Source organism: Chryseobacterium joostei (genome assembly GCF_003815775.1).
GTDB classification, from domain to species: domain Bacteria; phylum Bacteroidota; class Bacteroidia; order Flavobacteriales; family Weeksellaceae; genus Chryseobacterium; species Chryseobacterium joostei.
In genome coordinates this window covers 3,977,441-4,092,783 of sequence record NZ_CP033926.1, presented here as the reverse complement: position 1 = coordinate 4,092,783, position 115,343 = coordinate 3,977,441, and the positions used below count along the sequence as shown (strand labels likewise).

Below are 115,343 nucleotides of genomic sequence, written 5' to 3'. Positions count from 1 at the left end.
GCAACTCTTACCAACGGATCTGTAACAGGTATTACGGTTAATAACGGAGGAAGCGGATACACCACCTCTCCGGAAATAACCATATCAGGAGGAAATAAAGGCTTACTGCTCCCCAACCTTAATATTGCCAATCTGACGAGTACTACCTCTCCAGTAGCTTCACCGGCTAATGGTCTTATAGGATTTAACGGAGGAAGTAACAGTAACAACAAGGCACTGCATATTTTTAGTACTGCCACTACTCCCAATCAATGGCAAAGCACTATTGATGCAGAAAATACACCCAAGGTAGCTTATTTGGATTTTACAGGATCATTATCTGTATTAGACAATGCTGTAGCAGGTACCAATGCTCTATTAATGGTTAATCCACCAGCAATTTCAGGTGTTTCTAACATTAATGGCTTTAAAGTGGTACAAAATACTTCTTTAGGAGGCTATTCTTTAGTTCTTCCACAAGGAAATTATCTGGTAGAGGTAAATCTTAATCTAAACTCTCCTCAGGAAAGTCCCGCTGGACAGGGAGGAACAGCTCCTCTTACAGGCAGTACTTATTATTTGATGGGATATTTTATAGATTTTACCAACGATACCTATAACAACACGACCAATACTTTTACCGGGGGGGCCAATACAAGAAAAGAAGTTCCTATTGTTTCCAAAGTGAATACCAATCACCTGGCAACTTGGTCATACTATTATAGTGTACCCGCCAATGCCAATGCAAATATTATAGGGGGACTAAGACTGCGATTAGGAAGAATGCAAAACAGCACTTTCTATGATTTAGTGAATGTAATTCCTACAGGATCTTATATTAAAATATCCCAACTTTAAAAACATCAACGTATGAAAAGAATATATACCCTGCTATTATTAATCATAGCGCAAATAATATATGCACAGGTTGCTATTGGGAAAACTACTGTTAATAGCTCAGCTGTTTTGGAAGTATCTCAATCTACGAATAAGGGTGTTCTTCTTCCAAAGGTAGACATTGTAGATATATTGAGTAATACTTCTCCGGTGAATAATCCTGCTGAGGGACTGGTAGTATACAACAAGGGAAACTCAATTAGCCCTGGTTTCTATATTTGGAAAAACAACCGATGGACTCAGCTGGCTGACACTTATAATCTTGTAAGCTATATGATGCTTCAGCGAACTACTGATTATAATATATTAGGAGGTTTTGCCAACGGAACGTACAAAAATTTCAATGATGCCGCTTTTACAGTTGTATCAAATGACATTGGCGCCTTATATAACAATTCTAATGGAATAATTACTCTTCCTGGAAACAGTGGTTACCTCGTTAATCTATGTTTAAACATAAGAACTGCCATTGAAAGCTCCACAGCCGGAATTGGCGGAACACCTGTTCATTTGCACCAATATCTAGTAAAGCTTATAGATCCGTCAAATGGGAACCAGTATGGGAAAACAATTAGCATCAATGCACAATCGATAGCCAGTAATAAAACGCATACTTTAAATCTGAGCTTTTCTTTTGTTGCTACTTCAGCTACTCCCATCATTTTAGTTCCAGCCATTGCCCATGATGCAGGTGGAACCTATCAATCGGGAGCCGGAGGAACAACTCCAAATAATGGGGAGATTATTATCACCAACGCAAAGATTGACATCCAAAGATCAGCTCTTAACCAATAATCTATTGAAAAATGAAAACATATATCTATACCGCTTGTCTTTTTATCCTACTTTTCTGCACAAACGCATACGCACAGGTAGGTATTAACACAAACACTCCCAATGCAAGCAGTGTTCTGGACATCAATTCATCCAATAAAGGGGTTCTTTTTCCTCAATATGATCTTATTGTCCTCAACAGCACTTCATCTCCAATTACCAATCCTACAGACGGCCTCATTATTTATAACAGCGGAGGAGCTTCCCCTTTTCCTAAAGGGTATTATATCTGGATAAGAGATCAATGGCAGCGTATAATTCTTTCAGGTTCTGAGCCTCAAAATATGTCGCTGATCATTAGCCCAAGCATCCTAATTCCTACCGGAAGTACTAATAATACATTAACCAGTTTTACTGTAGCCTCCAATAAAATTACAGGAGCTTCTTTGGGAGCAGACACCTCTACCATTACATTACCGGCTGGTACATATATTATCCGATATTCTGTAGATTCCAGCAATGCGAACAACAATAACGGTACAGCTAATACACAATATCTTTCTCAAAACTTTACGTGTACAAGGTCTTATCTTACTAATGCCGCAACCGGAACAGTAATTACGGAAGTGAATAGAATGTGTCAATTATCAAGTTCTTTTACTTTTTTCCAGGGAAGTTATTTTATAAAACTAACAGCTCCTACAACTATCAAACAAAAGTTTGAATTTGATACAGGAAACGGGTTTACAGCAAGTAATCTTAACGTAAGATCATCTTTAGCCCTTCTGATTACCAAAATGAGCCAATAAAAAAGCTTAAGCACCGGAGTGCCTAAGCTTAGATTTACAATATTCTGAAATAAGGTTTTAGTGATTAAAGCCTTATTTTTTTAATTCAATTTTGCTGTTAGTTTTTTAAATTGCTTTTCAGCACTTTTTCCTTCATAAAGGATAGCATATACGGTGTCAATAATTGGCAATTTAAGGTTCTTTTGTTTTGCTGTTTTGTAGATTGAATCTGCAGCATAATATCCTTCTGCCACCATGTTCATAGACTGGATTGCAGATTTCACAGTATATCCTTTTCCGATGAGGTTCCCAAGGTTTCTATTTCTTGAGAACAGTGAATAGGCTGTTACTAAAAGGTCTCCTAAATAAGCACTTTCATTCACATCTCTTGGAGCTTCATAAATGGCTTCCAGGAACGTTTCCATTTCACGGATTGCATTGGAAACGAAAACTGCTGTAAAGTTATCTCCATATCCTAATCCGCTTGCTATTCCTGCTCCTATTGCAAAGATATTTTTAAGAATCGCACTATATTCGTTTCCAAGAATATCTTTACTGGTTTGTACTTTGATAAAATCTGAACTGAAGACTTCTTCCAGTTTTTCTGCGATTTCATCTTCCACAGTAGCAATTGTAAGATATGAAAGTCTTTCCATAGCTACTTCTTCTGCATGACACGGGCCTGCAATAACCGCCTGATTTCTGAAACCAATCTTAAATTCATCACGCAGATAATGCGCCACCACATCATTAACCTTAGGGATAATTCCTTTAATTGCAGAAATAAACATTTTATCAGAATAATCGCAGGTCATTTTATCCATTGTATCAGACAGGTAGATGGATGGTGTTGCCAAAACAATGACGTCACAGGCAGAAACCAATTCATTGATATCCGTTGTCAGCTTTAAGCTTTTAAGGTTAAAAGTAGCAGCGGTAAGGTAAGTTGGGTTATGCCCACGAAGTTCAATTGCTCCCTTTACGAACTCACTTCTTACGCACCAATGCACTACTTTACAGTTTTCAACAAGCATTTTTACGATAGCGGTTGCAAAACTTCCGCTTCCTACTACCCCTACAGAAATGTCCTTTTTAGTCTTTTTTGGATTCGAAGATTCTGAATTTGTTTTCTTTTTAGCCATAATTGGATTGTGAACTGCAAATATATTAAACAAAGATTTAATGGGATGCCTAAAGCAATGACAAAAACCATTTTCTGAAAAAAATAACGCATCAACACAATTAAATATCTAATTCAACGTTAGATACAGAAAAAACTGAATTTTAATTAATAATAACTCACAAAACTTATTTTTAATTAAATTTGCAGCTTCAAAACCGTTTTAAATAATTCTAAGAAAAGAAATATGAAAAAATTTCTAAGCAGCAAGAAGAACGTAAACATTCTCCTGGGAGGACTTTTGCTAGTAGTTTTTGCACAAGGCGTCTTTATTGCGAAACTCTTCTCTGAAAGGGATGATAAAAATTATGAAGTAAACCTTGTAAAAATAAACACTGAAAAAGACAGTGTAGATTATCTAAAGATGAAAACAGATCTTACCCTGGTAGATCAAACTGTTGCTCAACTAAACTCTTTCCTTAAATCTAAGGACATTTCGAATGAAAAGCTAATGATGCTTGATCAAGACAGTATTGCCAATTCCATCTATCTTTCTAAGCAAGCCAACCGATACAGCCAGTATCTGATGGATCTACAGAAAAAACTGATGCAGGTTCCCTTGGGAATGCCAACAGATGGATATATTTCCTCTAATTTTGGAATAAGAAAAAATCCTATACCATTCCGAACTGTTTATGCGTCTGTAAAAACGGGTGCTGCAACGGAAACAAAAGCTGCAGCTCCGGCTGCTCCTAAACCAGAAGTAAAAGCTGAACCTGTTGAAAAAATTGTTGAGCTTACCGACAGCTATGGAAATAAGAGAGAAGTAAAGGTAATGGTAACTCCAAAAGCAGCTCCAGTTGCTTCTACGTCCAGCACTTCTGGCTCTACTTTAAAAACTATTGCCAGTACCGCAGCCTCTAAGTCTGCTCCTGTTGAAAGAAATAACGCTCCTGCTGAAGCAGATCAGATGCAGTTCCACAAAGGGCTGGATATTGCTGTAGCTTTTGGCTCTGATGTAAGAGCTGCTGCTGCGGGAACAATCATTTTCTCAGGACAAAAAGGGGGTTACGGAAATTGTGTCATTGTTTCTCATGGAAATGGGTTAGCTACTCTTTACGGACATTTATCACAGCTTGTTTCTAAAGTGAACGATAAGGTAAAAGTAGGTCAGGTGATTGCAAAATCCGGAAACTCAGGACGTTCTACAGGTCCCCATCTCCATTATGAAGTACACAAGAATAATACTCCGGTGAATCCGAAGTTATTTATGAATCTATAAAATAAAATAGGCTGTCTCACTTTTAAGACAGCCTATTTTATTCTCTTACAGATTGTATGCTACAATACTTTTTACTGTAAAATCTTGATTGTTCCTTTCGGATGGGTAAATGTACCATCCGGACCAGCAATATTAGAATACACTATATTTTTGTTGTAATCCTGAATATGGGTAACATTGAATCCTAAATGAGGTTCATGCCAATACACCATAAACACATTCTTTGCCACTTCCACAGCTGTATATTCTACTGTGTCTGTGCTATTTTTTGAACTCCCTGCTGTTCCGGTAAATGTCATTGTTTTGTTATCTTTAAAATCCAAAAGGAATTTTACAGCTCCAAAATCAACTTCTACTTTTTTACCTATTGCAGGATATGGTGATTTTAAATCCCAGTTCATTTCTCCCAGAAATACTTTTGCTCCCATTCCCAACTCATCTTTTCCGGGAAGATTCGGGTATTGTTTCACCATAAAATCTACAATTGCAGATGAGGTTTTATTTTCTGTAACAGCTTTCTTATAGTTTTCAAGGTAACCTTTTACAAAATCTAAAGATGCCGGAGACAGAGATTGTTTTGCAAAGTGCGATGGAACCACCTGTTCAGGTTTTAAGGTCTTCATTGCATCAATTTGCCAAATCCATTGGTCAATCGCCTTTACATTCTGGGTATCTGCCATCCAAAGATGTGAATCTACAGAAACTGAAATTCCTCCAGCCACTGTTTTGATAGATGGAATCCAAAGAAAGCTGTGTGCCGGATCCTCAGAATTTTGCTTGATTTCAATTTTATTTCCCTCAAGATCAGGAATAGAAGTTACTGCTTCCGGAATAATAATTTCTGATGGTGCGTCTGCTTTCAACTGTGGTTTCCACACAGCAAGTTTATCGTCCTTTGAAGCAGAAATAAGATAAGCCGTTTGTGCTGTAGAAATAATTCTTACGTTTGGAAATGCTTTTTTAATCACATCCAGTCCAAAATAGAAATCAGGATCACTGTGAGAAATAAAAACAGTTTTCAGGTTTTTCCCTGTTGCCTTTATTTCTTTTACCAACTGCTCGGCATATTGCTTCTGAAACTGAGCGTCAATAAGCATGGCATCTTTATCTCCATAAATAATGGTGGAAGTAATTGGAAAAATTGCCTTGGTTCCGGGGTTATAGACTTTCACCTTAAGGTTACCTGCGAATATGCTTATGAACCCTAAAATAGCGATGAGTGATAATAATTTTCTTTTTAACATTTTTGTTCTTTTAAATTAATAAGCTGCTGTAAAACGTTCACGGATGTGGTTGTTCTGTTCCAATTCGTCAACCAAAACTACTGCTACATCTTCTACAGAAAGACGGCTTCTTCCGTTTTCATCAAATACAGGTGTTTCTAATGAAGTTCTGTATTGTGCCGTTCTTTCACCTACGTTAGCTTGGTTCATTTCCACAGCAGGGCTAAAGAAAGTCCAGTCCAATGTATTATTTTCCTTGATCTTGTTTAAGTAATCTCTTGCTGCAGTTGCTCCAGGCTTGTAAGCGTCCGGGAAGTCTGGTGTGTCTACAATTTGCACATTATCTGGTGTATAAAGGCTTCCTGCCCCTCCTACTACGATTAATCTTTTTACTCCTGATGTTTCTACTGCTTTTTCGATGTTTTCAGATCCGTTCAGAAAATCATTGTAAAGATTAGGGTTAGTCCATCCTGCATTGAAAGCACTGATAACAGCATCATTTCCTTTCAAAGCATCTGCTAATTCTGTTACATTGTTTACATCAACGCTTTTTGCTGTCACATTGTCTTGTGTTTGTACTTTAGATGCATCTCTTACTAAAGCTTCTACAGCATACCCTCTGTCTGCTAATTCTTTTACGATGTGTGATCCTACAAATCCGGTTGCACCGATTACTGCTACTTTTTTCATAATGTTTTATTTTTAAATTAAATTGTAATAAATATTGTTACATTTATAGTTAAAAAAATTTTATTCGAATTGGTCCGTGAATTCTTGTAATGACTTATCTCCTAAAAATTTTATAACCAATTGATCAGTTTCTTCAAATAATGTATTTAAATGAGTATTAATTTCTTTTCCAACGCTACAGGCAGGATTAGGATTTTGATTTTTCTTTCCTAAAACCTCTGTATTCTTTACGGCTCTATAAATCTCGGAAATAGTAATTGCATCAGCACTCTTTGCAAGTTGAGTTCCTCCTACTTTTCCTTGTCTGCTAACAATCATGCCTGCTTCTCTCAATACGCTGATCTCCTTACGAACAATAACAGGGTTTACATTGATACTACCGGCAATCCATTCAGAAGTGAGAAATTCCTGAGGACTTTTTGCCAATAAGGTCATGATATGTACTGCCGTAGCAAATCTTGTATTATTCATTGTAATTACATTGCAAAGGTAAACAAATTTTTAAATGTAACAAATATTATTACAGTTAATTTTTTCTTAAAGGATTAATTTATCCAAATCCAGCAGTAAATAGTTGATATTTTGATTGATGGTTCTTGTTGCAGACTGCATCTGATTAAGCATTGCAGCCCTATTATGAAGATCATCTGCCCTGTAATAACCTCCATCACTAAAAATAACAGACTGATCGGCCTTAATTTTATCATCATCAAATTGATAATGAAGCCATCTTTCTTTCATATTTCCGATAATGGAACGCTCTTCTCTATTGGAAAATTTCTTCTCTGTATACATATACCAGATGAAAGGTGGAAAGTTCGGAGACTCCAGCTTTTCTCTCCAAATATCTCTCAAAAGGTTTCGTTGATGGATAAATTCTACTTTTTTTCCTTTTGGATTAAGTGTTGCCAAACCAAACCCTGCTCCAAGAACCCCTCCACTGATATCAATGGCATTGCTCCAGCCCTCATCTTTTACAATTCCACCGGCTATGGAAGCTGCGGCCCCTGCAATGATTGAATATAAGATCAATTTGTTATTTCTTGAAGAATTAAGATTATCTACATAGTTTCCTATTTGGGCTACCCTTTCTCCTTCGCAGTCAAATTCTGCGGCTACTGCATCCAATTCTGTAAGGGCAATGGTAATTTTACTATTTATCTTAGTCTTAAGCTGCAAAACTTTAACCTGAGAAGCTAAGGATGAATCCTTTTTAAGATCCATAATGTCATGAACCTCATCCAAATTATCCAGTGCATTCAGGATTAGAATACTTTGGTCAGAAAACATTGCTTTCAATTCCTTATTGGCCAGTAAAATAGAATCTGAATTGTGGGATGGTACCCTGTTGCTGTAATTATATTTAAAAGGAGCCTTACAATAGCTGTCTTTAAGGGTTAATATATTCTGCTGAATCATCTGATTCTTCTTGGAAACACAAGAAGTAAGCAGACCGAGAACAATAAAAAGATAAAAAAGTTTTTTCATTCAATCTATTTTTGTGTATCAGTTGGGAAATTATTTAAAATCGTCAATCTGCTGCATTACAATTTACCAATACGAATATAGTACAAATAAAAAAATTTACCTGAATTCAGGTAAATTTTTAATCTATTTTTAAGCCGGATTATTTAATTCCTAGCAACTCAACTTCAAAAACAAGCGTACTGTTTGGACCTATTTCTTTGCTGATTTCCTGATCTCCATAAGCTAGGTGCGGAGGAATGATTAATCTCCACTTGCTACCAACAGACATTAACTGAAGAGCTTCTGTCCATCCGCTAATTACTCTGTTTAAAGGAAAAGATGCCGGTGTTCCTCTTTTTACAGAGCTATCGAAAACCTTACCTGAAATAGTAGTTCCATGATAGTGGCATTTTACTGTAGATTTAGGTCCTGGCTTTGCCCCGTCACCTTCAGTAATGATTTCGTATTGTAAGCCGCTAGGTAATTGTACCACGCTTTCTCTCTTACCATACTCTTCCATATATTCCTTACCATCATTAAGGTTTTTTTCTGCTAATTCTTTTTTACGTTTAAATAACATATCTGCTACTCCCATATTATAATTTTTTACAAAGATAAGATTTGTTACCGGAAATAGGAAGCAAGAAACGGGAAGTATTAGAATTCAACTACTTAAACATTCAATTAGTTGATATCCGATATCTATACTAAGTTTAATTTTATTATTTCACTCCTGTCTTTCATTAAAATTCAAATAATTGTAATAATCTCTTAACACAGATTCCGAAACTTGGTGTTATAATTGAATTTAAAAACTAAATGCCAAATCCAATAAAATATAACAAGAAGTTCGACGAGCTTAATGAAGAGGAAAAAATACTTCTGGAGATCAATAAAAAGTCGATTGCAGATTTTGTTGAGCAATCCTCTTCTATAAGTGATGTTAATTATGCTACCAGAAATGCTCATGCAAAGACCTATGCAGTAGCAAAGGGAACATTCTGGATAGATCCGGGAATTCCGGAATCATTACATCCATTTTTTGATAAAGAAAAATTTGATCTGATCATAAGGTTTTCCAATGCTCAATTGAAGGTTAAAAATTCCAAAAAGGATATTCCAGCCTACGGATTTGCCGTACAGATAAGGGATGAGAACAATAATTTGTTGTCCAATTATCCGCTGGTTAATTTTCCCTTGTTCCCTGTTAATTCCGTTTCCATCTTTTTAAAACTATTTACTGCCATCAATCATTTTTACATTAAAAAATGGAGCAGTCTATTTCCTTTGGTTACTCAAATAATCAAAGTGGTTCCATCTATTTTAACGGGTTCCTTTATCAAAAATGGATTAAAGCTGCTCAGCAAAAAGAATGACTTTATTCTTTCTTTTGATTACCACTCTGTAGGTGCTTATCGTTTGGGAGATCATATGATGAAAATAAAACTAAGCCCAAAGTCAGTAGATAAAAATATCGGAAAGAAACAAAATACAAAAAAGGCTTTAAAAAATTATTTCCAAAATAATAATTTCACGGCGGATGTCTTGATTCAGCTTTGTTATGATTTGAAAGACCAGCCTATCAATAATTTGAATGTGGAATGGAAAAATTCGCCTTTCATTAAAATCGGGGAAGTAAAAATAGATAAGGATTCTTTACTGGATCCGCGCGACTGCAGTAATGAGCTTCTTTCATTCAATCCGTTTGAAAGTAAAGCGATCTTTCAACCTGTTGGAAAAATACAGAAACTTCGTGATGAAGCATATAAGGTATCTGTGCAGACAAGACGAAAAATTAATAAACTTCTGCATGGAAAGAAAAGTGAATTGTAAACTGAATAATTGCTAGAAATAACAATAAAAAAGACTGTCATTGCAACAGTCTTTACTCTTTTATTTGAATTTTCGGTCTTCTTCTTTGATAGCCAAATCATTGATACTTGCATATCTTTTCGCCATCAAACCGTTTTCATCAAACTCCCAGTTTTCATTTCCGTAGGCTCTGAACCAGTTGCCGTCTTTGGTTTGATATTCATATTCAAAACGAACTGCAATTCGGTTCTCTGTGTGTGCCCAGTATTCTTTTTTAAGCCTATAATGAAGTTCTTTTTCCCATTTTTTTTGAAGAAAGCTTACAATCTCTTCTCTTCCGTTAACGAATATGTCCCTGTTTCTCCATTCACTATTAATGGTATATGCTTTTGAAACCTTTTCGGGATCCTGACTGTTCCAGGCATCTTCTGCCATTTGAATCTTTTCCTTTGCCGTTTCAAGGGTAAAAGGAGGAAGCGGATGTTTCTGTTCCATTGTTTATTGTATTAAATTGGTGATTATTTTTCTGGACTTTTCTATCAACTCGTTGGATTTGAAAAGCTGGCTTTCTATGATACTGCTTTCAAAAAGCATATAAATATGATCAGAAAGCACATCATCATTTAGTATTTCTAAAAAATAATTTCTAAGATCAGCTTTGTGGGATTGGATCACATTTAGGATTTTAATGTTATCTGTAGGAATCTCTGATAAAATATTAAGGAAACTGCAACCTCTGAAATTTTCTTTTTCATTCATATAAATCAGAAAATCGAAAGCTTTGATGATTTTAGATTTTGAATCTTTTTCTTTTGCTAAGAAGTTATTGAGTTCATTGAACCAATATTCATGTCTCACCTTCAAAAATTCTACACACAAATCTTCTTTGGATTTAAAATGCTGATAGAAGCTGGCTTTGGCTACTTCTGCTTCAGAGATAATCTGGTTGATTCCGGTAGAGTTATAACCCTGTCTGGCAAACAATTGAAATGTGGTTTCTATTATTCTTTCTTTTGGAGATTTCATGTTGCTTCCTTTTATGGAACAAATGTATGAAAAAAAACAACATACAGACAAGTCTGTCTATTTTATTTTGATTTTTTATTTTGGAAAGTTGGAATGAGATGTTGAAAAACGCAAAGACGCTAAATTTTTATAGATATCACATATCTAAGGCGCAAAGATTTTATCTCCGATAAAATTTAATACAGCTAATAATATAATTCTGAATAATGCAAATAATTAATAAGCAGTTTTGCTGTAAATTTTTGATTTTCTGTACATTAAAAACAATATTAATCTTTAGTGCCTTTGCGTTTTTTCAAAAAATTAGTGAACAAAAAAGCCTCCAGAAATAAATTCCGGAGGCTTTTATATATTCTAAAAAATAAGATTACTTTTCTTCCAATTCTTCTTTCTTCTCTTCTTCTTTTTCAGGGAAGATGATAGATAAAAGAACCGAGATTACCAATACACCTCCTACAATTCCTAAAGAAACAGGTGAGGGGATATGGATCCAAGGTGCAATAAGCATTTTAACTCCAATGAATGACAAGATAATAGCCAAACCATATGGAAGTTTGCTGAACATATGAATAAAATTAGCCAATAGGAAATACAATGATCTAAGTCCTAAAATCGCAAAGATATTCGATGTATAAAGTATGAACGGGTCATTTGAGATTGCAAAAATCGCAGGGATAGAATCTACCGCAAAAAGAACGTCTGTAAATTCGATAACACCAACTACTACCAAAAGAGGGGTTGCCATCTTGATACCGTTTTGAATCGTGAAGAATTTATCTCCATCATAGTTATCTGAAACTTTCCAGAAGCTTTTAATCAATCTGGCTCCGGCTGTATTGCTATAATCCTCGTCCTCATCATCGCCACCGTCACCCCATGATTTGATTCCTGCATACACAAGAAATAAACCGAACAAGGCCATTACCACGTTAATTTTTACTGCTTCTCCGAAGATATTCATTTCAGGAAGATAAGTAAGGTTAATAAGTCCTACTCCGGCAAAAATAAATATTGCTCTGAAAATCAACGCACCAATGATACCCCAGAAAAGGACCTTATGGTGGAGAAATTTCGGAACCTTAAAGAACCCGAAAACAAGGATAAATACAAAGAGGTTATCCACAGAAAGAGCTTTCTCTATCCAGTAGGCAGCCTGATACTGTGTAAATTTCTCTATTGCCAATGCATGACTCTCGGGGGTTCCGTCTGTATTGAAAACCCAATACACGACTCCTGAGAATACCATTGAAAGTGAGATCCATACGATAGACCAAATGGTAGCCTCCTTGGAAGATACTTCATGACTTTTTTTGTTGAAGACTCCTAAGTCCAGGAGTAGCATGATAACAACTGTTATCGCAAATCCCCACACCAAGCCAGGGTGCAGTTCTAAAATACTTTGATGTTCCACTTGAGTTATGTTATTATATGATAAAAGCAATAGATGTACTGAGTACAAATATTGCTATTTTATTTACTTTTCTGATTTATAAATGATTATAAATAATTCATCTGTACTGTTTGGATCGTTTGCTCAAGCTTTCTATCCGCTGTAGGATCTCCGATAGCATTGAATTTCCATTCTCCGTTTCTTCTATAAAACACTCCCATTACCATGGCAACGTGACCTTTAAAAGAAGCATCATTTGCAATATCATATTTAGCGAAAACTTCTCTTACGTTTGTAGGAGTTCCCTCATAAATACGGATAGAAGCAAAAGGAATTGTTCCGAAATCCTGCCCCTGATAGCTGTTAAGCACCAATGCAACATGATCTACATTAGGCTCCAGGTTACTGAAATCTACTGTAATTACTTCATTATCTAATCCATCATCACCATTTACATCTCCTGTAAGGTCGTCCCCACTGTGTCTTACTGATCCGTTTCTGGATTTCAGATTTCCAAAGTAGATTACCTCTGTAACATTTTTGTTGGAGTCATATAAAATACAGCTTCCATCCAAGTCTACTGCTTCTTTTTTAGTTCCGAAAAGGCCTTTTTTTTCAATTGCTCCCCAGTTGATTCCTACACAAGCTTGGGAAAGCTCAGCTCCGTTTTCTTTTTTAAGGTTGATTCTCTGACCTTTTTGTAAGTTGATAGCCATCTTTTTATGTTTAGTTGTTATTCAAATTCAAATTAAGCATTGCACGCAGAATATTTGTTTCTTCATCAAAGGCGAATATTTTGCTCATAATATCTATATTTTCCAGGTTTCGGATATAGTCTTTCAAAACGCCCTCTACTTCTATGGGCAGATTTCGTTTTCTTTCATTCATGCTATTTTCCAGCTGCTCATTTTTTGTTTTAAGCTGATCGATAATAGCACTCTGATTCGATTGATTTTCAGAGATATCAAGCTTATCCAATTCCTTGTCGAAAAGATAAAGCTTTTTATCATCGATATCAAAAATAAAATAATCATCAGACTGAAAGATCTTGAAAAGCTCGTATTCATGGATTCCGATGAGGTAACCACAAACAAAACGGACTTTAAATCCCTGTATATTCAATCTTCCCAATAGTTTTCTTTCAATGGAATAATCTTTATACTGATACGCCGGAAAAGCTCCAGTCTTCAGCAGAGATTCATCTGCACTTGTTCTGTAAAATTCCTGAGCATATTTCTTATGAAAATACAGTACATTATCCCAATTGACCGTAAAAATATCTTCTGTAAGGTCTTTATACAAATTTTTAAGATGTTGAGAAAATACACCACTGTACATTTTCCTGTCGGTCTGAAAACTATCTACCCGTCTTTCTTCAAAACCTGAAATATATTTTTTGTTGATGTCGATTTCATTAATGACCGTCAACATGTCATTTTCTTTCTGCCTTTTAATTTTAGTAAGCAGTTCAATGAGGCTGTCGGTATACTGCAGGTGGAAAAGCTCCAGTTTATTGTAATCCAAGGCCGCATTTTCCTGGAACAAATTGTGGATAATATCTGTTTTGATGTAAATGGATATTATGTCAATATGTTCAAAAAAATTAGCCAGAAGTTTAAGTCTTGTTAACCTTCTTTTGCTTTGTGACAATATGGTTGCTGCATCTCCCTCCACCTTAGTATCCTATAAATTAACCTCTGACATTCGCTTTTAATTCATGCTCTAATGTCTGAAGATCCTGATCAAGTTTTCTTCTGTTATCTGCTCCTTGTTTCTGGATCTGTTTCACCTCATTTAAAGTATTGATTAACATTGAAGTTGTTTCTCTCAATGTTTCTACAGATACAATTGTTTGCTCATTGGCTCTGGCTACATTTACAGAGTTCTGACCAAGACGTTCTGCATTCTTTCTTAAGATTTCTTCTGTAGTAGCAGATACTTTCTGCTGGATTTCAATATTTTGCTGCTGTCTGTACATGGCAACGGCAAGAGAAAGCTGGTTTTTCCATACAGGAAGAGTTGTGGTAAGAATTGTCTGTGCTTTTTCTGCAATAGAAACGTTATTATTCTGTACCAATCTGATCTGTGGAAGCGACTGCATCATGATAACACGTACTACCTTAAGATCAGCCATTCTTCTGTCTAGTCTTGCAATGAAATCTCTTTTATCTGCAATCTGATAATCCTGGAAACTTTGAGGATTGGCTTCCATTTCTGCAAGCTCTACCGCTGCTCTTTCCATTCTTATATTTCCTGCAATCACAAGATCTTCGATCTGCTTAATGGAGTTCACATTACTTTCAAAAATAGTCTGTAGAACAGCATTATCCTTTGTAGAAGTAATGATTCCTGCATTTACCTTATAAGAAATTTGCTCAATATTATTGATAATTTTATCATATTTCGCAAACAAATTTTCCACCTGAGTAATTACTTTCTTCATGAAAGGTAACTTGCTCAGGAAGCTTTTAACTTTATTTCCGTGAAGCTCATCTACGTCTACATAGTTAAGCTCTACCAATAAATCATTAATAAGTCCGCCTACTTCTCCTGAGTTTGATCTTCTTACATTTCCTAAGAAGCTATCACTCTGGTTGGTTAAAGTTTTCTGAAGTTCTGCTCCGAAGTTTACAATAGATCCCGGATTAGCTTCATCAATAGAGTTCGCAAGAACTTCATATTTCTGGCGTTCTTCTGACTTCATCTGAGCCAGGTTTACATTTCCGTCTCTGTCTACCAGAACCGCCGGTGCTGCATTTTGAACAGGCATGTTCGGGGTAGCCATTGGAGCAGGCTCAAATGTTTTAAGAGGTTCAATTGACCCAAGAGGATCCATTGGTTGATTTTCTTGATTATCCATGATGATTACTTCTGATAAATTGATACAAATTTGTCAAGGCCGTCTCTTTGACCAGCCCCTACAGCTTCAAATTTCCATTCTCCATTTCTGTTGTAGATTCTTCCGAATTCTACTGCAGTTTCGATTGAGAAATCTTCATCCAATTCATATTTTAAGATTTCTTCATTTGTATCGGTATTGAAGATTCTGATAAAAGAATTTCTAACCTGTCCAAAATTCTGCTTTCTTGCATCTGCTTCATGGATGGTTACTACTACTGTAATTTCCTTGATAGCATCATCAATTTTTGTAAGATCAATTTTGATTTGCTCATCATCTCCAGCTCCCTCACCTGTAAGGTTATCTCCTGTATGAATCACTGATTTGTCCGGAGATTCAAGGTTGTTATAAAAAATAAAGTGGTTATCTGAAACTAATTTTTTGTCGTCACCCAACAAAAATAAAGATGCATCAAGATCGAAACCGGTTCCTGTAGAAGTATTATTGATATCCCATCCTAAACCTACAGTGAATTTAGGTGCGTTAATATTTTCTCTTTGTCCTTTTTGTAAGTTAATAGCCATAATATAATTCCGTTTGTGTTAATGTATTGATGTTATTTTTATATTCTTTTATTAAATGATAATTGTTACTGATGGCCAGCTCCAAGAGGAGGTCCATCTGTCCCTTTTTTACTTTAGACGTAAGATAGTCAAAATTACTTGAATCCAGGCCTAAAATATATTTTACGATTCTTGTATTAAACTCAAAACTTGGTTTATTCATTACCTCTGTGATGTGTCTTACGTTTTTCACAGCATAATAGTTGAAAAAGTTTTCAATTTTAGGATCAAGCTCAAAATTCATCAGTTCTGCATAATACAGGAACATAAAATCTGCCTTCACATCATATTCATCCAGGATTTTGTGTACTGTATATTCATGACTTCCCGTAATTTTTATATCATCTATAAAAATACAAAGTTTTCCTCGTAAAAAGTCCTTGTCAATATAATAAGTATCATTAGATATCAGATTTTTGCGATCCTCAAAATTAAGGTTTCCATAATCTGTAATATAGGTATGATTTCGGTTGATTTTTGATAAAATACTGGACTTATGCCCTTTCTGAAACAGATAAAAATCCAGATGCTTTTTAAAGTAAAAACATAGAAAGTTGGATGCAGTAGGAATAGCCATATACGGGCTTGGAAGCACTACAATTTCTTTACCTGTGAGTAAAAGTTCTTCATTTTCGGAAATAAATCCCTCGAATAATTCTTTTGCAAATTTTTCAGCATACGACTTATCGCCATACTTAAAATAGCTGTATTCCGCAGGTGAGAATGTAAACTCATCTGCCGAATGAATGTGGTGTAAGCTGTATCTTTTATTCATGTTTATTTTTAGTTTTTAAGTAAATATGCACTGAAACCGAAGTCTGTTGCCCCTTTATAGTCAGCAACCGGATTGTCTCCGATATGTAAAATCTGGCTCATTGGCAAGTCCTGATCCTTAATGTTATTCTTCACTTCCTGAAAAATAAGCGGATTCGGTTTGGAACAGTTCATCTCGTCAGAATAAATGTGAAAATCTATGTACTGATCCAGGTTTTCATGAATCAAAAACTTTCGCATTGTTGTTCCTTTGATAAACCCTGTATTGCTTAGAATATTAATTGTCTTACCTTGATTTTTAATTTCATCAAAAAAATCATGGATATTTTCAAATATAACAACCGGCTTATATTCTAAGAACAGTTCTTCACTTTTTACATAAAACTCATTCAGCTTTTCTTTGTTTAAAAGCTTTATATCTACATTCAATGATCCTAGGATCATAAGATAAATTTCAAAAGTATCTATATTTCCTCCTGTAACCTCATTAATGGTATTGCAAAGATCATCATAGTATTTTACGGTTTTTGCAACTTCATCTATAGACTTATCTATATTAAAAAATGAGGAGAACAGCTCAACTCTTTTTGTTTTAAATTCAGGATGAGATTTGATTAGGGTGAGCCACAGGTCAAAGGAAAAATGACAGTGGTTATGAATGTCGATATCTGTTTTCAATATGTTTTAAGTTAAAAGTTTTATTTAGCTTTCTTGAAAAAGATTTAAAAATTTTTAATCATCAACAAGTGTTTAATTTTCTATTCTTCCCAAAGATAAAATTTTTATCATAAATGAATAACTTTAGTTTTCTGTTTTAAGATATTTTATGATTTGAAGAAGCATGAAGCAAAAACAAGGACCATAAAATGAATTATGATCCTTGTTTAATTATTGTAGATTTTGATCTTCTATTTTTCCGGCATTACCTTATATGTAGGATCTTCCTGTATATTAACTTCTACTACGGCTTCGGCATTTTTCAGCATTTTACGGCAGTCTTCACTGAGATGGCGAAGGAAAAGTGTTTTTCCTTGCTGCTTGTAGCGTTTGGACAGTTTATCCAAAGCATCAATGGCACTCATATCCACAATACGGCTTTCTTTAAAATCTATCATCACCTCATCCGGATCATTCATTGGATCGAACTTATCTGCAAAAGCTGTAGCTGAACCAAAAAACAACGGACCATATATTTCGTAATGCTTTATTCCATTTTTATCAGTATATCTTTTTGCTCTAATTCTTTTGGCGTTATCCCAAGCAAAAACCAAGGCTGAGATAATGACTCCTACCAGCACTGCTAAGGCCAGGTTATGCAAAACAACAGTAATAAGGGCTACGGTAATTCCGACAAATATATCTGACTTTGGCATTTTATTCACAATTCTGATGGAAACCCACTGAAAGGTACTTATGGCAACCATCATCATCACTCCCACCAATGCTGCCATCGGAATTCTTTCAATAATTGGTGCTCCGAACAGAATAATCATTAAAATCATAATGGAAGCTATAATTCCCGACAGCCTTGCCCTGGAACCTGCATTAAGATTCACTAATGTTTGGGCAACCATGGCACAACCACCCATTCCACCGAAAAAACCGTTGGTAATATTGGCCAATCCCTGGGCTACTGATTCTTTATTTGCATTTCCCTTTGAATTGGTAATTTCATCTACCATAGACAGCGTCAACAGAGATTCAATAAGACCTACGCCTGCCATGATAAGTGCGTAAGGAAAAATAATCTGTAAGGTATCAATGGAAAAAGGAACCTGCGGAATATGAAAACTTGGAAGACTACCGCTGATATGAGCAATATCCGCCACTGTTTTTGTGGGGATATTAAAGCCTAAAACCACGGCAAATATTACGATAATTGCCACCAGGGATGCAGGAACAGCTTTAGTAAGCTTAGGGAAAAAATAGACTACGGCAATGGTAAGAGCCGTTAAGCCTGCCATAATATACAATGAAGTACCCTGAAGCCAGCCTACTACTCCATTGCTGTCTGTAATTTTAAATTGTTCCACCTGAGCCATAAAAATAATGACCGCCAATCCGTTCAAAAAGCCATACATAACCGGTTGTGGAATGAGTCTTACAAATTTTCCTAACTTAAAAATACCCACCAGCATCTGAAGAATTCCAGCCAGCGCTACAGTGGCAAAAAGATAATCTATTCCGTGGGATTTTATAAGGGCAATCAGCACAACTATGGTAGCTCCTGCACCTCCGGAAACCATTCCGGGACGTCCACCTAAAATAGCTGTTACCAATCCCATCAGAAAAGCAGCATACAATCCTGTAAGTGGAGAAAGCCCTGCCAGTATTGCAAATGACAGGGATTCCGGAATCATCGTCATGGCTACGGTAAAGCCTGCCAGCAATTCATTTTTATAATTAATTTTCTTCGAAAAATCGAATAAGCTTATGGTATTTTTCATTGAACGGCAAAGGTATATACTTGGTTAATGGTATACAATTTTTTATCTTTCTTCTTTCATCATCATTTTATCTTTATAATAATTCACACATTAGTTTACATAATATGTTAATTTTACTTAAAATACGCCCATAAATAAACTTTTTTATATTCCTTTCTAACATAGCTTCTTATTTTTGTTTAAATTTGAAAGCAATTAAGCAGATTATTAGGTACTAAACACAATATTCAAAGCATAAAAAACTGGTTGTCAATACACATACAATCATACAATAAATAAAAGCTTAGCGTAAATAAAATTGCATAGAGAAGCTTTAATAGGTTATATATTATTTACACAGATGGTCGAAAAAAGAAGTTTGAAAAAGAAGAAGAGTTATAAACCCATTGAGAATAAGCAATATACCTAAAGGTACACTAAAGTGACAACGCTCACACCTTTTTTTAAGATATTAAGCTATCCTTATCAGTTTTAAAAATTTTACGGTTTTTATTTATGGTATCCTACATCCTTGAGTAATCACCTACCCTTTTTCAACTTCAAATTTAAGTGAATTATATTCTGTAATATGTGATAATATATATTGCCTATTTTGTGTTTTCTCATGCATAAGTTTTAATAAATAGATAATATTAAATAAAAATGTTATACAAAGAAATCCATATTGGAAAGTTTATTAAGGAGAGAGTTGATGAAAGCGAAATAACAGTAGAGAGAATATGTAAGTTTCTGGGGAGAGATGAAAATGCTGTTGAAAAAATGTACAATAGCAAATCAATAGATACGGATCTTCTTTTAAGGTGGAGTAAATTATTGGAATATGATTTTTTCAGACTTTACAGCTCACATCTGATTCTATATGCACCACCCGCAGCAGTTAATAAAAATCAGCAAAAATCGGATAAAATCCCTTATTTCAGAAAAAATATTTACACTCAGGAAATTAAAGAATTTATTATGAAAAGAATTCTTTCCGGTGAAATGACACAGAGCGAAGTGATTAAAGAATACTCTATTCCTAAAAGTACTCTTCACAGATGGCTTCAGAAAAGTGATAATATGAACGGATAAACTGACAAGAAATGCGTCCCAACTATAAAAAGATTTACCAGGATATGCTTACGCTAGAATATCCGGAAAAATTAAAAGATCCAAAGATTAAAGAACTTCTTGGCAAGCTGGATACTAGTGAAGATGTGCTTAAGTTCAATGACAGACTTTTCAAACCATCCAGAGAAGGCCAAAAAAATAATCAAAAACTTAAGACCTATGACAAGAAAACAATGATTAAGCTTCTTCAGTATCAAAAGAAACATGGCCATTCTACCAGTTATATGTCTAAAAAATATAAAATAAGCAGAACTACTCTTACAAAATGGAAACTCATGTTTGAGGAAGAGCTTAAAGATCCAATAAAAAAAGCCGATAAATAATATATCGGCTTTTTTGTAAAGGTAACAACAAGAAAAAGCACGGGGCTACACTTGCCGGAGTCGAACCGGATAACCTTGCCGAAGTTACCGACTTCGCTATTCCTCCCCAAATTGCGTGACGATGAAGCTTTTTCTAACGACACTTATAATAAAACAAGGCAACAAGCAAAAAGTGATGTCGTGCTCTACCAACTGAGCTACTCTTCCTATAATAATTGTGCTTTTTGTTGTGGAAGAGACAGGACTCGAACCCGTGTCCCCGTCGTGATGATCGAAGTAACACTATTCTACGGCACTTATTTTTTTTTTAATAAAAAAGAGGCTAAGTTCAAAAAGACTTTTACAAAATCATTTTCATGACTTTCTGGAGTCGAACCAAATTAAACCGAAGTAAGTCTTTTTTACGGCACTCTTTATACAAATCAAGGTAATATTTTTCAGAATCTTCTGTGCATTTGCTCTACCTGCTGAGCTACCTCTCCTTTTCGAGGGAAAAGGCAGGATTCGAACCTGCGACCCAATGTTTATTCAATCTCGAAGTATGATTCTAAGACGACACTTGATTATAGTTTATTTTTCTTCTTCAGACATCTCAGTTTTAACAATAGGATGAATTCCTGCATTTTCAGGATAATAGCTTAAACCAAAACTACTCCATCCAGAAGACAAATAGAGAATCCTTTCTTTCAGATAAGGAATATCTTTGGTTTGATCATACTTAAAATTTTCATCAAATATATTCTTTACCTCATCAATAAGTTCAGGGTAAAACATTTGGTCTTCTTCATCAAATACATCAATATGAATATCAAGATAGTTACTTAATTCATTTAATAAATAAGTTCTTAAATCCCAACCCATAACAATAATATCAGAAGATCCTAAAGAAATAACAGGCTTCCATTTAAGGTTTTCATCACTTACAATATATCGGAGTCCTGTCAAAGGTAAAAGAGCTGGAACATGAGAAAACCATTCTTCAAAAATTTCTATTCTCTTTTCCAAAGATGCAGGCTTTATCCCCCATGAACTAAGCCAAACCTGGCTATCCTCATCCGCATCGTACTTCATCCAACTATATGAACTTTTTATTATTTCTAAAACTTCTTTTTCATCAGCAAGCCAATTATAAAAGAAATTACGTTCTTCTGTAATCAGTTCTCCATCATCCTCATATTCAAAAATTTCTTTTTTGTCAATCGTATGAAGAATTTTTAAAAATTCTTTATGCTCAGGGATAAACCTGATGTTATATTTTTTTTCAACTTGATCAATCTGTTCTTTAGAAAGCCCCTGCCATTTGGCACCATAAAATCCTTTAGGACAATTTTCATCATCCACAGACCAAAGTTTTTCTGTACGTTCCTTGACCCAGTATAGGAATTCAGTCAGGTTACTTGGTATATTCATTGTTATTATTTTTTTTAAAAGAGGCAAAAGATTGAAAAGACTCGCCAGATCATTTTCATGATCTGTTTTGGAGTTGAACCAATATCATAAGATTTACCGAAGTAAGCCTTTTCTACGGCACTCTTTTATAAATTATCAAGGTAAAAATGGAGGAATCTTTCTTTTCCATCTGCTCTACCATCTGAGCTACATCCCGTTTACAACAAGAATGACAGGAATTGAACCTGCGACCTGATGACGTGTAATCGAAGTATGATTCCAAAACGACACTTGATATGATTTAAACAAGGTAATTAAATCAAACAGAGATCAATACGGGGTATTACCATTTCTACTATCTGCTGTTGCAGAACAGGATTCGAACCTATATTACCGTCCCTTAAGAAGTAACTCTATTTTACGACACTTGTTTTTTATGGTTATTTATAGTTATTAGTTTTATGGTTACCAATTTATATACTTACTGCGCATTATTTTTACGTAGTTATTTTTATTAAAAACCAAGCAATAAAATGATAAGAGTAAATGATATTCAATTAAAAGTTGACGATGAAACTCTTATCAACGGCATTGGTTAGCTACCGGGCAATCTGGTGAAAGACTCTGTCTGTTTTGGAATCGAAGTATGTCTTTCTAACGGCACCAGTAATATTTATACTGCAAAATTAAATTGCAGGTACGCAATCTTTTTACGTAGTTATATTTTACATTAAAACTTAGTAATAATATTCTGCTCAAATTAAAAGCAGTGCCTTTTACAGCACTACTTTTTCAATCATTTCTATTGCAGATTTCTGATCTTCCAAAGCATTCAATACATCGAAGATTTTATCTGACCAACCTGCAATAAGGTATACATCATTTCTTTTGATATCAATCGGCTGTCTTCCATAGCCAGCCAAGTCAAAAATATACAGTTTTGCATCAGGAGCTATGGCCTTATATCTATTCCAGGAATCTTCAAATGAATGTTTGTTTCCAGAGCTATCCCACATTTGGGTATCTGTGAACAGCATTACTTTTTCCACTTTTTCCCGTCTTTTAATCAAATCTTCGATGACCAGATAACCGTTGGTAGAATACCCCACTTCACCTTCACGCTTATAGAATGCATCTACATTTCTTAGGATTCCATTTTTAGGCATTGGAACCCGTAACCAACGATCACCGAACATCCCTGTTACTACATTTTTGCATTGTGACTGTAAGATCATTGACATCAACAAACCAATGTCATACAGCAAGATTTTACTTTTTGGAGAAACCTTTTTCTGCATTGAACCTGAGACATCAGCTGCAATAACCACAGAAGTATTGAAGCCAAAGCCTTTGATATTCTGAGCACTTACCACAACTGCATTTTCCAATGCTTCCAGTACAGAAGACAAATAAGGTGAATCAATGGTTTTCAATTCCCTGTATGCTGCCAGAAATCTGAACGGCAACTGCTTTGAATGAATAACCGCTTTTTCATCAGCCAGATAACGACAAATTTTATTCATTGCATCTGCTGATACTTCTGCCTCCAGAATATTTCTTAGGTTTCGCAGGGTTGCCATGTATCCTAGTTTATTGCTGAAGATCAATTCTTCCCATTTGATTTTGAAAGCCTGTTCTCTTTCTTCTTGATCAGTATATTTTTTCTGTCCCAGCACAGAAAGCTCAACTTCCCACGTGTAAGGAACTTCTAACACATCACCTGCAATTTTATTAAAAATGGTTTGCTGGTTCTCATTCTTAGCTTTTGGGTGTACCAGGAATAAGGCATCTTTCAATGTTACTTCTCCTTTCCTGTTATATTTTGCAAACTGGTATTCGTCAAACTTATTGAATGACTTTATCAATCCTTTCTGAATTTGCTTAGATAGCCTGTTCAGTTTTTTTGTTTCTGTTCTTTCATTGGCAAGCTGGTAATAAGCCAGCAGTTCTGTGATTTCATCAGCTCTTTGAACAACTCCATCCACTGTTTTGCTTACCAGGTCTGAGCCTGAAGCTTCTCTTGCCAGCTCTGTAGCCAAAACCAATGGAATGGAACGCAAGTACATATCTTTTCTAGCATACACAGCTAGTTTTGCTACAAATTCGGGATCATTTTTCTTAATCAGAGACTGTATTCTCTCCAATCTCTCATTCCCTTTTTCATAAGTAATATTAGAAAGCCCTGTTGTAACCACAGCACTATACAATTCTTCTGCAGGGGTCATCACATATGCTTTTGCTCCCTCATAGTTCAAGACTACTTTGTTTTCTTTTTTCAAAAAATTAAATTTCATGAGTTACTGTTTTTTTTGTTAAACATTGAAAGGATTATTACTTCCTCTCTGATTTCTGATGCAAAGTAAAAACAGTATTACGCAATCATTTTGCGTAGTTTATTTTCTGTGAAAATTTTATTTTTTATTTTAAGAAAAATGTGAGAAATATATTTTAAAATAAGATTTTGGCTGAAGCCAGATGAAGACGATTTTTTTTAAGGGGGCTAAAGTCCACTCTTATTAAATATTGGAACTATAAATTAATATTGAACAGCAACATCATTCATTTAAAGCTTCTATCATTCATTTCAAATAAAGAAATCGGTAATCTCCGGTTTTTACACATGTGTTCTCTAGCTTTGTCTTCATTAAAATTAAAGCTATGATTAAAGGATTATACGAAACTCATGTTCAGGTAAGTGATTTGGAAAAAGCCATTCAATTTTATACAGAAGTATTGGGATTGAGGCTGGCTCATAGAGATGGAACAAGACCTATAGCATTTTTATGGATTGGAGAAGAGAAAGAGTTTATGCTAGGATTGTGGGAGCAAAAAGAGAATCTTCAACCCAGACATTTTGCTTTCTCCAGCAGTAAAGAAGATATTTTAAACTATTCTGTGAAGTTTTTGGAAAATAAGAATCTAAAGCCATATAACTTTTTGAAAAACGGAAGCATTGAACCTATGGTATTTGCCTGGATGCCTGCACTGGCCATCTATTTCAATGATCCTGATGGTAACCAGCTTGAGTTTATTTCTATTTTGGAGGGCGATGGAAAACCTGAATTAGGTGTTTTGGCATATGAGGAATGGATAAAACAGACACAAAGCTAATCAAGAAGTATAGTGCCTAATATGTTGGTAATCGCAAAGACGCAATAGATTCTAAGAATCGCAAGCATTTTCTTTACGCCTCTGCGCTTATCAACATTTCTATTATTAACTATTTACAAGTTTCTTCACTGCAAGCACGTGTTTACAAGGACCTCTTTCGCCTTGATATTTACTGAACCATTCGCAGGTACAACGCTCCTTTTCGTCTTCAATAATTACGGTATGGTGTACTCCTGTGCCTTGTACCCTGGCTTCTGTTCTTTCTTTATGATTGCTTAAAATCTCAACTTTTCCATCTTCAATCAGTTTTTCAGCATTCTTCATACGTGGATTTAATTCTAAGATACGGCTTAGCTTAAAGGGCAATCTGCGGTAGAAGAACTCATTATCGTCAAGATCATATCCCAACAATCCCATTGAAGCCAATCTTCCTGTAATATTATCTGCTTTATTCAGGCTAATGTTTTCCTCTAGTGCTAGAACCATTGCATTGAATGATTGGTTAGCGTAGGCATATTTGTCCAGAGCATCAATCCATTCATCTGATACTTCTGTTGTAAGACTATCCAAAACAGCCCCTTCTCCTGAAAACCCTCTCCAGCTCTCTCTTGACAGGGAAAAACTAAATTTTATATTTCCCATATAAAGCTGCCAGGTGGTAGACTGCATATTAGGATGCGGAAATACCTGCATATGATCTATATAAGGAAGCAATGGTTCCAATAGTCTTAACCTGTGAAGTCCTCCAATGCAGACAGCATCAGCAGATTTTACAGGAGAAAACATCGGTTTATTTCCTCTTACGATAAGATAATAGTCTGACTTTACTGTCCCTTTCGGCATTCCTCTGAATAGCTGCTGAGTTTGTATCTTATTAAAACTATGTTGCTTTTGTGATTCAGACAGGTATATCTGTACTGTTCCTAAGCCCTTAATCCATTTTGTAGGCAATGGAACCTTTCTTTCCACTACTTTTTTTTCTTCTTTATATAACCCGAATTCTTTGTCACCAACAGAAAGCATAATTTTTTCATTGGGGCGAATACTTCCAAGGGCGGTTATCATGGGTTGATTAAAATCTACATTTGTAGTTCCGTTTTCCAAAAACTCCCCATCCAATCCATCCGGAAGAACATCCACTCGTGCATACACTCCTGCGCAATGAGAAAAGCCTTCAAATCGCAACCTCTCATTTCCGGCGGTCACAATAGGATCTTTGAGCAATGCCATCTGAAATGGTGACAGATTAAAGCTTGACTTTACAATATTGGAAAGTGTAATTAGGCAACGGGCCAAAATAAAAGGTTGTCCTACGTTCCCCCAGAAAAAGCAGGGAACATCGGTATTTTTCTGTATCTCGCTATATTTGGAGAGAAACAGTTCTTCCAGAGCATCTTTCTTTACCAGTGCAGATGATCTGGAATAATTGTAAGTAAGCATATCTTCCATAATTTATTTTTTTAGAAGAAGATTGCAGATTTTTTTCAGGCTCGAATTTTCTTTCCAGCTGTTCAGTTTTTCTATTATATTTCCTTTCGCCTCCGATTGATTTAAAGCCAATACCTCATGATAAACTTCCAGTAATTTCTTCAAATTGGTAACCGGATTTTCCATCTGAAGCAGTATACCGGATATCAACTCTTCCAGAGCAACGTTATGGTTTTTGCTTACGTTAAGCATATGATGCTGGATAAGGTCTGTTAATCTTTTAACAGGCGCCCACTCAAGTTTTTCATGCAGACCAATTACCTTACCTAGCTGTGCATTATCCATCATTTGATGAGAAACATGTTCCAGCCAGATTTCAGCAGCAGTTCCTCTGATGGTTTTATCTCCATCCAAAAAGATGGTTCCTAAAAACAGATAACCCATTTCATCCAGAGGTCTTTTGATCTGATAAAAAGCCTGTGCTGTATTTAAAACCAGGTTTCTTTCATAAACTTCAGCAATACCCGAATAGAAAAGGCAGTTTCTGATTACTTTTGCCAAGGTATTTGCCGGTGTATTCGGAAAGCACCACATCATTGCAGGAATTTCGGAAAGTTCTTTTTGTTCAGCAATAAAAAACTCCAGAAACAAAGGCTCTTTTCTTTTTTCAAGATGATATTTTGGAATAACAATGTTCAACTCCACAGGATAATATGAATTTTTCTTGCTGTCAATTGTTTTCCATTGATAGGCTCCCGAAAGGAATTCTACCGGAATATCATCATATCCGAAACTACTAAATTCCTTAAAAACAGTTTCCGGTGAACGTGTAATACCGGCCGTCATCCACCATGATGAATGGATAAGTTCTCCTTTTGGTTTTTCGTTTTTACCAAAGAAGAAAAGTAACAGCTCTTTATACTCACCTTTTAATCTTTTCTCAACCAACTGCAAAGCTTCCGAAGTATCGTCCAGAGCACAACGTTGCAATGCCAGCTGCATATCCAAATGATTGGGCTCAATATTTTTGTTTTGATAGGCTTCTAATCTTTCTACCAGACTAACGGGAGAAATCCAACAAGGGGTATGAGTTACTGTAAATAACAGGGGAATATTTTCTCCGGATTTTATCTTTTGAGAAATATATACGGCCATCTCCTTGAAAGCTTTTGTAACAGGATCCTTTGTTCCAACTTTTTCTATTGGACCTAGTTTTTTAAGATAATTTGAATAAATCTCTCTTGAAGCTTCATCTTCACAGGTCTTATGATATATTTTCTCCAGATTTTTAAGCTGAATTGGATATTTTTCCAATAAACTTAATCCGTAATTTATAATCAGATTGCACAGAAGAACATTCAAATAGGGAACTTCCCATCTGGCAATTGTTTTACAGGCTTTTAGAAATACAGGTTCTATTAATTTAACAGACTCGGCATCGTTTTTATTAGCAAAGCGCATCAATCCATCCAAGGCAATATCACAGTGATAGCTGTATGGGTCTTCTATTGCTAATGGCAGGAAAAACATTAAATCCTCAAAACTTTCAAGCTCTTTGATTTTATTTTCCTTTGCCGTCAGTAATATTCTTTCTGAAGCTATGGCATCAAGCTCCTGTTGTTTGTCTTCAATATATTTAGCTAAAACAGGACGTACATTACTCAATATATTATCCGAATAATGAGAAAGTGCCTCCTTTATATTTTCAGATGCTGGGATATATTTCAGAATAATTTTTGCTGCTTTCGACTGTATACTATCATCTTTACTTACAAATGCAGTACTTAAAGCTATTCCCAACATTTCGGGATCAAGCTTTTTGTGCTGGAATATTTTTTCTGTTAAAGCCAAGCCTGCAATAACTACTGTTTTAATTTCTGAACTCAGTAAGTTGGGAAGATAGTGTGAAAATTCATCACTTTTAAAAGCAGGTAATTCTACTAATTTCTTCAAATGTATAAGAATGGTATTGACTGCCTTAGACTGCGCAGACGTTAATCCGGCAAGCAACTCATCCTGAAGTTCCACCAATTCTTCTTCGGTTGGCTTTAATGCGGTAAAAGCATCCATAAACCAGCCGGTTACATTCTTATTAAAGTTTCTGTTAGACGCCAAAAGACATTCTTTTAGGAATCTTTTTCTATCTACTTTTTGTTCTGTAATAAGCTTTTGTACCAATGGAAACCATTCTTTGCGGAACGGCAACGATTTGGATGGATATTCACATAAATACCAGAAGTGAGTACTGAGTGTTTCCGGATGATGGTCCAGATTAGAGGGATAATTACTTAAGTGATGTCCCAGCAATTCAGGTTTAGGCTGCACATAGCCTCTTTCTGTCCATCCTAAAATATGCTGATAATTAAATGCGGTAAATTCAGCATCTATAGAATCATTGATAAAGTCTGAAAACCAGTCCGGGCACCCCCACTCCAATATTTGCTCTGTCTGTTCAATGTTTCGGAAAAGGCTCCAGTAATTTTTACCGAAGTTTTTCTGATCCATGCAAACAAATGAAGCAATATCAATAATTGAGTGTTGATTTACAGATCCTGCGGTATGATAAGAATTTTTGGTCATGACAATCTTACTGATCTCACGCCCCATTTTCTTTATCGTAGGCACTAATGTCTTCTTTTCTTCTGCACTTAGCTGTTTCAAAAAAGGGATAATCTCATGTATTTTTTCCTCATTAAGAATTTCATAGAGTCTTTCTTTCATTGGTTTTTAATTTGATGTATAATTTTTTTCAGGTTATTCTCTTTTTCCCACTCTATAAGCAAACTGATAATCGTTTTATCGACCTTGGTTTGATTTTGGTTAAGCAGTTCATAGTAAAGCTCTAAAAGCTTTTTAAGGTTAAAAACTGGTTTTTCAATCGCTGAAAGAATGGAAATCAGCAATTTCTCAAAAGCTTGGTTATGACTGGTACTCAAATTGATAAACCCTGACAAACCATCTGTAAATCGTTTTACGGGTGCCCATTCAAAATTGATCTTTTTACCAATCAATACGCCTAGTTCCCGTACTCCGAAATCCTCCGAAACCGCCTTGTTTACTAAGACTTCAAAAGCCATACCAGAGAAAGTCTTATCTTTATTAAACAGTCCTGCAGAGAGGAATAAATAATGTACAGGCTGGAAAGGTAGATTCAGCTTCATCCATGCATCAAGAAATACTACACTCCCTTTTATATCATACTGATAAACAGAGCTTGACAAATCTTTATTGTATTTCTTCGCCACAACAGGGCCTGAAAAATAAGGAGCAAAATACAAAATATAAATCAGGTCATTATCATAAACACCATGATAGGAGTTGAATAAATGATCCAAAAAAGTCGCATTTTCGGAAAGTTCTTTTTGGATTTCAACAGATATCAATAGTTGTGGAATTTCTTCTGTAGTATTCCACTTATAAACTTTCCTGTAACCTAGTTCCCAATCAAAGTTTCCTTCCAAAAATTCCTTTTTATATTGATCTTTGAAATTGTTTTGATCAAAAACAGGTTTTAAAAGCTCAAAATATTTTTCATTGAGCTGTTCTTTTGCATACTGCTCTGCCTGTTCTAGGTTTTCTTTTTTAGCACGAAGCATTGCAATTTGCCAATCAAAAGGAATGGGCTGCTCATTATGTTGTTGATAGATTCTCAACTTATCAACAAGGGAATGAATTGTAATCCAGCACGGCGTATGATCCGGAACTGAAAGAACCGGAAGCTTTTTATTTTGTTTTAATAATTCAAATATGCCTAACAAAAACTGATGGTATGCCTTGAAAACAAAAGGGGTTTTCTTTTCACTCCAATTTTCAAGGGTTGGAAAGCCAAGGCGTGCTTCTCCCAAAACCTGTAACTTTTTTTTCTGTTTTAATAGACCATAATTAATCAGAAAGGTAGCCCATAAATGATGAAGTCCTTCTGCTTCTTTTCTCTTGAGTGCAGCTTTAAAGGCTGGTTCAAGTTTATTAAAATGCTCTTCTTTAAAGTCATCATTAAATCTCACCAAGGCATCTAAAAACAAATCAAAATGATAGGTTTCATTGTTATTGAATATCTGGGAGGCCAAAAATATAAAGTCATCTACTGTTTCAATAAGGGCAATAGGCTGTGATAAATGCCATGAAACTGTTTCATAATCCTTGACTGTAGCTTTCTGTGGAATTTCATTTTCTACCAAGAAGTTTTCCAGCAAGGTTTGTGCATCAGAAAGAATGGATCCTGTATACAACATCAGTTCGTTCTGTATTTTCACAGAATTTGGATCACCATATTTGGCAAGAATCTTTGCACCCTTTGTCTGAAGTGCTTTGTCTTTATTCAAAAAAACAGGCATTAGGAGAATGCAAATCTCTTCATGAAGAGGTTTACTGTTCTTGGCTATTTTTTCTAAGATCTGAAGCAGAGCATTCACAACATTTTTTGTTGTAAGGGTCATCAATGATGCTGTAGCCTGTAGAAATTCTTCAGTTTTAAAATCATTCTGTGTGATTGCCAGGCTGACTATTTTTAGTATTCCGGGAAATAGCGAATGTTGCACGGAATGAAAAACAACAAATAATTCTTCCTGCAGTGCTATAATCTCCTTGTCGGTTGGTACAAGATAGGTAAAAAGCTCCAGAAACCAAGTGTTATGATCTTTTGAAAAATTGAGATTAATGGCACTAATGCTAGATTTTAAAACCTTACTGCGTGTAATTTTATTATCCTGAACAAGGGTTTTCAATATTTCTTTCCAGTTCCTGCCATGAGAATGATAAGTTATATCAGATTCATACTCAAATAAAAGCCAGATATGAGAATCTATGGTAACCGGATAAGTAAAAAGAATTTCTTCCAAAGTATGATTTGAGGCTAATGAAGAGGAAAGTAATGAAGCACTTATATTATCATTTAGCTTTAAATAGCCTTTCTGTTCCCACTCCAATACCTTTATATATTCAAAATTACTTAAAAATAGAAGGCTTTCACCAATCCATTCCGGAACGTAAGTTTCAAAGATTTCATCAATAAGATTAACGGGCATGGAATAATATCCCGGGCCTATCTTTTCATATTCATTCTTCGTTTTAGAACATACCAAAGTAGCTAACACAGAAATATTGTTGTGCCCCCATTCTTTATTAATATTATTTTTTAAAATGGAAGCGACTTCTTTTTTATCTTTTTGTGTAAGCTTTTTAAGAAACGGAACAATTTCCTTTATTTTATAGTTTAAATATATTGCCCTAAACTCCTCCTCAATAAGCATAAATTTATTCTTACCGGCTAAAATAACAAAAATTGATTGACAGACAGTAAATTATCCCCAAAATGTGAATTTTTTAACAAAAAATTAAGGTATTGAAAGTACTTCTATTTCTTATTTTAAATTAATAATAACAATTCCCTGTTTGAAGATATATGTGTTAAAATATTTGCTTAATTTCTATTTGTTAAGACTCAATTGTTCCTTCCGATATTTATGATTCAATAAATAGAAAAACTCTTGAAAACCAGCAATATTACAGGCTATTACATTTTAAAAGTCTTTTCTACTTCAGTTAATCCCATTTTCGCCAAATGTCTGTATACTGTTGATAGGGCAAGGTTTCTCTTTTCTGCAATTTCAAAAGGAGGCATTCCCTCTTCAAATAGTTGAAATGTAATCAAATGAGTAGGTTTTTTCATAACAACTACAGAAGTGTCTACTTCCAGTGTTTTATCAAATAAAGGAACTTCCAAAAGACCGCATTCTTTCAGCTTTTCAAGATAATCTTCAAGATCATAGAGGAATATTTTAGTTTCTTCGTTAAATTTTTTAAGTCCTTTTCTATTTATCGTTTCCGAATAAAGCTCTTTTAAAGGCAATAAAAAATCTTCTGCTACCTTTTTATAAAAGAAGTTTACAGCACCTTTACATTTATCTTCAATCTCAGTCCACGGGATTGTTCCGGCTATAAAGCCCAGCGTTTTCTGATGAATGATCTTTTTGAATTTTTCGGATATATAGAAAAGTTTTTCGCTTTCTATTGTAAAATTTTCTGCCTGTTTTTTTATTTTTTCATCCGATACTTCTTCAGCTATCCAATTTATCACAAAATCTTTTAACCAGCTTGCATCTATTTTCATCTGAACTTTAAGAAGTGTAAAACTATATTTATCTTTCTCAAGAAGCTTCTCTAATATATCATTAGCGTTGGTTGAATCCTGAAATTTTTCAATTCTGGAATCACAAAATATAGCTTCCGGGGTAATTTTAGATTTCAGAACAATGCCCTCCAAGGTTCTGCATCGGCTTAATGCCACATATACCTGTCCACTGGCAAAGGATCTTCCGGCATCAATGATAACGCGGTCAAATGTAAGTCCCTGACTTTTATGAATGGTGACCGCCCAGGCTAAACGTATCGGATATTGCTCAAAGCTTCCCAATACTTCTGTTTTTATATTCTTATCAGCGTCGAGAGTATATTTCTTTTGTTCCCAGACTTCTTTTGTAAGTGTAAATTCTACTCCAGATTCTTCGAATACGGCCTTTATAAGATCTTCTTCTAGGCAGGAAATTTTTGCGAGTTTGCCATTGTAGAATTTTTTTTCAGGAGATGAATCATTTCTAATGAACATGATTTGAGAACCTACTTTCAATTCAATAATTTCATCATTGGGGTATTGGGTTTCTTTAAATTCTCCAATAACAGTGGCTTTATAAAATTGAGAGGCTTCTTGCAACTCTCTCAGTTTTTTCTGATTAATATGATCAGCAATACGATTATGGGAGCAAAGATGGATGTAAGCTTCATTTTCAGGTTCAAAGTCCGGTTTATATCGGGAGTTCAATTTTTCAAAATCAATATTACGAATATCTGCGTGCCGAACTGCCTCAAGAATCCCAAGAAATTCTTTGTTTTGCTGTCTGTAAACTTTTGTTAATTCTACCGTTATTAAGGGAATATTTTGTAATGCCTGTGCAGAAAAGAAAAATGGGGTCTGATAATATTTTGACAATATCTTTTCCGAATCATCTTTGACAACCGGTGGTAGTTGGTATAAATCTCCAATCAACAGCAATTGTGCTCCTCCAAATGGAAATTGATTTCTTCTTACACGCCTCAAGGAATGATCCAAAATATCCAGCAGATCAGCTCTTAGCATAGAAACCTCATCAATAATAATGAGTTCTATCTCGCGAAACAAGTCCAGCTTATCTTTTCGATATTTAAAATGAGGGAAGAGTTCATTAATATTCATTGCCAAATTAGGATCAATGTGTTCTGTAGTAGGCACAAAGGTTCGGAACGGAATTCCAAATAACGAATGAATGGTTACCCCGCCAGCATTAATGGCTGCAATACCTGTAGGCGCAACAATGATATGTTTTTTGCGGGTCTTTTTCACAAAATCATTTAGGAAAGTAGTCTTCCCCGTTCCTGCTTTCCCTGTCAAAAACACGCTTCTGTTGGTATTTTCAAGTAATTCAACAAGTACCTCCAATGAATAAAAAGTTTTATCAAATTTAAATCATAAAAATTAAAATCAATTGTCAATATCAAAATAAAAAAGACTCCCTTTGCAGAGAGTCCATCATCATGATAGTATTGAGTCTACCTTATCTTTTAATAATTCTTCAGGCACCAGTGCAGAATCTTTGCAATATTTCTGGCATCATCTACTCCTCTGTGATGGGTACCATCCAGCTTAAAGCCCAGTTCATTCAAGGCTCTCTGCATTCCTACACTTTTTCTTACTGTTGGATGCAATTCTCCAAATAATGTTTTCACATTAATATGGTCATCGCCCATCGGATAATCTGTGTAAAATCTTCTGGCCTGATCCTTAAGCATATTCAGGTCATAGTTTCCATAACTTGCCCAAGTTAATTCCTCGGAGTCATATTCTGCTCTTAAAATATCAAAAGCATCATCCAGCATAATGCCTTCATTATCCAGCAAACTCTGTGTAAGCGTTGTAAGCTCTGTACAGAAAGGGCTTACCTTTGAATACTGAGGCTTGATTAAGATTCCCTCATTTTTAGAGATCTTTCCGGTTTTTGCATTCATGATACAAACTCCTATTTCAATGATCTCGCTTTCCTGACCTCTGGGCGGGCGGTTATCCCAACACGTGGCTTCAAGATCTATAATTAATATATTTTCTGTTGTTTTCACTTGTTTTAAATTTTAAATTATGCTAAAATCTTACTTAAGACCTTAGCGGTATTATAAGCATCATCGGCTCCACTGTGATGATTTCCTTCAAAATCCATCGTCAGATAATCCAAGGCTCTTTTAAGTCCTATTGATTTATGTAGTCTGAAATGTCTTTTGAATTCATACATCACGTTCAAATATTGTTCTGAAAAGGGACTTTCTGTTCCAAGCCAGTCACATTGTTCAATGATCTGCTCCCTGTCGAAGTTTCCATATCCCGCCCATGTAAGTAAGGCAGAATGGTACTCATCTCTGATCTTTTCACAGGCTTCTTCGAAATAGATTCCTTTTTCTTCGATTAATTGCGGAGTAATTCTTGTGAGTTTTGTACAGAATTTATTGATCTCTGATCTTTCAGGAATAATGTAGATGCTTTGCTTTTGGGAAATAGCATTGGATATCAGATCCAGTTTGCAAATCCCTATTTCTATAATATCGACTTTTTGTCCGATTGGAATCCTGTCGTTTTCCCAACAGGTAGCTTCCAAATCGACAATTAATATTTCATTGGTTGTTTTCATGGTTTTATAAAATGGATGTTGTACAGTAAAGAGGTTAGACCGTAAAATTTAAATTCTAACACTCTTATACTTTACAACTTTCCTGTAATATTATTCTCGCGGTCCGAATGGAGGCGTCCACTTTTTCCTTTTCATAATTTCCTTTACTTCTTCGTAGGAAATCGGGTAAAAATCGTGGCAATCCACTCCAACATCAAAGCTTAACGCCATTTCATCATCAGGTAAAGTCCCGTGTGAATGCCCGTATAACTGCCATACTCCACGGTGTGAACCGTTCCAGGTACGCATTGAGTAATGGAAAAGAATTATTTTCTGTTTTCCGTTATTATTCTCCGGGTCGTCTATTTTCAATTCGTGATAATCTCTGATGGAGGCAAATCGTTTAGGATAAGTTAATGCTGCTCCTTCATGATTTCCTTTGATTAAGTGGATATTTCCGTTTAATTGATCCAAAATTTCTTTTGTAAAATCAGGTTTTCCTAAGCTGAAATCACCTAAATGATAAACGGTATCTCCGACTCCGACTTTCTCGTTCCATCTTTTGATTAGCTCTTCATTCATATGTTCCGGAGACTCAAAGGGCCTTTCGGAAAATTTTATAATATTTTCATGACCAAAATGATGGTCTGCTGTAAAAAATATATTAGGTTTCATTTTTTTAATTGTTGTTTGTTAATAAATATTTTAAATTAACTTTCTCGAAATGCTTTATAAAAAGCAGTTTCAATTTCCTGTTGATCACTTTCCGTATATCTTCTTGAAAAGTGGATCGGGATGGCTTCTTTCACCTTGCATTCATTCATGATTTTTCCTGATGCAGATGCAAAACTGTGATAATTGAGTTTGGCAAATTCCTGATCGAGATCTTTATAAAATGTTTCGATGTATACCTTATCAGCTTCTGTAAAAACAGTTCTCATCTTTTCATAGTTTCTTTCATCTACAGCATGATCCATAATTACGCCCAACTTATATCCCTCATTTTTTGTGAGTAGATGGAATAATTCCGACGCCTTGTATATTGTATCTTCTATCTCAATTTGCTGATCCGGATCATTGTTTTCGAAAGCTATTTTTAACTCGCTGATCCATTTTCCTTTTCTGAAGCCGGAAGCTTCTTCATGAAAAGTAATGGTATCTCTTTCTTTAAACAGATAAGCAATGGAATCTGTTTTATGATCAAGAATGGCAAAATCAACATTCACACATTCATCTTCAAAAAGAAAATTCTGAGTCTTTATGAATTCTGTATTCCAGTAAGGTGGATGGAGTGTATAAACATTAATTTCTTCCTTGGAAACAATTTCCCTGATTTCATATTCAATGGCATTTTCATCTATTAAATTCCATGTGTAGGATTTTAACCTTGCTTCAACTTGTTGATGAATATTCTTCGGTCCACAGATGACCACTTTTTCTCCACTTCCAATTTGATGTCTGAAAATCCCGTCAAAGTTCGCAAAGTGATCAATATGTGTATGGCTGATGAATATTGCTGACACAGACTGTGCCTCCTTCACTGTCAATAAGCTTGCTTCACCACAATCACATACATAATGCTTTCCTGAATTGGGAACTTTTATTAATATACTGATGTCTTCTTTTAAAAGACTTTTTATTTCTGCTTGTAACATTTTTTTCTTTTTAAAAACCGTTTTGTCAAAATTTCTTTGGACTTTTATGGTTGAATTTACACGTAAAAAAGTTTCGATAATGAATTACCGAAACTAAACTTTAAGAGTCATTAACTCTTCTTTTATAAAATCTATAACCAAAGTATTCAACTTTTTGTTGATCCTTTTCTGTTCTTCTTTTTCTATTGTAGTGAAAACTGATGGAAAATCCTTTTCAAAATCCTCTAAAATATCCTGTGCAAAAAGACCAATGATCTTCCCCATCATTTTGGGTTCGAATTCACCAATTTTGCTCACAACATTATTCAAACGATTTGCAGTCACATACCTTTGGATTTCTTCCCAAATATTTTGGGCTGTTTCTCCAAAAACAATTTGCTTCTGAATTGTTTTCCCTTGCTTTTTAACCATTTTAGATTTTTCGATCCACTTTTCATTCTTATTTTTTAGAATGACTCTTGCACCATTCCCAAAATATTTGGTTTTTAAAGTCTTTATAATGGTTCCTTCACACATATTATTCAATTCCGGTAATCCCAACCAAGCTGGAATTTTAGAATTGAAAACATTCGGAAACCTCAAAGCCTCTTCTAAAGTCCCTTGAAATAAGGTTTTAGCATAGAAAAATCCGGTTTTCTCGAAAATTTGATTAACAATATCTGTATCCAAATAAGTAACCCCATTCAACTTAATATCGAAGGCATAGAATTCATTGTAAGGTGCATATTCAATACCTTTTTGTACTCTCACGGCACCTTTTACGGGTTCTACTTCTTTGTGGTTGTAACCGCCACCGAATAACTCACCGTAGATGACTACAGTTTCCACATTCGGGTGCATTGTTTTCACTTTTTGAAACACCTCAATTACATTTTTTTTGTAGCGTTCCAACATCTGATGTGCATTATAGAATTTTTCATCTTTTTCAATAAAAGCTGTCCTTTTTGCGATCTTAATTTCCTTTCCATCGGTAAAGAAAGAGAAATTAGCTCCATGAACTTTTTCCTGCACGATGAAAACCTCATCCCCAAAACCCTGCAACCTGATCTGATCGATCATGCGGGCCTGGTAAGCGTTTTCTATAGAGTTATATGTTTTGAAAATCATTTTTTTAGTTTTTAAAGTTTTTTAAAAGGCTCTCAATATTCTTCTTCCCTACGGGATTCATGGAGTGGCAATAGAATTTCGGTAGTCCTAAATAGTTATCCATACAATATTCTACCAGCCATTTTGCACAATCGTAGCCTGTTTTTTCAATAAATTCCTGAGAATCCTGTTTCAGATAATGCATATCGGCAAGATCGTGGTCAAAAGAGATCATTTCAGGAAGTCCTTTTTCCAAAATTCTATTGACAAACTGCTCGTAGTTCCGAACTATATGCCAATCTTCTCTCAGGAAAATATCCTGTTTGGTATAATGATAAGCCTCAATCGGATATCGTATATCATCCAGAAATAATAATCTTTTTGTCATTTTCATTGCCTTATTTTTTGATTATTAAGCTTTAGCTAGTCTTCATGAATCCAATCCACAACAGTTTCAAGAAAATGCAATCTTACTTCTTCAAATCTTGTGATATTGGGGATATGATTAATCTCCAGTAAATGCTTGGTCCCATCTTTTTGAACGATGTAATCATTAGCGATGACATCCATTCCAATTTTATCTTTCAACATTAATGTATCCTGTAAAAGTTCTGTATCAATTTCTGTAAACTGGGCATTATCGGGATGAATGGATTTTAACCATGTTTCTCCTTCAAGTTTAATCTGCCAGGATTTTTCGCCAATGTTTAAAATTCTTACGGCTTCGCCTTCAAAATAAGGTTCCAAGACACTGTTTTCTGTACTTTCCCAACTTCCTGTAAACTTATGTTTGTTTTCTCCACAATGCCAGTTTCCCCATTTGGCTACCAACTCAGAATTCGTATTTATATAGGTATCTGCAGAGATAAATCCTCTTTGGGAATTAAATTTTGAATACTTCATTGCCTTAATCAGACAAGGAATTTTCAATCTGCATTCAAGCATTCCGTAGGCGTTTGGAAAACATGGACCATTCCACAGGGCTAATCCTGAAATAAAATCCAGATCATCTTCAAAAATTCCGTGATAAATAACCTTATCAACCGGAAGCATTCCAACTCCCTGAGCTTTTTCAACATATAATATTCCGTCAATTATTTTTATCTTAGGAATGGATTGGTGCCAGATCATGAGGCCTTCGTAATGTTGTCTTATATATTCATATTCATGTTCGTGTAAACCGATAACGGCTATTCTATTATGAGTCATGTTGTTAGTTTTTAATTGAAAAAGTAAATATTCAATATTTTGATTACTTTTTATAGTTATTATTTAGAAAATTAAACCATCATATCAGCACAGTTGGAACTGGCGAAAGCAAAGGGTTTTGCCTTAAACACATATCCCATTCCCAGAATGTATCCCATGGCATCTCCTAATGCTGCATTGGACTTAAAGTCTGGGTCTGTATTAATGTCTGCGTGTACCTCCATTTCCACACCATAATTGTCCAACACAGAGCAGATGGCGTATGCAATTTCAACGGATTTGTTGACTTCATTCAGCATTCGCTCCTTGATACTGATACTCTGTATTTCTCTTTCTTTTCTAATAAAGGTAAACGCTCCTTTTCCCTCACGAATAAACACTACTGCCGTAGCATAATTAATGGCTTCTCCGTATACGTGAGAGTCTGATCCCACACATACTTTCAGACGGTGTCCGTTTGCCTGTTCGCGAATGATGGCTTCTTCTACCAGCTGTGTGATAGAGTGTTGGAAAATTTTCCCATTCATATTCTGCCATGTTTGTTGTTGCGTTTCCATTTTTCTACATATTTATAATTGATAGTTTTATAATTGATTTCCTAGAGGTTGTGTTCTAACCTCTACGTCTTTACTTTTATTTTTTTTTGCGGAACAGACAGGAATTGAACCTGTACCTCTAGTTTTTCAGACTAGCGTGCAGACCTTCTACACCACTCTTCCCTATTATAATTGATACTTTGGTACGGGAAGAGGGATTCGAACCCCCAAAAGCTTGATCCTAAATCAAGAGTGTATACCATTCCACCATTCCCGCAGTTTTTATGAGTAATTGATAATATTAAAATCACCTTGTACTCATCATTTATCATAAATTAGGTTTGAGAAAGCTCTGTCTACTATAAACTATGCCTGTTTTTGTTTGTAAAGATCTTCTGCGCTCGACAAACCTTTCTCTTTTCCTATTTTTCGGTGAATGGTGACTGGCCAATGTATTTTCAAATTTGAACTTTCATGGTTATAATCAATTCAATATTGACCAGTTCATTCACATCCTGTACTCTATAAGGGAATCGAACCCTTATTTTCTGCTCGAAAGGCAGGCGTCCTAGCCGTTAGACGAATAGAGCTATTAAAAACCAACTGACTAGGAATCGAACCTAAACAACAAGAGTACATTTCCTGCATGCTGCCATTACATTATCAGCGGTTTGGTGGAAGTAGTAGGATTCGAACCTACTCAGCAATAAAGCAACAGATTTACAGTCTGCCCCGACTCTCCAACTTCGGCGTACTTCCTTATTTATGAGCAATTAGCAATGATTAATACACAATCTGCCCTAATGCTCTTTTCCTGTTTTAAAAAGAAAAGGTCTGTCTTTAAATGTTTAACTAAAGATCTTCTGCTCTTGACAGACATTTTCTTTTCTAATAAAGGATAATCTTCATAAGAGCGATGTTTTTCTAAAGTTTATTAACATCTAAGCTCTATCATAGAGATGGCTATGGGATTCAAACCCACTCAGCTTAAGCAACGGTTTTGCAGACCGCCCCGACTCTTCCACTTCGGCGAACCATCATTTTTATTTAGTTTTCATTAAAAAAATAAAGCCTGTCCTAATTTTTTGTTTGATATAAGACCTTCTGCGCTTGACAAACTTTATTTTTACCTAAAATTTTATAAATGATATTTTTTAATTCTAATTGTTCTTTATTGAGATAAGAAAAAGCTTGTCTGTATTTTCGTGTTTTGGCGTAAAGATCTTCTGCTCTTGACAAACTTTTACTTTTCTCCTGAAACAATTAACTTCATTTGTATTTTGTCTGGAAAGCAAGATTCGAACTTGCGACCTCCCGCGTCCAAGACGGGTAAACAACCACCGTTATCTTTCCAGTTTTGCAGATCCACTTCAACATTCTTTTCCGAGAGACAGTCGGAGCTGAAATTTCCATGAATCTTTGCGGTCTATGCGAGAATCGAACTCGCAGTGCCCAAGAGACAGTCGGGCAGGTTAGCCATTACCTCAATAGACCTTATATGCTGTGATTCCGAGAGGATTCGAACCTCTAACCCTGGGTTTAGAAAACCCATGCTCTATCCGGTTGAGCTACGGAACCATAAAAAAAGCGCCTCTTTTTGGGAGGCGCTTGGTATATTTTGACGTGAAAGATCATTAACTGACCCACGTATATAAGCACCTTTTATCCACAATTCTGCTATCATAAACACACACAGCTCCTGCCGGCTCTTGTCCGAATAGTTCTGAATATTGATTAAATATGTTAGGCAATTGTTTCATTTTATTTTTGTTTTGTCTTTAAATTATTTTTGTTGAATCCTGAAAACCTGTTGCTTTCAATTTTCGGTTGCAAAGTAAATATGAATTTTCGAAACTCACAAATAAATTTTCAAATTAAACTACTGAAAATCAGTTAGTTAAATCTGGATTTTAGAGTAAACAGTTTCTGTCCGCAATATTTTGCGGATATCTTAAATACCTAAATGACTGTCTCTCACCGGGTTGCTTATCACTCTATTTTATCGTATTAAGGTTTCATTGTTAATTGAAAAATTTTCATGTTTATGGTTATTTTTTTTCATTCTAAATAATTTCTGACCTAAAAAACAAAAAACGCCTCGATTTTTCGAGGCGTTTTTGTAGTATTTTGATTAATTTTTTACGAGTTTACAGTAAATAATTTCCAAAGTCAGCACATTTCGCCTCATTCCATATCATCAAATCATATCCGAATAATCCCAGTTTTGATGGGCTTTCGCATAGTTCTGCATTGATATGTGCTCTTTGTATTGTCATAATTTTCTGGCGCAAAGATAAATCTTTTTTGATATTATTTAATAATTTTCACAAGACTGAGTAATAAAATGAAGTTCTGTGATTGTTTTTTTAATGATTACATAGTACTTTTTTTAAACACAAAATTTTATTTCATTACTTCACTCAGTTTTTCAAGCTCTGTGAATAAATTTCCTTGATAATCATATAGACTTTTATATTCTGAAGTGGCAATAATTACAACTTCTTTAGCATCTATCAATGAAAAAGCAGGAAACTTTTCCATAATTTCTTTTATTGCAAACAATGGTAATCTTCCTTTTGATATTATTTCCTGTACAATCTCAAAGGGATCTTTGTTATCATATCTAAAATGAAGATATTTAGCAGTATTATCCATATTATTTTTTATACTTTAGTTCCTGAACATTTTATTTCTTCCTGTCTTGAATCTCGAAATATCTTTTAGAATCACCTCATCATCGGGATTAAAATATTTCAGTTCATTTACAATTTCTGAGCGGGTTCCTACTTTTTCAGCTATGATCTCATAGGCTATGTTTCTGATAGTGGTCTGTAGTTTCGGATCTTTTTTAAACTCATGTTTTAGAGCATCAAGATAGATGATCTTTTTGTAGGCCGGAGTTTTTGCATATAGCTCCTGTATTTCTGTTTCCAGTTTTTTAAGATCAAAAATATTAGCAAAATAGTTATTCAGACAGTTGAATGCATCTTTGTCTTCTTCCCAACCTTTTAACAGTATCTTTTGAGCCTCGTCTGTTTTTTCCATTTTCTTACGATAGACAAGGGAAGCCTTTACCATTTGTTTATTGGTTGTATAATCATCTGCAACCATCTGGTAATAGGTATGGGCGTTTTTAAGATCATTGATTTCTTTATAAAGATCTCCTACTTTTTCTTTCTGCTCCATTTCCTTGTAAAGATCTATTGCTTTTTTGTATTGCTTTGCTTTTTCATAGCAGGTTGCTGCGTCTGATTTATTTTTTAATTTTTTAAGATATACTGCGGCGGCTTCGTTATAGAATTCCCCGTTTTCTAATGTCTTTGCTCCTCTGTAATTGTCCTGAAGCAAGTTCATATAGACTTTTGCAGCTTTTTTATAATCTTTTTCTGCTATGTATTTTTCAGCAAGTTCTTCATATTTACTTCTGATCCTGTCAAACAAGGAGGTTTCCAGATAGAAATTCCCTCCACCGGCAGCTTTTCTTCTTGAATTCTGTTCGTTCTGTTCTTTATCTTTTAGGGCAGCAATAACCATAAAAATAATAAAGGCTATGATCAGGAAAATAATCAAGGTTCCGATAACACTCCAGAAACTTTCATGGAACAGCTGTGCAACAATTCCGATGATCTTGAACATGGCCAACAGCACAAAGGCTGCCATAAATTTGTCTATAAATTTCTGCTTATTCATCATCTTCGGAGTTTAAAATGGTTTTATCATCTCTGAATAAACAGTAGAGAAGTAATATCACACAGATCACCAATACCCACACAAACCAGTTGTAACCAAACATTTTCACCAATGGATAGAACAGATATACCAACATGGCAAGAAGTATCGCAGTCAAAAGGAACTTTACCCAACCCGGCACATTATCGCCACCAAGATTCAGGGATTTATTTTTAAACAGAAAAGAATATAGTCCCACTGCTGCAATCATCAGGATCACCATGTACAGAATATCTGAAACAGGGGTGTCTTTTTTCAAAGGGCTATCTCCTGACTCAACTCCTTTTACCTTTGAATCTTTTATAGGTGATGGTGGCTGCATATCTACAAGATCAATAGTTCCATAAAGCTTTCCTAAAGAGTCTTCCATCAATACCTGTCTTTTCTTTAAAAGGTATTTTACTACGTCTCCATTCACTGGTTTTCCTTTGGTATATTGTTTAAGAGAGTCTGAAATTTTACGTTTCAGGTCTTCGCTTCTTTCTTCAATATGCCTTGTTATTTTCTTTTTATAAATTGTTTTGAGGGAATCCCTGCTTTGTTGTTCCTTACCGTTAAGCTTTTGAATATCGTGCCCTATTTCACTTACCTCTCTTCCGCCTTTCTTTTTATATTCCTCTTTTGCTTTTTCTGTCTGCCCCTCCAGCATTCCTGCATTAAGAAGTTCGTTGGACAGTCCTTTTCTTTTCTGTTGGTATATAGAATCAATCTTTTGATCTATTTCCGTGATGCCTGACTGAAAGGCTATCATATCTGATGGTGCTTTTACAGCATCTGTTACAATTTTCCCTGAAGACTCAACGTTTTCTTCCTGTTCAGATTCTTTTTTATCTGATGGAAGCGCTATTTTTAAAACAATGGCAATCACAATAACAGCCCAGAATATTCTGCGAAAATTTCGGGTTCCCCTACTTTCTTGTTTATCACCAGAATTTCCCCCAAACAATCCTTCCAGCCAGGTAAATTTTCCGGTTCCATCGCCTCGGGATGTCCCCATGATATCTAAAGGAACACCTAATTCTACTGCTCTTTCAGGATATTTCTCAATATATTCTAAGTATTTTTCAATCTCTTTTTTATTCCCTGCCATTACTTTTTTCATATCAAAAGGCAGGTTATTCATCCATTCTTCTTCCGTCTGAGGTTTCTGTAAAGCTTCAAGCATTTTTTCATCATCCATTTCAACCATAAAGCTTTCTATCTGGTGAGGAATTTTAACTCCATTCGATGGTTTTCTGACTATTTCCGTACTATTTCCCGGTTCCTGAATCAATGCAACCCAATCTATCTGTTCTGATAGTTTTACCAATCCAAAGTCAGGATGCATAATGAGAAAATCTGAAGTTACCAGTTCCCAGTCCTCAGGATTTATTTTCGGATAAAACGTTGTGTTTTCAGGAATAAAAAATTTATTATCCACACATTGAAAATAAGCATTCTTACCAATTTCCTGTGGGGCATGATCGTTAAAAACCAGAAAACATCCATACAGCACATTGGGAAGATCTGCCGGAATAGCATAGGATTTTACCTGATTGAGATTAATCCCAAGTGTTTCCATTTCCTGAAGCCATATCACAGGTGAAGAGCCTTTGATTAAAAGCCCTTTTTTAGGATAATTATTTTTCGGGAAAGGTTTAATTCTAAGCTCCATAATCCAAAATCTGATCTATAAATGGTCTTAAGTATTGGAAATACATTTCCTCTACGGTTCTTACTTTCTGTAAAGTATGTTCCGGAAGATAATATTCTGGTCCACTAAATTCTGTATAGGTAGCCAGAGAAAGAAAGCCATACGATGTAGCCGGCATATAAAATTCGTCTATTCCTTTATTGCTACTTCTGAAAGTTAGCATCCCACGGTAATCTGCAATGACTTCGCTGCCGTCGGGAAAGGTAAATTTGTTTCTGTTCTGCTCTGCAAAAATTTTTATTTCAAATCTATTTTTGTACAGGCTCAATGTATTATCATACACACTGCTTATTTCACATCCTGAAAAAACCAGATTATTCTGACTATTAATTCCTATTTTATTAAAACTGTTGATAATTTTAAGTCCGGTTTGGCTCAGCTTAGCCACTTCGGCTTCCGCTTTTGCATTGTTCTTTTCTATTTCTTTATCCTTTCCGGAAATTGTTTCAACCGAAATATTTCCCTCTATATTTATTTTATACAATAAAGGATTGGCAAATTGATGAAGATAAAAACTCTTCCCAAAATAAATCAGATTATAAGAATCCGGAATATTAAGTCCGGTAACATTTTGCTCAGAATATTCTTTTGTATTTAAATTAAGTTTTGATATTAATTTTTTGGCCGGCTGGTACTGGCAAAGGATAAAATGCTGTTGTCTATTTTTCGCCAAAGCAAACCTTCCTGTGGGTTTTACAGAGATATTTTCAAACAAAATTTCACAGCCATGATAGGTTTTATAATATTCGTAATAATGTCTGTCATAATAATTGTCAGAAAGGTAAGTTTTCAGCAGTTGTTTTTTAGAGCTCAGTATAAAAAATTCGCCCTCGTATAGAAACTGTGCAATTTTATTAACCGGTGTTGGGTATAAAATTGGATAATTCAGTGGCAGTTCTGTTTTCTTTCCATCCAAATTAATTCCTGCTGTTTTTTGTTGTGGCGGGTTTGCCCACAATTCCTGAAGCGGAAGTTTTATTTTCTGAATATGTTTTCTTGCTCCTTTATGATGTTTATAAAAGTTGATTTCCCCCTCTGAACTGGTTGTCACCAAAAATTTAAGTCTGTCTCTGTGCTGATGGATGACTTTTTGAACTTTTTCGTCAGCAATATTTTCCTCATGGGTAATGAAAAATACTTCTATATCTTTCTCAGTACGCTCTTCAATAAAAAATTTCTCCAAAGCTTCTGAAACTTCCAAAATTGGGCTCACCTGATTAAGGTTTTCAATAACATCCTCAACTTTATTCAGGGAAATTGGAATTCCTGCCTGCCCCAATGCAAAAACCCGGCATTCAGAATGTGCATTCGGATGCTTGATCACAGCAATAGCCGATGCAAAGGCTAACACTTTTGGTGTACCCCAGTTTCTCAAGGAAGTATCAATCAGAATTATTCTTTCGAAGATATTTTCTTCAGGGGGTATTTCCCTTTGAATGTACAGTGCTTCATTATTGGCTACCCGATTCATGAATACATCATCTTCATTGGCAAATTCCGACAAAAGCATTCTGTGAAAATCACCTTTATTGGTTATATCAGAAATTCCCCCTATCGGCTGTTCTCCCGGAGAAAGGTGACGCATGGGGATCTTCAGTCCGCTCCAAATTCTTTTGATAAGGCTTCCCACCTGAAATGTCTTTGGTTGTTCAATCAATTCCCTGATAAAATCCTTATTTGTATCTGCTGTGGCTTCTTCCTCTATCACTTTATCATCCAGTTCCGGCTCTTCCATAAACCCTTTCATTGCATCAATAATGGATTGTGTGGTTGGAAACCTTTTGTTAAGATCCATGGCAGCAAGATCCTTATTCAAAGTAGATGGTCCTGCATGCTGTTGATCTGCACTATAGACAAGCTCCTGTGGTCTTTTATAATAAACTTTCAGAATTGCTTCAGCAGTTGTGGATGAGGTTCTGTTGTGTCCACTTTTAAACAAAGTCTGCAAGAGAATAATCTTGTTCTGCTTTTGCTTATAGATTGGAGGAAGAGCCTTTATTTTTTCTAAAAATTCAATTTCTTTTTCAGCATTGAATTCAAAGTTTCCAACACTATAAAGTTTTGTGGTATGTCTTAAGGGACCTGCAAAGTTGATGTATCCATCCTGCATGGCATACAAAACCATCAACAAAGCTCCGAACGGGGGCCAACCCTGTGGCTGAAGCTCTTTTAAAATCTCAATAATGTAGGGCCTATAGGCAATAGCTCCCACTCCCGGTACAGAAATGAGGTTATTATCATTATATCCGGAATCTCCGGGAATATCTTCATCGGTTTTCCATTCCCAAAAATAGTTTTCATAGGACTGGAAATAGGCCTTTAGTTCCATTCTCTTGATTTTTCAGTAAGACGGAATGAGCTTACGGACAGGTCCCGGAAATCTATTTTCTTAAGTGAAAGGTAATTCCCTTTTTCATCCCATAGAAGCCATCCATCTAGTTCTTTATTATATTTTTCCTGCAAAGGCAAACTCAGGTTTTTAAATTCAAAATCAAACCCTGATGGCAACAGGTGATTGTCCTTTAACCAAAAGGTTTTTCCTGGCAAGCTTAATAAGGGTATTCCTAAAAAAAGAGCTTTATCCCCAATTACAACCCACTCTATTTTTTCCAACCTGAATTTGGGTATTGCTGCAATACGGTCCTTAATATCTGCTATTTTGCACAGCAAGGCAATTACAGGATGTTCTTCGTCGCTTTCCATTAACCTAATCTGAACTTTTTCACTAATTCCGAAATAGTTATTGTTAGAAATCGGAAAATTGAGGCGTAATGCTTTATCTATAGGCATCCAAAGCAAGGCTGTTCTCATTTTCTTACTGGGAACCAATGCTTCTTTTTTAAATAAAAGACCATCACGCAGCTCGTACAGCAAAAAGTTGGGTAACTGATGTATTTCTGAAGAAGCAGCTTGTTCATCGGTAAAGCCTTTGAGCCATATCGTTTCATCATCCACAGCAATCTGAATATTCTTCCAATCTCTTATAGAGCCAAGAAAGTCTTCATCAGTACGGGGAATTTCTGCCCAGAATTCTTTTATATTGTTTGAAGAATTTTCTGCCATAAGCTTTCAATTTCCTGCTGAATATATTGCTTTTGTTCAGGATTTCTAATCCAGTCACAGCGAGTTTGTAGGTATCTTAGTTTATCCTTGATCACGTTTTGCTCTTCAAAGCTCAACATTCCTTCATTCCATTTATCCACAAGAATTTTCACATCTTTCATCACCTCTTCCGGATTGGGTGTTTTATTCTGCATGGCCTGAGGATGAGAATTTGGATGATCGTCTTTCTCTATGGTTCTGTTGATAATCCCTTCAAGAATTTCAATTTGTTCTTCTGTATCCCAGATGTGTTTTAAAACCCAAAGATCAGAAAGAACAGCTTCATTTCTTCCACAGATCAGAGCGCTTGCTGCAATAAGGTTTTGAAGCTTCACTGCTCTACGATCCGAAATGGCAATTCCTGTATTTCTTAAACTCATGATGGTATTCAGGTAAACTTCATAAATGGGCTTAAGATCTACTGTTCTGCAAAGATTTTGCAATTCTCTTACCTCATCGGCATGAATTTCGGGAACTTCAGTTTCTTCTTCATTTTCTAATTTTCTTCCTGCCAAAAGAACCTGTTGTAATAATTCAGGATTCACGTAATCTACATTTATTCTCACTAGAAAACGGTCAAATAAAGCATTTAGGGCTTCATCTTCCGGAAGAACGTTACTTGCTCCGACAAACATTAAAGCCGGTAAGTGTTTTGTTTCTTTTCCTCTTTTGAAAATCTTTTCGTTCAATGCCATCAGCAATGAGTTCAGAATAGCGGAATTGGCATTGAAGATCTCATCCAGAAAAACCAAGGAGGCTTCAGGCATCATCCCCTCAGTATTGGTCAGAAGTTCTCCTTCTTTTAGTTTTCTGATGTCAAATGGACCAAAAATCTCATTGGGTTCTGTAAAACGGGTTAATAAATATTCAAAGTTTTTTCCGTCTTTTACCGTTTTTGACAATGTTCTTACAATGGCTGATTTTGCGGTTCCCGGAGGGCCATACAAAAAGGCATTCTCTCTTGCCAAAAGACAGATTCCCAATAGGTCTACTACATCATTTTTACCTACGAAAGTGTCTTTTACGTAGTTTAGAACAGTATTGAGTTTATTGATATTCTGAGTCATTGATTTTCTTCGGTTATTATTTTTAATTCTCTCCAAAATGCATCTTTATGCATCCCAAATTCTGCAATGAGCAGTTTATTGATGAACGGAATTTCCGCCAGTTTATAATCTCTTTTGTCAACAATTCTTTCCAGATACAATTTCCGGTAGGTTTTGTCTTTCAGTTCTTCTTCCCAGTTCACATGTTTCAGATGAAGATCATATCCGATTCCTGAGTAGTGAAATTCTGTGAGGATATCTTCAAGAAGTGTAATCAGAGTATCTTCAGGATCTACGGAATTCAAGGCAGTAACCACTTCGGGCAAAAACCTTAATGATAAATCTGCTGACAATATGGAGGAAACATTTTTTGTTCCCTGAAACCTTGGGATGAGGTTTTCAAGATCTTTTGCTGTGTTTTCTCTTATAAGATACAACTGTGCGCTATGATACAGAACTTTTGATGCCCAGACTGCTGTTGTTTTATCACAAACTAACTGATCTGATAAGAACTCGAGTCTTTCTTTTTCAAATTCTGTTTCAAAATAATCACCTGCCTCTGTCTCTTCTTCTAGGGAAATTTCCTGCAAGTTTGAGAAAAGGGTTATACATTCATTCTTTCTGAGTAGAAAGATCGTATCCAAAAACAGTGATTTGGTTTCCATCATCTAACAAAAATAAAACTATTTCGTTGAGAATGAAATTTTAATTCGGGGATTAATGTTAAATACTGAATCTTTTTAATTTTAAAATAAAAAACCTTAAAGTAAGAAATCTCTAAAGTTTTGAAATGGTATCTCTCAATGGTTTTAGGCAACAATTTCAATAATATTATTTTCCGGATCCAGGATAACGCTTTCGTAATAGCCGTCTCCTGTAGTACGTGGTTCTCCAGCCACTGTATATCCGTCTTTTCTCAACGTCTCGGTAAGTTCATCCACTTTTTCTTTACTTCCTGTGGAAAATGCCAGATGTATGATTCCAAACTGTTGAGATTGGTAGGAGTTTTCGGTTTTTCTGATGTCTGGTCTGGTCATAATTTCTATTCTACAGCCATTATCAAAGCTTAAAAAATAGGATTCAAAGTTTTTAACAGGATTATGATATTTTTCATTGGATACAGCTCCAAAATACTTCTGATAAAATTCCCTGGACTGTTCAAGGTCTTTCACCCAAATAGCAATATGTTCTATTTTCATTTTTTTATTTTAATACTATTGAATGCAGCAAAATTAGCGGGGTCACATCGTGTGACACTTGCTCTGTGTTATTCTATTCTTGTTCTGTATTGGCTATATTCAGTTTTGACTTTACAGAATGTGACATTTTCAATATACTTTATATACAATCGTGTTTAAAGCATTTATTGATAATATTTTATGCATTGCAGCCATCTGAAATTGCTCTGTTGTTTCCATCCCTGCAATGATATGATCAATATAAAAGTTATTATATTTGTGCCAGTCAAAATAAAATTATGAGTATTCACATCAGTGCAAAAAAAGGAGAAATTGCCAAAGTAGTATTGCAGCCGGGGGATCCGCTTCGTGCACAGTATATTGCTGAAAATTATTTAGAAAATGCAAAACTGGTAAGCAAAACCAGAGGAATATTTTATTATACAGGACTTTACAAAGGTAAGGAGATCACTGTAGGTGCTAGTGGAATGGGTTTCCCAAGTATCGGAATTTATTCTTTCGAGTTGTTTACAGAGTATGAAGTAGATACAATCATCAGAATCGGAACTTGTGGGGCGTACAATACTGATCTTAAGCTTTTTGATATTTTAAATATTGAAAATGCTGCCAGCGAAAGTACTTATGCCAAATATGCATGGGGAATTGAGGATGAAATTCTTCCTCACCAGGGAAATATTTTCAATACCATCAATGAAACTTCTAATGAGCTATCATTACATGCTAAGGCGATCAATATCCACAGTAGTGATATTTTCTACAGAAAAGATCCTAACACTCCTGAGATTGCCACAAAATACAACTGCCCTGCAGTAGAAATGGAAGCTTTCGGATTATTTGCCAATGCTCAGCATTTAGGTAAAAATGCAGCTACTATCCTTACGGTAACAGATATTATCCCGACTCATGAGAAGATCTCTGCTGACGAAAGAGAAACTGCCTTGAAACCAATGATGGAACTGGCGCTAGAATCAGCAATTAAGAGTTTATAAGAAAGTAAAAGGGAGAACAAGCGATTTGCTTATTTACCTCTCACTTTTCAATAACATATTAGCAATTTTGCTATAAAAAAAGAGCTTTACTTTATCAGTAGAGCTCTTTTTTATAGCTTGAAAAAATTTCTGGCAACTTCTGTGGTTTCATCTGCAACCTCAGAAATACTCATTTTCTTCAGATGGGCAATGGTTTGCGCAACATAAGGTAAAAACGAGGGTTCGTTCCTTCTGTTCTGCATTCTTGGCATATTCTTCGGCAGCATGAAAGGAGCATCTGTTTCAATCATCATTCTGTCGAGAGGAACATATTTAATAACATCTTCCAGATGTTTAAATCTTTTCTCATCACTGATGGCTCCGGTAAATCCTAAGTAAAAGCCTTTATCCAGATATGTTTTAGCTTCATCCAATGTTCCGGTAAAGCAGTGAACAATAGCTTTCGGAAGCCTAGAAAGATATTCATCGGTAATATCATTAAATCTTTTAAAGGCTGATCTTTCATGAAGAAAAAGAGGTTTATTTACTTCAATAGCTAATTCTAAATGTGCTTTGTAGCATTTTTCCTGTATGGGTCTTGGAGAAAAATCTCGATCAAAATCCAGTCCGCATTCTCCAACGGAAATTACATGATCCTGCTTCAATAGTTTTCTCAACTCGTTGATGCTTTCATTATGAAAAGATTTGGCATCATGAGGGTGAATTCCTGCTGTTGAAAATAAAATATCAGGATAGTCTTCTGCGATTTCGGCGGATTCCTTACTTCCACGAACACTTGTTCCTGTTAGGATCATATGATCTACCCCATTGTCGAGGGCTCGGTTGATAATTTCTTCGTGTTCATTATAGAATTGTTTATTGGTCAGATTGATACCAATATCAATGTATGTATTCATTTTTTTAAATTTGTTTATAAATATTATTTTTTCCGGGTTACAATGTCCCAGTTTTCTTCTTGTTTTGGATTATTATTTTCGGTCATGACAAGTCGGAAGCTGACTTCGCCTTTATTTTTATGAGTGAAAATATAGAATGAAAGATTTCCTACAGCGACAGATTCTTCAGAGGGCTGATGCGTAAGATAATAGTTCTGAATTACGGAAAGGTCTTTCTGAACACTTGTATTTTTAACCAAAAAGCTCAAAAACTGTTTTCTCTTTTCCTCAATGGATTTTTGGTTTATCTCTTTTATTTTATAGTTTCCTTCAAAAATAATCTCCAAATTATCACATCCCGAAAGCTCTGCGGAAGCTTTAAATCCGTCTGATGTGTATTTGTCCTCAACTGTTTCCGTATAATTATGTCTGTCTATACTTCTTCGGTGTTCGGTAGCTGAATTGAAGATCTTTTTATTTTTCCATTTTGCCAAAGCACAGCTGTTGAGATAGGATTCTTCATAGACATTTCCATCCTTGTAAACAAAGGAGAGTTCTGTAGATTCCAAACTATCTATGGGTTTATTATAGGAACGGTAGTTTTGCATTGCTGAAGCTTTCAACTTTCCGCCTTCATAAGATAATCCATCCACAACATTATATGAAAAGGGAGCGGATGCCTGTATCTCATGTCTTTGACTAATTTTATGATCTTTTCCTGTGATGATATACAGAATTTCTGAGTTGGTATTGGCGTTTCCACCCAACATTCCCTCTGAGTTCCTTTCCACAATATAATCCATGATCCCGTCATTATTAAAATCATCAGAAGCTATTTTCTGATAGGTTACCGTATACGGATCATCATCATTTTTGAAAGAAACCGTGTAGTTTTTATAGTCTATTTCTTCAGGCTTTTCTCTGCCTACTTCTTCATCCAGCAGCACTTTAAGGACATCAAAATTTTCTTGTGGTACAGACTCCTTGGTTTTTACGACTGCTATTGAATCCTTTTTTTCAATGGTTTTCTTATCTTCTTTTCCTTTACATGAAAACAGAACCAAAGTGGAAAGTAAAATATATTTCATAAGATGTGATTAGGTTTTATAAAGCGTAAGTTAAATTATTTTCAATTAACGCTTAAGAATCTATAGTGATCATGTGATGCTGATCTCTGGTCATTTTCCATGGCTGCAAAATTACGAACCAAGAGCGCGATCTTTTTGCGTAGTTAATATTGTTCATTGATAAATTTTTCCAGAAAGCCAATCAGCTTTTTTCCTCCGTGACTCCATCGGATTCCGTGTCCCTGCTTTTCCCTTACTTCAAAGACAAGTCCGTGTTTATAATGAAAGAAGACGTTCCACCATGTTTTATTTTCAAGAATATAATGGATTTTCTGCATTACTTTCTCCTGTTTCTGTTGATTATTTCCCTTGACTTCACCCCAGAAATGATCTTCTATTCTTCCGGTATGCTTTTCCCAGGCTCGTTGGGCAATCGTAATTTCATTGTTAAAAGGTTCCTTACAGGCATCAATTAATACATTCTGAAGAGGAGGAATTGCATTTTCATCACGAATGCTCGCTGAAGTAAGCCTTTGCCCCAAAACAATAAGCCAGTCTTCAAACGGAATGGCTTCCAGATGTTTTGCCATGACCTCATCAGAATCTGTAGCCCCGAAGATATTGATCAACTTATCAAAACTACATGCTCTGTTTATTGTTATTTCTTCATTAAAATATGGGAAGTCCCATTCTAAAGCATCATTTTTATACTTCCTTATATTTTCCTCCAGGCTTTTCAGATGCTCTTCTTTTAAAATACCCTGATATTTTTCTTTCCACGAATCTGAAATCAGGGGAATATATTTGTTAAATAAACTCATTTTTTATCTTGTTTTGATCAGATTAACAGACAGTTTTTCTTCTTGAATCAAATACCCAATAAGATTGAACCATTCTTTGCAATGATCTAATATCCATGCATCTGATGAAATGATTATTTCTGAACTTTCTGCCAGAAATTTATCCGGATTGTATTGTAATTCAGCTTCCCAATTGAGTTTGTTTTCCAAAGCAAAATCGAGAATAATTTGTTTAATTCTTCCGCTGTTGGAGACGGGTTGATCAAAAACCCAAACCAATTTCTGAACTAGATTTTTTTGAAAGAATCCGGCAACAAGTTCTATCGCTTTTAAAGTTTGATTTACTCTTTTATAGGTCCCATGAACCCCGGAAAGATCTCGAAAACAACCATCAGCACCCTCAAAAATGTAGGCGTCAGACAATAAACTTTCCAATAAAATCAGGACATTGAAGCCATCAAGATAAATGGTTTTATCCTTTAGATCAGGAACATTTAGTTGCTTTAGTTTTCTATTATGAATTTGTATATCAGAAGCTGAGGCACCCCGTAACACCTGTATCTGTCTTGTTTTTAGCCTATATCTGTTTCCTACAAGTTCAGAAGATGCTTTTTCTGCATACCCTCTCGTTAGCAAATACTGCATATCCTGAACCGCCAGTTTCAGCTTGCTGATCTGTTTTTCTGAACCGAATAAGTTGTCGTCACCAGTATTTTTTCCGCGGTTTCTGTTATTCATACTCAAAAATAGAGTTTTGTTGTGAAGTGGAGATTAATTTCAACCATAAAAATACGAGTTAGAGAAGTACACTTAAGTTTTTGAAAATCTACTTATTTTCAGTTTGAATAGTATCTATTTTGGAAAATTTTCATACAAAACTTCGATAAATAATTGTATTGTACTGATCGTTTATTGTACTTTTAAGGAAAATGCACAGAATGATGAAGATTCAAAATCAGGTTTCGCTTTTCTTACTGTTAATTTCTTTAGGATTATGTTTTATGAACTGTGAAAACAAGGGTAAAGAACGGTCTACAAACAAGACTCACTTATCTGGAAATGCATCAAAGGAAAAACTGAAGAATGTTGACAACTTTAACAAGGATACGAAAACGATTCATGTTCTTGTAGCTTTGTGCGACAATAAATATCAGGGAATTGTTCCTGTTCCTGAAAAAATAGGAAATGGCCAGGATCCTGATCAAAATTTATATTGGGGAGCAGGCTATGGAGTTCGTACGTATTTTAAAAAAAGTAAGGACTGGAAATTTTTAAAGTCTGAAAAAAAGGATTCGATAAGGATGGAGAGGCTTGTTTTTCAACATGTCACCAAGAAAAACTATTATTTGGTAGCTGATGCCTATGATGGACAATATATCAAAAACTGCACAAAGGATTTTCTCTACAGCAGTTCGGGACAGATGAAAGATATTGTTCGTGTTAATAATACCAGTATCGGTATTTATGGAAATTCAAGTCTGGTTTCTTACATAGGACATGATGGATTAATGGATTTTCAATTGTCTGAGTCTTTTAAAAACACGGATGGAAAAACACGAGACTGCATCATTCTGGCTTGTTACAGTAAAAAATTCTTCTCTCCTTTGTTAAAGGAAACCAAAGCCAATCCTTTGGTATGGACCAGCCACCTTATGGCTCCGGAAGCTTATATTCTTCATGATGCATTAGCCGGATATGTAAATAATGAATCTGGGGAACAGATCAGAAGTAAGGCTGCGTTGGCCTATTCCAAATATCAGAAATGCAGTGAGAAAGCGGCGAGAAATCTATTGGTAACAGGTTGGTAATATCAATTCACCTTCATTGTATACCGTCTGTTATATATTCTACAACAAAAGAGATATTTTATACAATGTATTGATGTTTATTCGGGATAAGTTTGCAAAGACTTAAAAAATACCCTTATGAATACACTGAAAAAACTATGTTATCTGTCTGCGGCAGTTCTTTTATCTGCTTCTTTCGTATCATGCTCTAATGATGATGCTGAAATTGTTGTTGAACAGCAGACTCCCTCACAGGTTCTGTCTTCTACTCCATGGGAAACTACCGGAGCTAAGGATAAGAACGGTAATAATGTAGCATTAGCTGATGCCAGTGTAGCTGGTTATGTAGGTTTTGCTTACTTCAAAGCAGACGGAAAGTTTGCCATTTACAGCCTGACTGATGTATTAAGATCCAGAGGAACTTGGTCTGTAGATCCTCAGGGAAAGACAAGAACCATTGCAGCCTTGAATCCGGATGGCTCTACCATCTTCACGCGTGATGTTGAGATCTTGGTTTTAAATAAAAATGAATTCACTTACAGAATTCGCCCTAATGCAGCTGATCCATCTGTATATTATGACATCATCCATACGAAGACTTCTCATGCTGAACCCAGTAACGGACAGCTAACATTAGCTTCTACCCCTTGGGAAACTACGGGAGCTAAAGATAAAAGCGGAAATAATGTAGCTTTAAACGATGCCAGTGTGGCTGGCTATGTAGGATACTCTTACTTTAAAGCCAACGGTACTTTCAAAATCTTCGGGTTAAACAATGTATTGAGATCTCAGGGAACATGGTCTATCTCTCCTGACGGAAAGAAAAGAACCCTTGTTGGTTTAGATAATAACGGTAATGTTACTTTCACCCGTGTTGTGGATATTCTTCTTTTGAACGAAACTACGTTTACCTATAGAATTACTCCTGATGCAACAAATCCGGCAGTATTTTACGACATCATTCATACTAAGGTGAGTCATAACGAGCCTCAGTAGTGATTATTTTTTTTGATAATAAGGAAAACCTGCTCAATAATGAGCAGGTTTTATTTTTATGGGAATCTTTATATTAACCCAACAAAGATTTTTTTCTTACTTATAATCTTCCCACCATTTCTTCCAAGTTGTCTTTCCTAATTGATTCAAATCTACTTTTTCACCCATCAAAGGCAAAGTAATTGGCTGCTGATTTTCTTCTGCATTTTTAGCTGCTAGTTCCACAGGTTCAAACCATGCATGCTGGGCTAATTTGAATTTTGAATGATGTACCGGAATAAAGTTTTTCGCTTTTAATTCCTGTATTTCCCCAATAAGCTGATCGGGCAAAGTATGGATGTACGGCCACTTCTCGTTGTACTGCCCACATTCCATTACTGCTAAATCAAAAGGTCCGTATTTATCTCCTATCTCTGTAAAATGATTTCCATAGCCACTGTCTCCGCCTAAAAAGAGATTCTTGGTGGGGGTTTTCAAAACAAAGGAGGTCCAAAGTGAGATATTTCGGTTCAATAGTCTTCCGGAAAAATGTCTTGCCGGTGTAAGTGTAATTTTAAAGCCATCCGCAATATCTATACTATCCCACCAGTTTTTTTCAATGATCTTTTCCGGCTCCCAACCCCAATATTCAAAGTGCTGGCCTGTTCCCAGACCACAAATTACAGTAGTAACCTTATCCTTTAAAGCCTGAACGGTTTTATAGTCCAAATGATCCCAATGATCGTGAGAAATAAGGAGAAAGTCTATCTCCGGTATATGTTCCGGTTTGTAATAATCTGCTCCCTGAAATGCCTTTATAGATCCAGGCATTGGGGATGCATTTCCACTGAAAACAGGATCTACTAAAAACTTTTTGCCATCAATCTGCATGAAATAAGAACTGTGCCCAAACCAGATGAGTACGTTTTCTTCGGAAGCTATATTTTTCAGGTCTGTTACTACAAACGGAAGCTCCGTTCTTGGTGAAGTATTTTCTACTTTACAGAGGCTGTGAAACAATGCCTTGGTCATACTTTCTCCCTCTAATAAAGGAGGAGTAGTGAGTATATTCTGAAATTTTCCATTGGCATAATTGGAAAGTGTACTGAAATAGTCTTTTCTTTTATCATCGGGAAACTGCCCGAGTTGTTTTACTAAATTCATTTCTTGTATTTTTTACATTCTGAGCCTTTCTTCTTCCAGATCCAGCCTTGTTAAATAATGTCTTATATATTCTTCATCAATGTTCGGATTGCGTCTGTTTTCTTCCCGAAGCCAGATGCGTTGTTGTTCCAATGTTTTGAAGTAAATTTCCTTGACCTCATCAGATACTTTATGAACGGAATCATCTCGATCTTCCTGCTCCCAACGGTCCATCAAATTATTGAAATACTCATTTTCATTTCTCCTTTCTTTATAATTTTCATTAAGGTAGCTGATGGCTACACGGCGCATTCCCTTTCGTAGGAAGTTTTCTGATTCTTCTTCAGATATATATCCTCCGTTGGAATCTGACAGATTAAGTTTCTGAATGAGTGCAGGTAAGGTTAATCCCTGAACGATAAGGGTAACCAGAATCACGACAAAGGTTATAAACAGGATCAGATCACGATGTGGAAAAGGCTGTCCATTTTCCATCACTACAGGAATGGATAGAGCCGCCGCCAGTGAAACCACTCCACGCATCCCTGTCCAACCCATTAGTATGGGAGCTTTCATTCCCGGATCTCTATCTGCAACATCTATGAAATTCCGCATAATTAATGTAACGAGAACAGCTCCAAATGAAGCAAGAAAACGAACAATAATCAGTACTGCTGTAACCAGTAGACCGTAGCCAACAGCTTCAGATAAACTTATTCCCTCCTTATCTAAGCCTATCATAATTTCAGGAAGATCCAATCCTATCAATAAAAAGACAATTCCGTTAATCAGAAATACAAAGCTTTCCCAAACATTGGAGCCCCTTAATCTGGATTCTGATGTTCTGAAAATTTCATGTCTTCTTATGGAAAGAAACAACCCGCCACTTACAACCGCCAACACCCCTGAAGCATGTACTTCTTCCGCAGCAATATACATTACATACGGAGCTACCAGACTGAGAATAGCGTCCATATTGACATCGGTAGGAAATATTTTTTCAATTTTTAAAAAGATAAAAGCCAGCACAACTCCTATTCCCAAGCCTCCAAATACCATCCAGCCAAAGCTTAATGCAGCTTCTTGCCATACAAACTGTCCCGTAGCTACGGCTACCATTGCAAACCGAAAGATGATCAGTGAAGAAGCATCGTTGAACAAACTTTCGCCCTCCAAAACGGTAGATGCATTCTTTGGAACTTTTACAAACTTTAAAATGGCTCCGGCACTCACGGCATCCGGCGGGGAAACAATTCCTCCCAGTACAAAACCCAATGCCAATGAAAACCCGGGAATAAAGGAATTGGCTATAAAAGCTACAGATATTGCTGTAAGAAATACTACAATAAAAGCAAAACTTGTAATGATCCGCCTCAGTTTCCAGATTTCTTTCCATGAAACGGCAAAGGCAGCTTCATACAATAGCGGGGGTAAGAAAATAATAAAGATAAGCTCGGGATCTATTTTTATCGTTGGCAAACCAGGAATAAAACTGATGAGCAAACCGGCAACAACCAAAATAATGGGATATGCCACTTTTAAACGATTGGCCAGCATAATGGCACTAATAATCACCAGTACCAGCCCTAAGTAATAAATAAAATTTTCTACCATTTGTTTTTCAATTAATTTCTAAACCAAATTATATTTTTTTTGAGAAACGATCTCAGCTTCTATCTGGTTAATAAGTCTTAATAGAAAATAAATATAAGAATATGATTTTAATTTTCAGAACGAATCAGAGTGTCTTTTACTTTAAAAAATGGTTAAAATCCAGAAAGAAGATACCTATTACTTTTATTACACAAAAAATTGTTCTTTAGTTTATTGTAGAGATTAGCTCACTAATTTATACAATAAAAAAGCACTCCCTAAGGTTAAAATTATCAATATTCCCCCTACTTTCAGTAAACTAATCCAGTAGGTTTTCCAATCGAAAGTAAAATCCACAGGATTGATATAGTATACATCAAAAACAAAAGGATTTATACGTAGATCTGGTCTGAAGTATACAATTCCCTGGATATACTTTCTACGCAAGGCTCTCAGATTGGTAAAGTAATAATAGTAGCCGGCATCCATTCCATCAAAATCAACATCTGCTATACGGCCACCGTCATTCACTTTCAGCATATACTGTTTGTTTCTTGGGCTGACACCTACATCATATTGATCTGAAAAGGAGTATTCTTTTAAATTGCTGTAAAGAACCTCATCCATTGTTCCATCTGCTCTTTCATAATGTACCCCCTTGTCATCAACCACAATTCTTTTGACTATTCTCTTTCTGATTTTTTTTTGATAAAGAAAAAAACGGTAAAGCAAAAATCCTAAAACAGGATAATACAGTATAACCACTATAATAAACCATGTTAACTGCCCACAAATGATAGCTGGTAAAGCTAAAATCACCAAAAACATCACCAATAATAAAAGTACTGCGAAAAATCGGGTCACCCATGTCATGAAGAACCATGGCTTAGAAACTAACGGTAAAAACTCTTTTCCTTTATCCTCTTGCATATGTTCAAGATACAAAAAAATTGGTAAAATAAAAAGAGCTACAGGGATAACTGCAGCTCTTATACAAAATTGAAAATAAGATATGTTCTTTTTGAAACTATGAGATTGTATATGTTTTTTCGGTTGTAACATTATAGGTTTCAGAGATTACATTATCTACAAACCTCCACTCTGCCATAGAGCTTCCAGAGGTAAACTTTACATGAAGATATCCTCTTTTGTAAAGGTTGGCATAATCTAAATCATCTATAAGCAATGAAAATGCCTGAGCCAATTCTATTGCCTTGGTAGGATCGGAGGTGATACCAAGATATCCTTCAAGCCCGGGAGAGGAAACGGAGCTGCATGCTAATTCGGTTCCAATAAAATTACCCTGAGCATTGGTAAGTTTTCCTAACCATGCATTATGGGTATCACCAGCCAATACTATCACTTTTTTCCCTGCCAGAATTGAATATAGCTGTTCTCTTTCCATAAAGTATCCATCCCACGCATCTAAATTATAAGGTAAGGTAGTTGTAATTCTTGCAATTTCCTGCAGAGTAAGTGTTGGATCCTGCTGCTTGTATCTTGTTTTAAGAACAATCAGTTGGGTAATTGTAGTCTGAAGCGCCTGCATTGTTGCGGGTTGTGCACTTCCGTATTGTTTTATTTCTGCAAGAATTTGGTTCAATAGCATCAGAAGCTCTGCAGGAACCATCATTTTCGTCATTAGAATTTGTTGTCCCAAAACTTTCCATTTTGCAGTATCAGAATTGATCTGAGATCCCAGCCATGTCATCTGCTCGCTTCCTATCAGTTTTCTGTTTGTACTTAAAAAATCTGCTTTAAACTTTATCTGATCAAAGTTCCCCGCGTTATCCAGATAATCTGAATACTCCATTTGTTTATCTCTTGCAATTACTCTCGTATCCATCATGTAAAGGGATACAATATTTCCGAAGGTAAAACTTCTGTAAATCCTTAGATCTTTTCCTGTTTTCAGGGGAATATATTCGCTATACGCCTGAAATGCAGCCATTTTTCTTGCCTGAAAATCTCCTTCATTAGGCTGATGGTTTTCTGCACCGGATTTATAAGTATCATTGGCAAACTCATGATCATCCCATACACAGATGAAAGGTTTTTTCTGGTGAAGAAGCTGAAGATTTTTATCGCTCCTGTACTGTCTGTATCTTTCTCTGTAATCACTCAGGTTAAGGATTTCCTTAGCTGGTTTATGTGCTCTGCCAAGTTGGTTGGTGTAAGGATTGGTTCCGTACTGCCCCGGAGCATATTCATAAATATAATCACCAAGATGTACCACTACATCTGCTTCAGATTGAACAATCGCCCCGTAAACATTGAAAAGTCCTGCAGGAAAGTTGGAACATGATACCACAGCCATTTTCACCTCGTTTACAGAATCTGTTTTGGAAGGCAATGTAAGGGTTTCTCCTATTACGCTGCTTTCCTTTGTTTTATAGTTATAGAATCTATAGTAATATTTTGTGTTGGATGGAATGTTTTGTACATCCACTGCTATCGTAAAATCATTGACTGATGAAGCATTGGCTTGTCCTTTTCTTATTACCTCAGAAAAGTTACTGTTTCTGCTTATTTCCCAGATAATTTCAGCATCGGTACCTACAGAATATCTTGTCCAGATAATCACTCCCGTTGCTGTAGGATCAAAACTTGCTACACCAGATTCAAATCCTGTATTTTTAAGATCATTCGGGATGTTACTGTTCTCTGTAAAATCATCACTACAGCTTTCAATTAAAGGAGCAATGAAGATTCCTCCTGCTGCCAATAGTGAATTTTTGAGAAACCTTCTTCTGTTGAACTGGTTGTTGTTTTCCATCATTATTTTTTCTGCAAAACAACGGTATCTATTGTAGAATGCTGTTAACTGTATTTTAATTAATTCTTACACTTTTTTTAAACACTTGTTTAATGCGATATTTTCTTTAAAAATTAAAATTTACAAGAGAAATACCGAACTATTTATTATTAATGATACTTTTTTGATCCTATGTATCAAAACTAGAAACATTTGGATATGGCCCATACTGATCAGGCATAGAAATATAAAAAACCACTTACAGAGATGTGAGTGGTTTTTAGTCTATTAAAGTATTTTAAACTCATATATTATTCTAATCTCCCTGATACCATGCTAAAAAGTAGGACCCTTCTTTCAGGTTTTCAATCACTTCATTGGAAACAGATGGATGAACAGCAAAACACCCCTCAGAACGTCCTGCACGTCCGGTATTTTCAAAATTGGGAACTACATAATCTGCACTATGAATAACAATAGCTCTTTCCCGAACATTAGAATTTGAGCTTTCCAAACCATCTATCCGTAATGATTTTCCATGTTTCCCGATATAAGTTTCCCCCGTTTTGTAAACACCAAGGCTTGAACAGTTAGACCCATTTACGTTTGAAAAGGTTTTAGCATATTTATCTCCTGAGTTTTTACCATGAGCAACTAAGTATTTTTTAAAGCTTTCATCAATTAAATTAAAAATAAATAGTCGCTCTTCTGAGCTTGGCTTATTAAAATCAACAATAGCCCAAAAATTAGCATGACTTCCTTGAGCATTTTTGAAATTAAACAATCTCTCAAGTGCCTTTCTTTGTCCAATAGTTTCTGCAAGTCTAAGGGCAATTTCCTTTTTATTGTTGGTGGGAAAACGATAGTCTGCAATTTTATTCATTCCATCCATATGAAGTTTTTCAGCTCCTATTTGCTGGATTTCTTCATTGGTTAAAACGGTTCCATTCCCTGAATTTTTAATCAAAATATACTGAACGTTAGAATCTTTACCTCCGGATTTGGCACTGCCGTTAATTCCCAATTGTTTTGCAAGATAAACAGACCCCTCACCTAATTTACCTTTGGGACCGTGATCAGCAAAAATGGCAAAACATTGTTTGTTGTTATCTTTATTAATCACCAATGCAATATCACCCAGAGAAAAATCGTCAGAAAACCCACCCGGTAAAACAATGTAGGGTATTGTCTCTGAATTTACATACCTATTGGGGTCGCTATAATTCTTCGTTCTATCCTGAAGAGAAGTCATTGATATATAATACCCTGGTGCCGGATCGGTATTTTTCTGAATCAATGGATTTCCGGATTCTTGTTTATTATCTGTTGCCAGTGCCCACCATTTACCGGAATGTCCAGCATTTCCCAGATAATCTAATGCCAGAGAACTGTCTCTGTGATAAGCTCTTGGTGAACCATCTGCATCTATTCTCATACCGCTTGTAAACGAAATCAAATTGGATTCTCTCCATTCATAAGATGGAATATTCTCCAAGGTTTTAAATTTAACAGGGAGTTCTTCTGTATTACCAAGTATATCTTCTTCATGTTCTTGAGTCGCAGTAATGGCGGCAGGCACAGCCACAGGATTCCGAGGTGCTGGTAAAATACCGTCTGGTAGCCAAAATCCGCGAGTTGCTACTTTCACATCATCCTCTGTATAAACCACCCCATACTTTCCGTTATCCATTTTTTTATCATACAATTCGTTTTCTTCTTCTAAGATTACATAAATATGAAATGTATGATCAAAGGTTTCATAGAATTTCCCTCTCGCCATGACTCCTACTGCTCCTTTCTGTGTTTTATATTCCTTTTTCAGATAATATTTAAAACCCAAACGATACAACATTATTTCAACATTATGAGTAGGATAATACTTTGTATGGTCGTTAAACAATATTGATTTTGAATCCAATCCTGCATTTCTAAAGGCATATTCCAGAAAAGTAGAACAGGTAGTGGCACATTCTGCATTCACCGGAGCTTCTTTGTGAGCTTCGGTTTTAGCTTGGGACACCTGTTCTAAATTTGTACATAATGCAATCATTCCATTTAAATATTCTTGTCCCTCTAGCGGAGTCATTTGTTTATCTCTATTGATTCCCTCTAAAAATGAAAGGTTATAGGAATAGAGATCTTCATCCAGTTCCAGATTAAGCGCATGTTGAGTGGTACTATCAATTGTACCTGTTGCTGCTATTCCATTTGATTTCTGAAATGCCAGTATTGCATTCTTTGTTTTGGGACCAAAGCCACCATCAATTTCTTGTACAGTACTCCCAAAACCTAAATTTGTTAGAATTTGCTGTAACACGGCTACATGTTTTCCATTATCGCCGAACTTCGGAATTTTTGAAATTTTTGTTGACATAATTTTGAGTTTTTGGTTTTAGTTTTAGATAGTTGCCTTTCGAATTATTGCAAAAGGCCTCATACAAGTACTTCGTATTTTATTTCAAAATTCCACAAATAAGAGGCTCTTCACAATACAACAATTGTTGTATTTTTAACATACTTTAACTATCTTTATAAAAAACTAAATGACCTGAAAATGAATAATCAACATCCGCTCCAGCAAGTATGGGATCAATATCCTAATGCTATGCATAATGAGAAGCAATCTCTGAAAGCTCCCCCTATAAAACGACTGATTGCTGAAATGTTCTGTATTGGAAATTTTTATTATTATGTTTTAAATATTGCAGACAGTACACTAACCAATCATCATGAAAGTATTTTGACCATGCATGGCTTGAAAAAGTACCCCAAGCATTTAAAGGAAGTTATAGATCTTATTCACCCCGATGATATTGAGTTTGTAATGGAAGCTGAAAAAATGACCATTGAAAAAATGCAGGAAATTGGATGGGAACACCAAACTCAATTGAAAAGCAGCTATTGCTTTCGGATGAAAATAGAAACAGAGCATTACGAAATGTTTCATCATCAATCAATACATACATTAAAAAGTAAAGAAGGAAAGCTATTGCAAGCAGTTAATATACACACTAATATCCAGCATCTTGTAAAGGAAAATCCTTACACTGTATTAGTTTCCGGAATTGGTAACCGTAGTGATTTTCATCAAATGCACTATAGCAAAGAATCGAAAGAGAAAGAACAGGAAACTCTTACAAAGAGAGAGTTAGAAATTTTAAACTTCATTACAAAAGGTCTTTCTGCATCAGAAATTTCAAAAATATTAAACATTTCCTTTTACACCGTCCGTACTCATAGAAAAAACATCCTGGAAAAAATGCAATCAAAGAACACTTCAGAACTTATGAAAATCTGTTTTCAAAGAGGTTTAATTTAGCTGCAAGGGAATTTTATATTTTATATATAATAAAAAACCACTCACATTACTGTAAGTGGTTGATTTTATGTGGTCCCACCTGGGCTCGAACCAGGGACCACCTGATTATGAGTCAGGTGCTCTAACCAACTGAGCTATAGGACCTCAAAACTTGGTTAAATTTTGTGTTTGCAAAAATAGTAAAAATTATTTCACTACAAAATTTTTTATTGCTTTTCTTGGCAAAGTTCTACCAACACACCGTTTGTAGACTTCGGATGTAGGAATACAACTAATTTGTTATCAGCACCTTCTTTAGGCTCTTCAGAGATAAACTGAAATCCTTCTTTTTTTAATCTTTTTACTTCTTCTACAATATTTTTTACTCCAAAAGCTAAATGATGGATACCTTCACCCTTTTTTTCGATGAATTTTGAGATGGGGCTTTCGGGATTACTGGCTTCCAATAATTCAATTTTACTTTCTCCTGTTTCGTAAAAAGACGTTACCACGCCCTCTCTTTCAACAGTTTCTTTTTTGTAGGATTCTTTTCCTAATAATTTGGTAAAAAGCTCATCAGAGATCCCCAAAGACTTTACGGCAATACCAATATGTTCTAGCTTCATAAATAGTAATAAATATAATTAAATCGTAAATTTGATACTCCGGCTGAATTTCAAAGTATCAATTCAAACAAAAGTACTAAATTTGCATAAATTATGGAAAGTAACAGACAAAGAAAAGTAGCACAAATTATTCAGGAAGACTTCGCAGAGCTTTTCCGTAAACAGGCTTCAGAGAGTAAGCAAAGTATATTAGTATCCGTTTCAGATGTAAAGGTAACGGCAGATTTGGGTATTGCTAAAATTTATTTAAGCATTTTCCCACAGGAATTCCGTTCTGCTGTAATGAAAGAAATAGAGGAAAACAAGCCTCAATATAGAAATTTCATTGGTCAGAAAATGGCAAAACAGGTACGTATTATACCACAACTTAACTTTTATCTTGACACTGCTCTTGATGATGTTGAAAAATTAGAAAGAGAATTAAGAGGCGAAGGTGACAATCCTGTTTTGTAGATCTTGAAGAATATTGCATTTTACATAGCATCCAGATACCTTTTGGCAAAAAAAGGCAGTACCGCTGTTACGTTCATTACGTGGCTGGCAGTAGGTGCCATGACGGTTGCTGTGGCTGCAATGTTCGTGATTATTTCCGTTTTCTCAGGTCTTGAAGATTTGAATAAAGACCTTATTTCTAATCTTCATGCAGATCTAACCTTAAAAAGCTCATCAGGAAAAACCATTAAAAACTTTGATCAGGTTAGTAAGGTTTTAAGCAATAATAATAAAGAAATCCTTAACTATTCCCGTATTATTGAAGAAAAGGTATACATCAATTTTAACGGGAAAGGGGATATTGCCTATTTAAGAGGTGTAGATTCTGCTTATACCAAGGTAAACCCCATCAATAAAGATGTATTCTATGGAACTTACCCAAGCTTCAAGTATTCTAATGAAGTCTTGATGGAAAATAGTCTGGATAACAGATTATCAATTCCTGTTGATTCTACCAATCATTATGCGACGGTATTTATGCCGAAAGCCGGAACCGGAATTATCAACAAGGAAGAGGATATTTACAATAAAAGAGATATTCTGGTAACAGGTGTTTTCCCTGGAAAAGATCAACTGGACAATTATATCATCTCTCCTATTGAACTTACCGAAGAATTATTAAGCCTTCCAAAAAAATCAGCATATCAAATTGTTATTAAGTTAAAAAATCCGGAAAACGCAGATGCAGTAAAGCAAAGTCTGCTTTCTTCTTTTGGAAAAAGTATTGAAATAAAAACAAAGGAAGAAGAGAATGCCGCTTTCTGGAAAATGATTAATACTGAAAAGATGTTTATCTACCTGATCTTTGCACTGGTAATATTCATCACCACATTTAATCTTGCAGGAGCCATCATTATTTTACAGCTTGATAAAAAAGAACAGGCAAAATCACTTATTTCATTAGGTTTCCCTTTAAGTCATCTGAGAATGACCTATTTCTATACCGGAATTCTTATTGTTGTTTCCGGAGTAATTACCGGATTGATGCTTGGAACGGCCTTATGCTATTTCCAACTCTACACAGAATTCTTCAGAGCAAATGAAGTATTGCCTTTCCCGGTAAAAATAGTAGGCAAAAATTATTTAATCGTAGCGCTTACTGCTTCCCTATTTGGATTTGCTATTTCATGGTTCTTTTCAAAGATCAGCAAAGAGCATATTACAAAAAATTAATATACAATACTTACGTATTTCGTTAAATTAATCCATTACGGTTTCGTTTTTTTGTACCTTTACGGCCCAATTTTAAAGAAATGAAACGAATTTTATCTTTTTTCTTATTAAGCTTTGCATTTATCAACGCAATTGCACAAGCTCCTCCCGGTTATTATGCCCCTGCAGTGGGTTTAACAGGAGCTCCTCTTAAAACAGCCCTAAGAACAATCATTAAAGAAGGACACCAAGATAAAGGCTATTCTGGCCTATGGACCGCCTATTTCACAACTGATCGTGATACAACGTATGAAAATGATGGAACCATATTAGACATCTACTCTGAAAATCCTAATGGACCTGATCCTTATAATTTCAATGTAGGAACCACCCAATGTGGACAATATAGTACTGAAGGACAATGCTATAACAGAGAGCACATTGTTCCCCAAAGTTTATTCAATGAAGCATTTCCTATGAAGTCTGATATCCACTTTATCCGCGCTACAGATGGTAAAGTAAATGGTATGAGATCTAACTACCCTTTCGGAAAAGTAGGAAATACACCTTCTTACACTTCACAGAATGGTTCTAAATTAGGAAATTCAGTTTCTCCAGGATATTCAGGAATTGTATTTGAACCTATTGATGCATTCAAAGGAGATGTTGCAAGAATGATTTTTTATTTTGTAACAAGATATGAAACACAACTTGCAGGCTTCTCTTCCGGAGATATGCTTGGAGGATCAGCTTTCCCGGGTCTTCAGGATTGGGAACTTCAGCAGCTTTTAGCCTGGAATGCCATGGATCCTGTATCCGATGCTGAAACAGCTAGAAATAATGCAGCATATACATTTCAAGGGAACAGAAATCCTTTTATAGATAACTCGGCCTATGCTGAGTTGATTTGGGGAACTCCTGTAGTTGACAACCAAGCTCCTACAGCTCCTACCAATTTAGCTACCAATACACCTACTTCAAACTCTATCTCATTAAGCTGGACTGCGGCAACAGATAACATTGGTGTAACAGCTTATGATATCTATGTAAATGGAACATTGAAAACTACAGTATCAGGTACATCTACAACTGCTACCGTGACAGGGTTATCTCCACTTACATCATATACATTCTACGTAATTGCCAGAGATGCTTTTGCAAATAATTCACCACAAAGTAATTCAGCAATAGGAATAACTCTTGATGGGCCGGCTACAGGAGGAGGAAACTGTGGAACAGAAGACTTCGCTAATATTCCTACATCTACCAACCCTGCTTATAATACAAGAGTATGGACCAACAATAATATAACTTGGACTGCAACAGATGCAAGAATTGATCAAACCATCAACGGCAAAGCAATTACAATTAGAAATGGTACTTTAACAAGTTCAGTAATTTCAGGAGGAATCCAAAGCCTTACCTTAACTACTCAATTAAAATTCAATGGAAATGCTGGAAATATAAATGTTTTTATTAATGATGTGAATGTAGGAACTATTCCTTATAGCGCAACAGTAAAAACTACTACAATTAACAACATTAATGTAAGTGGAAACATTACTATTAAGCTTACCAATTCATCTACAGAAGACAGACCTGCTCTGGATGACTTAACCTGGACATGTTACAATGGATCATTAGGAACCAATGAAACAGCAAAAAACAAGTCAGACTTCACCATCTACCCTAACCCGGTAAAAAACAACGAACTATTCGTAAAAGGAGAGAATCTTAGCAAAATTGTAAAAGCAGAAATCTATGACCTTTCAGGAAAAGTGATTGAAGTGATTGCAAATCCTTTCAAAAACTCAAACAAGATTAATCTAAAAGGTTTGGTAAAAGGAACATACATCCTAAAAACAGATAATTTCTCTACCAAATTCATCGTAGAATAATTATTACAAAATATTTCAAACTAAAGGCCGGATTTATCCGGTCTTTTTTTTTAATTTTGATCATATGGATTCCAATAAAAAATTAGGATTAATAGGACGTAATATTTCCTATTCCTTTTCTAAAAAATTCTTCGAAAATAAGTTTCAAAAGCTTATGCTTAAAGACTTTTCCTATGATATTTTTGACCTGAATGAAATTAATGAAGTGGAAAACCTTTTTTCTTCACCGGAACTTTTAGGATTCAATGTTACGATCCCTTACAAAGAACAAATCATCAGCTACCTTGATGAATTGAGTGATGAAGCTGAAAAAATAGGAGCTGTAAACTGCGTTTTAATTCAAAATGGTAAAAAAACAGGATACAATACGGACGCTTTCGGCTTCGAAAAAACACTTTTTCTGCACAAAAAAAATGCACAGGACAAAGCTTTGATTCTAGGTAACGGAGGAGCTGCAAAGGCAGTAAAATATGTACTGGATAAACACAATATCCCATCCAAAACGATTACAAGAAACTCTGAAACAAATTTTGAAAACCTTGATACGGAAACCGTTCAGGAGCATAAAATTATTGTTCAATGTACGCCAGTAGGGACATTTCCAAATGTTAAAGATTGTCTGAAATTCCCTTTTGACGCGCTTTCTTCCGAGCATTTGGTTATCGATTTAATATACAATCCAAACTACACCCAATTTATCATTAATGCCTCTGAAAAAGGAGCAAAAACAGTAAACGGTTATTATATGCTTGAGCAGCAAGCAGAAAAAGCTTGGGAAATTTGGAATTTTCAAAAAAAATAACATAAATTAGTACTTTAATTGGCCTTACAGTTATATTCAAAGGATATTAACGCCACTCACATAAAAGATTTGCTATGACTACAGAAAACAATCTTTCTGAAAACGAAGAAAAGAAAAATCCTAATGACGTATCTCAGGAGACATTAGAGAACACCGTTTCTCATGATGCACCCACCCATGAAGATGATGCAGAACACCTGGAAGAACATGAAGAAGTTGAAATCTCCCTGACTGATGCCTTAAAGGAAATGGAAACAATCATCAACACTCAAAATGCTGGTGAAAATTTCAAAAGATTCAATCAGTTAAAAGAAAAAGCAAGTCATTACATCCATGATGAAGTGGAAGATAAAAAGCATGAGTATGTAGATGCAGGAAATGCTCCTGAAAACTTTAGTTATGAGCACCCGTCACAGACTAAATTTTCTGCTTTGGTCAATATTTTTAGAGAAAAGCATGACAACTTCCAGAAAGGACAGGAAGAAGAGCAGAAAAAAAATCTTGAACACCGTCAAAGCATTATTGAAAGATTAAAAAACCTTTATACCAACTCTGAACCGGGAACTAATCTTTTTAAATCCATTCGTGAGATCAAAGAAGAGTGGTCAAAAGCCGGACAGGTTGCTAAATCTGAGTTTAAAATCCTTAACAATAACTATTTCCACCACCTGAATCAATTTTATCAGATGCTGGATCTTAATAAAGAATTCTTAGAACAGGAATACAGCCATAATCTTGAAAAAAGACAGCACATCATTGCCCGTGCTCAGGAACTGGAAAATGAACCTGTCATTCAGAAAGCTTTAAATGAACTTCAATATCTTCATAAGCTTTGGAAAGAAGAAGCTGAACCTGTAGCAGAAGAATTCCGTGAAAAAACTTGGGAAGAATTCAAGGAAATTTCCAATAAAATTCATGAAAGAAAATCTGAACTTTCAGCATCCATAGAAAAAGAGCAAGGTGCAAATCTTGAGAAAAAGAACGAAATTATTGCTGAAATCAAGAAACTTTCTGAACCTGCAGAAACACCTAACCACAACTACTGGCAAAACGCCATTAAAAAAGTGGAGGATTTACGTTCTGAGTTTTTGAAAACAGGAAGTGTTCCAAGAAAACTTTCCAACCAAAACTGGAATGATTTCAAAACAACACTTAGAGGCTTCAATACCACAAAAAACAACTATTACAAGTCTTTAAAAGGTTCTCAGCAAGCTAACCTGGAAGAAAAGCTTAAATTAATACAAACTGCTCAGGACAACCAGAGCAATGAAGAGTGGGATATCTCTGTTCCATTATTCAAAAAACTTCAGGAAGACTGGAAAAAGGTTGGCCATGTTCCAAAGAGCATGACTAATAAAATCTGGGATGAATTCCGTGATGCATGTAACGCCTTCTTCAATAATTACAGAGAAAAGAGCAACACTTCCACAGATAACTGGAAAGAGAACTATAAAAATAAAAAAGCTCTTCTTGAAGAATTAAAAACAGTCTCCAACGAAGAAGGAAGTATTGAAAAAATTGAACAAATTAAGACATCCTGGAATAATATCGGGAAAGTTCCTAGAGATAAAATTTCAATTAATACAGAGTTCAACAAGACTTTAAGAGAAAAATTAAAGATCAATAAGATCAATGAACTTGAACTGAAAGAAGAAGGTTTATCTGAAAACCAACTTACTGACAAGGCTAGAAAGATCAAAAACCAAATATCTGATCTTGAAGGAGAAATTGTAAAACTGGAAAACAACCTATCTTTCTTCAACAAACCATCAAGGGAAAATCCTCTTTTAAGAGATACTTACAACACCATTGATGAAAAGAAAGCTCATCTGGAAACATTAAAGCAGAATCTCCACAGCATCATTGCCGGAGAATAAACCTTAATACAATAAATAAAGGCGGAGCAAAGCAATTTGTCTTCGCTTTTTCTTTTTACAAACATGAACAACGACGAATTATATATTAAAAGATGCATTGAGCTGGCCCAAAAAGCTCTAGGCAAAACCTACCCTAACCCACTTGTAGGAAGTGTAATTGTACACAATGGAGAAATTATTGGCGAAGGATATCATCATAAAGCAGGAGAACCACACGCTGAAATCAATGCTATCAACTCTGTTGAAAATAAGAGCCTGATTCCTGAGTCAACCATCTATGTTTCATTGGAACCCTGTGCTCACTACGGAAAAACGCCACCTTGTGCTTTAAAGATTAAAGAACTTGGCTTTAAAAAAGTAGTCATTGGAGCTATGGACTCCCATGACAAGGTTAACGGAAAAGGAAAAAAAATCATTCAGGATGCAGGGATTGAAGCTGTTTCAGGAATCCTTGAACAAGAATGCATTGAGTTAAATAAAAGATTCTTCACTTATCATGAAAAGAAAAGACCTTATATTATTTTAAAATGGGCAGAGTCGGGTGACGGGTTTTTAGACAAAGATTTTAAGCCTACTTCCATATCAAACGCTTTGGTCAATCAGTTTGTTCACCAATTAAGAGCTGATGAGCATGCCATTTTAGTAGGAACACAAACTGCATTACATGATAATCCAAGCTTAACTGTAAGAAATGTTGAGGGAACAAACCCAACCAGAATCTTAATTGATTTCGACTTAAAAGTTCCTCAGCACTTTAAGATTTACAATAATGAAGCAAAAACACTGGTTTTAAATACCATCAAAGAAGAAACTGAAAACAATATCCAATTCATTAAAATAGGAAAAGAAAATTTTCTTACAAGTTTAATGGAAGCTTTATACAGAGAACAAATACAATCCGTTATTATTGAAGGCGGCCGTTTTACATTACAACAATTTATTGATGCTGATCTTTGGGATGAAGCCATTATCATTAAAAATGAAAATCTCAAACTAGAAAATGGCACAAAAGCCCCCAAATTTAACCATACAGCCTGCAAAACAGAAAACTACAGGGATAATACCATTTCTTTTTTTAAATCAAAATAAAGCATTTTATCACCCGAACATGAAATAATTTCTTTATATTAGTTATACCAAAAAATATTACCATGAAAAACATAAAGAAAGTTTCAAGACAAGGTTTAAAAAAAGTACAAGGAGGTATAGCCCCTAAATGTTGTTCATATTATCCACCTGCATGGCAACATTGCTGCCCTACTCCATCCAGCATGAGCTGCCCACCACCTTGGGTAGATGGAAGTTTTCCTTGCTAGACTATTTTAATATATACAAATCAAAAGAGCGTTTCCGCTCTTTTTTTATTAAAGTACTTTTTCACGAATACACATGGATAGTGAATGCTAAAGTTTTAAATTTGCAAAACTAACTGCTGAGAGTAAATGTTTGAATACAAAACCATAGAAAACCCCATAGAAAATACGTTGTTAAAAGAAAAAGGAAGCAAATTTATCGGATTTGCCTACCCTGTTAACAATGAAAAAGAGTTAAAAGCTGCTTTAGAAAAGGTTAGAGGAGAACATCCAAAGGCAACCCATCATTGTTATGCTTTCAGAATGGGTTTAAGTGGAGAAAACTACAGAGCGAATGACGACGGAGAACCTTCAGGAAGTGCAGGACTTCCCATCTACAACCAGCTACTGGCCAATGAAGTTACCAACGTACTGGTTATAGTAGTGCGTTACTATGGCGGAACCAAGCTGGGTGTTTCCGGGTTGGTAAAAACCTACAAAGAATCAGCAAAGATAACCCTTGAAGAAGCCAGCATTATCACAAGAGAACTGGAAACAGAAATTGAAATACAGTTCAATTTTAATCAGCAGAATACAATCTTCACGCTCCTTTCAAAATTTGATGCTAAGGTTCTTAATTTTGATGCCAATGAGAACTGTATCCTTACAGCTTCATTAAAACTCGCACAAAGAGAAGGCATTTCAGAAAAATTATCCGAAATGCAACACGTATCATTTGAATTTAATGATTAATGACCTCTCCATAATTATAAGGAAAGCTTAAAACTTATCCATAGCTGAATTTTATATTTAATATTCTTCTAATGGAACATTTCATTCACATTATTAAACAAAAAAACATCCCAGAAAACAATCTGAGATGCTATATATTTCATTTAATCTTAAAGATTAGTCTCTTCTTCCTCCGAGAAGTAAAGATCCCCAGTAAAGAAGTTGAGCCAAAGATCCTAAGGCTGCTACCACATAAGTTCTAGCTGCCCATTTTAAACTATCCTGAACCCCTACAAATTCTTCAGCAGTTACAGTTCCTGTATCCTTAAGCCATTTCATCGCTCGGTTACTTGCATCGTATTCTACCGGTAACGTTACAAATGCAAAAAGAGTTGTTACTGCAAACATTGCTACCCCAATCGCTAAAACAGTTGTATTACCATTTGGATTTTCAATTGTTCTTGAAGCTGCCATTACTGCGATACCTGCAATTAAGACAAACTGCATCAGATTGGAACTTATGTTCACAATAGGAACCAATTTAGAACGTAGGTTCAACATTGAATATCCTCTTGCATGTTGTACGGCATGTCCGCATTCGTGAGCAGCTACAGCTGCTGCAGCTGCATTTCTCTGCATATATACTCCTTCGGAAAGGTTTACTGTTTTATCTCCTGGATTATAGTGATCCGTTAACTGTCCGGGAACTGATATTACCTGAACATCATTAATCCCGTTATCTCTCAACATTTTTTCTGCTACTTCTTTCCCCGAAAGGCCGTTTCGCAGATGTACATTGGAATAATATTCAAATTTTGATTTCAACCTTGATGAAACCCACCAGCTCACCAGCATTGAAATAACAATAATGATATAATAACCCGCCATTTTATATAGATTTTGTGTTCAATTTTTAACCATAATGATATAAAAACTGTGCCAAAGTATCCGATATTATTATTTATATTTGTCCTTAAATTACCTCAAAAAACATGTCTACAATTTCAATTATTGAAGTAAAAACAGCTGGTCAGCTCAAGCAATTCGTAAGATTTCCGATGGATTTATATAAAAATAATCCGTACTACGTTCCATCCTTTATTAAAGATGAAATGAAAATTTGGGATGCAAAAGAAAATCCGGCGTTAGATTATTCCGAATCCAAACAATTTCTGGCCATAAAAGACAATAAGGTAGTTGGAAGAATTGCTGTAATTATTAATCATAAGGAAGAAAAAGAATTAGGCATTAAAAAGGTGCGATTTGGCTGGATAGATTTCATTGATGATACTGAGGTTTCAAAGGCTTTAATTCAAACAGCAATTGATTACGCCAAAGAACATAAAATTGACAAAATTGAGGGCCCAATGGGGTTCACCAATCTTGACAAGGCAGGTATGCTGACAATGGGATTTGATAAACTGGCAACAATGATTGGAATTTACAATCACTCCTATTACCCTGAACATCTTGAAAACCTAGGATTAGTAAAAGAAAAAGAATGGGTAGAGTATGAAATGAATTTCCCAAAAGTACTTCCTGAAAAAGTAGAAAAATTCAGTGGGCTGATTGCTCAAAAATATAAACTAAGCGTTCTAAAATTCAAATCAAAGGAAGAAATCCTCCCTTATGTAGAACCCATGTTCAAGTTATTGGATGAAACTTACAAACATCTTTCTACCTATACTCCAATTTCGGACGAACAGATCAAAACCTACAAAGAGAAATACTTCCCTCTTATTGACAAAAATTATGTAATATGTGTAGTGGATGAAAACCAGCAACTGGTTTCTTTTGCTATTACCATGCCCTCTTACTCTAAGGCTTTACAAAAGTCAAAAGGAAAATTATTCCCTTTCGGATGGTGGCATTTTCTACAGGCAAGCAAGAAAAATGATCGTGCGAACTTTTACCTTATAGGTATTCATCCCGAATATCAGAGACGTGGCGTAACAGCTATTATCTTTAAGGAAATTTTTGTACGATTTACAAGCATGGGAATTAATTTCGCAGAAACCAATCCTGAACTGGAAGAAAACAAAAGTGTACAGGTTCTATGGCAGGATTACAATCCTGTAAATCATAAAAGAAGAAGAACCTATTCATTGATGATAAATGATGAGCAATAAATAATGAGCATGGGGTAATGCTTTCATTTTCATTATCCAGCAACCATTAAATCTTTAAATTCTCTATATTTACGCTATGAAACTACAGCTTATCATCTTTGCTATTTTAATCGCAGGATTTATCATTTATAATTTCTTCCTACAATCACAGGATGACAGAACCAATACTGTGATCAACATTATTTTTGCCAGTCTTCTTTTTGGATATATCTCATTCATGGCATATTCTCTTTTAAAAAAAATGAAGAAATAATTTGTTATTTTTATTGATTCTAAATTGTAATTTTTCCACATTTTCAGCCGACTTTTAAGCTGATAAATTTCACCCTTTCTTGTTTATTCGCTAAATTTGCAAATTGAGATAATAATGCAAAAATGAATTTACCTGAAAGTTATATTCCAATCCTTATCCAGGCAGGTGTAGCAGTAGCATTCGTAGCTGTTTCTTTACTTGGAGCACATTTCCTAGGTCCAAAGCAGAAAAAAGGAGATTCTGTAAAAAACCAAAGCTGGGAATGTGGGGTTCCTAGTGAGGGAAATGCAAGAACACCGTTTTCTATCAAGTACTTCCTGACTGCGGTATTGTTCGTACTATTCGATATTGAAATCGTATTCTTTTATCCATATGCGGTAAACTTCAGAGAATTCGGCATGGAAGGATTCCTGGCTGTACTTACATTCGTTGCGATCTTCTTCGTGGCGTTTTTCTATGTATGGAAGCGTGGTGCCTTAGATTGGGATAAATAAAAGTAAAATTACGAATTGTGAATGATGGATTTTGGATCGCAATTCTTCAAAAGAGGATTTCTTAGAAAAATCATCCAAAATTTTAATTCAAAATCTAAAATTTAAAATCATCTACAAGATGTCAGATAAAAAACCAGTAATAAGAACAGATGCACCTGCTCCCGAAGGATATGAAGGGGAAGGGTTTTTCGCAACAAAACTGAGCAGTGTAATCGGTATGGCAAGAAAGTTTTCACTTTGGCCATTGCCTTTTGCTACCTCTTGTTGTGGTATTGAGTTTATGGCTACCCTGAACCCTACTTATGATGCTTCAAGATTTGGTATGGAAAGAAACTCTTTCTCTCCAAGACAAGCAGATATGCTGATGGTTTGCGGAACTATATCAAAAAAATTAGGACCGGTCCTTAAAGAAGTTTATACTCAAATGGCTGAACCGAAATGGGTAGTAGCTGTTGGAGCTTGTGCTTCCAGTGGTGGTATTTTTGATACTTATTCTGTTCTTCAGGGAATAGATAAGATCATTCCGGTGGACGTTTACGTTCCTGGATGTCCTCCAAGACCAGAACAAATTATTGAAGGGGTAATGCAGGTACAGGCTCTTGCAGAAAGCGAAAGCATCAGAAGAAGAGACATGCCTGAATATCAGAAATTACTAGATTCTTACAACATAAGCAACTAAACGGAAATGACAAACGAATTTGTATTAGAAGCAATTACCAGAGAATTTCCGGAATCTGTTATTTCAAGTTCAGAGCCGTATGGAATGCTGACTATTGAAGTGAAAAAAGAAGATATCAAGAAGATCATTCATTATCTTAAAGATTCATCTTTGGAAATCAATTTCCTTACTGATGTTTGTGGAATTCACTATCCTGAGTTTCCGGAAAAGGAAATAGGTGTAGTTTACCATTTACATAATATGATGGCTAATTTCAGATTACGTCTGAAAATCTTTATGTCCAGAGAAAATATTGAAGTGGATTCTCTTGTTGAATTATATGCAGGAGCTAACTGGATGGAAAGAGAAACGTATGATTTCTATGGGATTAAGTTTAAAGGACATCCTGATCTTAGACCTATCCTGAATATGGAAGATCTTGGATACCACCCAATGTTGAAAGAATATCGACTGGAAGACGGTACAAGAACCGACAAGAATGATAATATGTTCGGAAGATAAAAAGCGAATGGCCAATGGTATCTAGCCAATAGCCAGAAGCAAATAGCTAAAAGCAATCATTATGAAAGATAACTCATTATCTAATATACTAAACCAATACGAAAGTAAGGAACAGATTGACGGACAATTATACACCCTCAATTTAGGACCTACCCACCCTGCTACTCACGGGATTTTCCAGAATATCTTAACGATGGACGGGGAAAGAATTCTTCATGCAGAGCAGACGGTAGGATATATTCACAGAGCATTTGAGAAAATTTCTGAAAGAAGAAACTATTCTCAGATCACTACTCTTACGGACCGTATGAATTACTGTTCTGCACCAATCAACAATTTGGGCTGGCACATGACAGTTGAGAAGCTAATCGGCGTTAAAGTTCCAAAGCGTGTAGACTATATGCGTGTTATCTTAATGGAGCTTGCCAGAATTGGTGACCACCTGATTTGTAATGGGGTAACCGGAATGGACTCAGGAGCAATTACAGGTCTTACATATATGTTCATCGAAAGAGAGCGTATTTATGATATGTATGAGCAGATCTGCGGAGCAAGGATGACGACCAATATGGGAAGAATTGGAGGATTTGAAAGAGATTTCACTCCAAAATTCCATGAGTTATTACAAGACTTCTTAAAAACATTCCCTGCAAGATTTAAAGAATTCTGTACTTTATTAGAAAGAAACAGAATCTTTATGGACAGAACCATCGGTACAGGAGCAATTTCTGCCGAAAGAGCATTAAGCTATGGTTTCACTGGTCCCAACCTACGTGCAGCAGGTGTAGATTATGATGTAAGAGTTGCAGAGCCTTATTCATCATACGAAGATTTCGACTTTATTATTCCTGTAGGAACTTCAGGAGATACTTACGACCGTTTCATGGTTCGTCAACAAGAAATCTGGGAATCACTTAAAATTATCAAACAAGCATACGAAAATCTTCCGGAAGGACCATTCCACGCGGATGTTCCTGATTTCTATCTTCCTGAAAAGGCAGATGTTTACAGTAAAATGGAAGCATTGATCTACCATTTCAAAATTGTAATGGGAGAAACAGATGTACCAAAAGGAGAAGTTTACCATGCTGTAGAGGGAGGAAACGGAGAATTAGGTTTCTATCTTGTGAGTGATGGAGGAAGAAGCCCTTACAGACTTCACTTCAGAAGACCATGTTTCATCTACTATCAGGCATACCCTGAAATGATTACAGGTTCTGTAATTTCGGATGCCATTGTAACGATGTGTAGTATGAATATTATTGCGGGAGAATTAGACGCATAACAATTGTAAAAAGTACCATTGTAAAATGTATTCATGATTTTACAATGATCGAATAAATAAGTCATTAGTACATTGTACGTTGTACAATAATACATTTAAAAAAATGAGCGAAACAATAGCTTTTAAACCGGAAAGTTTAGCACAGGTACACAAAATTATCGCAAGATACCCTGAAGGAAGACAAAAGTCTGCCCTTCTTCCTGTACTTCACTTAGCACAGAAAGAATTCGGAGGATGGTTAGATGTTCCTGTGATGGATTATGTTGCAGAACTATTAAGTATCCAACCAATTGAGGTATATGAAGTGGCTACTTTCTATACGATGTTTAATATGAAGCCGGTGGGTAAATATGTTTTGGAAGTTTGCAGAACAGGACCTTGCATGGTTTGTGGAAGCGAAAAAATCCTTGACCATATCAGAACCAAACTGAACATTAAGGATGGAGAAACTACTGAAGACGGTATGTTCACATTAAAGCCAGCTGAATGTCTTGGAGCTTGTGGATATGCACCGATGCTACAGCTAGGTAAATTCTTCCATGAAAATTTAACGATAGAAAAAGTAGACGAAATCCTTGATCTTTGCAGACAGGGACAACTTGCTTTAGACTAATAATGGTTTAAAATCCCAGATTTGGGGATTTCAAATCAGTTAATTTTTAAAATAAATACAAAAAAGCTAAAAGCGATAAGCCAATAGCTAAAAGCATAATAAACAATGAGTAAAAAACTTTTACTTAAAGACGTACATATAGAAGGTATCCGCTACTTTGAAACTTACCGTAAACAGGGAGGTTATACTGCAGCTGAGAAAGCCTTGAAGATGACTCCGGACGAAATTCTTGAAGAAGTAAAAGCTTCAGGACTAAGAGGACGTGGTGGAGCTGGATTCCCAACAGGGATGAAATGGAGCTTTTTGGCAAAACCAGAAGGGGTACCAAGACACCTTGTAGTAAATGCTGATGAGTCTGAGCCTGGAACATTCAAGGACAGATATCTGATGGAGTTCCTTCCTCACCTATTGATCGAGGGAATGCTGATCTCATCTTACTGTTTAGGTTCGAATGTTTCTTATATCTACATCCGTGGAGAATATTCATGGATTCCGGATATCCTTGAAGAAGCTATTGAAGAAGCTAAAGCGGCAGGATTTTTAGGTAAAAACATTTTAGGAACTGGTTTCGATCTTGAAATCTATGTACAGAGAGGAGGTGGAGCATATATCTGCGGGGAAGAAACTGCATTGCTTGAATCCCTTGAAGGAAAAAGAGGAAACCCAAGATTAAAACCACCATTCCCGGCTGTAAAAGGACTTTGGGAAAGGCCAACAGTGGTAAACAACGTTGAATCTATTGCAGCAATTGTTCCAATCATTGATATTACAGGTGCTGAGTATGCTAAAATCGGAGTGGGAAGATCTACAGGTACGAAATTGATTTCTGCTTGTGGAAACATCAACAAACCGGGGGTATACGAAATTGATATGACGATCACTGTAGAAGAGTTCATCTACTCTGATGAATATTGTGGTGGTATTAAAGACGGAAAAAAATTAAAGGCTTGTATTCCTGGAGGAAGTTCCGTTCCTATTGTTCCAGCTAATCTATTGCTGAGAACGGTAAACGGAGAGCCTAGATATATGAACTATGAATCATTGGCTGATGGTGGTTTTGCTACCGGAACCATGATGGGATCAGGAGGTTTCATCGTTTTGGATGAAGACCAGTGTATCGTAGAACATACCATGACCTTGGCGAGATTCTATCACCATGAAAGTTGTGGCCAGTGTACACCTTGCCGTGAAGGAACGGGATGGATGCACAAGATCCTAAAGAAAATAGAGAAAGGAGAAGGTAAGATGGAAGATATCGATCTACTTTGGGATATCCAGAGAAAAATCGAGGGAAACACTATTTGTCCATTGGGCGATGCAGCAGCTTGGCCGGTTGCAGCAGCAATTCGTCACTTCAGAGATGAATTTGAGTGGCACGTGAAAAACCCTGAGTTATCTCAGACTCAAAACTACGGACTAGCACATTATGCAGATCCTATTCCGGCTGTTGAAAAAAATGCTTAGTTAAAATGAAGAAGTTATTAGTTGTTGGTTTAATGATGTCGAATTTTGTATTTGCACAAAATAAGAAAACAGATACTGCAGACTATAATAGATCCGTTGAAGAGGATTTATCATATGTAGCGAGTGAGAAACAGCAGATTAAAGCTGAAAAAAAGGAAAAGCCTAATCCATTAAGTAAGAAAGGTCAGGTTTTCGTTTTTTATGGCTGGAACAGAGCTGCTTATAGTAATTCTGATATCCACTTTACTGGAAACGGATACGATTTTCAATTGAATAATGTAACGGCACAAGACAGGCCTACAAAATTTGGAATCGTTTATTTCGATCCAAGTTGGTTTACCGTAACGCAGTATAATTTCAGAATAGGATATTTTATTAAAGATAATTTAGCACTTGTTTTAGGAATTGATCACATGAAATATGTGATGGATCAAAATCAAACTGTTAACTTTAAAGGACATATTTCAGATCCTGAATATGCCGCAATGGTACAAAACGGACAGGTAAACCTGGCAGATGAGAAGTTCCTTACTTTTGAACATACAGACGGATTAAATTATGAAAATTTAGGTCTTGAGAAATACAAAAATCTTATTCATAAGAAAAATATAGATTTAGTATGGTCTTACGGAGCCGGGATCGGGTTTATGTTTCCGAAAAGTAATGTAAAACTTTTTGGAAATGAAAGAAGTGACCGTTTTCACGTTGCAGGGATGGGAACCGATATCAGATCCAGCCTTAACTTAGTTTTCTGGAAAAACTGGATGCTTAGAGTAGAGGGAAAAGCCGGTTATATTAATATGTGGGATATTAAAACTACATTAAATAACAAGCCTGATAAAGCACGCCAGGATTTTGTTTTCGGACAAGTTCTAGCAGGAATTGGATATACATTTAATACAAAGAAATATAAATAACAAAGCCTATTGCTTAACGCATAAAGCTTAAAGCATATCATATGAGCGAAGAAGTTAAAAAATTCAAAATAACTATAGACGGACAGACTACCGAAGTGATGCCTGGTACTTCCATTTTGGAAGCTGCAAGACAAATTGGTGGTAAATCTGTACCTCCTGCTATGTGCTATTACAGCAAATTAGAGACTAGTGGAGGAAGATGTAGAACTTGTCTTGTAGAAGTTTCTAAAGGATCTGAAGCTGATCCGCGTCCTATGCCAAAATTAGTCGCTAGCTGCAGAACTAATGTAATGGACGGTATGGAAGTAAAAAACCTTACTTCTGAGAAAGCTCAGGAAGGAAGAAAAGCGGTTACCGAATTTTTATTGGTAAATCACCCGCTAGACTGCCCTATCTGTGATCAAGCAGGAGAATGTCATCTTCAGGATTTAGGATATGAACATGGTGTGGATAGTACAAGAACAGAATTCGAAAGAAATACTTACGAAGCTGATGATCTTGGACCGAACATCAAATTGAACATGAACCGTTGTATTCTTTGTGCAAGATGTGTATTAACTGCAAACCAACTTACAGAAACAAGAGAACACGGTATTCTTTTCAGAGGAGATCACGCTGAAATTTCAACCTATTTAAATAAAGCTTTAGATAATGACTTCATCGGAAACGTTATTGACGTTTGTCCGGTAGGAGCATTAACAGACAGAACGGCTCGTTTTGCAAGCAGAGTTTGGTTCACAAAACCAATGAATGCTTCTTGTAAATGTGATAAGTGTTCAGGAAAAGCTGTAGTTTGGATGAAAGGGGATGAAATTGTAAGAGTAACTGCAAGAAAAGACCAATGGGGTGAAGTAGAAGAATTCATCTGCGATACATGTCGTTTCGAAAGAAAAGCATTATCAGATTGGAACATCGAAAGTCCTAGACATATCGACAGACACTCTGTAATTTCATTGAACCACTACGAAAAACCTAAGGATGAACTAAGAGTTTTAGACAATCCTATGGCTAAAGAAATCAGTGAAAAAGACGAAAAATAATTTTAATTAAAAGACATCAGATTTCAGACATTAGATCACAGACTTTCTAATTTCTAACTTCTAATATCTAACATCTATAACAAAAAAATGGATTTACTTACATTTAAACTTATACTTGTATTAGCACTTTTCTTGCTATCGTTAACGATTGCAGCCTACTCTACCTGGGCAGAAAGAAAAGTTGCATCAATCATGCAGGATAGAATTGGTCCTAACAGAGCCGGACCTTTCGGACTATTACAGCCTCTTGCTGATGGTGGGAAGTTTTTCTTTAAAGAAGACTTCACCCCTGCCAATGCAGAAAAATTCCTTTTCGTATTAGGACCTGCTTTGGTAATGTTTATTTCATTGATTACGGGAGCTGTTATTCCTTGGGGTAAAAGTTTAAATATTGCAGGTACTTCTTTTGATCTTCAGGTTGCTAACATTGATGTTGGTGTACTTTTCATCATCGGAATGGCTTCAATTGGTGTTTACGGAATCATGATCGGAGGTTGGGCCTCAAACAACAAATATTCATTATTAGGTGCTATCCGTGCTTCTTCTCAGATGATTTCTTATGAATTGGCAATGGGACTTGCACTTCTTTCTATCATTATGATGTCTGGAAGTTTAGACTTAAAAGAAATTACTGAAAGCCAGACTACCGGAAAATTGTGGGGAGTAATTCCCTGGGGTTCTGGTATGAACTGGAATATTTTCTATCAGCCAATTGCCTTCCTTGTATTCTTTGTAGCTGCTTTAGCAGAAACAAACAGACACCCTTTCGATTTACCTGAGTGTGAATCTGAATTGGTAACAGGATACTCTACAGAATACTCTTCCATGAAGTTAGGTTTATATATGTTTGGTGAATACGTGAACATGTTTATCTCTAATGCTTTCATGGTGGTACTTTTCTTCGGAGGATACAACTATCCTGGGATTGAATGGGTAACTCAGAACTGGGGAGAAAACATTGCAGGAATCTTAAGTATCGTAGCATTCTTAACGAAGACTGTAGTCGGAATTTTGATCTTCATGTGGATCAGATGGACGCTTCCAAGATTCAGATATGACCAGTTAATGCACTTAGGATGGAAAACATTGATTCCTATGGCATTGGTAAACCTATTAATTACAGGAGCTGTAATTTTAGCATTTGCAAACTAGAAATTTTGAAAATGAGCTAATTTGAGAATTTGATAATGAAATCAAAGCTTTATCTTTAGCCTATCATATTCAATCATCAATATTAAATAATTAAGATAACAGACAGGATTAGTCTAAAATCTAACGTCTAACATCTAATATCTATAATTAAATGAAACTTACAAACAGATCAAAAGTTGTTTCCAATAAAGAAATGACCCTTGCTGAAAAAATCTACCTACCTGCAATTTTTACAGGAATGGGGATTACATTTAAGCATGCTGTAAGAACCGTGATAAAGGGTGCTCCCGCAGTATATTCGTATCCGGAAGTACAGAAGCCAAGAACTACCATCTGGAGAGGTCAGCACGTTTTGAAAAGAGACGAGGAAGGCAGAGAAAGATGTACAGCTTGCGGACTTTGTGCGGTAGCTTGTCCTGCAGAAGCCATTACGATGACTGCTGCTGAAAGAACCAAAGAGGAAAAAGGACTTTACAGAGAAGAAAAATATGCTTCAGTATATGAAATCAATATGCTAAGATGTATTTTCTGCGGAATGTGTGAAGAAGCTTGTCCTAAATCTGCCATCTATCTTACAGACAGACTGGTAGACGTAGAAACCAACAGAGGTTCTTTCATCTATGGAAAAGATAAATTAGTTGAAAAAATAAATGAAAGGATTGATATCACGACAAGACAATCCGAGAAACAAAAAAATGCGGTAAAATAATGGATCAGTTTTTATTTTTCTTGGTGGCGTTTTTAGCAGTGGCTAGTGCAATTTATTTTGTATTTGCAAGAAATCCTCTCTATGCTATTTTGTCATTAATTGTAACGATGTTTTCAATTGCGGGAATGTACATTCTTTTGAATGCCCAGTTCCTTGCAATCATCCAGATTATAGTGTACGCAGGTGCCATCATGGTACTTTTCCTTTACATCTTAATGATGCTTAACCTTAATAAAGGAGACGAAAGTAAGAAGAACAATACTTTAAAGTTTGTTGGAGTTTTTACAGCAGGTCTTCTTTTATTAGGAGTTTTAGGAGTATTCAGAGGAGTACAAGATAACCACATTGTAGTGGAGAATGTAGACAGAGGTGTAGGTCTTACTAAAAATCTGGGTAGACTTTTGTTTAATGAATATGTTTTACCGTTTGAGCTTGCTTCCATCCTGATTTTAGCAGGTATTGTAGGCGCGGTATTAATCGGTAAAAAAGATTTATAAAATTATGGGAGAAGTAAATACATTTATACAAAGCATCCCTTTGAACTACTTCATTATCCTTTGTTCAGTATTATTCTGCTTAGGAGTGATGGGCGTATTGCTTAGAAAAAATGCTATTGTGATTCTGGGCTGTGTAGAGCTTATGCTTAATTCTGTAAACCTTTTATTGGCTGCTTTTTCAGCATACAAAGGTAACGGAGACGGACAACTTTTAGTGTTCTTCATTATGGTGGTTGCTGCTGCTGAAGTAGCGGTAGGTCTGGCAATTATTGCTATGCTGTATAGAAATACCCGTTCTGTAGATGTGAGTATATTTAATAAATTAAGAGGATAAGAATGGAGAATTTAGTATATGCAATAGTACTTTTACCACTTTTAGGGTTTCTTATTAACGGTTTATTTGGGAAAAATCTTCCAAAAATATTGGTAGGCTCTTTGGCAACGGCAGCAGTATTCGGATCTTTCTGTATCGCTGTAAGTCTTTTCATGAATTTCAATTCTGAAAGCCAGCCTGTAATCGTAAAAGCTTTTGAATGGTTTAGAGTAAATGGGGTACAAATTAATTTTGGATTCCAGATTGATCAGCTTTCATTAATGATGGTGATGATCATTACGGGTATCGGTTCACTGATCCACTTATACTCTATCGGATATATGAGTCATGATAAAGGATTTTATAAGTTTTTTACTTACCTGAATCTTTTCATCTTCTCAATGTTACTTTTGGTGATGGGAAGCAACTACCTTATCCTATTCATCGGATGGGAAGGTGTAGGTCTTTGTTCTTACCTGTTGATCGGATTCTGGTATACCAACGAAGAATACGGTAAAGCGGCAAGAAAAGCTTTCATCATGAACAGAATTGGTGACTTGGCATTATTGATCGGTATCTTTATGATTGCTGCTCAAACCAATGCTGTAGATTACCTTTCAGTAGCAGAAAATGCTTCAAAATTTGAATTAGACGGAACAGTGATTATCTTTATCACAGCGAGTTTATTCATCGGTGCTACCGGTAAATCTGCTCAGGTTCCATTATATACTTGGTTACCGGACGCGATGGCTGGACCAACTCCTGTATCAGCGTTAATCCACGCAGCAACGATGGTAACTGCAGGGATATACTTGGTAGTAAGATCAAATTTCTTATTTACTTTAGCCCCAACAGTACAGGGTGGAATTTTATTAATCGGATTCTTAACTGCAGCTTTAGCAGGATTCTATGCACTTCGTCAAAACGATATCAAAAAAGTATTGGCATACTCTACAGTTTCACAACTTGGGTTTATGTTCATCGCTTTAGGTCTTGGAGCGTATACAACAGCAATGTTCCACGTAATGACGCATGCATTCTTCAAAGCTTTATTATTCTTGGGTGCAGGTTCTGTAATCCACGCAATGAGTAACGAGCAGGATATGCGTTTTATGGGAGGTCTTAAAAAATATATTCCTCTTACACACGCTACATTCCTTATCGGAACATTAGCCATCTCAGGTTTCCCTTTACTTTCAGGGATGATCTCTAAAGACGAAATTTTAGTAGCAGCTTTCGCTAAAAATCCAATCTATTGGGTAATCTTATTTGTTTTAGCGGCAATGACTGCAACGTATATGTTCAGACTGTACTATCTTACTTTCCATGGAGAATTTAGAGGTACTGAAGAACAAAAACACCACTTACACGAAAGCCCAACTAATATGACATTACCATTGATCGTATTGGCAATCCTTTCTGTAGTTGGAGGTTTCATCAACCTGCCACACTTCATCGGTCACGGCCACTATGCTAAACTGATGGAATGGTTAAAGCCTGTTCTTACGGAACAAAGCTACAGCCAGATGGAAGCTACTCTTTCAGGAGTACCTTTCAATACTGAAATGATCTTATTAGCTGCTACAGTACTTATGTTCTTCTCTGTATGGTTTATCGTTAGAAATACCTACGTGAAGAAGAAAAAAATGGCTATTGCAGAAGAAAGCTATACCGGATGGGAAAAGCTTTCTGCTAAGAAATTATACGTTGACGAACTTTACAACGCATTGATTGTAAAAACTGTTGAAGGATTAGGACGCGGAGGGAAAATGTTTGATAAGGGTATCTTAGACCGTTTTGTAAACTTTGTAGGTGATGGTGCTGAAGACAGCGGAAAAGCTATGAAGCGTGTACAGAACGGAAATGTAGAGACATATATCCTTATCATGTCTTTAGCGGTGGGAATTATATTAATTGTTAACTTTTTATTACAATAATAATGTCTTGTTTATTATTAACATTATTACTATTACCTCTAGTAGGTTCGGGATTAGTTTTTGCATGGAAGAGTAATTCCAGCAAATATTTGGCACTGGGAATTGCATTGGTCCAAATGCTCCTTACGTTCTATATACTATCGGATTTTGATTTTACTCCGACGGTAGACAGCGTATTGCAGCACGAAATCAATTATCCCTGGTCACAATTTATGAAGAGTTCTCTTCACTTCGGTATCGATGGGATGAGTATGCTTCTTTTATTGCTGACTAATATTTTGGTGCCCATCATCATTTTATCTTCTTTCAATGAAAGTGTAAACTACAGAAATACATTCTATGGACTGATTCTGTTGATGCAATTCGGTCTTGTAGGAGTATTTACTTCTTTAGACGGATTGTTGTTCTACATTTTCTGGGAAGTAACATTGATTCCAATTTGGTTTATTGCCGGACTTTGGGGACAAGAGAATAAAAGGTTTGAATTCACTACGAAGTTCTTCGTATATACATTCGTTGGATCTTTGTTTATGTTAGCCGGATTGATCTATGTGTACAACCACTCTGCATCATTCGCTTTAACAGATCTATATAATGCACAACTGAACGAAACACAGCAGACTGTGGTATTCTGGTTTATCTTCTTTGCATTTGCAGTGAAACTACCGGTATTCCCTTTCCATACCTGGCAGCCTGATACCTATACCTACTCTCCTACTCAAGGATCGATGTTGCTATCCGGTATTATGCTTAAGATGGCAGTTTATGGTCTAATGCGTTATTTACTTCCAATTACTCCACTTCCTATTGCAGGAATTTCAGGACAGATTGTTATCATCCTTGCCATCGTAGGAATTGTTCACGGTGCATTGATTGCAATTATCCAAACAGATATGAAGAGAATCATCGCTTATTCATCTTTCTCTCACGTAGGATTGATGGTAGCAGGTATCTTCGCTTCTGCAGTAGTTACTTTAAGAGGAACTTTCAATGTGGAAGGTGCTGAAGGAGCTTTGGTACAGACATTTGCTCACGGTATCAACGTGGTAGGATTATTCTACTGTTGTGATATTTTATACAAGAGATTTAAATCAAGAGACATCAGACAAATGGGTGGTTTAGCAAAAGTTGCTCCTAAGTTTGCTGTATTATTCTTGATCATTATATTAGGTTCAATGGGAGTTCCATTAACCAATGGATTTATCGGAGAATTTATTCTTTTGAAATCAGTATATGATTTTAACGGAACAGCAGCAGTAATTGCTGGTCTTACGGTAATTCTTTGTGCAGTATACTTATTGAGATTCTACGGAAAGGCAATGTTTGGAGAAGGAAATGCAGAGGTTTTAAGTACAGCAAAAGATTTATCAGGTGTAGAATTTTCTGTATTGGCAAGTTTAGCGGTTTTTGTGATCTTACTTGGTATTTTCCCACAACCGGTAATCGACATGGTGAGTAGTTCAGTGAAGTTTATCTACACGGCGATGGCCAACTAAAAATTAAAAGATTTAAAAATTAAAAAATTAAGAGGTTAGAGAAGAGTAAAAGATAAAAGGCAAAGAGATTATAGACAGGAAACTAAACCTGAAACTTTAAACCCTAAACTTTGAACCTGGTACTTTAAACTTCAAATCTCACATCTCAAATCTATATTATGAGTGTTTTAATTATTGTTTTCCTAACGGCAGTTATTGCGTTATTTTCAGGAGTTTTCGAGCAAGGAAAATTCGCAAGATACATTGGGATTTTGGGACTAATCATCGCATTGTATGTAAGCTTTATGCCTGAATGTTCGTTCTTCGATCAATACAAGCATATGTATGAATACAGTGCCAATACCGCATTATTCACTAAAATATCAATTGTAACCACATTATTGTTATTCTTTCTGGGAGGTTTTGCATTCAGCAACCACAGAAGCCACCAGTCAGAATTATACGCATTGATGCTATTTGCATTAATTGGAGGAATTATTCTTTTTGGATACCAGAACTTGGTAACGATGTTCTTAGGTGTTGAGATTCTTTCTATCCCATTATATGTAATGGCCGGTGCCAACAAAACTGATTTAAGATCAAACGAAGCTTCAATCAAGTATTTCTTAATGGGTGCATTCGCGACAGGTTTCTTACTTTTCGGTATTGCGTTCATCTACGGAAGTGCAGGAAGTTTTGATCTCTATAAAATTCATGACTTTGGAGTGGCAAACGCTACCAATGTAATGTTTATTCTAGGTGTATTATTAATTCTTTGTGCATTGGCATTCAAAGTAGCCTTAGCACCTTTCCACATGTGGAGCCCTGATGTATATGCAGGTTCTCCTTCATTAATCACGGCTTTCATGGCGAGTGTAGTAAAGATCTCAGGATTTTTTGCTTTATTCAGATTAATGACCATTGGATTTGCAGGAGTTACTCACGAATGGATTAATGTTTTAGGAGTATTCTTAATCATTACATTACTTTTAGCAAACGTTATGGGTCTTGCTCAGACAAATGCAAAAAGAATGTTGGCTTACTCTTCAGTTTCTCATGCAGGATACATAGGATTGGTATTCTTCGGAATGACTAGCCTTTCTACTTATAACCTGGCCTTTTATTTATTTGCATATGCCTTATCTACAGTAGGTGTTTTCATGTGCTTAATCTGGGTAGAGAAATTAAAGAGAGAAACATCTTTCGGAGCTTTCAAAGGATTGGCTAAAACTGAACCCCTATTAGCTACAGTAGCAGCAATCTCTATGCTTTCAATGGCAGGAGTTCCGTTAACCGCTGGTTTCATGGGGAAATTTGCCTTATTCTCTCAAGCAATGAACGGAGCGGCATTCTTAGTATTGGTAGCAGTATTGGGTTCTGCCTTATCTATTGCTTACTATTTAAGACTGATTATTGCAATGTTCTTCTTTAAGGAGTCTACATTCAAGTCTTCAGAAAAAGTAACCATTACTTACAATATTGTTGCAGTAGTTGTCATCGTAACAATTATCGCACTGGGAGTTTTCCCGGATCTGTTTGCAGGAATATTCGGATTATAAAAAGTTATCTACACTATATTAAAAACCTTTCAGTTGATCTGAAAGGTTTTTTTATTGATATACTTATTCATAAAAAAGAAAGCAATAAATAGAGAAAAAATAGCAAACAACAAATAATGATATACATATTTCAAAAAACATATAAAAACTTGAAATAAAATACCCTTACAAAGCCAATTCTTCCTGTAAAAGACTACATTTGGAAATGATGTTTTTTTCATAACTTTACTCTAAATTTCAGCAGTTGGCCAATCTTTACAAAAAAGACTCTCCCTTTCAGGTTTATATATCATTCAAAAAATATTTGGATGTGTTGGAGCATATCCGCTACAATGACCGCTTGGAATATAGAGTCAATTATGCTGAATCCTTAATTGACAGAACAAAGAATTTTAAAGAGCTGAAAGATGGTTTTCAGGACATCAGTCTTTTGGAAAAAAATGAAGACCTCATCAGATTGCTTCTTGCCGACCTCTTTCCTACAGGACTTACCAACAATGAAATAAAAGCCGCAAGCATTCCTCTTTCCAACATCACCTTCAATTATACCGAAAGATTTAAAGGAATTCTTAAAGATGCAGGAAAAGATTTTGAAATAGAACTCAGAAACATTACTGACAATGAGTTTTATGTGTTCTGCTGCTGTTTGATTCTTCAGACTTACTTTAAAAAAGATATTAAAAGTACCATCCCTTTCTATTATGACATTCCCAATAAACAGGGAATCATGAAGCATTATAAGATTACTGTAAATTCAGATTTCACTGAAATTTATCCTACAGAAGAAGCAAAAATTCCTTCTGATGATATTCTGGATATGCTTTTAGAAAATCTGGATGATTTTAAGCTGTGGAAAAAATATTTCCCTTCGCAGTCTTGGGTACTGAAAGGCTTTACCATTATTTCACTGGTAGATTGCACTTCTGAGGTAGCTTTGTCTGATCTGAAGTCAAGCATGATAGAAATTGACCCCGAAGATTTAAATCCTAATGAAAATCTGACTGAAATTTTTAAGTCTTATTTTGATGTGGCAGACCTCAACTTTGGACTCATGACTTTCAATAAGAAAGAGCAAAAACTGGATAATCTTCCTATCTATGAAAGCTTACTAACCAATCATATTCTTGATTTCTGGATCAATACTTTTGATGAAGAAACCAGAATAAATACATTCAATAATATAAGTCATGATTCAAAACCCATTGTTGTTTCCAATGTGAACAACCTGGATGAGAATATAAGGCAGCTTCCTTCTTTTAATATTCTAAAGGATAATAATGTCAATAGCTTCATGGTAATTCCTATCATGAAAGACAATGACCTGCTTGCAATCATGGAATTTACCTCTTCTATTGCCGGCAGTTTTAATGGTTTAAAACTCAAAAAAATGGAGTTTTTTTCAGACATGATCCTCTTCTCTCTGAACAGATTCTATTTTGAGAAAAATTATCAGATAGAAGCTATCATCCAGCGTGAGTATACCTCCATCCACGATAGTGTGGTATGGAAGTTCCGGAATGAGGCTGAAAAATATTTTACAGCATCACTAGGGAAAAAAATATATACTTTAAAGCAAATTTCTTTTAAAAACCTAACTCCTTTATTTGGAGTATCAGATATTCGTTCTTCTTCTGAAAAACGTTTTAACTTAATGCTTCTGGATCTCAACCAACAAATTGAATGGTTAATTGATATTTTGGCCCTAACAAATTCTGATTCAGAAAAATTCACGTTAGCTCTTGATGTTTTTGAGAATGAACTGAACAATGAGATCAAAGCGGATACAGAACAACGTTTTCAGAGATTATTGAGAGAAGAAATTCATCCTTTTTTACAGGCCAAGCTGGAGGTGAGATCATCCCGAGAAGTAAAGTCAAAGATCAAGGATTATTTTTTACAGGTACGTCCCCAAACAGATCTGTTCTATAATCACAGAAAAAAACTGGACGATTCTATAATGCTTCTCAACAGAAAGTTTGCGGATATGCTGGATGAAAACCAAATTAAGGCCCAGCAGATTTTTCCACATTACTATGAAAGATTCAAGTCTGATGGTGTAGAGCATAATCTGTACATAGGTCATAATATTGCACCTGAACTGCATTATACTTCAAAAGTTGTACACAAATTAAGATACTGGCAGCTGAAGACCATCTGTAAAATGGAGCTTGAGTTCCAGACTTTTAAACAGAATCTTCCTATTTCTTTAGATATTGCCTCTCTGATCTTCGTTTATAATGAGAAAATAGATATCCGTTTCAGAATGGATGAAAAGCGCTTTGATGTAGATGGCGCCTACAATTCCTATTATGAAATTATAAAAAAACGTCTGGACAAAGCCCATGTAAAAGATTCTTCAGAACGAATCACAGCTCCCGGGAAGATCACCATCGTCTACTTCGGAATGGAAAACCAGAAAGAATACTTAGAATACATCTCGAGACTACAAAAGAAAAATATCTTACAGCATAATGTAGAGTTCCTAAAGGTGGAAGATCTTCAGGGGATTACAGGGTTACTGGCGCTGAGGGTTTCTTTGGTTTAGAATTAATCTGACAGCTTTCTAATGTACAATTTTTATTCTAGTAGTATTCAATTTTTCGAATCCACTTATACAAATCTTTTCCATCTACATTTTTAATAATTTCTGTCCAATTATTCTTTTTGTCAAAAACATATTTGAAAGTGATTACTGTTGGTTCTATTTTATTCTGCTGCCCAAATTTATCTAGATAAAATACTTTGGTTATATAGTTATCTTTATATTCAAACCGTATATCCAAAGAAACATTATCATTATAGTAACTTGTCTCCCTTTCTAACTTTTGGTCCTTAGTATAATTGTAAACTGTATAGCTCGTCTTCCCAAAGCTATCTTTTTTTTCTTCTTTAATTATTTTTCCACTATCAGACATCATATAAGAATAAAATTTTCCATCATCAACATTTGTCTTTTTTATTATATTACCATAGCTGTCATATTCATATTTTAAATGTCCGTTTAGATATATTTTCTTGTTTTTAAGATCATCCTCATAATTGAAAAATTTCTCTTCAACAATCCTATATTTATTATCATAAAATTTTACACAATTTAATTTTTTGTGATAAATAGTGTCGTTACTTCTTGTATAGGATCCATCTCCTACTCCTTTCCAAATATTATTTGTAATCGCAAAAATACTATCCGTATTTGACAATGTATCGTACTTAGTTATAAACAAAGGCTTAATATTTTCTATATTATTAAAATATCTTTTCACGGGTTCATCTTTCCATTTAGAATAATGCTCTTTAAACTTTACATTTTTATTCTTCCCATTATAAAAATAACGAGAAGTTTTCTCTGAGTATTTATTCTTAGATTTTTCTAACATTAGTCTATTCAAATCATCATATGTGTAAACATAATCTTCAACGATCTCTCCAGATTTGTAATACCATGTCTCTTTTATAATATTTCTATTTTTATCATAATATGTTTCATTATTTATGTATCTGCAGAAATCTGTTTCAAACCATGATCGTTTCATGCTTAATCTTAAGTTTTTAGGCTTCATGATTGTTGCATGCCCGTATTCATCATCTCCTTTCATAAAATTAAATGGGCCAGACTCATTTAGAAAAATTACAAATTCTTTCACAGACTTAGGTTTTCCTAACACTGTATCTTTAATGATTTGGGAATAGAAAAAGGAAGATGAAAAAATAAAAAAAAGTAATATAGCCTTCATTATTTATGACATTGTTTTTTGAGTTAACTGGTATATAATTTCTATAATACTTCCTACAAATATTTTCAGAAAATATTGCTGTGTTTTATTGGGTATAAATATATTACAAATACCCAATAATTCTAAAATAAGTGATGTAATTTTAAATTTAGACTTTTTTGTGCTTTTTTATACTCATTTTGATCTGGATTGAATGAAATTTTAATTTTTATAATCAAATATGAAGAATATAATATTAGTAATTCTTGTAGCATTTACGGCTTATCGTTTGATAGAAGTAATGCTTAGAAAGCAACAAAAATCAATTCTTTATACCAAATGGAATAAAGAATAGTTATAAAGGGATGTAATTGATTTTTTAAAGAATATCGAACAGCATTAATCTATAAAATAAGAATCGGGCTTTTTTAACGCTCCTTGTGGGATTTCTGCTTGTTCAAAAATAGAGAACTCAATGGTACGGCAGATACTATTAAGGGCAAGGTCATTTTCCTCTTCCCCAAAAGGTTCACCAATCTCCTGTATAATGGCGTCCAGCGCAATAAAGGTATAGCTTATCAGTAAAACAATTAAAGGCATCATCCAGCCCAATGAATCTACCAGTCCAAAAGGAAGCCAGAAACAGTAGAGATAAACTGTACGGTGCAACAAAATACTATAAGCAAATGGTAATGGTGTATTGTAGATCCTTTCGCAGCCTCCGGAAATATTAGAAAACTGGCTCAGCTGATGATCCATGGAAGTCATTACAATGGTATCTATATTTCCTTTTTTATTCTGCTCATTCAACCAATCGGCAATGAATCCCAAGATAATGCTTGGAATGAACTTTTTATTCTTCAACTGATCTATTTGTTCCGGAGATAACAGTCTTGATAAATGCTCTGTTCCGGATTTATCTCTCAATTGATAATTCAGGGACCAGCAAAAAGCTGAAATCAGCTTAATGATCTTCTGTTTTTCTTCTTTGGCTTCCGGAGCAGAATCGTTTACCAGAGATAAAATTTGTCTTGTCAATGATCTTGTTTCGATGACAAGAAGCCCCCAAAGTTTTCTTCCCTCCCAAAACCGATCATAGCTAGCGGAGTTACAAAATCCCATGAAAATGGCCAAAGCCAACCCAATCAATGTAAAGATGGTAGGATTAAGGTGTACCTTATAATCAAAGATTTTTCCTTTGAAATAATAGATTGCCAGAGAAAACAGACTAATGATAATAAGCTGAACTACTATTTTCTTCAACACAGAACCCCTCCATATAAATAACATTTTCAGCCAATTCGTACGTTGTCTGACAATCATTGTATTTTATTTTTTATTAAAGACTAAGGAAAGCAAAGCCAAATGACAGCACCGAAATAATAATTCCGGCCATAAATATTTTATACGTAATGGATAAAAGCTTATACTTTCTGTCGAGAACCTTTCCCAGATAATACAGATCCTTCACCATAGAATCATAAATATAATCCCTATCCTTGATCAGATCTTTCATTGCATTATGATAGTCATCAAAAAGCATTTGCTGAAAGTTTCCAAAGAACAGCAGATTCACCTTTCTATTGGTAACATCCTGGGTAGTAAATGTTGTCTTTGTTACGTTTGGTTTTGTAGACAGGATGGCAAATATGATGGTAAGAACACTGGATAACAACAGTATAAAACTTGGAAGAATCAGGTGCGAATTTTTCGGGGCATCCAGCTTTGGGACCAATACAGAAAGACAGACTGAAATAATGATCGCATTTACAGATAAAAGAATATTGGCTTTACTATCCGCAATATCACTCAGCCTTGTATGATTATTGAGTGTCACCCTGAATAATGTATCTACACTTCTGTCTGATTTTTCTTTTTCTTTCTTTCCCTCAGAATTATCTTTTTTCTCTTCCTCTTTTACAAGTTTTTTTTCAATTTTTTTGATATTTTTCTTTTTTAAAGGTTCCCAGTTTTCCTTAGCATAGTCTGTATAAAAGGTGTGTTTGTTCTTCAACATATCAAGATTTCCGGCATTCCATTCATCATTAGAAAAGCATCTTACATTGGTAAGCTCCCATTCTTTTCTTAAAGCATCAGAAATATCATTGTAATCATGGCCCGCAAAGTGGCTGAAGTCAGCATCTTTTACAATTTTTTCCAATAGCCCTTGAGGTTCATGGTTAATCTTAGTTGCCAATATCAGTTTTTCTACCTCTGCGATATAGTTTTCCGGATAATTTTCCTCATGCAGAAAGTTTTTCATGATCTCTACACTTCTTTCTTCATGATTCATGGCACATTCTATATAGCCAGTATCATGAAACCAAAGTGCCACAAGTACTTTCTCCTGATCCTCTTCAGAAACAGGAGTATTTTTCATGATTTCCTCTGCCTTATTAACAGTATAGGCAGTATGGATAAAATTATGATAAAAATATACCGAAGATAACTTATCTTTGAATAAGATTTCAACATAATTTTTAGCTTTGTGTAGAATGCTCATTCCTGAATTTTTGTTAATGTAAATTTATGAATTTATCCTTTAAAACTCATCTAAAAAATACTTCTATTGTTTTACGAACAGTAATGTCCGCCGGAGTGTTATATTCCTGCGCAACATATAACGTACAAAAAGGCAAAAACTTATTTGAAGTAAAAGATTCTGACATAAAATCTGAAAATGACTTTAAGGTTTTCCTCATTGGAGATGCCGGAAATGCAGATGAACCTCAGGCCCAAAAAACACTGAACCTCCTTAAAGGCAAACTGGACTCAGCAAATAATAACTCTATGCTAATCTTTCTGGGAGATAATATCTACCCCAACGGAATGCCTAAGGAAACGGATAAAGATTATGAGTTAGCAAAACAAAAACTGGAAAATCAGCTTGCCATCACTAAAAATTTTAAGGGAAAAACCTTAGTAATCCCAGGAAATCATGATTGGTATAGCGGATTGGACGGATTGGACGGATTGAACGCTCAGGAAGCAATTGTAAAAAAGTATTTTGACGATAAAAAATCTTTCCTCCCTAAAAACGGATGCCCAATTGATGATATCAACATATCCAAGGATATTAAATTAATCGCTATTGATACGGAATGGGTGATTGCCAACTGGGATAATTACCCGGGAATCAATAAAAACTGCAATATCAAGACCCGCGAAGATTTCTTCACGGAATTTAAGGATCTTATTATTAAAAACCAGGGTAAAAGAATTATTGTAGCGCTGCACCATCCTGTTATAAGCAGTGGAACCCACGCAGGCTTTCACTCTGCCAAATCACACCTATTTCCTTTTAAAAGTAAAGTTCCGGTACCTGTTATAACCAGTGTTATCAATATACTTAGAAGTTCTTCCGGAATAAGTCCGGCAGACCTCAACAACCAACATTATGCAGATCTTGCCAACCGATTAAAAAGTCTTGTTCAGGATAAGGAAAATATTATTTTCGTTTCTGGGCATGATCATAATCTACAATATCATGAAGATGGGAATATCAGACAGATTATTAGTGGCGCAGGCTCTAAGGTGGATCCGTCTACCATAACTGAGCATACTGATTTTTCTTATGGCGGTAATGGTTTTGCGGTTTTAAATATCAGAAAGGACCAAAGTACGGATGTTGAATATTTCTCTACACAAAATGATCAGTTAAAAAAATTAACCCAGATCTCTGTAGTTTCTAAGCCGGATGTATTTGTGAATAATTTCCCCAATACATTTCCATCTACCATCTCTTCCAGCATTTACCCTGTACAACTTACTCAAAAAGGGAAATTTTACCGATGGTTGTGGGGAGAACATTACAGAAAGTATTATGGAATTCCTATTGAAGCCCCAACAGCCAATCTTTCTGAGTTAAATGGTGGTTTTATCCCGTTTAGGGAAGGTGGCGGAAATCAATCCAATAGCTTAAGATTAAAAGCCAAAGATGGGCAGGAGTTTGTAATGCGTGGTGTGAAAAAAAGTGCCGTGCGTTTCCTTAACAATATGGCTTTTACAAAGAGTACTTTTGGCGAAGAGCTTACCAATACTTTTCCAGAAAAATTCTTATTAGACTTCTACACCACGAATCATCCATTTACCCCATTTTCAGTGGGAAATATGGCTGATAAACTTAATATTATACACAGTAATCCAAAATTATACTATATCCCTAAGCAACAGGCATTAGATAAATATAATCTCAACTACGGTGATGAAATGTACATGATTGAAGAACGTTTTTCTTCGGATCCAAAAACATTGACTTATCTGAATAATGCAAAGGATATTCTTTCTACGGATGATGTATTAAAAAACCTTAGCAAAAGTTCCAAATATTCTGTAGACAAAGAATCTTACATCAGGGCAAGACTTTTTGATATGCTCATTGGTGACTGGGACAGACATTCCGATCAATGGAAATGGGCGGAATATGAGGATGGAGACAAAATTATTTACAAACCTATCCCAAAAGACAGGGACCAGGCTTTCAGTAAATATGACGGAGCTGCGTTCAAACTTATCATGAATGTTCCTGCAATCCGCCACATGAAAACATTTACTGAGGATATCAGTAGTGTAAAATGGGTAAATATGGAACCTTATCCAATGGATCTTGTCTTTTTAAAGGGATCTACACAGGAAGAATGGGAAACACAGGCAAAGTACATCCAGGAACATTTAACGGATGCAGATATTGATGATGCCTTCCACAATCTTCCCAAAGAAGTACAGGATGATACCATTGCTGATATTGAAAGAAAACTAAAGATACGAAAGACTAAGCTGCAAGGCTACGCATCGGAATATTATAACATATTACAGGAAAAAGTTTCTTTAGCAGGAACTGTAAATCCTGATAAATTTGTTATTACCAAAAAAGGACATACCGTACAGGTGCAGCAATATGAATTAGGCAAAAACAAGGATAAGAACAAGCTCGTTTTCGAAAAAACCTATCATGATTCCAAAACAAAGGAACTGTGGATTTATGGCTTGGAGGATGATGACATCTATGAAGTAGTGGGAACCGGGCGACCTCGAATGAATATCAGGCTGATTGGCGGCTACAACCATGATGTATATAAAGTAGAAGATGGAAGAAAGGTAAAGATTTATGATTTTCTATCTCAAAAGAATACATATAAGGCCAGTAATGCAACGAAGAATATTTCTGACGATTACGAAATAAATACCTACAATTATAAGCATCCTAAGTATAACTCTGTGGCCGGCTATCCCAATGCAGATTATAACCCGGATGATGGAGTCATCATAGGAATGCTGGCCAATTATACAGTGAACAACTTCATCCGTGATCCTTTTACTCAAAAGCATAGCTTAAAGGCTAATTTTTATACTGCTACTGCGGGATTCAGCCTTACTTATAAAGGAGTCTTCAAGAAAGCTATTTCCGGATGGGATTTCAATCTGGATGCATCTTATACTACTCCTAGATTTTCCCAAAACTTCTTTGGTCTTTCCAATGAAAGCCCATATGATAAGGAGGATACAGAAAGAGAGTACAATAGGGCAAGAATTTCCAAGTTTAGTGTAGCTCCTTCAATTACCAAGAAAAACTGGATGAACTTCAGCCATCAGATCCAGCTTACTTTTGAAGATAATAAAGTACAGAGAAAGGACGGTCGATTTATCAACCAATCTCCGGATGTACGACCAGAGGTCTTCAATAGTCAGCAGTTTTTAGGAGCCAATTATACATTCAGCTATAAAAATGCAGATAATGTGGCCTTTCCTACTCTTGGAATGGAATTTATGTTGAATGCTGACTGGAAAGCTACTTTCTCTAATTTCAACAAAAATTTCCTTACTGTAAGGGGAAAACTAGCGATTGACCACAGAATTGATAAAAAAGGAATCTTTGTGTTTGCCAACTCCAGTAATGCGATGTGGATTAACAATCATAACTTTGAATTCTATCAGGCCGCTGCCATTGGTGGTAATAATGGTATGAGAGCATTTAGAAATGAAAGATTTTCTGGAAGATCATACTTTATCAACAACTCTGAAATACGATGGGATTTTGGAAGAATAAGAAATAATATTGTTCCTGCCAACATGGGAATCCTTGTAGGTTATGATGTTGGCCGTGTCTGGAATGACAATGAATACTCAAGAAAATGGCATCAATCTGTTGGTGCCGGAGTTTGGCTCAGCATCGTAGAAATGATGTCTGCAAGACTAAACTATTTCTATGGAGCAGATGGCGGAAGGGTTTCTGCAGGAATAGGCATGAAATTTTAGAAAGATCGACTCACAAAAGAAATAAATTAACTCTAATTTTTACATTCAAAAATAAAATTCATTTTTAACTAATTTATATTTAAAAATCAACTCATTACGATTAAAATATTTAAATTTAAGAATAAAATCTAATTTAAATAAAATTTAATAATTCCACTTTTTAATCAACATTTTTCAGAAATAACACAAATATGGTTTTTAAATAAAGACCATATTTTTTGTATTATAGAATTAGCACACTCATACAGCAATATACTTATTGATTTAAGAAAATCAGATGTTTTAAAAAGAAATTATATTTGTTTAAAATTATTTCAAAAAAATCAACAACTAGATGAAAAAGAAGCTATTATATATGGCGTTATTCGCTATATCTATAAACACAATTGCACAAGTAGGGATACAAACCCCAACACCACAACATTCATTACACGTTAATGGTTCTCTTCAAGTTGTAAAGGACATCAATGTGGGAGGAAATGCCAATACCAAAGGAAATTCCGGGAACAGAGGTGAGTTTTTAATGTCAACCGGAACGGGAAATGCGCCGGTATGGAAAAGTATAGAATCTGAAAATTTCTTAAAAGTAATTTATGTTGGGAATAAAACAGACATCAGCCCTGCCAGTGGAAGCTATACAGGAACTCATACCACTCCGGTGAATACTCACGAAAATTATTCACAAACCTACATCTTCAATGTAAGCAATAAAATTGACAATGCTTATTTAACCTACAATTCCGGAACGGGACTATTTACAGTAGTTAAGGCCGGATTTTACAATATTGTTCCTTATGTTACCTATGACTTGAATCTAAATCCGTCTGGACAAACAGCTGGAACAGCAAACTCCTATATTCAAAGAGTATCACCCAGCCAAACTACGCTTGCTGGCATATCCACCGGTCACGGAGAGCGCACCACGGGGCTGAACCATAATTTATCTTCCATCAATTTTTTTAATCCGGGAGATACTTTCAGAATACGTTGTCGCTATACACAGGACTTCAGGATATCAAGTGGAAATATCCATATTTCCTATCTTACTCCATAACAAATATAACCTCATTTACATTTCTATATTATTCAAAAAAAATCCACAGAAAGTATCTGTGGATTTTTTAATTTATAATGGGTGGTATAGTAGGACCTGCCCGTTTGAATCGTATTTGTAATTATATTCATGAGTTTCTGTGTATGAGTTTTGATCTTTAACCAAATCTTTAAAAGTATGTTCTATTCTTTTAAAATTATTGAAAGACAAACTTTTCGCAAAAATAAGATTATCATCCAGATTAATAAATCTCAGATTATCAAGCATCCACAAGCTTTTATATGGATTTTGGGCTTTATCAAAATTTGAATAAATATAGGTATCTAAAGACTTTTCCACACCATAGCTTATTTTTACAACTTCACTCTTAGTAAGATTATGTTCAATATCAAAATAATAAGTTGTAAGCTCTTTATCATACCACTCTGCAAATTCTTTAAGAACTTTTATCATTCCTTGTTCATATATATAATATTGTGTATAATAAAGCTTTCCATTTAAATAACAATCTAATTTTAAAGGTTTATTATTAGAAACACTATAAAGGAGATAATCAGAACCGTATGAATCACTTGATACCTTTATTTGTGTATTACTGTAAGACAAAGAGATCTTGGAAGTTAAATATGATCCCGAAAACTCAGATATTTGCATTAGATTATTATCTTTATATGTAAACTGATAATAACTAGAGCTCATAATATAAGAAAAAGGATCCTCAAAATAATTTACATAAGCCTTTTCGGGCTGTAAGGCATGCTCCAGAACCATATCATCTACTACATCATCATTGCTCCCGCTACAAGATAGCAGAAAAACACCCAGTAGAAAGTAAAATATTTTTTTCATGGTTAATTAGTAATGGCAGCAAGTATAAGATTTTATGGCTGAACAGAAAACTGATAGACATTTCCACCCTCATTTTTGCCTTTCTCATCTGCAATTATCAATGTTTTATCATCTTGAAAAACGATGGCTTCTTTTTGAGAATTATGGTTTAAAGAAATCTTTTGGATCTTAGCTGCATTGAAATCATCGGGTGTAAAACCGGTAAGAACATGAACATTTTTATGCGTCAATAATACAATTTTATCTTTGGTGCTATTAATGGTAGCTGACGTAATAGCTGCATCATTATAACCTCCCTGAAGTTTTAATTTCCCGATCAGTTTAGCTTCAAAATCACCTTCTTTATTTGGGACTTTAAATACCAGGAATGTTCCGTCAAAACCTTTACTTCTGTTCTTTGTAAAAAGGTAGAAGTTACCATCCATTTCTACAAAAGCTTCACAGTCATACAATAGATTTGATTTTTTTGGTGGAAACTCTGTCTGTCCCTCGTAATGAAACTTTGTAGTCTGAACAACCTTTGTTGTTTTTTGAGCAGCGTCTTTCAGGTCTGTTTTTAAAATGGCTAGATCACGTCTGTTATTATCATTATTTCCAAAATCTCCGATATAAATATTTCCCTGCGCATCTGATATAATATCTTCCCAATCTGTATTTTCAGCATTTTCTACCGGTACCTTGGCAAGCATTTCTCCTTTGTCACTTAATCCATATATGGCATTCTTATTTCCTCTGTCCTCTATCACCCACATCGTCTTTTTATCTTTCGATAAAGTAATACCAGAAACTTCCTTTAACTTTTTAGGTAAAGAAAACTGAGGGTTTAAATCATCACCTTTCACTGGTGAATTCTGAGCCTTAGGATTACAGCTCAATAGAAATAAGGTGGGTAACATAAGAAGTCTTAGCATTGTGTTGTTTTTTAATTTAAACTAAAAATAAGAAGCATTAATTGTTCCAATTGGGGTACTATGATAAGTGTTTTGCTTTTTCCCAAAGAACATCCATTTCTTCCAGAGACATATCAGCAAGATTTAAATCCTGCTCACGGGCAATATTTTCCATCTTTTGAAACCTTGAAATAAACTTCAGATTGGTTCTTTCTAAAGCAGAATCCGGATTAATTCCTGAAATCCTTGCATAATTTATCAATGAGAAAAACACATCTCCCAGCTCTTGCTCTTTTTTATCCAGATCTGTTTCAGCATGAAATTCCTGGATTTCCTCATCTACTTTTTTCCAGGCATCTTCTGCATCATGAAATTCAAAGCCAATACCTTTTACCTTATCCTGTATTCTATAGGCTTTTACTAAACTTGGCAGGCTTTTCGGAACACCTCCTAAAATAGATTTGTTTCCTTCCTTTAACTTTAGTTTTTCCCAGTTCTGCTTTACTTCTTCTTCATCTTTCACTTCAGTATCTCCGTAGATATGAGGGTGACGGAAAATAAGTTTTTCATTAAGAGAATTAATAACGTCTGCAATATCAAAGCTTCCTTTTTCAGAACCTATTTTAGAATAGAAAACCAAGTGAAGAAGAACATCACCCAATTCTTTTTTTATTTCCTGTAAATCGTCCTGCAAAATGGCATCAGAAAGCTCATAGGTTTCTTCAAGTGTAAGATGCCGAAGAGATTGCAAGGTCTGCTTTTGATCCCATGGACATTTCTCACGAAGATCATCCATAATATCCAATAATCTTCCGAATGCTTCTAGTTTCTCCTGTTTCGTATTCATATGTAGCTGCAAATTCAATCTTATACAAATGTAAGGGTTATTTTCACTCTACCGCAACCCTTGAAGTTGAAAGTTTATAGTAAAGGAGCAAGGCTGTATGGTATGATTTGAACCTTTATAATAACCATCAACTATGATTTATCATTTGAGTTTTTAATTTTTTGATTCACTTATTCAATAAACAAAAAAAACCTTGTCAAGAAAATTCTTAACAAGGCTTATATCTTTAATTCAAAAATGAATTATCCTTTTTTAGTGTGTGTGCTTTTCGGAGCCGCTTTTGCAGCTGAAGTAGCCTTTACTTTTGGTGTTGCAGGTTTTTCTGCTTTTGGAGCAGCTTTTTTAGCTTCTTTCTCGATGCTTACTTCTTCTGCAGGCTCACCATCTAAAGTTTCTGCCTCTGCTTTTACAAAGCTATCAGGAGTGATATATCCTGCTTTGTGAAGAATATTGTACCACTGAGCCAGTTTCTTGATGTCAGATGCATATACTCTTTCCGTATCATAATTAGGAAGAGAAGCTAACATAAATTCTTTCAATTCTGAATCAGAAGCCTTGTGAGAAATAGTTTGCTTATAATCATTGTTTTTAGCAACATTTTCAAAAACTTCAAACAAAGGAACTTCTTTATCAAATGTAAACATTGCAATATTATCCAATAAGCTTACCTGGCTAGAGTTACCGATGCTTACTTTTTTCTTGTTGGTAACATCTTCAATGATGAATCCGTTTCTTAATTGAGAAACTAATTTGTAAAGTCCTGGTTTTCCAGAAATTGAAATTATTTTTTCTAACAGCATAATTTTATTTTTTGTAAATTTTGCAATCAGCATATAGCCTATTGCTTATTATTATTTCTTTTTAATCCTTGTTTAAATTATTTTGGAAATCTCATTTTGTAACCAATGCTTACATCACCCTGAGAGATCTTCGTAAGTTTTCCTTTTACCAGTTTCTTCTTCAAAGCACTTAAGTGATCAGTAAACAGAACTCCTTCAATGTGATCGTATTCATGTTGAATTACGCGGGCTCTAATATCGGAAAAAGTTTCTGTATGTTTTACAAAATTTTCGTCATAATATTCAATAACGATTGTTCCTTTTCTTTTCACATCTTCTCTTACATCCGGAATAGACAGACAGCCTTCATTAAACTTCCACTCTTCACCGGATTCTTCCAGAATGGTAGCATTAATGAATACCTTTTTGAATTGTGCCAGCTCGTCCTTGATATCTTCATAATCCTCATCTTCTGCAAGAGGCGTCACATCTATTACAAACATACGAATATCCAAACCGATCTGAGGCGCTGCAAGACCTATGCCATTGGCGCTGTACATCGTTTCAAACATATTTTCTATCAGTTCCTGTAATTCGGGATAGTCTTTATCTATATCTTTTCCCACTTTTCTCAAAACAGGATCCCCAAAAGCTCTTATCGGTAAAATCATCTTAATCTTTGTTCTAAAAAATTCTGCAATATGATGGTTGCACTTACTTTATCTATTAATCCTTTTTCCTGTCTTTTCTTCTTAGTTTTTCCACTTTGGGAAATAAAGAATGATGCCATCTTTGAAGTAAATCTTTCATCAAAACGGTGAACTGCAATATCCGAAAATTCTTTCTTAAATTCTTCAATGAATTTTAAAATATCGGTTTCCACTTCAGAAATATTTCCTCTCAAATCTATGGGAAGCCCAATTACTACTTCATCTACCTTATTTTCATTGAAATATTTTTTCAAAAATTCCATTAAAATGCGGTTCTCTACAGTCTCCAGCCCACTGGCTATAATCTGCATATCGTCTGTTATAGCTATGCCACAACGAGCCTTTCCGTAGTCTATTGCAAGGATTTGTCCCATAAGTCTGCAAATTTAGTAAAATTTACTGATTTTATTCATAACGCAGTTTTTTTATATAAATCATGTTTTATTCCATAATTTTTTTTATAATTTTAATCTTCCAAAAAAACAGATATATGAAAAGACTCATCCTCGTAAGACATGCAAAAAGCGACTGGCCGGAAGAAACGGAGGACTTTGACAGACCCTTGGCAGACAAAGGTTTGGAGGATGCTATGAACATGTCCAGATTCCTAAAACATAATAATATTTCCATTGATCATTTTGTATCAAGCCCGGCAGTGCGTGCCCTGAATACCTGTAAGATTTTTAACCAGACCTATCAGCTGGAGTGTTCTACTGATGAAAAACTATATAATCCCTCGGAAAGAAATTTTGAATCTGTAATCTATGACCTGGATGACAACCTAAGTACGGTTGCTCTTTTCTCCCACAACAATGGAATTTCCAATTTTGCCAATTCCATTTCTGAAGATATTTTTCACTTTCCCACCTGTGGTGTTGCCGGTTTCGAAGTAGATTGTGAATCCTGGTCCGAATTTGATGGAGCCAAAAAGAAACTTTTGTTCTTTTATGAACCTGGAAAAATATAAGTTCAGCTTAATAACTCTCTATGTAACACTATTTATTTTCTTTTTTTCGTGTCAGAAAAAGGAGAAGATTCATTCTATTATATCATAACAAAAAGAACGGGCTAAAGCCCGTTCCTATTGAATTATAATAATAAATATTTGATTATTTCTTCTTCAGATCCAGATCATCAAAATCAAAGCTGAAATCCGTCACATCCGAAATAGCCTTTAATTTTGCAGATTGTGCTTTTCCATTCTCATCATAACTAAAAATAATATAGGCATCAGCATCATAGCTTCTGTCATCCCACTTAATAATAAATGAATTATTGGAATATGGAAGCAATTCTCCTTTCAATCTCGGTGAATTTTTACATGAAATTCTGTAAGCACTTCCCTGCTGAGTAATTTCTACATCACCGAACCAAACATCATTATATGTTCCTGTAAACTGTTCAGCTTTTGGCTGAAGTGTTTTTTCTTTTTTGAATGCTTCTGATTTTGTAAATGCTTCTTTCTTTTGTTTTTCAAATTCCACATTCATTTTAGACATTCTTTCACCATACGTTTTCAGCCAGTTTCTGTCTGCCACTCCAAGGTAAGAATCTTTTACCGTATTCGTAATGGTATTGAAAGCTGCCCCTGACTGTTGATTAGTCAAGACAACAATTCCCAGTTTAAGATCAGGAATTAAAGTAAACTGTGTTACCGTACCGATAAGGCCTCCTGTATGTTGTACCTGCTTGTGTCCTTTCACATCACTTAAAAACCATCCTAAACCATATCCGTAAAAACTCGTATCATATGGATTCTTTGCTGCAACCCTATCAGGAATCTGCAGACTCCAAAGTTGTTGAACATTCTTATCAGAAACCAGTTTCTTACCATCTTTAGTAGTAAAGTTATTCAACAGACATTCTGCCCAGGTTGTCATATCCTTGATGTTACTCATAATTCCTCCGGCAGCATTAGCTGTTTCATTCCAATCGTGGGGAACTGCAATGGCTTTTCCGTCTACGGGAGCATGAGCATCAATTTTATTGGCAGAAGCTTTCGCTCTGTTGTAACTTCCAAAGCTGGAAGTCATCCCTACAGGTTTCATGATTTTTTGTTCTATAAACTCTGCCCAGCTTAATCCGGAAACCCTGTGGATCACTTCCCCGGCAACAACAAACATGATATTGTTATAGTCCAGTGTAGTTCTGAAAGGATTTTCAGGCTTTAGATATCTTACATTATGAACAATGTCATTAACCGTTAAATTTCCTCCTTCCGGAAAAAACATCAGGTCTCCTTGTCCCAATCCCAATCCCGCTCTATGCGTAATAAGATCCTTTATCGTTACATTTTGTGAAACATACGGATCGTACATCTGAAACTCAGGAATATATTTGGAAACCTTATCATCCCAGTTCAGTTTTCCCTCATCTGCCAGAATTGCTAATGCCACACAGGTAAAACCTTTAGAATTGGAAGCAATTCCTACCAGTGTATTATCATCCATGGGCTGCTTGGTGGTGAGTGAACGTACTCCAAACCCTTTGGAATAGGTCACTTTTCCATCTTTTACAATTCCCACCGACATTCCCGGAACGTCAAAGGTTTTCAGAGTATTTTGGATCAGTTCATCCAGTTTTTTTTCTTCAACCTGTGCATTCGCTAATCCTAAGGTTAAAAGAAAAATGAAATAAGAAAGTTTCTGCTTCATTATTTTTTAATTTTCCCAAATTTAGTAAATATTAGATGATGTTAATTTTGTCAATGTTAAAAGTTTACTTACATTTCCCAATAATCAGTTATTATTCATGAAAAAATCTATTGGGATCCTAATATTATCAGTTTTTGCAGTCGGTTTCGTTAAGAGTCAGGATAAAACTTCTAACCCGTTACTTTTACAAACCTGGAAATTGAAAAAGCTCGACACTTATATTTACACTTATGAAACACAGGATGTTTTTGATACTAAAAGCCCTGGTTTAAAATTCAATAAGAATGGAAAAGTCATAGGAAATTTAAGCAAGTCTGCCAACGGATATGATGCTACGGAAGATTTCCCTAATAAAGCTTCAAAATTTGAACGTTACAGTGGAAGCTGGAAAAAAGTTTCAGATTCTTCAATTGCCATCGTTTTCCCATCCAATAATAGTATGAATGGTACTTTTACCATTTCAAGGCTTATTGGGAGTGAACTGAAATTAAAGAAAGTTTTCAGTGCAGATATTGAAAAGAAACTGGATTCCATACGCAGAACAAAGGACATTTCTTACTAGTCTGATGAAATGTTTCGGGTAATTATCTGAACCCGTCAAAATAGGTTTTTACTAAAGCTTCTTTATATTTGCAGTCTAAAAGCATTACAATGGCAATACACAGATTATTAGCTTTCATTTTATTGATGATAAGTTGTAATTTCTATTTTTCTCAGGATGTAACCATCAAAGATGATAAGGTTCTTCTGGATGGAAAGCAAATTCTGAAAGCAGAAAAAATCAATGCAGCCCAGTACTCATTCTTTTCAATGAAAGATGATGAAGAGGTTTTGCTGTACAAATACATGGATAATGAAACACCTAGATATGTAAGTGATGATTATTTTATCCTCAACTTCCTGACTGAAAAAACCAAAATAGAATCTACAGATATGGCTAAAATTGCCAACTTCATGAATTCTAAAAAAGGAATGGAAAAACTGGTAAGATGGCTGCTAAAAGAAAGAGTCATCAATCACGATGGAGAGCTGAACTCTGAACGTGTTGCTGTATTTAAAGACAAATACGATGAAAATATCACTGAAAGAACCCTTAGATAATGACAAAGATACTACTTCTTTCCGATTCTCACTCCTATATCGACGATCGAATTTTAGAGTATGCATCACAGGCAGATGAAGTGTGGCATTGTGGTGACTTTGGAAGCATAGATGTTATAGAACAGCTGGAAAAAGTTAAACCATTAAAAGGCGTCTACGGAAATATTGATAATGCCAAGATACGTTCTGAGTTTCCTGAAGTAAATCGTTTTTTCTGTGAAAAGCTGGAAGTTCTGATGATTCACATCGGTGGTTATCCCGGAAAATATACTCCACTTACCAAAAAAGAAATTACTGAGAAAACCCCGAAATTATTTATTTCAGGACATTCCCATATTTTAAAAGCCATGTATGATGAGAAGAATAATCTTCTTCACCTAAATCCCGGAGCCTGCGGAAAACAAGGCTGGCATAAGATGAGGACAATGATGCGTTTTGTGGTAGATGGTGACGAAATTAAGGATCTCGAGATTATTGAATTGGGACCGAGAGTTTAACAGCTTTCTTGATATAAAGTGACAAAGATTAAATAGGCTCATCTTATTTTAATGAAACCAAAGGATTGGTTTATCATTTGCTAAAGAGAGCGAATAGGTTTTAAATAGTATGAAAATTGGGGATACCGTTTCTGTAGTGGACGAGAATTTAGGCGGGGTTGTAACTTCCGTGAAGGGAAATATTGTGGTTTTTAAGGATGAATACGGCTTTACCCATCAATATCCCAAAGAAAAGCTGGTTCCCAAGGATAGAGATCTTTACGAAAACATCAGAGTGGTAAGAAAGGCAGAGCCTAAAAAGATTATTTCTAAAAAACATCAGAAAAATCATTTGGTTTTGGACCTTCATTTTCATAATTTGGTAAAGAATCCTAGTGATTATGACAGTTTTGAAAGATTGTTTATTCAAAAGGAAAAATTGATCGAGGTATTGGAATTTTGCAGAAGAAATAACCTGAAGAGACTGGAGATTGTTCACGGAATTGGTGATGGAATCCTTCAGAGGATGGTTCGGGATGTTTTAGAAAGCCAGGTTAATATTGATTTTTATAATAAGGAAATACTTCACCATCAATCGGGTGCGGTAATGGTAGAATTTCACTAAATTTGCAGCAATTGAAATATGAACGTACTTAATTTACTTTTTACCAAAGACGGATTGATCTACCAGATTGTGAAAAACAAAAGCATTCTGGAGGAAAAGTCTTATTTTGTTACTGAAGAAACCCCTGCCAACCTTATTGAGGAAAAACTGGATGAAGTTCTTATCAAACAGCGATTTGATGAAATACAGGTAATTTCTGCATGGAATCATTTTACCCTGATGCCGGAAGGTTTTTCTGACCACGATGCGGGATTTGACTTAATTTCTTTCAATGCTCCTACAGATAAGGAGAAAGAAGAATTGATGCTTTCCATCAACAAAAAATTTAATATTCAGTTTTATTACACTTTCCCAAAGAATTATTACAAAAAAATAAAGGAACTGGCTATACCGGTACACTTTAACTTCTCCGGAGAAAAATTTTTAAGCTCAATTAACAATAAGAATAATAAGGAGATTCATATCAACCTTTATCATAATCAATGTGAATTTTTTGCCATTGACAATAAAAAGATCATACTTTACAACAACCTGGATGTAAACTCTGAAGTTGACTTTCTTTACTTCATCATGTTTACATTAAGCAAAATAGGCTTTGGTATTAATGAAACCAACTTTTATGCCTATGGTGAAACTACGGAAAATGAGACCTTTATTTCAGAGCTTCAGAAATTTGTGAAAAATCTGAAAATTGTTTTTGACAATATTCCCAACAAGAATTTTATACTTAACTAGATTACAGGTCGCAGATAAAAGGACTCAGATCCTGGATATAACTATTGCTACCTATAATCTATTACCTAAACCCTAATACAACATGTTCAGAATAATATCAGGCAAATGGAAAGCCAAAAAAATTGCCGCCCCAAAAAACTTTGATGTAAGGCCAACCACAGATTTTGCCAAGGAAGCTTTATTCAGCATTCTGGAAAACAAATACGACATGCAGTCGATTGCTGTGCTTGATCTTTTTGCCGGAATCGGTTCTATTACTTTCGAGTTTGCTTCCAGAGGGTGTCAGAATGTAACTTCTGTAGAAATGAACCCAAAGCACACGTCCTTTATAAACACTACAGCTTCTGAGTTAGACATGTCTCTTCAGATCAATGTACAAAGAGGTGATGTATTTGACTGGCTGAAGAAATTCAGAAATAAGAAATCCTTTGAGATTGTATTTTCGGACGCTCCTTTCGAGATGGAGGAAAAAAAATACTATGAATTGATTTCCCTGGTTTTAAATAATAAATACCTAAAGGAAAACGGAGTTCTTATTGTAGAACACCAAAGCAGAATGAAACTGGAACATCCCAATCTGGTAGATACAAGAAAATACGGAAACGTGAGTTTCAGCTTTTTCAATCCAAATAAAGAAGATAATCAGGAGCTTTAATTCCTGATTATTTTTTTTGATATTTCAGGAGCTGTTTTTCCCCATTTTGTAATTTCTTCTAAAACCGGCAGCAAAGTCCTGCCAAAGTCCGTTAATGTATATTCTACCATTAAAGGAGGTTTCTCTGTAAACACTTTCCTATCTATAATATTATCTTCCTCCATCTGTTTAAGCTGAAGGCTCAATGTTCTTTCCGTAATAGTAGGAATCACCTTTCTTAATTCATTATATCGCTTTGCACCATCAATGAGATGATATAAAATTACAGCTTTCCACTTTCCTCCTATAAACCTCATGGTAACACTGGTACAGCAAGGATAATTTTTGTTGTCTATGGTATACATTTTATACTATCATTTTTTACCGTTATTGCAAAGTTAATAAACTTAAATTAATTTTGTAACTATAAAAATGATAGTATAAAATTATGAACTTTTTAAACAAAATGAAAACAAGGTATACTGTAAAAAAGTATAACCCACAGGGAAATATCAGTGATGAACAAATTTCTCAATTAAAAGAAATCCTTAACCTGAGTCCATCTTCAATCAACAGCCAACCATGGAACTTTATTTTTGTAAGCCGTGGCGAATTGAAGACAAAGCTTGCTGAGTCTTCTTTTATAAACAAAGAAAAAGTATTGGATTGCAGTCACCTGATTATTTTTCAGGTTATTAAAAATCCTGAAGATTTTGAAAAACAGATTGAGGAAAGTCTTCCTGAAGGCAATGTAAATTACTACAAAAACAGAGTAAAGCCTAAAGGAGAGGCTGAAGTTAAAGCCTGGTTAGGCCATCAGGTTTATTTATCATTAGGAATATTGCTTTCTGCATGTGCTGATATGGGGATAGACTCTACCCCTATGGAGGGAATTGAGCCAGACCAGTATGATACCATCTTAAACAATGAAAAATACGAAACTCTTTTTGCAGTGGCTATTGGAGAAAAAACAGAGACAGATGCCAATCAGCCGAAATTCAATCCAAAGACAAGATTAAAAGCTGAAAAAGTGATTCTGGAAGCTTAATTTCTAAACACGAATGTCACAAATTGATTGGCACACTGTGTATTGAAATAGCTTCACTATTCTTACAATAATAATTTATAAAGAAAAAAGTCTGCTTCTATATGAGGCAGACTTTTTATTTTATAATACTTTTAGTTCTAAATCAATTGTTTTACCGAAGAATTTCTTGGAGATCTTTTCAAAGTTCTTCGTAATATCTGAAAGATAAAAATGGTAATTCGGAGCCGTATTATTATCATTAAGAAGATGGTACTTATCCAGAATAATCTTCAAATGATTAGCCACAATATTAGGGGAGTCAATAACCCGGACTCTGTTTCCGTAATATTGTTTTATTTCATCTATTAAAAGAGGATAATGGGTACAACCTAGAATTAAGGTTTCAATGTTTTTCAGCTTACTGTTACTCAAATAATTATAAATAATAGCATGAGTAATAGGGTGGTTCTTGAAACCTTCTTCAATGGCAGGAACCAACAATGGAGTTGCCAATTCATCAACCTTAATCCACTTATTATGCTTTCTGATGCTCTTTTTATAAAGACCAGAATTCACCGTTGCCTTGGTCGCAATAACCCCTACATTGTTATGAATCTCATAGGATACTTTTTCAGCAACGGGATTAATAACGTCAATTACCGGAACTTTACCTGCAACAGACTGCATAACTTCGTTTAAAGCATTTGCCGTAGCCGTATTACAGGCAATTACAATTGCTTTACAGTTCTGCTCCAGCAGGAAATTAGTAATTTTTGTAGAATATTCTATAATCGCTTCCTTCGATTTTTCACCATAGGGAAGGTGCTTTGTATCTCCAAAATAAATAAGGTCTTCATGGGGAAGAAGTCTTTTGATTTCTTTAGCTACAGTAAGTCCTCCTACTCCACTATCAAAGATTCCGATAGGCTGGCTGGATGAAAGATGCGAGTAATCTTGTTTTTTAGTTTTCAAATGAACTGAAATTTTATACAAAAATACGAAGATTTTAGATTCAAAATTTGAGTTTAACGAGTTTATTTATTCTAAAATCAGCTCTTTTTTAAAGCTATTAAACCATAAATAAATCAGAAGCAATTCCATCTGCCATAAACCAATGCTTTTCAGGAATTTTTAAGTTATTATCTTCAATAATTAAAATCCCCTCGTTCATTTTCTGTCTAATTTCATTTTGAAAATGCTCAAGAAATCTGTCGTTAAATTTATCTTTTAAGCTTTTCAGATCAACTCCCCAGATTGTTCGTAGCCCAATCATGATCATTTCATTAAACTGATCTTCCAAAGAAAGAATTTCCTCTTCCTTGGCCAGAAGTTTTGCATTAAGCTTTTTAATATATTGCTGATTATTGGCCACATTCCAGCTTCTTACATC

Annotated in this window: 110 protein-coding genes and 10 tRNA genes (2 of these 120 running past the window's edge); 48 read left to right on the top strand and 72 right to left on the bottom strand. The window is 35.3% G+C overall.

Translation table 11 applies throughout. The features are described from left to right. The 3 genes in view from EG359_RS18760 to EG359_RS18750 are tightly spaced (at most 12 nt apart) and all read left to right on the top strand, a layout consistent with a single transcriptional unit that may run on beyond the window. Nucleotides 1-837 carry the 3' portion of a hypothetical protein gene (locus EG359_RS18760; protein ID WP_123867444.1) on the top strand. The gene continues 276 nt to the left of window position 1, outside the view, so only the last 837 of its 1,113 coding nucleotides appear in the window; the start codon falls outside the window, past its left edge; the stop codon is at nucleotides 835-837. A 12-nt stretch (nucleotides 838-849) separates the two neighbouring features. Continuing rightward, the gene (locus tag EG359_RS18755) at nucleotides 850-1,671 is read left to right on the top strand and encodes a hypothetical protein (protein ID WP_076356331.1); all 822 of its coding nucleotides are present in this window, start codon (nucleotides 850-852) and stop codon (nucleotides 1,669-1,671) included. Nucleotides 1,672-1,682: 11 nt separating this feature from the next. After that, on the top strand, nucleotides 1,683-2,459 hold the full coding sequence (locus tag EG359_RS18750; protein ID WP_076356329.1) for a hypothetical protein: 777 nt from the start codon (nucleotides 1,683-1,685) through the stop codon (nucleotides 2,457-2,459). Between the two features lie 80 nt (nucleotides 2,460-2,539). On the opposite strand, the gene EG359_RS18745 is transcribed toward EG359_RS18750, so the two are convergent. Beyond that, entirely contained in the window at nucleotides 2,540-3,580 is a 1,041-nt protein-coding gene (locus EG359_RS18745) for an NAD(P)H-dependent glycerol-3-phosphate dehydrogenase (RefSeq protein WP_076356327.1), read from the bottom strand. 225 nt (nucleotides 3,581-3,805) lie between these two features. Here EG359_RS18745 and EG359_RS18740 point away from each other — a divergent pair, with 225 nt between their 5' ends. Then, nucleotides 3,806-4,840 (top strand): M23 family metallopeptidase, encoded by a 1,035-nt coding sequence (locus tag EG359_RS18740; RefSeq protein WP_084180516.1) that lies wholly within the window; start codon nucleotides 3,806-3,808, stop codon nucleotides 4,838-4,840. 71 nt (nucleotides 4,841-4,911) lie between these two features. On the opposite strand, the gene EG359_RS18735 is transcribed toward EG359_RS18740, so the two are convergent. The 5 genes from EG359_RS18735 to EG359_RS18715 form a co-directional block, all read right to left on the bottom strand. Beyond that, nucleotides 4,912-6,084, bottom strand: coding sequence for an MBL fold metallo-hydrolase (locus tag EG359_RS18735; protein ID WP_076356325.1), 1,173 nt, complete (start codon nucleotides 6,082-6,084; stop codon nucleotides 4,912-4,914). Nucleotides 6,085-6,099: 15 nt separating this feature from the next. Then, the gene (locus tag EG359_RS18730; protein ID WP_076356323.1) at nucleotides 6,100-6,753 is read right to left on the bottom strand and encodes an NAD(P)-dependent oxidoreductase; all 654 of its coding nucleotides are present in this window, start codon (nucleotides 6,751-6,753) and stop codon (nucleotides 6,100-6,102) included. Nucleotides 6,754-6,813: 60 nt separating this feature from the next. Beyond that, nucleotides 6,814-7,224 (bottom strand): Rrf2 family transcriptional regulator, encoded by a 411-nt coding sequence (locus EG359_RS18725; protein WP_076356321.1) that lies wholly within the window; start codon nucleotides 7,222-7,224, stop codon nucleotides 6,814-6,816. Between the two features lie 66 nt (nucleotides 7,225-7,290). Beyond that, on the bottom strand, nucleotides 7,291-8,241 hold the full coding sequence (locus EG359_RS18720; protein WP_076356319.1) for a hypothetical protein: 951 nt from the start codon (nucleotides 8,239-8,241) through the stop codon (nucleotides 7,291-7,293). Between the two features lie 139 nt (nucleotides 8,242-8,380). Continuing rightward, nucleotides 8,381-8,815, bottom strand: coding sequence for an FKBP-type peptidyl-prolyl cis-trans isomerase (locus tag EG359_RS18715; RefSeq protein ID WP_076356317.1), 435 nt, complete (start codon nucleotides 8,813-8,815; stop codon nucleotides 8,381-8,383). 224 nt (nucleotides 8,816-9,039) lie between these two features. On the opposite strand from EG359_RS18715, the gene EG359_RS18710 reads away from it, so the two are divergent. Beyond that, the gene (locus EG359_RS18710) at nucleotides 9,040-10,053 is read left to right on the top strand and encodes a catalase family protein (RefSeq protein ID WP_076356315.1); all 1,014 of its coding nucleotides are present in this window, start codon (nucleotides 9,040-9,042) and stop codon (nucleotides 10,051-10,053) included. Between the two features lie 60 nt (nucleotides 10,054-10,113). On the opposite strand, the gene EG359_RS18705 is transcribed toward EG359_RS18710, so the two are convergent. The 10 genes from EG359_RS18705 to EG359_RS18660 all read right to left on the bottom strand — a co-directional run bounded on the left by EG359_RS18705 (nucleotide 10,114) and on the right by EG359_RS18660 (nucleotide 19,131). Continuing rightward, on the bottom strand, nucleotides 10,114-10,527 hold the full coding sequence (locus EG359_RS18705) for a nuclear transport factor 2 family protein (protein ID WP_076356313.1): 414 nt from the start codon (nucleotides 10,525-10,527) through the stop codon (nucleotides 10,114-10,116). Between the two features lie 3 nt (nucleotides 10,528-10,530). Then, the gene (locus EG359_RS18700; RefSeq protein ID WP_076356311.1) at nucleotides 10,531-11,058 is read right to left on the bottom strand and encodes a TetR/AcrR family transcriptional regulator; all 528 of its coding nucleotides are present in this window, start codon (nucleotides 11,056-11,058) and stop codon (nucleotides 10,531-10,533) included. A gap of 367 nt (nucleotides 11,059-11,425) precedes the next feature. After that, nucleotides 11,426-12,469 (bottom strand): TerC/Alx family metal homeostasis membrane protein, encoded by a 1,044-nt coding sequence (locus EG359_RS18695; RefSeq protein WP_076356737.1) that lies wholly within the window; start codon nucleotides 12,467-12,469, stop codon nucleotides 11,426-11,428. 86 nt (nucleotides 12,470-12,555) lie between these two features. Continuing rightward, nucleotides 12,556-13,164, bottom strand: a complete 609-nt coding sequence (locus tag EG359_RS18690) for a TerD family protein (RefSeq protein ID WP_076356309.1) — start codon at nucleotides 13,162-13,164, stop codon at nucleotides 12,556-12,558. Nucleotides 13,165-13,174: 10 nt separating this feature from the next. Next, complete coding sequence (locus tag EG359_RS18685; protein ID WP_084180514.1) at nucleotides 13,175-14,122, bottom strand: hypothetical protein; 948 nt, start codon at nucleotides 14,120-14,122, stop codon at nucleotides 13,175-13,177. 16 nt (nucleotides 14,123-14,138) lie between these two features. Then, entirely contained in the window at nucleotides 14,139-15,308 is a 1,170-nt protein-coding gene (locus EG359_RS18680; RefSeq protein WP_174567034.1) for a toxic anion resistance protein, read from the bottom strand. Between the two features lie 5 nt (nucleotides 15,309-15,313). Then, entirely contained in the window at nucleotides 15,314-15,871 is a 558-nt protein-coding gene (locus EG359_RS18675) for a TerD family protein (protein WP_076356307.1), read from the bottom strand. Then, nucleotides 15,861-16,685, bottom strand: a complete 825-nt coding sequence (locus EG359_RS18670; RefSeq protein WP_076356305.1) for a phosphoribosyltransferase family protein — start codon at nucleotides 16,683-16,685, stop codon at nucleotides 15,861-15,863. Before EG359_RS18670 ends, EG359_RS18675 begins: the two co-directional genes overlap by 11 nt. An 8-nt stretch (nucleotides 16,686-16,693) precedes the next feature. Next, the gene (locus tag EG359_RS18665) at nucleotides 16,694-17,362 is read right to left on the bottom strand and encodes an HAD family hydrolase (protein WP_076356303.1); all 669 of its coding nucleotides are present in this window, start codon (nucleotides 17,360-17,362) and stop codon (nucleotides 16,694-16,696) included. Between the two features lie 230 nt (nucleotides 17,363-17,592). Next, nucleotides 17,593-19,131 (bottom strand): SulP family inorganic anion transporter, encoded by a 1,539-nt coding sequence (locus EG359_RS18660; RefSeq protein WP_076356301.1) that lies wholly within the window; start codon nucleotides 19,129-19,131, stop codon nucleotides 17,593-17,595. A 642-nt stretch (nucleotides 19,132-19,773) separates the two neighbouring features. Between EG359_RS18660 and EG359_RS18655 the strand changes: the two genes are divergently transcribed. Then, a complete protein-coding gene (locus tag EG359_RS18655; protein WP_076356299.1) occupies nucleotides 19,774-20,202 on the top strand; it encodes a transposase in 429 nt (142 codons plus the stop codon). Nucleotides 20,203-20,213: 11 nt separating this feature from the next. Continuing rightward, complete coding sequence (locus tag EG359_RS18650) at nucleotides 20,214-20,564, top strand: hypothetical protein (protein WP_076356297.1); 351 nt, start codon at nucleotides 20,214-20,216, stop codon at nucleotides 20,562-20,564. 490 nt (nucleotides 20,565-21,054) lie between these two features. Here the strand turns inward: EG359_RS18650 and EG359_RS22570 are convergent. After that, nucleotides 21,055-21,191: transfer RNA gene (locus EG359_RS22570), tRNA-OTHER, on the bottom strand. A 1,538-nt stretch (nucleotides 21,192-22,729) separates the two neighbouring features. Continuing rightward, complete coding sequence (locus tag EG359_RS18640; protein WP_076356293.1) at nucleotides 22,730-24,247, bottom strand: TROVE domain-containing protein; 1,518 nt, start codon at nucleotides 24,245-24,247, stop codon at nucleotides 22,730-22,732. 364 nt (nucleotides 24,248-24,611) lie between these two features. On the opposite strand from EG359_RS18640, the gene EG359_RS18635 reads away from it, so the two are divergent. Then, the gene (locus tag EG359_RS18635; protein ID WP_076356291.1) at nucleotides 24,612-25,064 is read left to right on the top strand and encodes a VOC family protein; all 453 of its coding nucleotides are present in this window, start codon (nucleotides 24,612-24,614) and stop codon (nucleotides 25,062-25,064) included. A gap of 105 nt (nucleotides 25,065-25,169) precedes the next feature. Here the strand turns inward: EG359_RS18635 and EG359_RS18630 are convergent, their stop codons facing one another. The 29 genes from EG359_RS18630 to EG359_RS18505 all read right to left on the bottom strand — a co-directional run bounded on the left by EG359_RS18630 (nucleotide 25,170) and on the right by EG359_RS18505 (nucleotide 50,434). Beyond that, nucleotides 25,170-26,513: an SWIM zinc finger family protein gene (locus EG359_RS18630; protein ID WP_076356289.1), complete on the bottom strand. Its 1,344-nt coding sequence runs from the start codon at nucleotides 26,511-26,513 to the stop codon at nucleotides 25,170-25,172. A 3-nt stretch (nucleotides 26,514-26,516) separates the two neighbouring features. Continuing rightward, a complete protein-coding gene (locus EG359_RS18625) occupies nucleotides 26,517-29,213 on the bottom strand; it encodes a DUF6493 family protein (protein ID WP_076356287.1) in 2,697 nt (898 codons plus the stop codon). Beyond that, nucleotides 29,210-31,741, bottom strand: a complete 2,532-nt coding sequence (locus tag EG359_RS18620) for a DUF6493 family protein (protein WP_076356285.1) — start codon at nucleotides 31,739-31,741, stop codon at nucleotides 29,210-29,212. The genes EG359_RS18625 and EG359_RS18620 overlap by 4 nt, the downstream gene beginning before the upstream one ends. A 263-nt stretch (nucleotides 31,742-32,004) precedes the next feature. Next, nucleotides 32,005-33,963, bottom strand: coding sequence for an AAA family ATPase (locus EG359_RS18615; RefSeq protein WP_084180512.1), 1,959 nt, complete (start codon nucleotides 33,961-33,963; stop codon nucleotides 32,005-32,007). Nucleotides 33,964-34,085: 122 nt separating this feature from the next. After that, nucleotides 34,086-34,637: a 3'-5' exonuclease gene (locus EG359_RS18610; RefSeq protein WP_076356283.1), complete on the bottom strand. Its 552-nt coding sequence runs from the start codon at nucleotides 34,635-34,637 to the stop codon at nucleotides 34,086-34,088. A gap of 17 nt (nucleotides 34,638-34,654) precedes the next feature. Then, nucleotides 34,655-35,200, bottom strand: coding sequence for a 3'-5' exonuclease (locus EG359_RS18605; protein WP_076356281.1), 546 nt, complete (start codon nucleotides 35,198-35,200; stop codon nucleotides 34,655-34,657). A gap of 90 nt (nucleotides 35,201-35,290) precedes the next feature. Beyond that, complete coding sequence (locus tag EG359_RS18600) at nucleotides 35,291-35,854, bottom strand: metallophosphoesterase family protein (RefSeq protein ID WP_076356279.1); 564 nt, start codon at nucleotides 35,852-35,854, stop codon at nucleotides 35,291-35,293. 35 nt (nucleotides 35,855-35,889) lie between these two features. Next, nucleotides 35,890-36,834, bottom strand: a complete 945-nt coding sequence (locus tag EG359_RS18595; RefSeq protein WP_076356277.1) for an MBL fold metallo-hydrolase — start codon at nucleotides 36,832-36,834, stop codon at nucleotides 35,890-35,892. A gap of 93 nt (nucleotides 36,835-36,927) precedes the next feature. Next, nucleotides 36,928-37,941, bottom strand: a complete 1,014-nt coding sequence (locus EG359_RS18590; protein ID WP_076356275.1) for an RNA ligase, Rnl2 family — start codon at nucleotides 37,939-37,941, stop codon at nucleotides 36,928-36,930. 4 nt (nucleotides 37,942-37,945) lie between these two features. After that, nucleotides 37,946-38,314: a cyclic-phosphate processing receiver domain-containing protein gene (locus tag EG359_RS18585; protein ID WP_084180511.1), complete on the bottom strand. Its 369-nt coding sequence runs from the start codon at nucleotides 38,312-38,314 to the stop codon at nucleotides 37,946-37,948. A gap of 29 nt (nucleotides 38,315-38,343) precedes the next feature. Then, nucleotides 38,344-39,129 carry a hypothetical protein gene (locus tag EG359_RS18580; RefSeq protein WP_076356273.1) on the bottom strand — a complete coding sequence of 262 codons (786 nt, stop codon included), beginning with the start codon at nucleotides 39,127-39,129 and terminating at the stop codon, nucleotides 38,344-38,346. Nucleotides 39,130-39,200: 71 nt separating this feature from the next. Then, nucleotides 39,201-39,686, bottom strand: a complete 486-nt coding sequence (locus EG359_RS18575; protein ID WP_076356271.1) for a ribonuclease H-like YkuK family protein — start codon at nucleotides 39,684-39,686, stop codon at nucleotides 39,201-39,203. A gap of 89 nt (nucleotides 39,687-39,775) precedes the next feature. After that, a tRNA-Phe gene (locus tag EG359_RS18570) sits at nucleotides 39,776-39,848 on the bottom strand. An 18-nt stretch (nucleotides 39,849-39,866) separates the two neighbouring features. Next, nucleotides 39,867-39,942 (bottom strand) — tRNA-Leu (locus EG359_RS18565). A gap of 241 nt (nucleotides 39,943-40,183) precedes the next feature. Next, nucleotides 40,184-40,255 (bottom strand) — tRNA-Glu (locus EG359_RS18560). Nucleotides 40,256-40,337: 82 nt separating this feature from the next. Then, a tRNA-Tyr gene (locus EG359_RS18555) sits at nucleotides 40,338-40,424 on the bottom strand. A 198-nt stretch (nucleotides 40,425-40,622) separates the two neighbouring features. Then, nucleotides 40,623-40,704: transfer RNA gene (locus tag EG359_RS22565), tRNA-Cys, on the bottom strand. Nucleotides 40,705-40,948: 244 nt separating this feature from the next. Further along, nucleotides 40,949-41,020, bottom strand: a tRNA-Pro gene (locus tag EG359_RS22560). Nucleotides 41,021-41,087: 67 nt separating this feature from the next. Beyond that, nucleotides 41,088-41,159: transfer RNA gene (locus tag EG359_RS22555), tRNA-Asp, on the bottom strand. Nucleotides 41,160-41,169: 10 nt separating this feature from the next. Beyond that, a tRNA-Arg gene (locus tag EG359_RS18550) sits at nucleotides 41,170-41,243 on the bottom strand. Nucleotides 41,244-41,812: 569 nt separating this feature from the next. Further along, on the bottom strand, nucleotides 41,813-41,941 hold the full coding sequence (locus tag EG359_RS18545) for a penicillin-binding protein (RefSeq protein ID WP_076356269.1): 129 nt from the start codon (nucleotides 41,939-41,941) through the stop codon (nucleotides 41,813-41,815). A 127-nt stretch (nucleotides 41,942-42,068) separates the two neighbouring features. Next, nucleotides 42,069-42,320 (bottom strand): hypothetical protein, encoded by a 252-nt coding sequence (locus EG359_RS18540; RefSeq protein WP_076356267.1) that lies wholly within the window; start codon nucleotides 42,318-42,320, stop codon nucleotides 42,069-42,071. A gap of 15 nt (nucleotides 42,321-42,335) precedes the next feature. Then, nucleotides 42,336-43,358 (bottom strand): soluble NSF attachment family protein, encoded by a 1,023-nt coding sequence (locus tag EG359_RS18535; RefSeq protein ID WP_228435110.1) that lies wholly within the window; start codon nucleotides 43,356-43,358, stop codon nucleotides 42,336-42,338. Beyond that, nucleotides 43,348-45,048 carry a hypothetical protein gene (locus EG359_RS18530; RefSeq protein ID WP_076356263.1) on the bottom strand — a complete coding sequence of 567 codons (1,701 nt, stop codon included), beginning with the start codon at nucleotides 45,046-45,048 and terminating at the stop codon, nucleotides 43,348-43,350. Before EG359_RS18530 ends, EG359_RS18535 begins: the two co-directional genes overlap by 11 nt. After that, nucleotides 45,038-47,416, bottom strand: a complete 2,379-nt coding sequence (locus tag EG359_RS18525) for a hypothetical protein (RefSeq protein WP_076356261.1) — start codon at nucleotides 47,414-47,416, stop codon at nucleotides 45,038-45,040. The genes EG359_RS18530 and EG359_RS18525 overlap by 11 nt, the downstream gene beginning before the upstream one ends. Continuing rightward, nucleotides 47,407-48,150, bottom strand: a complete 744-nt coding sequence (locus tag EG359_RS18520) for a hypothetical protein (RefSeq protein ID WP_076356259.1) — start codon at nucleotides 48,148-48,150, stop codon at nucleotides 47,407-47,409. Before EG359_RS18520 ends, EG359_RS18525 begins: the two co-directional genes overlap by 10 nt. Next, on the bottom strand, nucleotides 48,123-49,292 hold the full coding sequence (locus EG359_RS18515) for an AAA family ATPase (protein WP_228435108.1): 1,170 nt from the start codon (nucleotides 49,290-49,292) through the stop codon (nucleotides 48,123-48,125). Before EG359_RS18515 ends, EG359_RS18520 begins: the two co-directional genes overlap by 28 nt. Next, entirely contained in the window at nucleotides 49,253-49,903 is a 651-nt protein-coding gene (locus EG359_RS18510; protein WP_228435106.1) for a hypothetical protein, read from the bottom strand. The genes EG359_RS18515 and EG359_RS18510 overlap by 40 nt, the downstream gene beginning before the upstream one ends. Before the next feature lie 141 nt (nucleotides 49,904-50,044). Continuing rightward, nucleotides 50,045-50,434: a VOC family protein gene (locus tag EG359_RS18505; RefSeq protein WP_076356255.1), complete on the bottom strand. Its 390-nt coding sequence runs from the start codon at nucleotides 50,432-50,434 to the stop codon at nucleotides 50,045-50,047. A gap of 278 nt (nucleotides 50,435-50,712) precedes the next feature. Between EG359_RS18505 and deoD the strand changes: the two genes are divergently transcribed. Beyond that, the gene (gene deoD / locus EG359_RS18500) at nucleotides 50,713-51,423 is read left to right on the top strand and encodes a purine-nucleoside phosphorylase (RefSeq protein ID WP_076356253.1); all 711 of its coding nucleotides are present in this window, start codon (nucleotides 50,713-50,715) and stop codon (nucleotides 51,421-51,423) included. A 110-nt stretch (nucleotides 51,424-51,533) separates the two neighbouring features. Here the strand turns inward: deoD and EG359_RS18495 are convergent, their stop codons facing one another. From EG359_RS18495 to EG359_RS18480, 4 genes are all read right to left on the bottom strand, one after another. Further along, entirely contained in the window at nucleotides 51,534-52,319 is a 786-nt protein-coding gene (locus tag EG359_RS18495; protein WP_076356251.1) for a TatD family hydrolase, read from the bottom strand. Nucleotides 52,320-52,342: 23 nt separating this feature from the next. Next, nucleotides 52,343-53,386 carry a hypothetical protein gene (locus tag EG359_RS18490; protein ID WP_076356249.1) on the bottom strand — a complete coding sequence of 348 codons (1,044 nt, stop codon included), beginning with the start codon at nucleotides 53,384-53,386 and terminating at the stop codon, nucleotides 52,343-52,345. 143 nt (nucleotides 53,387-53,529) lie between these two features. After that, nucleotides 53,530-54,186, bottom strand: coding sequence for a hypothetical protein (locus EG359_RS18485; RefSeq protein WP_076356247.1), 657 nt, complete (start codon nucleotides 54,184-54,186; stop codon nucleotides 53,530-53,532). A gap of 3 nt (nucleotides 54,187-54,189) precedes the next feature. Continuing rightward, nucleotides 54,190-54,903, bottom strand: coding sequence for a DUF434 domain-containing protein (locus tag EG359_RS18480; RefSeq protein WP_076356245.1), 714 nt, complete (start codon nucleotides 54,901-54,903; stop codon nucleotides 54,190-54,192). A gap of 200 nt (nucleotides 54,904-55,103) precedes the next feature. Between EG359_RS18480 and EG359_RS18475 the strand changes: the two genes are divergently transcribed. Next, nucleotides 55,104-55,973, top strand: a complete 870-nt coding sequence (locus tag EG359_RS18475) for a hypothetical protein (RefSeq protein WP_228435104.1) — start codon at nucleotides 55,104-55,106, stop codon at nucleotides 55,971-55,973. A gap of 117 nt (nucleotides 55,974-56,090) precedes the next feature. Beyond that, a complete protein-coding gene (locus EG359_RS18470; protein ID WP_076356243.1) occupies nucleotides 56,091-56,948 on the top strand; it encodes a DUF4822 domain-containing protein in 858 nt (285 codons plus the stop codon). Nucleotides 56,949-57,044: 96 nt separating this feature from the next. On the opposite strand, the gene EG359_RS18465 is transcribed toward EG359_RS18470, so the two are convergent. The 5 genes from EG359_RS18465 to EG359_RS18445 form a co-directional block, all read right to left on the bottom strand. Next, the gene (locus EG359_RS18465; RefSeq protein ID WP_076356241.1) at nucleotides 57,045-58,091 is read right to left on the bottom strand and encodes an MBL fold metallo-hydrolase; all 1,047 of its coding nucleotides are present in this window, start codon (nucleotides 58,089-58,091) and stop codon (nucleotides 57,045-57,047) included. A 12-nt stretch (nucleotides 58,092-58,103) separates the two neighbouring features. Then, entirely contained in the window at nucleotides 58,104-59,684 is a 1,581-nt protein-coding gene (locus EG359_RS18460; RefSeq protein WP_076356239.1) for a Na+/H+ antiporter, read from the bottom strand. A gap of 222 nt (nucleotides 59,685-59,906) precedes the next feature. After that, complete coding sequence (locus EG359_RS18455) at nucleotides 59,907-60,593, bottom strand: hypothetical protein (protein ID WP_123867442.1); 687 nt, start codon at nucleotides 60,591-60,593, stop codon at nucleotides 59,907-59,909. 97 nt (nucleotides 60,594-60,690) lie between these two features. Continuing rightward, nucleotides 60,691-62,442 carry an alkaline phosphatase D family protein gene (locus EG359_RS18450; protein ID WP_084180507.1) on the bottom strand — a complete coding sequence of 584 codons (1,752 nt, stop codon included), beginning with the start codon at nucleotides 62,440-62,442 and terminating at the stop codon, nucleotides 60,691-60,693. A 292-nt stretch (nucleotides 62,443-62,734) separates the two neighbouring features. Continuing rightward, nucleotides 62,735-64,792, bottom strand: coding sequence for a murein L,D-transpeptidase catalytic domain-containing protein (locus EG359_RS18445; RefSeq protein WP_076356233.1), 2,058 nt, complete (start codon nucleotides 64,790-64,792; stop codon nucleotides 62,735-62,737). A gap of 180 nt (nucleotides 64,793-64,972) precedes the next feature. Between EG359_RS18445 and EG359_RS18440 the strand changes: the two genes are divergently transcribed. Further along, nucleotides 64,973-65,737 carry a response regulator transcription factor gene (locus EG359_RS18440; protein WP_076356231.1) on the top strand — a complete coding sequence of 255 codons (765 nt, stop codon included), beginning with the start codon at nucleotides 64,973-64,975 and terminating at the stop codon, nucleotides 65,735-65,737. 70 nt (nucleotides 65,738-65,807) lie between these two features. Here EG359_RS18440 and EG359_RS18435 read toward each other — a convergent pair. Then, nucleotides 65,808-65,881: transfer RNA gene (locus tag EG359_RS18435), tRNA-Ile, on the bottom strand. Between the two features lie 62 nt (nucleotides 65,882-65,943). Continuing rightward, nucleotides 65,944-66,342, bottom strand: coding sequence for a methylmalonyl-CoA epimerase (gene mce / locus EG359_RS18430; protein ID WP_076356229.1), 399 nt, complete (start codon nucleotides 66,340-66,342; stop codon nucleotides 65,944-65,946). A gap of 93 nt (nucleotides 66,343-66,435) precedes the next feature. On the opposite strand from mce, the gene rbfA reads away from it, so the two are divergent. From rbfA to EG359_RS18395, 8 genes are all read left to right on the top strand, one after another. Further along, a complete protein-coding gene (gene rbfA, locus EG359_RS18425; RefSeq protein WP_076356227.1) occupies nucleotides 66,436-66,795 on the top strand; it encodes a 30S ribosome-binding factor RbfA in 360 nt (119 codons plus the stop codon). A 3-nt stretch (nucleotides 66,796-66,798) separates the two neighbouring features. Continuing rightward, on the top strand, nucleotides 66,799-68,007 hold the full coding sequence (locus tag EG359_RS18420) for an ABC transporter permease (RefSeq protein WP_076356225.1): 1,209 nt from the start codon (nucleotides 66,799-66,801) through the stop codon (nucleotides 68,005-68,007). An 80-nt stretch (nucleotides 68,008-68,087) separates the two neighbouring features. Further along, a complete protein-coding gene (locus EG359_RS18415; protein WP_076356223.1) occupies nucleotides 68,088-69,884 on the top strand; it encodes an endonuclease in 1,797 nt (598 codons plus the stop codon). A 64-nt stretch (nucleotides 69,885-69,948) separates the two neighbouring features. Next, nucleotides 69,949-70,686, top strand: a complete 738-nt coding sequence (locus EG359_RS18410; protein ID WP_076356221.1) for a shikimate dehydrogenase family protein — start codon at nucleotides 69,949-69,951, stop codon at nucleotides 70,684-70,686. A 74-nt stretch (nucleotides 70,687-70,760) separates the two neighbouring features. Further along, nucleotides 70,761-72,563, top strand: a complete 1,803-nt coding sequence (locus EG359_RS18405; protein ID WP_076356219.1) for a DUF349 domain-containing protein — start codon at nucleotides 70,761-70,763, stop codon at nucleotides 72,561-72,563. Nucleotides 72,564-72,626: 63 nt separating this feature from the next. Continuing rightward, nucleotides 72,627-73,652 carry a bifunctional diaminohydroxyphosphoribosylaminopyrimidine deaminase/5-amino-6-(5-phosphoribosylamino)uracil reductase RibD gene (ribD, locus tag EG359_RS18400; protein WP_076356217.1) on the top strand — a complete coding sequence of 342 codons (1,026 nt, stop codon included), beginning with the start codon at nucleotides 72,627-72,629 and terminating at the stop codon, nucleotides 73,650-73,652. Between the two features lie 62 nt (nucleotides 73,653-73,714). Further along, a complete protein-coding gene (locus EG359_RS22550; RefSeq protein WP_164463028.1) occupies nucleotides 73,715-73,879 on the top strand; it encodes a bacteriocin-like protein in 165 nt (54 codons plus the stop codon). Between the two features lie 126 nt (nucleotides 73,880-74,005). Continuing rightward, entirely contained in the window at nucleotides 74,006-74,608 is a 603-nt protein-coding gene (locus tag EG359_RS18395) for an IMPACT family protein (RefSeq protein WP_076356215.1), read from the top strand. Nucleotides 74,609-74,764: 156 nt separating this feature from the next. Here EG359_RS18395 and EG359_RS18390 read toward each other — a convergent pair whose 3' ends face one another. Further along, entirely contained in the window at nucleotides 74,765-75,475 is a 711-nt protein-coding gene (locus EG359_RS18390) for a zinc metallopeptidase (protein WP_076356213.1), read from the bottom strand. Between the two features lie 104 nt (nucleotides 75,476-75,579). On the opposite strand from EG359_RS18390, the gene EG359_RS18385 reads away from it, so the two are divergent. The 18 genes from EG359_RS18385 (at nucleotide 75,580) to EG359_RS18305 (ending at nucleotide 94,149) form a co-directional block, all read left to right on the top strand. Beyond that, nucleotides 75,580-76,716 (top strand): GNAT family N-acetyltransferase, encoded by a 1,137-nt coding sequence (locus EG359_RS18385; RefSeq protein WP_076356211.1) that lies wholly within the window; start codon nucleotides 75,580-75,582, stop codon nucleotides 76,714-76,716. Nucleotides 76,717-76,792: 76 nt separating this feature from the next. Next, nucleotides 76,793-76,969 carry a hypothetical protein gene (locus tag EG359_RS22545; RefSeq protein WP_164463083.1) on the top strand — a complete coding sequence of 59 codons (177 nt, stop codon included), beginning with the start codon at nucleotides 76,793-76,795 and terminating at the stop codon, nucleotides 76,967-76,969. 122 nt (nucleotides 76,970-77,091) lie between these two features. Further along, nucleotides 77,092-77,463, top strand: coding sequence for an NADH-quinone oxidoreductase subunit A (locus EG359_RS18380; RefSeq protein WP_076356209.1), 372 nt, complete (start codon nucleotides 77,092-77,094; stop codon nucleotides 77,461-77,463). A gap of 118 nt (nucleotides 77,464-77,581) precedes the next feature. After that, nucleotides 77,582-78,142: an NADH-quinone oxidoreductase subunit B gene (locus EG359_RS18375; protein WP_002983540.1), complete on the top strand. Its 561-nt coding sequence runs from the start codon at nucleotides 77,582-77,584 to the stop codon at nucleotides 78,140-78,142. 6 nt (nucleotides 78,143-78,148) lie between these two features. After that, nucleotides 78,149-78,643, top strand: coding sequence for an NADH-quinone oxidoreductase subunit C (locus EG359_RS18370; RefSeq protein ID WP_076356207.1), 495 nt, complete (start codon nucleotides 78,149-78,151; stop codon nucleotides 78,641-78,643). 61 nt (nucleotides 78,644-78,704) lie between these two features. After that, nucleotides 78,705-79,928 carry an NADH dehydrogenase (quinone) subunit D gene (gene nuoD, locus EG359_RS18365; RefSeq protein ID WP_076356205.1) on the top strand — a complete coding sequence of 408 codons (1,224 nt, stop codon included), beginning with the start codon at nucleotides 78,705-78,707 and terminating at the stop codon, nucleotides 79,926-79,928. A 103-nt stretch (nucleotides 79,929-80,031) separates the two neighbouring features. After that, complete coding sequence (locus EG359_RS18360) at nucleotides 80,032-80,541, top strand: NADH-quinone oxidoreductase subunit NuoE family protein (protein ID WP_076356203.1); 510 nt, start codon at nucleotides 80,032-80,034, stop codon at nucleotides 80,539-80,541. Between the two features lie 105 nt (nucleotides 80,542-80,646). Beyond that, nucleotides 80,647-82,005, top strand: a complete 1,359-nt coding sequence (gene nuoF, locus EG359_RS18355) for an NADH-quinone oxidoreductase subunit NuoF (protein ID WP_076356201.1) — start codon at nucleotides 80,647-80,649, stop codon at nucleotides 82,003-82,005. A gap of 5 nt (nucleotides 82,006-82,010) precedes the next feature. Then, entirely contained in the window at nucleotides 82,011-82,922 is a 912-nt protein-coding gene (locus EG359_RS18350) for a hypothetical protein (RefSeq protein ID WP_076356199.1), read from the top strand. A gap of 41 nt (nucleotides 82,923-82,963) precedes the next feature. After that, nucleotides 82,964-83,962: a 2Fe-2S iron-sulfur cluster-binding protein gene (locus EG359_RS18345; RefSeq protein ID WP_076356197.1), complete on the top strand. Its 999-nt coding sequence runs from the start codon at nucleotides 82,964-82,966 to the stop codon at nucleotides 83,960-83,962. 87 nt (nucleotides 83,963-84,049) lie between these two features. Continuing rightward, nucleotides 84,050-85,114 (top strand): NADH-quinone oxidoreductase subunit NuoH, encoded by a 1,065-nt coding sequence (gene nuoH, locus EG359_RS18340; RefSeq protein ID WP_076356195.1) that lies wholly within the window; start codon nucleotides 84,050-84,052, stop codon nucleotides 85,112-85,114. Between the two features lie 151 nt (nucleotides 85,115-85,265). Continuing rightward, a complete protein-coding gene (locus tag EG359_RS18335) occupies nucleotides 85,266-85,823 on the top strand; it encodes a NuoI/complex I 23 kDa subunit family protein (RefSeq protein WP_040996950.1) in 558 nt (185 codons plus the stop codon). Beyond that, on the top strand, nucleotides 85,823-86,320 hold the full coding sequence (locus tag EG359_RS18330) for an NADH-quinone oxidoreductase subunit J family protein (RefSeq protein WP_076356193.1): 498 nt from the start codon (nucleotides 85,823-85,825) through the stop codon (nucleotides 86,318-86,320). Before EG359_RS18335 ends, EG359_RS18330 begins: the two co-directional genes overlap by 1 nt. 4 nt (nucleotides 86,321-86,324) lie before the next feature. Beyond that, the gene (nuoK, locus tag EG359_RS18325) at nucleotides 86,325-86,654 is read left to right on the top strand and encodes an NADH-quinone oxidoreductase subunit NuoK (RefSeq protein WP_045492868.1); all 330 of its coding nucleotides are present in this window, start codon (nucleotides 86,325-86,327) and stop codon (nucleotides 86,652-86,654) included. A 2-nt stretch (nucleotides 86,655-86,656) separates the two neighbouring features. Beyond that, on the top strand, nucleotides 86,657-88,570 hold the full coding sequence (gene nuoL, locus EG359_RS18320) for an NADH-quinone oxidoreductase subunit L (RefSeq protein ID WP_076356191.1): 1,914 nt from the start codon (nucleotides 86,657-86,659) through the stop codon (nucleotides 88,568-88,570). 2 nt (nucleotides 88,571-88,572) lie between these two features. Next, nucleotides 88,573-90,066 carry a complex I subunit 4 family protein gene (locus EG359_RS18315; RefSeq protein ID WP_076356189.1) on the top strand — a complete coding sequence of 498 codons (1,494 nt, stop codon included), beginning with the start codon at nucleotides 88,573-88,575 and terminating at the stop codon, nucleotides 90,064-90,066. 158 nt (nucleotides 90,067-90,224) lie between these two features. Next, the gene (locus EG359_RS18310) at nucleotides 90,225-91,604 is read left to right on the top strand and encodes an NADH-quinone oxidoreductase subunit N (protein ID WP_076356187.1); all 1,380 of its coding nucleotides are present in this window, start codon (nucleotides 90,225-90,227) and stop codon (nucleotides 91,602-91,604) included. A 244-nt stretch (nucleotides 91,605-91,848) separates the two neighbouring features. Then, entirely contained in the window at nucleotides 91,849-94,149 is a 2,301-nt protein-coding gene (locus EG359_RS18305) for a GAF domain-containing protein (RefSeq protein ID WP_076356185.1), read from the top strand. Nucleotides 94,150-94,186: 37 nt separating this feature from the next. Here EG359_RS18305 and EG359_RS18300 read toward each other — a convergent pair whose 3' ends face one another. The 3 genes from EG359_RS18300 to EG359_RS18290 form a co-directional block, all read right to left on the bottom strand. After that, complete coding sequence (locus tag EG359_RS18300) at nucleotides 94,187-95,248, bottom strand: hypothetical protein (RefSeq protein WP_123867440.1); 1,062 nt, start codon at nucleotides 95,246-95,248, stop codon at nucleotides 94,187-94,189. A gap of 468 nt (nucleotides 95,249-95,716) precedes the next feature. Next, complete coding sequence (locus EG359_RS18295; protein WP_076356181.1) at nucleotides 95,717-96,640, bottom strand: bestrophin family protein; 924 nt, start codon at nucleotides 96,638-96,640, stop codon at nucleotides 95,717-95,719. A gap of 16 nt (nucleotides 96,641-96,656) precedes the next feature. Further along, nucleotides 96,657-97,820, bottom strand: coding sequence for a Pycsar system effector family protein (locus EG359_RS18290; RefSeq protein ID WP_076356179.1), 1,164 nt, complete (start codon nucleotides 97,818-97,820; stop codon nucleotides 96,657-96,659). 26 nt (nucleotides 97,821-97,846) lie between these two features. Between EG359_RS18290 and EG359_RS18285 the strand changes: the two genes are divergently transcribed. Continuing rightward, a complete protein-coding gene (locus EG359_RS18285) occupies nucleotides 97,847-101,572 on the top strand; it encodes a metallophosphoesterase (RefSeq protein WP_076356177.1) in 3,726 nt (1,241 codons plus the stop codon). A 334-nt stretch (nucleotides 101,573-101,906) separates the two neighbouring features. After that, complete coding sequence (locus EG359_RS18280; protein ID WP_076356175.1) at nucleotides 101,907-102,626, top strand: hypothetical protein; 720 nt, start codon at nucleotides 101,907-101,909, stop codon at nucleotides 102,624-102,626. Between the two features lie 72 nt (nucleotides 102,627-102,698). On the opposite strand, the gene EG359_RS18275 is transcribed toward EG359_RS18280, so the two are convergent. The 6 genes from EG359_RS18275 to ruvX form a co-directional block, all read right to left on the bottom strand. Then, nucleotides 102,699-103,475, bottom strand: a complete 777-nt coding sequence (locus EG359_RS18275) for a hypothetical protein (protein WP_076356173.1) — start codon at nucleotides 103,473-103,475, stop codon at nucleotides 102,699-102,701. Between the two features lie 32 nt (nucleotides 103,476-103,507). Beyond that, the gene (locus EG359_RS18270; RefSeq protein ID WP_076356171.1) at nucleotides 103,508-104,386 is read right to left on the bottom strand and encodes an SdiA-regulated domain-containing protein; all 879 of its coding nucleotides are present in this window, start codon (nucleotides 104,384-104,386) and stop codon (nucleotides 103,508-103,510) included. Nucleotides 104,387-104,444: 58 nt separating this feature from the next. Then, the gene (gene mazG, locus EG359_RS18265; RefSeq protein ID WP_076356169.1) at nucleotides 104,445-105,212 is read right to left on the bottom strand and encodes a nucleoside triphosphate pyrophosphohydrolase; all 768 of its coding nucleotides are present in this window, start codon (nucleotides 105,210-105,212) and stop codon (nucleotides 104,445-104,447) included. 242 nt (nucleotides 105,213-105,454) lie between these two features. After that, on the bottom strand, nucleotides 105,455-106,012 hold the full coding sequence (locus tag EG359_RS18260) for a DUF5606 family protein (protein ID WP_076356725.1): 558 nt from the start codon (nucleotides 106,010-106,012) through the stop codon (nucleotides 105,455-105,457). A gap of 77 nt (nucleotides 106,013-106,089) precedes the next feature. Then, on the bottom strand, nucleotides 106,090-106,662 hold the full coding sequence (gene def / locus EG359_RS18255) for a peptide deformylase (RefSeq protein ID WP_076356167.1): 573 nt from the start codon (nucleotides 106,660-106,662) through the stop codon (nucleotides 106,090-106,092). Beyond that, nucleotides 106,659-107,075, bottom strand: a complete 417-nt coding sequence (gene ruvX / locus EG359_RS18250) for a Holliday junction resolvase RuvX (RefSeq protein WP_076356165.1) — start codon at nucleotides 107,073-107,075, stop codon at nucleotides 106,659-106,661. The genes def and ruvX overlap by 4 nt, the downstream gene beginning before the upstream one ends. Nucleotides 107,076-107,191: 116 nt before the next feature. On the opposite strand from ruvX, the gene EG359_RS18245 reads away from it, so the two are divergent. Then, nucleotides 107,192-107,668 (top strand): SixA phosphatase family protein, encoded by a 477-nt coding sequence (locus EG359_RS18245; RefSeq protein ID WP_076356723.1) that lies wholly within the window; start codon nucleotides 107,192-107,194, stop codon nucleotides 107,666-107,668. A gap of 142 nt (nucleotides 107,669-107,810) precedes the next feature. Here the strand turns inward: EG359_RS18245 and EG359_RS18240 are convergent, their stop codons facing one another. Continuing rightward, entirely contained in the window at nucleotides 107,811-109,355 is a 1,545-nt protein-coding gene (locus EG359_RS18240) for a serine hydrolase (RefSeq protein WP_076356163.1), read from the bottom strand. A gap of 97 nt (nucleotides 109,356-109,452) precedes the next feature. On the opposite strand from EG359_RS18240, the gene EG359_RS18235 reads away from it, so the two are divergent. The 6 genes from EG359_RS18235 to EG359_RS18210 all read left to right on the top strand — a co-directional run bounded on the left by EG359_RS18235 (nucleotide 109,453) and on the right by EG359_RS18210 (nucleotide 112,947). Then, nucleotides 109,453-109,917, top strand: coding sequence for a hypothetical protein (locus EG359_RS18235; RefSeq protein ID WP_076356161.1), 465 nt, complete (start codon nucleotides 109,453-109,455; stop codon nucleotides 109,915-109,917). Between the two features lie 89 nt (nucleotides 109,918-110,006). Next, the gene (locus EG359_RS18230; RefSeq protein ID WP_076356159.1) at nucleotides 110,007-110,456 is read left to right on the top strand and encodes a hypothetical protein; all 450 of its coding nucleotides are present in this window, start codon (nucleotides 110,007-110,009) and stop codon (nucleotides 110,454-110,456) included. Beyond that, nucleotides 110,456-110,953, top strand: coding sequence for a metallophosphoesterase family protein (locus EG359_RS18225; protein ID WP_076356157.1), 498 nt, complete (start codon nucleotides 110,456-110,458; stop codon nucleotides 110,951-110,953). The genes EG359_RS18230 and EG359_RS18225 overlap by 1 nt, the downstream gene beginning before the upstream one ends. Nucleotides 110,954-111,062: 109 nt before the next feature. After that, complete coding sequence (locus tag EG359_RS18220) at nucleotides 111,063-111,557, top strand: Smr/MutS family protein (protein WP_076356155.1); 495 nt, start codon at nucleotides 111,063-111,065, stop codon at nucleotides 111,555-111,557. A gap of 18 nt (nucleotides 111,558-111,575) precedes the next feature. Further along, complete coding sequence (locus EG359_RS18215; RefSeq protein WP_076356153.1) at nucleotides 111,576-112,292, top strand: DUF3822 family protein; 717 nt, start codon at nucleotides 111,576-111,578, stop codon at nucleotides 112,290-112,292. 82 nt (nucleotides 112,293-112,374) lie between these two features. Beyond that, complete coding sequence (locus tag EG359_RS18210; RefSeq protein ID WP_076356151.1) at nucleotides 112,375-112,947, top strand: RsmD family RNA methyltransferase; 573 nt, start codon at nucleotides 112,375-112,377, stop codon at nucleotides 112,945-112,947. Here the strand turns inward: EG359_RS18210 and EG359_RS18205 are convergent. Beyond that, entirely contained in the window at nucleotides 112,944-113,291 is a 348-nt protein-coding gene (locus tag EG359_RS18205) for a winged helix-turn-helix transcriptional regulator (protein ID WP_076356149.1), read from the bottom strand. The two genes, EG359_RS18210 and EG359_RS18205, sit on opposite strands and share 4 nt — an antisense overlap. Before the next feature lie 83 nt (nucleotides 113,292-113,374). On the opposite strand from EG359_RS18205, the gene EG359_RS18200 reads away from it, so the two are divergent. After that, nucleotides 113,375-113,974: a nitroreductase family protein gene (locus tag EG359_RS18200; protein ID WP_076356147.1), complete on the top strand. Its 600-nt coding sequence runs from the start codon at nucleotides 113,375-113,377 to the stop codon at nucleotides 113,972-113,974. A 120-nt stretch (nucleotides 113,975-114,094) separates the two neighbouring features. Here the strand turns inward: EG359_RS18200 and murI are convergent, their stop codons facing one another. Together murI and hemW are read right to left on the bottom strand one after the other, a co-directional pair. Further along, on the bottom strand, nucleotides 114,095-114,925 hold the full coding sequence (murI, locus tag EG359_RS18195) for a glutamate racemase (protein ID WP_076356721.1): 831 nt from the start codon (nucleotides 114,923-114,925) through the stop codon (nucleotides 114,095-114,097). A 97-nt stretch (nucleotides 114,926-115,022) separates the two neighbouring features. Continuing rightward, nucleotides 115,023-115,343 carry the end of a radical SAM family heme chaperone HemW gene (hemW, locus tag EG359_RS18190; protein ID WP_076356145.1) on the bottom strand. It continues 804 nt past the right edge of the window, so only the last 321 of its 1,125 coding nucleotides appear in the window; the start codon falls outside the window, past its right edge — the gene reads right to left on this strand; its stop codon occupies nucleotides 115,023-115,025.

Excerpts from the sequence above, each read along its gene's own strand:
- EG359_RS18625 (WP_076356287.1), bottom strand. The coding sequence starts at position 29,213 with ATGAAAGAAAGACTCTATGAAATTCTTAATGAGGAAAAAATACATGAG.
- EG359_RS18675 (WP_076356307.1), bottom strand. The coding sequence starts at position 15,871 with ATGGCTATTAACTTACAAAAAGGACAAAGAGAAAATATTAACGCACCT.
- EG359_RS18475 (WP_228435104.1), top strand. The coding sequence starts at position 55,104 with ATGATGAAGATTCAAAATCAGGTTTCGCTTTTCTTACTGTTAATTTCT.
- EG359_RS18380 (WP_076356209.1), top strand. The coding sequence starts at position 77,092 with ATGAATTTACCTGAAAGTTATATTCCAATCCTTATCCAGGCAGGTGTA.
- EG359_RS18410 (WP_076356221.1), top strand. The coding sequence starts at position 69,949 with ATGGATTCCAATAAAAAATTAGGATTAATAGGACGTAATATTTCCTAT.
- EG359_RS18390 (WP_076356213.1), bottom strand. The coding sequence starts at position 75,475 with ATGGCGGGTTATTATATCATTATTGTTATTTCAATGCTGGTGAGCTGG.
- EG359_RS18405 (WP_076356219.1), top strand. The coding sequence starts at position 70,761 with ATGACTACAGAAAACAATCTTTCTGAAAACGAAGAAAAGAAAAATCCT.
- EG359_RS18205 (WP_076356149.1), bottom strand. The coding sequence starts at position 113,291 with ATGTATACCATAGACAACAAAAATTATCCTTGCTGTACCAGTGTTACC.
- EG359_RS18620 (WP_076356285.1), bottom strand. The coding sequence starts at position 31,741 with ATGCTTATTGAGGAGGAGTTTAGGGCAATATATTTAAACTATAAAATA.
- EG359_RS18535 (WP_228435110.1), bottom strand. The coding sequence starts at position 43,358 with ATGATGAATAAGCAGAAATTTATAGACAAATTTATGGCAGCCTTTGTG.
- EG359_RS18225 (WP_076356157.1), top strand. The coding sequence starts at position 110,456 with ATGACAAAGATACTACTTCTTTCCGATTCTCACTCCTATATCGACGAT.
- EG359_RS18540 (WP_076356267.1), bottom strand. The coding sequence starts at position 42,320 with ATGGATAATACTGCTAAATATCTTCATTTTAGATATGATAACAAAGAT.
- EG359_RS18595 (WP_076356277.1), bottom strand. The coding sequence starts at position 36,834 with ATGTTACAAGCAGAAATAAAAAGTCTTTTAAAAGAAGACATCAGTATA.
- EG359_RS18360 (WP_076356203.1), top strand. The coding sequence starts at position 80,032 with ATGAGCGAAACAATAGCTTTTAAACCGGAAAGTTTAGCACAGGTACAC.
- EG359_RS22545 (WP_164463083.1), top strand. The coding sequence starts at position 76,793 with ATGAAACTACAGCTTATCATCTTTGCTATTTTAATCGCAGGATTTATC.
- EG359_RS18520 (WP_076356259.1), bottom strand. The coding sequence starts at position 48,150 with ATGGCAGAAAATTCTTCAAACAATATAAAAGAATTCTGGGCAGAAATT.
- EG359_RS18385 (WP_076356211.1), top strand. The coding sequence starts at position 75,580 with ATGTCTACAATTTCAATTATTGAAGTAAAAACAGCTGGTCAGCTCAAG.
- EG359_RS18285 (WP_076356177.1), top strand. The coding sequence starts at position 97,847 with ATGAATTTATCCTTTAAAACTCATCTAAAAAATACTTCTATTGTTTTA.
- EG359_RS18580 (WP_076356273.1), bottom strand. The coding sequence starts at position 39,129 with ATGACTCATAATAGAATAGCCGTTATCGGTTTACACGAACATGAATAT.
- EG359_RS18345 (WP_076356197.1), top strand. The coding sequence starts at position 82,964 with ATGAGCGAAGAAGTTAAAAAATTCAAAATAACTATAGACGGACAGACT.
- EG359_RS18480 (WP_076356245.1), bottom strand. The coding sequence starts at position 54,903 with ATGAATAACAGAAACCGCGGAAAAAATACTGGTGACGACAACTTATTC.
- EG359_RS18510 (WP_228435106.1), bottom strand. The coding sequence starts at position 49,903 with ATGATGGAAACCAAATCACTGTTTTTGGATACGATCTTTCTACTCAGA.
- EG359_RS18730 (WP_076356323.1), bottom strand. The coding sequence starts at position 6,753 with ATGAAAAAAGTAGCAGTAATCGGTGCAACCGGATTTGTAGGATCACAC.
- nuoL (WP_076356191.1), top strand. The coding sequence starts at position 86,657 with ATGGAGAATTTAGTATATGCAATAGTACTTTTACCACTTTTAGGGTTT.
- mazG (WP_076356169.1), bottom strand. The coding sequence starts at position 105,212 with ATGAATACGAAACAGGAGAAACTAGAAGCATTCGGAAGATTATTGGAT.
- EG359_RS18245 (WP_076356723.1), top strand. The coding sequence starts at position 107,192 with ATGAAAAGACTCATCCTCGTAAGACATGCAAAAAGCGACTGGCCGGAA.
- EG359_RS18530 (WP_076356263.1), bottom strand. The coding sequence starts at position 45,048 with ATGGAGCTTAGAATTAAACCTTTCCCGAAAAATAATTATCCTAAAAAA.
- EG359_RS18600 (WP_076356279.1), bottom strand. The coding sequence starts at position 35,854 with ATGAAACCTAATATATTTTTTACAGCAGACCATCATTTTGGTCATGAA.
- EG359_RS18720 (WP_076356319.1), bottom strand. The coding sequence starts at position 8,241 with ATGAAAAAACTTTTTTATCTTTTTATTGTTCTCGGTCTGCTTACTTCT.
- EG359_RS18290 (WP_076356179.1), bottom strand. The coding sequence starts at position 97,820 with ATGAGCATTCTACACAAAGCTAAAAATTATGTTGAAATCTTATTCAAA.
- EG359_RS18545 (WP_076356269.1), bottom strand. The coding sequence starts at position 41,941 with ATGACAATACAAAGAGCACATATCAATGCAGAACTATGCGAAAGCCCA.
- EG359_RS18280 (WP_076356175.1), top strand. The coding sequence starts at position 101,907 with ATGAAAAAGAAGCTATTATATATGGCGTTATTCGCTATATCTATAAAC.
- EG359_RS18725 (WP_076356321.1), bottom strand. The coding sequence starts at position 7,224 with ATGAATAATACAAGATTTGCTACGGCAGTACATATCATGACCTTATTG.
- EG359_RS18700 (WP_076356311.1), bottom strand. The coding sequence starts at position 11,058 with ATGAAATCTCCAAAAGAAAGAATAATAGAAACCACATTTCAATTGTTT.
- ribD (WP_076356217.1), top strand. The coding sequence starts at position 72,627 with ATGAACAACGACGAATTATATATTAAAAGATGCATTGAGCTGGCCCAA.
- EG359_RS18210 (WP_076356151.1), top strand. The coding sequence starts at position 112,375 with ATGTTCAGAATAATATCAGGCAAATGGAAAGCCAAAAAAATTGCCGCC.
- EG359_RS18670 (WP_076356305.1), bottom strand. The coding sequence starts at position 16,685 with ATGAATAAAAGATACAGCTTACACCACATTCATTCGGCAGATGAGTTT.
- nuoK (WP_045492868.1), top strand. The coding sequence starts at position 86,325 with ATGGGAGAAGTAAATACATTTATACAAAGCATCCCTTTGAACTACTTC.
- EG359_RS18660 (WP_076356301.1), bottom strand. The coding sequence starts at position 19,131 with ATGAAAAATACCATAAGCTTATTCGATTTTTCGAAGAAAATTAATTAT.
- EG359_RS18755 (WP_076356331.1), top strand. The coding sequence starts at position 850 with ATGAAAAGAATATATACCCTGCTATTATTAATCATAGCGCAAATAATA.
- EG359_RS18705 (WP_076356313.1), bottom strand. The coding sequence starts at position 10,527 with ATGGAACAGAAACATCCGCTTCCTCCTTTTACCCTTGAAACGGCAAAG.
- EG359_RS18270 (WP_076356171.1), bottom strand. The coding sequence starts at position 104,386 with ATGCTAAGACTTCTTATGTTACCCACCTTATTTCTATTGAGCTGTAAT.
- EG359_RS22550 (WP_164463028.1), top strand. The coding sequence starts at position 73,715 with ATGAAAAACATAAAGAAAGTTTCAAGACAAGGTTTAAAAAAAGTACAA.
- EG359_RS18215 (WP_076356153.1), top strand. The coding sequence starts at position 111,576 with ATGAACGTACTTAATTTACTTTTTACCAAAGACGGATTGATCTACCAG.
- EG359_RS18240 (WP_076356163.1), bottom strand. The coding sequence starts at position 109,355 with ATGAAGCAGAAACTTTCTTATTTCATTTTTCTTTTAACCTTAGGATTA.
- EG359_RS18740 (WP_084180516.1), top strand. The coding sequence starts at position 3,806 with ATGAAAAAATTTCTAAGCAGCAAGAAGAACGTAAACATTCTCCTGGGA.
- rbfA (WP_076356227.1), top strand. The coding sequence starts at position 66,436 with ATGGAAAGTAACAGACAAAGAAAAGTAGCACAAATTATTCAGGAAGAC.
- EG359_RS18350 (WP_076356199.1), top strand. The coding sequence starts at position 82,011 with ATGAAGAAGTTATTAGTTGTTGGTTTAATGATGTCGAATTTTGTATTT.
- EG359_RS18460 (WP_076356239.1), bottom strand. The coding sequence starts at position 59,684 with ATGGTAGAAAATTTTATTTATTACTTAGGGCTGGTACTGGTGATTATT.
- EG359_RS18235 (WP_076356161.1), top strand. The coding sequence starts at position 109,453 with ATGAAAAAATCTATTGGGATCCTAATATTATCAGTTTTTGCAGTCGGT.
- EG359_RS18375 (WP_002983540.1), top strand. The coding sequence starts at position 77,582 with ATGTCAGATAAAAAACCAGTAATAAGAACAGATGCACCTGCTCCCGAA.
- EG359_RS18470 (WP_076356243.1), top strand. The coding sequence starts at position 56,091 with ATGAATACACTGAAAAAACTATGTTATCTGTCTGCGGCAGTTCTTTTA.
- EG359_RS18415 (WP_076356223.1), top strand. The coding sequence starts at position 68,088 with ATGAAACGAATTTTATCTTTTTTCTTATTAAGCTTTGCATTTATCAAC.
- EG359_RS18485 (WP_076356247.1), bottom strand. The coding sequence starts at position 54,186 with ATGAGTTTATTTAACAAATATATTCCCCTGATTTCAGATTCGTGGAAA.
- EG359_RS18330 (WP_076356193.1), top strand. The coding sequence starts at position 85,823 with ATGGATCAGTTTTTATTTTTCTTGGTGGCGTTTTTAGCAGTGGCTAGT.
- EG359_RS18750 (WP_076356329.1), top strand. The coding sequence starts at position 1,683 with ATGAAAACATATATCTATACCGCTTGTCTTTTTATCCTACTTTTCTGC.
- EG359_RS18715 (WP_076356317.1), bottom strand. The coding sequence starts at position 8,815 with ATGGGAGTAGCAGATATGTTATTTAAACGTAAAAAAGAATTAGCAGAA.
- ruvX (WP_076356165.1), bottom strand. The coding sequence starts at position 107,075 with ATGGGACAAATCCTTGCAATAGACTACGGAAAGGCTCGTTGTGGCATA.
- EG359_RS18370 (WP_076356207.1), top strand. The coding sequence starts at position 78,149 with ATGACAAACGAATTTGTATTAGAAGCAATTACCAGAGAATTTCCGGAA.
- EG359_RS18230 (WP_076356159.1), top strand. The coding sequence starts at position 110,007 with ATGGCAATACACAGATTATTAGCTTTCATTTTATTGATGATAAGTTGT.
- deoD (WP_076356253.1), top strand. The coding sequence starts at position 50,713 with ATGAGTATTCACATCAGTGCAAAAAAAGGAGAAATTGCCAAAGTAGTA.
- EG359_RS18260 (WP_076356725.1), bottom strand. The coding sequence starts at position 106,012 with ATGCTGTTAGAAAAAATAATTTCAATTTCTGGAAAACCAGGACTTTAC.
- EG359_RS18445 (WP_076356233.1), bottom strand. The coding sequence starts at position 64,792 with ATGTCAACAAAAATTTCAAAAATTCCGAAGTTCGGCGATAATGGAAAA.
- EG359_RS18455 (WP_123867442.1), bottom strand. The coding sequence starts at position 60,593 with ATGCAAGAGGATAAAGGAAAAGAGTTTTTACCGTTAGTTTCTAAGCCA.
- mce (WP_076356229.1), bottom strand. The coding sequence starts at position 66,342 with ATGAAGCTAGAACATATTGGTATTGCCGTAAAGTCTTTGGGGATCTCT.
- EG359_RS18575 (WP_076356271.1), bottom strand. The coding sequence starts at position 39,686 with ATGGAAACGCAACAACAAACATGGCAGAATATGAATGGGAAAATTTTC.
- EG359_RS18200 (WP_076356147.1), top strand. The coding sequence starts at position 113,375 with ATGAACTTTTTAAACAAAATGAAAACAAGGTATACTGTAAAAAAGTAT.
- EG359_RS18395 (WP_076356215.1), top strand. The coding sequence starts at position 74,006 with ATGTTTGAATACAAAACCATAGAAAACCCCATAGAAAATACGTTGTTA.
- EG359_RS18315 (WP_076356189.1), top strand. The coding sequence starts at position 88,573 with ATGTCTTGTTTATTATTAACATTATTACTATTACCTCTAGTAGGTTCG.
- EG359_RS18310 (WP_076356187.1), top strand. The coding sequence starts at position 90,225 with ATGAGTGTTTTAATTATTGTTTTCCTAACGGCAGTTATTGCGTTATTT.
- EG359_RS18680 (WP_174567034.1), bottom strand. The coding sequence starts at position 15,308 with ATGGATAATCAAGAAAATCAACCAATGGATCCTCTTGGGTCAATTGAA.
- EG359_RS18465 (WP_076356241.1), bottom strand. The coding sequence starts at position 58,091 with ATGAATTTAGTAAAACAACTCGGGCAGTTTCCCGATGATAAAAGAAAA.
- EG359_RS18735 (WP_076356325.1), bottom strand. The coding sequence starts at position 6,084 with ATGTTAAAAAGAAAATTATTATCACTCATCGCTATTTTAGGGTTCATA.
- EG359_RS18295 (WP_076356181.1), bottom strand. The coding sequence starts at position 96,640 with ATGATTGTCAGACAACGTACGAATTGGCTGAAAATGTTATTTATATGG.
- EG359_RS18495 (WP_076356251.1), bottom strand. The coding sequence starts at position 52,319 with ATGAATACATACATTGATATTGGTATCAATCTGACCAATAAACAATTC.
- EG359_RS18690 (WP_076356309.1), bottom strand. The coding sequence starts at position 13,164 with ATGGCTATCAACTTACAAAAAGGTCAGAGAATCAACCTTAAAAAAGAA.
- EG359_RS18440 (WP_076356231.1), top strand. The coding sequence starts at position 64,973 with ATGAATAATCAACATCCGCTCCAGCAAGTATGGGATCAATATCCTAAT.
- EG359_RS18745 (WP_076356327.1), bottom strand. The coding sequence starts at position 3,580 with ATGGCTAAAAAGAAAACAAATTCAGAATCTTCGAATCCAAAAAAGACT.
- EG359_RS18640 (WP_076356293.1), bottom strand. The coding sequence starts at position 24,247 with ATGAAATTTAATTTTTTGAAAAAAGAAAACAAAGTAGTCTTGAACTAT.
- EG359_RS18525 (WP_076356261.1), bottom strand. The coding sequence starts at position 47,416 with ATGGAACTAAAGGCCTATTTCCAGTCCTATGAAAACTATTTTTGGGAA.
- EG359_RS18220 (WP_076356155.1), top strand. The coding sequence starts at position 111,063 with ATGAAAATTGGGGATACCGTTTCTGTAGTGGACGAGAATTTAGGCGGG.
- EG359_RS18590 (WP_076356275.1), bottom strand. The coding sequence starts at position 37,941 with ATGATTTTCAAAACATATAACTCTATAGAAAACGCTTACCAGGCCCGC.
- EG359_RS18605 (WP_076356281.1), bottom strand. The coding sequence starts at position 35,200 with ATGAAAACAACCAATGAAATATTAATTGTCGATTTGGAAGCTACCTGT.
- EG359_RS18490 (WP_076356249.1), bottom strand. The coding sequence starts at position 53,386 with ATGAAATATATTTTACTTTCCACTTTGGTTCTGTTTTCATGTAAAGGA.
- EG359_RS18710 (WP_076356315.1), top strand. The coding sequence starts at position 9,040 with ATGCCAAATCCAATAAAATATAACAAGAAGTTCGACGAGCTTAATGAA.
- nuoH (WP_076356195.1), top strand. The coding sequence starts at position 84,050 with ATGGATTTACTTACATTTAAACTTATACTTGTATTAGCACTTTTCTTG.
- EG359_RS18335 (WP_040996950.1), top strand. The coding sequence starts at position 85,266 with ATGAAACTTACAAACAGATCAAAAGTTGTTTCCAATAAAGAAATGACC.
- EG359_RS18630 (WP_076356289.1), bottom strand. The coding sequence starts at position 26,513 with ATGGAAGATATGCTTACTTACAATTATTCCAGATCATCTGCACTGGTA.
- EG359_RS18655 (WP_076356299.1), top strand. The coding sequence starts at position 19,774 with ATGTTATACAAAGAAATCCATATTGGAAAGTTTATTAAGGAGAGAGTT.
- EG359_RS18275 (WP_076356173.1), bottom strand. The coding sequence starts at position 103,475 with ATGAAAAAAATATTTTACTTTCTACTGGGTGTTTTTCTGCTATCTTGT.
- EG359_RS18650 (WP_076356297.1), top strand. The coding sequence starts at position 20,214 with ATGCGTCCCAACTATAAAAAGATTTACCAGGATATGCTTACGCTAGAA.
- EG359_RS18585 (WP_084180511.1), bottom strand. The coding sequence starts at position 38,314 with ATGAAAATGACAAAAAGATTATTATTTCTGGATGATATACGATATCCG.
- nuoD (WP_076356205.1), top strand. The coding sequence starts at position 78,705 with ATGAAAGATAACTCATTATCTAATATACTAAACCAATACGAAAGTAAG.
- EG359_RS18505 (WP_076356255.1), bottom strand. The coding sequence starts at position 50,434 with ATGAAAATAGAACATATTGCTATTTGGGTGAAAGACCTTGAACAGTCC.
- nuoF (WP_076356201.1), top strand. The coding sequence starts at position 80,647 with ATGAGTAAAAAACTTTTACTTAAAGACGTACATATAGAAGGTATCCGC.
- EG359_RS18450 (WP_084180507.1), bottom strand. The coding sequence starts at position 62,442 with ATGATGGAAAACAACAACCAGTTCAACAGAAGAAGGTTTCTCAAAAAT.
- EG359_RS18635 (WP_076356291.1), top strand. The coding sequence starts at position 24,612 with ATGATTAAAGGATTATACGAAACTCATGTTCAGGTAAGTGATTTGGAA.
- def (WP_076356167.1), bottom strand. The coding sequence starts at position 106,662 with ATGATTTTACCGATAAGAGCTTTTGGGGATCCTGTTTTGAGAAAAGTG.